This window comes from Bradyrhizobium xenonodulans, assembly GCF_027594865.1.
Taxonomy (GTDB): domain Bacteria; phylum Pseudomonadota; class Alphaproteobacteria; order Rhizobiales; family Xanthobacteraceae; genus Bradyrhizobium; species Bradyrhizobium xenonodulans.
Genome location: NZ_CP089391.1, coordinates 621,586 through 731,679 on the forward strand (window position 1 = coordinate 621,586; position 110,094 = coordinate 731,679).

Annotated in this window: 111 protein-coding genes and 1 tRNA gene (2 of these 112 cut by a window edge); 56 read left to right on the top strand and 56 right to left on the bottom strand. The window is 64.8% G+C overall.

Translation table 11 applies throughout. The annotated features are described in order from the left end of the window. A protein-coding gene (locus tag I3J27_RS02930; RefSeq protein ID WP_270165013.1) for a citrate/2-methylcitrate synthase crosses the window boundary here: on the top strand, positions 1-452 show its 3' end. 778 nt of this gene lie to the left of the window's left edge; 452 of the gene's 1,230 nt are visible here — the last part of the coding sequence; the start codon falls outside the window, past its left edge; it ends in the stop codon at positions 450-452. Between the two features lie 48 nt (positions 453-500). Here the strand turns inward: I3J27_RS02930 and I3J27_RS02935 are convergent, their stop codons facing one another. Beyond that, positions 501-1,157, bottom strand: coding sequence for a DedA family protein (locus tag I3J27_RS02935; protein WP_270165015.1), 657 nt, complete (start codon positions 1,155-1,157; stop codon positions 501-503). 300 nt (positions 1,158-1,457) lie between these two features. On the opposite strand from I3J27_RS02935, the gene cobS reads away from it, so the two are divergent. The 6 genes from cobS to I3J27_RS02965 all read left to right on the top strand — a co-directional run bounded on the left by cobS (position 1,458) and on the right by I3J27_RS02965 (position 7,766). After that, complete coding sequence (gene cobS / locus I3J27_RS02940; RefSeq protein WP_270165017.1) at positions 1,458-2,456, top strand: cobaltochelatase subunit CobS; 999 nt, start codon at positions 1,458-1,460, stop codon at positions 2,454-2,456. A 3-nt stretch (positions 2,457-2,459) separates the two neighbouring features. Beyond that, entirely contained in the window at positions 2,460-2,870 is a 411-nt protein-coding gene (locus I3J27_RS02945; RefSeq protein ID WP_270165019.1) for a GNAT family N-acetyltransferase, read from the top strand. Further along, on the top strand, positions 2,867-4,774 hold the full coding sequence (gene cobT / locus I3J27_RS02950) for a cobaltochelatase subunit CobT (protein WP_270165022.1): 1,908 nt from the start codon (positions 2,867-2,869) through the stop codon (positions 4,772-4,774). Before I3J27_RS02945 ends, cobT begins: the two co-directional genes overlap by 4 nt. Further along, positions 4,771-5,841, top strand: a complete 1,071-nt coding sequence (locus I3J27_RS02955; protein ID WP_270165024.1) for an esterase-like activity of phytase family protein — start codon at positions 4,771-4,773, stop codon at positions 5,839-5,841. Before cobT ends, I3J27_RS02955 begins: the two co-directional genes overlap by 4 nt. Positions 5,842-6,117: 276 nt before the next feature. Next, on the top strand, positions 6,118-7,230 hold the full coding sequence (locus I3J27_RS02960; RefSeq protein ID WP_270165026.1) for an NADH:flavin oxidoreductase/NADH oxidase: 1,113 nt from the start codon (positions 6,118-6,120) through the stop codon (positions 7,228-7,230). A gap of 128 nt (positions 7,231-7,358) precedes the next feature. Beyond that, positions 7,359-7,766 carry a hypothetical protein gene (locus tag I3J27_RS02965; protein WP_270165028.1) on the top strand — a complete coding sequence of 136 codons (408 nt, stop codon included), beginning with the start codon at positions 7,359-7,361 and terminating at the stop codon, positions 7,764-7,766. A 188-nt stretch (positions 7,767-7,954) separates the two neighbouring features. Here the strand turns inward: I3J27_RS02965 and I3J27_RS02970 are convergent, their stop codons facing one another. The 3 genes from I3J27_RS02970 to I3J27_RS02980 all read right to left on the bottom strand — a co-directional run bounded on the left by I3J27_RS02970 (position 7,955) and on the right by I3J27_RS02980 (position 10,203). Further along, positions 7,955-8,200, bottom strand: coding sequence for a PilZ domain-containing protein (locus tag I3J27_RS02970; RefSeq protein WP_270165030.1), 246 nt, complete (start codon positions 8,198-8,200; stop codon positions 7,955-7,957). A gap of 268 nt (positions 8,201-8,468) precedes the next feature. Beyond that, positions 8,469-9,809 (bottom strand): T6SS phospholipase effector Tle1-like catalytic domain-containing protein, encoded by a 1,341-nt coding sequence (locus I3J27_RS02975; protein ID WP_270165032.1) that lies wholly within the window; start codon positions 9,807-9,809, stop codon positions 8,469-8,471. Positions 9,810-10,071: 262 nt separating this feature from the next. Further along, positions 10,072-10,203, bottom strand: a complete 132-nt coding sequence (locus I3J27_RS02980; RefSeq protein WP_270165034.1) for a hypothetical protein — start codon at positions 10,201-10,203, stop codon at positions 10,072-10,074. 215 nt (positions 10,204-10,418) lie between these two features. On the opposite strand from I3J27_RS02980, the gene I3J27_RS02985 reads away from it, so the two are divergent. From I3J27_RS02985 to I3J27_RS02995, 3 genes are all read left to right on the top strand, one after another. Next, positions 10,419-10,682: a hypothetical protein gene (locus tag I3J27_RS02985; protein ID WP_270165036.1), complete on the top strand. Its 264-nt coding sequence runs from the start codon at positions 10,419-10,421 to the stop codon at positions 10,680-10,682. Further along, a complete protein-coding gene (locus tag I3J27_RS02990) occupies positions 10,679-10,975 on the top strand; it encodes a hypothetical protein (protein WP_270165038.1) in 297 nt (98 codons plus the stop codon). The genes I3J27_RS02985 and I3J27_RS02990 overlap by 4 nt, the downstream gene beginning before the upstream one ends. A gap of 155 nt (positions 10,976-11,130) precedes the next feature. Next, positions 11,131-11,409 (top strand): DUF1488 family protein, encoded by a 279-nt coding sequence (locus tag I3J27_RS02995; protein WP_270165040.1) that lies wholly within the window; start codon positions 11,131-11,133, stop codon positions 11,407-11,409. 278 nt (positions 11,410-11,687) lie between these two features. Here the strand turns inward: I3J27_RS02995 and I3J27_RS03005 are convergent, their stop codons facing one another. Further along, a complete protein-coding gene (locus tag I3J27_RS03005) occupies positions 11,688-12,362 on the bottom strand; it encodes a hypothetical protein (RefSeq protein WP_270165042.1) in 675 nt (224 codons plus the stop codon). 533 nt (positions 12,363-12,895) lie between these two features. Next, positions 12,896-13,207, bottom strand: a complete 312-nt coding sequence (rpmB, locus tag I3J27_RS03010; RefSeq protein ID WP_028141842.1) for a 50S ribosomal protein L28 — start codon at positions 13,205-13,207, stop codon at positions 12,896-12,898. Between the two features lie 464 nt (positions 13,208-13,671). Between rpmB and I3J27_RS03015 the strand changes: the two genes are divergently transcribed. Further along, positions 13,672-14,535 carry a DUF3108 domain-containing protein gene (locus I3J27_RS03015; protein WP_270165045.1) on the top strand — a complete coding sequence of 288 codons (864 nt, stop codon included), beginning with the start codon at positions 13,672-13,674 and terminating at the stop codon, positions 14,533-14,535. Positions 14,536-15,265: 730 nt separating this feature from the next. Here I3J27_RS03015 and I3J27_RS03020 read toward each other — a convergent pair. After that, on the bottom strand, positions 15,266-16,633 hold the full coding sequence (locus tag I3J27_RS03020) for an IS30 family transposase (protein ID WP_270160737.1): 1,368 nt from the start codon (positions 16,631-16,633) through the stop codon (positions 15,266-15,268). Positions 16,634-16,824: 191 nt separating this feature from the next. On the opposite strand from I3J27_RS03020, the gene I3J27_RS03025 reads away from it, so the two are divergent. From I3J27_RS03025 to I3J27_RS03040, 4 genes are all read left to right on the top strand, one after another. Continuing rightward, the gene (locus I3J27_RS03025) at positions 16,825-20,223 is read left to right on the top strand and encodes a helicase-related protein (protein ID WP_270165047.1); all 3,399 of its coding nucleotides are present in this window, start codon (positions 16,825-16,827) and stop codon (positions 20,221-20,223) included. 112 nt (positions 20,224-20,335) lie between these two features. Further along, complete coding sequence (locus I3J27_RS03030; RefSeq protein ID WP_270173025.1) at positions 20,336-20,566, top strand: S4 domain-containing protein; 231 nt, start codon at positions 20,336-20,338, stop codon at positions 20,564-20,566. A 132-nt stretch (positions 20,567-20,698) separates the two neighbouring features. Further along, positions 20,699-21,037 carry a ferredoxin FdxA gene (fdxA, locus tag I3J27_RS03035; protein WP_211376938.1) on the top strand — a complete coding sequence of 113 codons (339 nt, stop codon included), beginning with the start codon at positions 20,699-20,701 and terminating at the stop codon, positions 21,035-21,037. Positions 21,038-21,381: 344 nt separating this feature from the next. Next, positions 21,382-22,185, top strand: a complete 804-nt coding sequence (locus I3J27_RS03040; protein WP_270165051.1) for a CarD family transcriptional regulator — start codon at positions 21,382-21,384, stop codon at positions 22,183-22,185. 136 nt (positions 22,186-22,321) lie between these two features. Here I3J27_RS03040 and I3J27_RS03045 read toward each other — a convergent pair whose 3' ends face one another. Continuing rightward, entirely contained in the window at positions 22,322-22,693 is a 372-nt protein-coding gene (locus I3J27_RS03045; RefSeq protein WP_270165053.1) for a winged helix-turn-helix transcriptional regulator, read from the bottom strand. A gap of 108 nt (positions 22,694-22,801) precedes the next feature. On the opposite strand from I3J27_RS03045, the gene I3J27_RS03050 reads away from it, so the two are divergent. Next, positions 22,802-23,506 (top strand): glutathione S-transferase family protein, encoded by a 705-nt coding sequence (locus I3J27_RS03050; RefSeq protein ID WP_270165055.1) that lies wholly within the window; start codon positions 22,802-22,804, stop codon positions 23,504-23,506. Between the two features lie 38 nt (positions 23,507-23,544). Here the strand turns inward: I3J27_RS03050 and I3J27_RS03055 are convergent, their stop codons facing one another. The 7 genes from I3J27_RS03055 to cyoA are packed head-to-tail and all read right to left on the bottom strand — an operon-like array spanning position 23,545 to position 30,457. Further along, on the bottom strand, positions 23,545-24,078 hold the full coding sequence (locus I3J27_RS03055; protein WP_270165057.1) for a response regulator transcription factor: 534 nt from the start codon (positions 24,076-24,078) through the stop codon (positions 23,545-23,547). Further along, a complete protein-coding gene (locus tag I3J27_RS03060; RefSeq protein WP_270165059.1) occupies positions 24,068-25,447 on the bottom strand; it encodes an ATP-binding protein in 1,380 nt (459 codons plus the stop codon). The genes I3J27_RS03055 and I3J27_RS03060 overlap by 11 nt, the downstream gene beginning before the upstream one ends. Next, entirely contained in the window at positions 25,419-26,267 is an 849-nt protein-coding gene (locus I3J27_RS03065; RefSeq protein ID WP_270165061.1) for an SURF1 family protein, read from the bottom strand. Before I3J27_RS03065 ends, I3J27_RS03060 begins: the two co-directional genes overlap by 29 nt. Positions 26,268-26,280: 13 nt before the next feature. After that, the gene (gene cyoD / locus I3J27_RS03070) at positions 26,281-26,661 is read right to left on the bottom strand and encodes a cytochrome o ubiquinol oxidase subunit IV (RefSeq protein ID WP_270165063.1); all 381 of its coding nucleotides are present in this window, start codon (positions 26,659-26,661) and stop codon (positions 26,281-26,283) included. Next, complete coding sequence (gene cyoC / locus I3J27_RS03075) at positions 26,658-27,287, bottom strand: cytochrome o ubiquinol oxidase subunit III (RefSeq protein WP_270165065.1); 630 nt, start codon at positions 27,285-27,287, stop codon at positions 26,658-26,660. Before cyoC ends, cyoD begins: the two co-directional genes overlap by 4 nt. Continuing rightward, a complete protein-coding gene (gene cyoB, locus I3J27_RS03080) occupies positions 27,288-29,285 on the bottom strand; it encodes a cytochrome o ubiquinol oxidase subunit I (RefSeq protein WP_270165067.1) in 1,998 nt (665 codons plus the stop codon). 11 nt (positions 29,286-29,296) lie between these two features. Continuing rightward, positions 29,297-30,457 carry a ubiquinol oxidase subunit II gene (gene cyoA, locus I3J27_RS03085; RefSeq protein ID WP_270165069.1) on the bottom strand — a complete coding sequence of 387 codons (1,161 nt, stop codon included), beginning with the start codon at positions 30,455-30,457 and terminating at the stop codon, positions 29,297-29,299. A 181-nt stretch (positions 30,458-30,638) separates the two neighbouring features. Here cyoA and I3J27_RS03090 point away from each other — a divergent pair, with 181 nt between their 5' ends. Then, entirely contained in the window at positions 30,639-31,967 is a 1,329-nt protein-coding gene (locus I3J27_RS03090) for an MFS transporter (RefSeq protein WP_270165071.1), read from the top strand. Between the two features lie 185 nt (positions 31,968-32,152). On the opposite strand, the gene I3J27_RS03095 is transcribed toward I3J27_RS03090, so the two are convergent. The 3 genes from I3J27_RS03095 to I3J27_RS03105 all read right to left on the bottom strand — a co-directional run bounded on the left by I3J27_RS03095 (position 32,153) and on the right by I3J27_RS03105 (position 34,787). Continuing rightward, positions 32,153-33,544 (bottom strand): M48 family metalloprotease, encoded by a 1,392-nt coding sequence (locus I3J27_RS03095; RefSeq protein WP_270165073.1) that lies wholly within the window; start codon positions 33,542-33,544, stop codon positions 32,153-32,155. A 135-nt stretch (positions 33,545-33,679) separates the two neighbouring features. Then, on the bottom strand, positions 33,680-34,531 hold the full coding sequence (locus I3J27_RS03100; RefSeq protein ID WP_270165075.1) for a thermonuclease family protein: 852 nt from the start codon (positions 34,529-34,531) through the stop codon (positions 33,680-33,682). Next, positions 34,518-34,787, bottom strand: coding sequence for a hypothetical protein (locus tag I3J27_RS03105; protein ID WP_270165077.1), 270 nt, complete (start codon positions 34,785-34,787; stop codon positions 34,518-34,520). The genes I3J27_RS03100 and I3J27_RS03105 overlap by 14 nt, the downstream gene beginning before the upstream one ends. Between I3J27_RS03105 and I3J27_RS03110 the strand changes: the two genes are divergently transcribed. From I3J27_RS03110 to I3J27_RS03120, 3 genes are all read left to right on the top strand, one after another. Beyond that, on the top strand, positions 34,786-35,991 hold the full coding sequence (locus tag I3J27_RS03110) for an ABC transporter substrate-binding protein (RefSeq protein WP_270165080.1): 1,206 nt from the start codon (positions 34,786-34,788) through the stop codon (positions 35,989-35,991). The genes I3J27_RS03105 and I3J27_RS03110 overlap by 2 nt on opposite strands. A 180-nt stretch (positions 35,992-36,171) precedes the next feature. Continuing rightward, complete coding sequence (locus I3J27_RS03115; protein WP_270165083.1) at positions 36,172-36,960, top strand: enoyl-CoA hydratase; 789 nt, start codon at positions 36,172-36,174, stop codon at positions 36,958-36,960. A gap of 2 nt (positions 36,961-36,962) precedes the next feature. Next, positions 36,963-37,712, top strand: a complete 750-nt coding sequence (locus I3J27_RS03120) for a VOC family protein (RefSeq protein ID WP_270165085.1) — start codon at positions 36,963-36,965, stop codon at positions 37,710-37,712. Positions 37,713-37,884: 172 nt separating this feature from the next. Here I3J27_RS03120 and I3J27_RS03125 read toward each other — a convergent pair whose 3' ends face one another. Genes I3J27_RS03125 through I3J27_RS03135 form a run of 3 tightly spaced genes read right to left on the bottom strand, consistent with a single transcriptional unit; the run spans position 37,885 to position 40,955 of the window. Further along, the gene (locus I3J27_RS03125) at positions 37,885-38,697 is read right to left on the bottom strand and encodes an enoyl-CoA hydratase/isomerase family protein (RefSeq protein WP_270165087.1); all 813 of its coding nucleotides are present in this window, start codon (positions 38,695-38,697) and stop codon (positions 37,885-37,887) included. Positions 38,698-38,712: 15 nt separating this feature from the next. Beyond that, entirely contained in the window at positions 38,713-39,873 is a 1,161-nt protein-coding gene (locus tag I3J27_RS03130; RefSeq protein ID WP_270165089.1) for an acyl-CoA dehydrogenase family protein, read from the bottom strand. Between the two features lie 17 nt (positions 39,874-39,890). Next, the gene (locus I3J27_RS03135) at positions 39,891-40,955 is read right to left on the bottom strand and encodes an acyl-CoA dehydrogenase family protein (protein WP_270165091.1); all 1,065 of its coding nucleotides are present in this window, start codon (positions 40,953-40,955) and stop codon (positions 39,891-39,893) included. Positions 40,956-41,204: 249 nt separating this feature from the next. Here I3J27_RS03135 and I3J27_RS03140 point away from each other — a divergent pair, with 249 nt between their 5' ends. Then, a complete protein-coding gene (locus I3J27_RS03140; RefSeq protein ID WP_270165093.1) occupies positions 41,205-41,990 on the top strand; it encodes an SDR family NAD(P)-dependent oxidoreductase in 786 nt (261 codons plus the stop codon). Positions 41,991-42,115: 125 nt separating this feature from the next. Here the strand turns inward: I3J27_RS03140 and I3J27_RS03145 are convergent, their stop codons facing one another. Next, positions 42,116-42,388, bottom strand: a complete 273-nt coding sequence (locus tag I3J27_RS03145) for a GlsB/YeaQ/YmgE family stress response membrane protein (RefSeq protein ID WP_014490354.1) — start codon at positions 42,386-42,388, stop codon at positions 42,116-42,118. A gap of 28 nt (positions 42,389-42,416) precedes the next feature. Further along, entirely contained in the window at positions 42,417-42,992 is a 576-nt protein-coding gene (locus I3J27_RS03150) for a YidB family protein (RefSeq protein ID WP_270165096.1), read from the bottom strand. Positions 42,993-43,160: 168 nt separating this feature from the next. Here I3J27_RS03150 and I3J27_RS03155 point away from each other — a divergent pair, with 168 nt between their 5' ends. Next, complete coding sequence (locus tag I3J27_RS03155) at positions 43,161-44,162, top strand: 2-dehydropantoate 2-reductase (RefSeq protein WP_270165098.1); 1,002 nt, start codon at positions 43,161-43,163, stop codon at positions 44,160-44,162. Between the two features lie 25 nt (positions 44,163-44,187). Next, entirely contained in the window at positions 44,188-44,403 is a 216-nt protein-coding gene (locus tag I3J27_RS03160; RefSeq protein ID WP_270165100.1) for a hypothetical protein, read from the top strand. A gap of 119 nt (positions 44,404-44,522) precedes the next feature. Here the strand turns inward: I3J27_RS03160 and I3J27_RS03165 are convergent, their stop codons facing one another. Next, the gene (locus I3J27_RS03165) at positions 44,523-45,140 is read right to left on the bottom strand and encodes a hypothetical protein (protein WP_270165102.1); all 618 of its coding nucleotides are present in this window, start codon (positions 45,138-45,140) and stop codon (positions 44,523-44,525) included. Between the two features lie 208 nt (positions 45,141-45,348). Here I3J27_RS03165 and I3J27_RS03170 point away from each other — a divergent pair, with 208 nt between their 5' ends. From I3J27_RS03170 to I3J27_RS03195, 6 genes are all read left to right on the top strand, one after another. Continuing rightward, positions 45,349-46,377 carry an alpha/beta hydrolase gene (locus I3J27_RS03170; RefSeq protein ID WP_270165104.1) on the top strand — a complete coding sequence of 343 codons (1,029 nt, stop codon included), beginning with the start codon at positions 45,349-45,351 and terminating at the stop codon, positions 46,375-46,377. Positions 46,378-46,494: 117 nt separating this feature from the next. Beyond that, entirely contained in the window at positions 46,495-48,012 is a 1,518-nt protein-coding gene (locus tag I3J27_RS03175; protein ID WP_270165106.1) for an AMP-binding protein, read from the top strand. 26 nt (positions 48,013-48,038) lie between these two features. Further along, positions 48,039-48,677 (top strand): RraA family protein, encoded by a 639-nt coding sequence (locus I3J27_RS03180; protein WP_270165108.1) that lies wholly within the window; start codon positions 48,039-48,041, stop codon positions 48,675-48,677. Between the two features lie 27 nt (positions 48,678-48,704). Continuing rightward, complete coding sequence (locus tag I3J27_RS03185; RefSeq protein ID WP_270165110.1) at positions 48,705-49,076, top strand: dimethylsulfonioproprionate lyase family protein; 372 nt, start codon at positions 48,705-48,707, stop codon at positions 49,074-49,076. 47 nt (positions 49,077-49,123) lie between these two features. Continuing rightward, complete coding sequence (locus I3J27_RS03190) at positions 49,124-50,080, top strand: tripartite tricarboxylate transporter substrate-binding protein (protein ID WP_270165112.1); 957 nt, start codon at positions 49,124-49,126, stop codon at positions 50,078-50,080. 105 nt (positions 50,081-50,185) lie between these two features. Next, positions 50,186-50,262, top strand: a tRNA-Arg gene (locus tag I3J27_RS03195). Positions 50,263-50,375: 113 nt separating this feature from the next. On the opposite strand, the gene I3J27_RS03200 is transcribed toward I3J27_RS03195, so the two are convergent. Beyond that, complete coding sequence (locus I3J27_RS03200) at positions 50,376-51,767, bottom strand: NAD-dependent succinate-semialdehyde dehydrogenase (protein ID WP_270165114.1); 1,392 nt, start codon at positions 51,765-51,767, stop codon at positions 50,376-50,378. Positions 51,768-51,962: 195 nt separating this feature from the next. Between I3J27_RS03200 and I3J27_RS03205 the strand changes: the two genes are divergently transcribed. After that, positions 51,963-53,102 carry an amidohydrolase/deacetylase family metallohydrolase gene (locus I3J27_RS03205; protein ID WP_270165116.1) on the top strand — a complete coding sequence of 380 codons (1,140 nt, stop codon included), beginning with the start codon at positions 51,963-51,965 and terminating at the stop codon, positions 53,100-53,102. A gap of 5 nt (positions 53,103-53,107) precedes the next feature. On the opposite strand, the gene I3J27_RS03210 is transcribed toward I3J27_RS03205, so the two are convergent. Genes I3J27_RS03210 through I3J27_RS03220 form a run of 3 tightly spaced genes read right to left on the bottom strand, consistent with a single transcriptional unit; the run spans position 53,108 to position 54,583 of the window. Then, positions 53,108-53,650: a TlpA family protein disulfide reductase gene (locus I3J27_RS03210; protein WP_270165118.1), complete on the bottom strand. Its 543-nt coding sequence runs from the start codon at positions 53,648-53,650 to the stop codon at positions 53,108-53,110. 28 nt (positions 53,651-53,678) lie between these two features. Next, positions 53,679-54,140, bottom strand: coding sequence for a DsrE family protein (locus I3J27_RS03215; RefSeq protein ID WP_270165120.1), 462 nt, complete (start codon positions 54,138-54,140; stop codon positions 53,679-53,681). A gap of 14 nt (positions 54,141-54,154) precedes the next feature. Next, complete coding sequence (locus I3J27_RS03220; protein WP_270165121.1) at positions 54,155-54,583, bottom strand: DoxX family protein; 429 nt, start codon at positions 54,581-54,583, stop codon at positions 54,155-54,157. Between the two features lie 103 nt (positions 54,584-54,686). On the opposite strand from I3J27_RS03220, the gene I3J27_RS03225 reads away from it, so the two are divergent. Continuing rightward, the gene (locus I3J27_RS03225) at positions 54,687-55,571 is read left to right on the top strand and encodes a LysR family transcriptional regulator (RefSeq protein ID WP_270165123.1); all 885 of its coding nucleotides are present in this window, start codon (positions 54,687-54,689) and stop codon (positions 55,569-55,571) included. 26 nt (positions 55,572-55,597) lie between these two features. Further along, positions 55,598-56,653, top strand: coding sequence for a DUF2252 family protein (locus tag I3J27_RS03230; RefSeq protein WP_270165125.1), 1,056 nt, complete (start codon positions 55,598-55,600; stop codon positions 56,651-56,653). Positions 56,654-56,672: 19 nt separating this feature from the next. Here the strand turns inward: I3J27_RS03230 and I3J27_RS03235 are convergent, their stop codons facing one another. Continuing rightward, the gene (locus I3J27_RS03235; RefSeq protein WP_270165127.1) at positions 56,673-57,818 is read right to left on the bottom strand and encodes an acyl-CoA dehydrogenase family protein; all 1,146 of its coding nucleotides are present in this window, start codon (positions 57,816-57,818) and stop codon (positions 56,673-56,675) included. 118 nt (positions 57,819-57,936) lie between these two features. Between I3J27_RS03235 and I3J27_RS03240 the strand changes: the two genes are divergently transcribed. Beyond that, complete coding sequence (locus tag I3J27_RS03240; RefSeq protein WP_270173026.1) at positions 57,937-58,635, top strand: alpha/beta hydrolase family protein; 699 nt, start codon at positions 57,937-57,939, stop codon at positions 58,633-58,635. A gap of 3 nt (positions 58,636-58,638) precedes the next feature. On the opposite strand, the gene I3J27_RS03245 is transcribed toward I3J27_RS03240, so the two are convergent. Beyond that, entirely contained in the window at positions 58,639-59,613 is a 975-nt protein-coding gene (locus tag I3J27_RS03245) for a ketopantoate reductase family protein (RefSeq protein WP_270165130.1), read from the bottom strand. 158 nt (positions 59,614-59,771) lie between these two features. Here I3J27_RS03245 and I3J27_RS03250 point away from each other — a divergent pair, with 158 nt between their 5' ends. Next, entirely contained in the window at positions 59,772-60,575 is an 804-nt protein-coding gene (locus I3J27_RS03250; RefSeq protein WP_270165133.1) for an enoyl-CoA hydratase-related protein, read from the top strand. Positions 60,576-60,578: 3 nt separating this feature from the next. Here the strand turns inward: I3J27_RS03250 and I3J27_RS03255 are convergent, their stop codons facing one another. Together I3J27_RS03255 and I3J27_RS03260 are read right to left on the bottom strand one after the other, a co-directional pair. Next, on the bottom strand, positions 60,579-60,842 hold the full coding sequence (locus I3J27_RS03255; RefSeq protein ID WP_270165135.1) for a hypothetical protein: 264 nt from the start codon (positions 60,840-60,842) through the stop codon (positions 60,579-60,581). A gap of 67 nt (positions 60,843-60,909) precedes the next feature. Continuing rightward, entirely contained in the window at positions 60,910-61,794 is an 885-nt protein-coding gene (locus tag I3J27_RS03260) for a LysR family transcriptional regulator (RefSeq protein WP_270165137.1), read from the bottom strand. A 110-nt stretch (positions 61,795-61,904) separates the two neighbouring features. On the opposite strand from I3J27_RS03260, the gene I3J27_RS03265 reads away from it, so the two are divergent. From I3J27_RS03265 to I3J27_RS03280, 4 genes are all read left to right on the top strand, one after another. Continuing rightward, positions 61,905-63,269 carry an FAD-dependent oxidoreductase gene (locus tag I3J27_RS03265; RefSeq protein WP_270165139.1) on the top strand — a complete coding sequence of 455 codons (1,365 nt, stop codon included), beginning with the start codon at positions 61,905-61,907 and terminating at the stop codon, positions 63,267-63,269. Positions 63,270-63,303: 34 nt separating this feature from the next. Beyond that, positions 63,304-64,308, top strand: a complete 1,005-nt coding sequence (locus tag I3J27_RS03270) for an ABC transporter substrate-binding protein (RefSeq protein WP_270165142.1) — start codon at positions 63,304-63,306, stop codon at positions 64,306-64,308. Positions 64,309-64,474: 166 nt separating this feature from the next. Next, complete coding sequence (locus I3J27_RS03275) at positions 64,475-65,248, top strand: ABC transporter ATP-binding protein (protein ID WP_270165145.1); 774 nt, start codon at positions 64,475-64,477, stop codon at positions 65,246-65,248. After that, positions 65,241-66,062, top strand: coding sequence for an ABC transporter permease (locus I3J27_RS03280; protein ID WP_270165148.1), 822 nt, complete (start codon positions 65,241-65,243; stop codon positions 66,060-66,062). The genes I3J27_RS03275 and I3J27_RS03280 overlap by 8 nt, the downstream gene beginning before the upstream one ends. Before the next feature lie 113 nt (positions 66,063-66,175). On the opposite strand, the gene gtdA is transcribed toward I3J27_RS03280, so the two are convergent. After that, the gene (gene gtdA, locus I3J27_RS03285; protein ID WP_270165151.1) at positions 66,176-67,216 is read right to left on the bottom strand and encodes a gentisate 1,2-dioxygenase; all 1,041 of its coding nucleotides are present in this window, start codon (positions 67,214-67,216) and stop codon (positions 66,176-66,178) included. A 104-nt stretch (positions 67,217-67,320) separates the two neighbouring features. On the opposite strand from gtdA, the gene maiA reads away from it, so the two are divergent. Next, positions 67,321-67,953, top strand: coding sequence for a maleylacetoacetate isomerase (maiA, locus tag I3J27_RS03290; protein ID WP_270165154.1), 633 nt, complete (start codon positions 67,321-67,323; stop codon positions 67,951-67,953). Beyond that, positions 67,943-68,452, top strand: coding sequence for a MarR family winged helix-turn-helix transcriptional regulator (locus tag I3J27_RS03295; RefSeq protein ID WP_270165157.1), 510 nt, complete (start codon positions 67,943-67,945; stop codon positions 68,450-68,452). The genes maiA and I3J27_RS03295 overlap by 11 nt, the downstream gene beginning before the upstream one ends. Before the next feature lie 187 nt (positions 68,453-68,639). On the opposite strand, the gene I3J27_RS03300 is transcribed toward I3J27_RS03295, so the two are convergent. The 5 genes from I3J27_RS03300 to I3J27_RS03320 all read right to left on the bottom strand — a co-directional run bounded on the left by I3J27_RS03300 (position 68,640) and on the right by I3J27_RS03320 (position 73,949). After that, positions 68,640-70,253 (bottom strand): benzoate-CoA ligase family protein, encoded by a 1,614-nt coding sequence (locus I3J27_RS03300; RefSeq protein WP_270165159.1) that lies wholly within the window; start codon positions 70,251-70,253, stop codon positions 68,640-68,642. After that, positions 70,250-71,389 carry an FAD-dependent monooxygenase gene (locus tag I3J27_RS03305; protein WP_270165162.1) on the bottom strand — a complete coding sequence of 380 codons (1,140 nt, stop codon included), beginning with the start codon at positions 71,387-71,389 and terminating at the stop codon, positions 70,250-70,252. Before I3J27_RS03305 ends, I3J27_RS03300 begins: the two co-directional genes overlap by 4 nt. A gap of 190 nt (positions 71,390-71,579) precedes the next feature. After that, the gene (locus I3J27_RS03310) at positions 71,580-71,795 is read right to left on the bottom strand and encodes a hypothetical protein (protein WP_270165164.1); all 216 of its coding nucleotides are present in this window, start codon (positions 71,793-71,795) and stop codon (positions 71,580-71,582) included. Positions 71,796-71,926: 131 nt separating this feature from the next. Continuing rightward, positions 71,927-72,736: a hypothetical protein gene (locus I3J27_RS03315; RefSeq protein ID WP_270165167.1), complete on the bottom strand. Its 810-nt coding sequence runs from the start codon at positions 72,734-72,736 to the stop codon at positions 71,927-71,929. A 211-nt stretch (positions 72,737-72,947) separates the two neighbouring features. Next, on the bottom strand, positions 72,948-73,949 hold the full coding sequence (locus tag I3J27_RS03320) for an NADP-dependent oxidoreductase (RefSeq protein WP_270165169.1): 1,002 nt from the start codon (positions 73,947-73,949) through the stop codon (positions 72,948-72,950). Positions 73,950-74,159: 210 nt separating this feature from the next. On the opposite strand from I3J27_RS03320, the gene I3J27_RS03325 reads away from it, so the two are divergent. Continuing rightward, positions 74,160-75,458 (top strand): dicarboxylate/amino acid:cation symporter, encoded by a 1,299-nt coding sequence (locus I3J27_RS03325; protein ID WP_270165171.1) that lies wholly within the window; start codon positions 74,160-74,162, stop codon positions 75,456-75,458. A 9-nt stretch (positions 75,459-75,467) separates the two neighbouring features. Next, on the top strand, positions 75,468-76,394 hold the full coding sequence (locus I3J27_RS03330; protein WP_270165173.1) for an amino acid ABC transporter substrate-binding protein: 927 nt from the start codon (positions 75,468-75,470) through the stop codon (positions 76,392-76,394). A gap of 211 nt (positions 76,395-76,605) precedes the next feature. Here I3J27_RS03330 and I3J27_RS03335 read toward each other — a convergent pair whose 3' ends face one another. Continuing rightward, the gene (locus tag I3J27_RS03335) at positions 76,606-77,406 is read right to left on the bottom strand and encodes an ATP-grasp domain-containing protein (protein ID WP_270165175.1); all 801 of its coding nucleotides are present in this window, start codon (positions 77,404-77,406) and stop codon (positions 76,606-76,608) included. Positions 77,407-77,779: 373 nt separating this feature from the next. Here I3J27_RS03335 and I3J27_RS03340 point away from each other — a divergent pair, with 373 nt between their 5' ends. The 3 genes from I3J27_RS03340 (at position 77,780) to I3J27_RS03350 (ending at position 80,862) form a co-directional block, all read left to right on the top strand. Next, a complete protein-coding gene (locus I3J27_RS03340) occupies positions 77,780-78,553 on the top strand; it encodes a ferredoxin--NADP reductase (protein WP_270165177.1) in 774 nt (257 codons plus the stop codon). A gap of 276 nt (positions 78,554-78,829) precedes the next feature. Then, a complete protein-coding gene (locus tag I3J27_RS03345; RefSeq protein ID WP_370691937.1) occupies positions 78,830-80,518 on the top strand; it encodes an FMN-binding glutamate synthase family protein in 1,689 nt (562 codons plus the stop codon). Between the two features lie 104 nt (positions 80,519-80,622). After that, entirely contained in the window at positions 80,623-80,862 is a 240-nt protein-coding gene (locus I3J27_RS03350; protein ID WP_270165179.1) for a PilZ domain-containing protein, read from the top strand. A gap of 17 nt (positions 80,863-80,879) precedes the next feature. Here the strand turns inward: I3J27_RS03350 and I3J27_RS03355 are convergent, their stop codons facing one another. Continuing rightward, complete coding sequence (locus I3J27_RS03355) at positions 80,880-82,175, bottom strand: hemolysin family protein (protein ID WP_270165181.1); 1,296 nt, start codon at positions 82,173-82,175, stop codon at positions 80,880-80,882. A 240-nt stretch (positions 82,176-82,415) separates the two neighbouring features. On the opposite strand from I3J27_RS03355, the gene I3J27_RS03360 reads away from it, so the two are divergent. Beyond that, positions 82,416-83,147 carry a sulfite exporter TauE/SafE family protein gene (locus tag I3J27_RS03360; protein WP_270165183.1) on the top strand — a complete coding sequence of 244 codons (732 nt, stop codon included), beginning with the start codon at positions 82,416-82,418 and terminating at the stop codon, positions 83,145-83,147. Between the two features lie 7 nt (positions 83,148-83,154). Here I3J27_RS03360 and I3J27_RS03365 read toward each other — a convergent pair whose 3' ends face one another. The 3 genes from I3J27_RS03365 to I3J27_RS03375 form a co-directional block, all read right to left on the bottom strand. Continuing rightward, the gene (locus tag I3J27_RS03365; protein ID WP_270165185.1) at positions 83,155-85,125 is read right to left on the bottom strand and encodes a carbohydrate porin; all 1,971 of its coding nucleotides are present in this window, start codon (positions 85,123-85,125) and stop codon (positions 83,155-83,157) included. Positions 85,126-85,536: 411 nt separating this feature from the next. Then, a complete protein-coding gene (locus I3J27_RS03370; RefSeq protein WP_270165188.1) occupies positions 85,537-85,800 on the bottom strand; it encodes a hypothetical protein in 264 nt (87 codons plus the stop codon). A 139-nt stretch (positions 85,801-85,939) separates the two neighbouring features. Next, positions 85,940-86,746 carry a creatininase family protein gene (locus I3J27_RS03375; protein ID WP_270165190.1) on the bottom strand — a complete coding sequence of 269 codons (807 nt, stop codon included), beginning with the start codon at positions 86,744-86,746 and terminating at the stop codon, positions 85,940-85,942. A 139-nt stretch (positions 86,747-86,885) separates the two neighbouring features. On the opposite strand from I3J27_RS03375, the gene I3J27_RS03380 reads away from it, so the two are divergent. From I3J27_RS03380 to I3J27_RS03410, 7 genes are all read left to right on the top strand, one after another. After that, positions 86,886-87,908 carry an ABC transporter substrate-binding protein gene (locus I3J27_RS03380; protein ID WP_270165192.1) on the top strand — a complete coding sequence of 341 codons (1,023 nt, stop codon included), beginning with the start codon at positions 86,886-86,888 and terminating at the stop codon, positions 87,906-87,908. A 10-nt stretch (positions 87,909-87,918) separates the two neighbouring features. Then, positions 87,919-88,734 carry an ABC transporter ATP-binding protein gene (locus tag I3J27_RS03385; protein ID WP_270165193.1) on the top strand — a complete coding sequence of 272 codons (816 nt, stop codon included), beginning with the start codon at positions 87,919-87,921 and terminating at the stop codon, positions 88,732-88,734. Further along, on the top strand, positions 88,731-89,546 hold the full coding sequence (locus I3J27_RS03390) for an ABC transporter permease (protein WP_270165195.1): 816 nt from the start codon (positions 88,731-88,733) through the stop codon (positions 89,544-89,546). Before I3J27_RS03385 ends, I3J27_RS03390 begins: the two co-directional genes overlap by 4 nt. Then, positions 89,546-90,535 carry a 2-hydroxyacid dehydrogenase gene (locus tag I3J27_RS03395; RefSeq protein WP_270165198.1) on the top strand — a complete coding sequence of 330 codons (990 nt, stop codon included), beginning with the start codon at positions 89,546-89,548 and terminating at the stop codon, positions 90,533-90,535. Before I3J27_RS03390 ends, I3J27_RS03395 begins: the two co-directional genes overlap by 1 nt. Beyond that, positions 90,535-91,227 carry an AprI/Inh family metalloprotease inhibitor gene (locus I3J27_RS03400; RefSeq protein WP_270165200.1) on the top strand — a complete coding sequence of 231 codons (693 nt, stop codon included), beginning with the start codon at positions 90,535-90,537 and terminating at the stop codon, positions 91,225-91,227. The genes I3J27_RS03395 and I3J27_RS03400 overlap by 1 nt, the downstream gene beginning before the upstream one ends. Before the next feature lie 92 nt (positions 91,228-91,319). Continuing rightward, positions 91,320-91,694 (top strand): hypothetical protein, encoded by a 375-nt coding sequence (locus tag I3J27_RS03405; protein ID WP_270165202.1) that lies wholly within the window; start codon positions 91,320-91,322, stop codon positions 91,692-91,694. Positions 91,695-91,858: 164 nt separating this feature from the next. Then, on the top strand, positions 91,859-92,179 hold the full coding sequence (locus tag I3J27_RS03410) for a YMGG-like glycine zipper-containing protein (RefSeq protein ID WP_270165204.1): 321 nt from the start codon (positions 91,859-91,861) through the stop codon (positions 92,177-92,179). A 22-nt stretch (positions 92,180-92,201) separates the two neighbouring features. Here the strand turns inward: I3J27_RS03410 and I3J27_RS03415 are convergent, their stop codons facing one another. The 4 genes from I3J27_RS03415 to I3J27_RS03430 all read right to left on the bottom strand — a co-directional run bounded on the left by I3J27_RS03415 (position 92,202) and on the right by I3J27_RS03430 (position 95,649). Next, positions 92,202-92,990, bottom strand: a complete 789-nt coding sequence (locus I3J27_RS03415) for a bestrophin-like domain (RefSeq protein ID WP_270165206.1) — start codon at positions 92,988-92,990, stop codon at positions 92,202-92,204. Positions 92,991-93,017: 27 nt separating this feature from the next. Further along, the gene (gene radC, locus I3J27_RS03420) at positions 93,018-93,731 is read right to left on the bottom strand and encodes a RadC family protein (RefSeq protein ID WP_270165208.1); all 714 of its coding nucleotides are present in this window, start codon (positions 93,729-93,731) and stop codon (positions 93,018-93,020) included. Between the two features lie 57 nt (positions 93,732-93,788). After that, positions 93,789-94,625 carry an intradiol ring-cleavage dioxygenase gene (locus I3J27_RS03425; protein ID WP_270165210.1) on the bottom strand — a complete coding sequence of 279 codons (837 nt, stop codon included), beginning with the start codon at positions 94,623-94,625 and terminating at the stop codon, positions 93,789-93,791. 79 nt (positions 94,626-94,704) lie between these two features. Further along, a complete protein-coding gene (locus I3J27_RS03430) occupies positions 94,705-95,649 on the bottom strand; it encodes a DMT family transporter (RefSeq protein ID WP_270165212.1) in 945 nt (314 codons plus the stop codon). A gap of 131 nt (positions 95,650-95,780) precedes the next feature. Between I3J27_RS03430 and I3J27_RS03435 the strand changes: the two genes are divergently transcribed. Next, the gene (locus I3J27_RS03435) at positions 95,781-96,377 is read left to right on the top strand and encodes a bifunctional transcriptional activator/DNA repair enzyme AdaA (RefSeq protein WP_270165214.1); all 597 of its coding nucleotides are present in this window, start codon (positions 95,781-95,783) and stop codon (positions 96,375-96,377) included. A 16-nt stretch (positions 96,378-96,393) separates the two neighbouring features. Here the strand turns inward: I3J27_RS03435 and map are convergent, their stop codons facing one another. Further along, positions 96,394-97,212: a type I methionyl aminopeptidase gene (gene map, locus I3J27_RS03440; RefSeq protein WP_270165216.1), complete on the bottom strand. Its 819-nt coding sequence runs from the start codon at positions 97,210-97,212 to the stop codon at positions 96,394-96,396. A gap of 115 nt (positions 97,213-97,327) precedes the next feature. After that, positions 97,328-98,638 carry a mechanosensitive ion channel family protein gene (locus I3J27_RS03445; RefSeq protein WP_270165218.1) on the bottom strand — a complete coding sequence of 437 codons (1,311 nt, stop codon included), beginning with the start codon at positions 98,636-98,638 and terminating at the stop codon, positions 97,328-97,330. Positions 98,639-98,843: 205 nt separating this feature from the next. Here I3J27_RS03445 and I3J27_RS03450 point away from each other — a divergent pair, with 205 nt between their 5' ends. Beyond that, positions 98,844-100,637 carry a potassium/proton antiporter gene (locus tag I3J27_RS03450; RefSeq protein ID WP_270165220.1) on the top strand — a complete coding sequence of 598 codons (1,794 nt, stop codon included), beginning with the start codon at positions 98,844-98,846 and terminating at the stop codon, positions 100,635-100,637. A 57-nt stretch (positions 100,638-100,694) separates the two neighbouring features. On the opposite strand, the gene I3J27_RS03455 is transcribed toward I3J27_RS03450, so the two are convergent. The 7 genes from I3J27_RS03455 to mepA all read right to left on the bottom strand — a co-directional run bounded on the left by I3J27_RS03455 (position 100,695) and on the right by mepA (position 107,514). Beyond that, positions 100,695-101,873: an IS481 family transposase gene (locus tag I3J27_RS03455; protein WP_270162740.1), complete on the bottom strand. Its 1,179-nt coding sequence runs from the start codon at positions 101,871-101,873 to the stop codon at positions 100,695-100,697. Positions 101,874-102,033: 160 nt separating this feature from the next. Continuing rightward, complete coding sequence (locus I3J27_RS03460; RefSeq protein WP_270160737.1) at positions 102,034-103,401, bottom strand: IS30 family transposase; 1,368 nt, start codon at positions 103,399-103,401, stop codon at positions 102,034-102,036. 132 nt (positions 103,402-103,533) lie between these two features. Continuing rightward, entirely contained in the window at positions 103,534-104,196 is a 663-nt protein-coding gene (gene modC / locus I3J27_RS03465; protein ID WP_270165222.1) for a molybdenum ABC transporter ATP-binding protein, read from the bottom strand. A 2-nt stretch (positions 104,197-104,198) separates the two neighbouring features. Next, positions 104,199-104,894, bottom strand: coding sequence for a molybdate ABC transporter permease subunit (gene modB, locus I3J27_RS03470; protein ID WP_270165224.1), 696 nt, complete (start codon positions 104,892-104,894; stop codon positions 104,199-104,201). Positions 104,895-104,926: 32 nt separating this feature from the next. Further along, positions 104,927-105,712: a molybdate ABC transporter substrate-binding protein gene (gene modA / locus I3J27_RS03475; RefSeq protein ID WP_270165226.1), complete on the bottom strand. Its 786-nt coding sequence runs from the start codon at positions 105,710-105,712 to the stop codon at positions 104,927-104,929. Positions 105,713-105,905: 193 nt separating this feature from the next. Beyond that, a complete protein-coding gene (locus I3J27_RS03480) occupies positions 105,906-106,409 on the bottom strand; it encodes a hypothetical protein (RefSeq protein ID WP_270165229.1) in 504 nt (167 codons plus the stop codon). Between the two features lie 160 nt (positions 106,410-106,569). Further along, on the bottom strand, positions 106,570-107,514 hold the full coding sequence (gene mepA / locus I3J27_RS03485) for a penicillin-insensitive murein endopeptidase (protein WP_270165230.1): 945 nt from the start codon (positions 107,512-107,514) through the stop codon (positions 106,570-106,572). A 451-nt stretch (positions 107,515-107,965) separates the two neighbouring features. On the opposite strand from mepA, the gene I3J27_RS03490 reads away from it, so the two are divergent. Next, positions 107,966-110,094, top strand: partial view of a putative bifunctional diguanylate cyclase/phosphodiesterase gene (locus tag I3J27_RS03490; protein ID WP_270165232.1) — the 5' portion only. 40 nt of this gene lie beyond the right edge of the window; only the first 2,129 of its 2,169 coding nucleotides appear in the window; its start codon is at positions 107,966-107,968; the stop codon falls past the right edge of the window.

Consider the following 110,094-nt stretch of genomic DNA (forward strand, 5'->3'; position numbering starts at 1 on the left):
AACATGGCGGCGCCGGCGTGCTGGCTTCGCAGCTCGTCAAGACGCTGATCGATCGCGACGTCGAGCCGATGGTGCGCGAGCGCGTCGCGCTCGGCGAGCGCTTTGCCGGCTTCGGCCACGGCGTCTACAAGCGCGGCGATCCGCGCGCGCAATCGCTGCTCAACGCTCTGTCGCGCGCGGGCGCACCGCGAAAATTCACGCGAGAAGTACCGGAAAGGATCATTGAGGCGACCGGCGAGCTCGTCAATATCGACTACGCGCTCGCGGTGCTCGTGCACGCGCTGAGGCTGCCCGCCGGCAGCGAGCTCGCGCTGTTCGCCATGGCCCGCAGCGTCGGCTGGATCGCCCATGCCAGCGAGCAGTTGCAGTTTGGGAAGTTGATCAGGCCGCGGGCGCGGTATGTGGGGCCGGCACCGGGAAGAAGGGCAGGGATGGTAGAGTTGAAGGTCTGAACAGGCGTAAGCGGCGAACTGCGCTTACCCTCCAGGGGAGGGTAAGATCTAAGCCCGCGGCTTGGCTGCGACGACGCCGTTCTGCCGTCGGTGATAGTACCAGACGCCAAGGCCGCCGATGATCGCCACGGTCGCCACCGCCAAGATCCAGATGTGCTTGCCGACGTGCCCATGATGATGCAGCCCGGCATATTTGTGCAGGGCCGACACCGCCAGCACGCCCGGCAGCACATGCGCCGGCGCCCAGACTAGGATCGCCGGGATGTTCACCGCGTAGAACTTCGCCGGCGCCATCCCCAGTGCGCCTGATGTCACCGGCACGAAGGCCCTGATCGGCGGCACGAAGCGGGCGAAGAACACGGCCCAGGTGCCGAAACGGTTGAAGAAGTTTTCGCTCTCGGCGACCACGCGCGGATAATTGGTCAGCGGCCAGGTGCTGAGGATCTCGCGCTGGCGCCGGTGCCCGATCCAGTAGGCCGAGCCGTCGCCGAGCACGGCGCCGACCGCTGCTGCCAGCAGCACCCATTGCAGCTTCAGCTCGCCCCCCGGAACGAGCGCGCTCAGCGCCAGGATGATGGTCGAGCCGGGGATGACCGACCCCACCACCGGGACGGCTTCGAGCAGCGCCGCCAGGAACAGGGTCAGGTAGGCCAGCCACGCATGGGCCGAGACGAAGGATATGAGGGGGTCGAGGAAGGACGTCACGTCGTCTTTCGTGGCGGTGGCTGGGGCTATCCGGTTCGGACCCTACATAAGTAAGGCGCGGCGGTAAAAGTGCCATTCGCGTGGGCAGGCCGCGCATCCCGCCCGAAATTCGAGCGTGATTCGCAAGGCAGCCCTCCAAAAACTGCGTTCCTTGCCTATCTAAATGAAAAGACAACGGAACTTTGATTGGAGGGCGGGCTTCTGCCCGCACGTTGTCTCTGATAGGTTGATTTTCAGCACCCAGCCGCAGCCAACGTGCGAATAACTGGTTTCGGGACCGCCCGGGACCTCGGAGGATTGATGACGACCGCCGCGATGTCCAAAGTTGAGGAAGTTTCCGGAATGCCCGACATGAAGGTGTCGGTGCGCCAGGTGTTCGGGATCGACAGCGATCTCGAAGTGCCGGCCTATTCCGAAGTCGATCCTCACGTGCCCGAAGTCGATTCCGACTATCGCTTCGACCGCGCCACCACGCTCGCCATTCTGGCCGGCTTCGCCCGCAACCGCCGCGTGATGGTGACCGGCTATCACGGCACCGGTAAATCCACCCACATCGAGCAGGTTGCGGCCCGCCTGAACTGGCCCTGCGTGCGTGTCAACCTCGACAGCCACATCAGCCGTATCGACCTCGTCGGCAAGGACTCCATCGTGGTCCGCGACGGCAAGCAGGTCACCGAATTCCGCGACGGCATTCTGCCCTGGGCGCTCCAGAACAACGTCGCGCTGGTGTTCGACGAATACGACGCCGGCCGCCCCGACGTGATGTTCGTGATCCAGCGCGTGCTGGAGGTCTCGGGACGCCTGACGCTGCTCGACCAGAACAAGGTGATCAAGCCGCACCCGGCGTTCCGCCTGTTCTCGACCGCCAACACGGTCGGCCTCGGCGACACTTCGGGCCTCTATCACGGCACCCAGCAGATCAACCAGGGTCAGATGGACCGCTGGTCGATCGTCACGACGCTGAACTATCTCAGCCACGACGAGGAAGTGGAGATCGTGCTGGCGAAGGCCAAGCACTATCGCACCCAGGAGGGCCGCGACATCGTCAACAAGATGGTGCGCCTCGCCGATCTCACCCGCAACGCCTTCGCCAACGGCGATCTGTCGACGGTGATGAGCCCGCGTACGGTGATCACCTGGGCGGAAAACTCCGACATCTTCGGCGATATCGGATTTGCCTTCCGCGTCACCTTCCTCAACAAGTGCGACGAGCTCGAGCGTCCCCTGGTCGCCGAGTTCTACCAGCGCTGCTTCAATGCGGAGCTGCCGGAATCGGCGGTCAACGTGGCGCTCAGCTAGACCATGCCGACCATCACCGTCGAGCGCACCATTGGGACCACCAAGAAGGCTGTGCTCGCCGGGCTCAGTGGCTACAACCACGAGCACATGGGGACGCAGAGGCTGAAAGGCCTCGCGGTCTCACTCAAGGACCGCGGCAAGATCGTCGGCGGGGTGGTCGGGCAGATCTGGACCACCGTTCTGTTCATCCAGTTCTTCTGGATCGAGCAGAAACATCGCGGCCAGGGTCATGGTGCGAAGCTGATCGCGGCGATCGAGGACGAAGCAAGGCGGATCGGCGCGGTTCGATCCCATGTCGACACGATGAGTTTCCAGGCGCCGGGTTTTTATCGTTCCCAAGGGTACGAGGAATTCGGCGTCATCGACGGCTATCCCGGCGGCGTGACGCGCCATTCGTTGACGAAGTCGCTATGAGCACATCATCATCCAACTCCAAATTCCGTAACACCAAGGAAGCTCCGACCGAGCCGTTCAAGCGCTCGGTGGCCTCCTGCCTGAAGGCGATCGCGAAGTCGCCCGAGCTCGACGTCAGCTTTGCCGCCGAGCGTCCGGGCCTCGCGCCGGGTAAAGCGCGACTACCTGAGCCCGCGCGAAAGATGACCAAGCGTGATGCCGCGATCGTGCGCGGCCATGCCGATTCCATCGCGCTCAAGATCGCCTGTCACGATGCCAAGCTGCATCGCAAGCTGATGCCGGGCAATCCGCAGGCGCGCGGCGTGTTCGAGGCGGTCGAGCAGGCGAGGGTCGAGGCGATCGGCGCGCGCCGCATGGCGGGCGTTGCCAAGAACCTCACTGCGATGCTCGACGATCATTTCCATCGTGGCAAGTTCGACGAGATCACTGACCGTGCCGATGCGCCGTTGGCGGACGCGCTGGCGATGCTGGTGCGCGAGCGCCTGACCGGCATGGCGCCGCCCACGGCCGCGAAGAAAATGGTCGATCTCTGGCGGCCCATCCTCGAGGACAAGATCGGCAAGCGGCTCGACCGGCTCGATACCCTGGTCGAGGACCAGACCCGGTTCGGCGATGCCGTGCACGACCTGCTGACGGCGCTCGATATCGGCGACGAGCGCAGCGCCGACAGCGAAGACAATGACGACGACGAGGAAAATCGCGACGGCGACAACGATCAGTCCGGCGCGGAAGGCTCGCCCGATTCCGATGCCGCGCAGGAGATGAGCGCCGACCAGGCGCAGGCCTCGTCGGAGGAGATGAGCGAGAGCGCGATGGAAAGCGCGCAGGCTTCGACCTCCGATACCTTCGACGACGGCGAGCTCGGCGACGACGAGACGCCCGGGGAAGCGACGCGTCCGAACGCGCACGGCAAGAACGAGCCGCGCGGGCCGGAATATCATGCCTTCGCGCCGAAATTCGACGAGATCATCTCGGCCGAAGACCTCTGCGACCATGACGAGCTGGAGCGCCTGCGCGCCTATCTCGACAAGCAGCTCGCGCATCTGCAGGGCATCGTCGCCCGTCTCGCCAACCGCCTTCAGAGGCGCTTGATGGCGCAGCAGAACCGCGCCTGGGACTTCGATCTCGAAGAGGGCATCCTCGACCCTGCGCGCCTGTCGCGCGTCGTGACCGATCCCTATCATCCGCTGTCCTTCATGCACGAGAAGGAGGCGACGTTCCGCGACACCGTGGTGACGCTGCTGCTCGACAATTCCGGCTCGATGCGCGGCCGTCCGATCACGGTTGCCGCCACCTGCGCCGACATTCTCGCCCGCACGCTGGAGCGTTGCGGCGTCAAGGTCGAGATTTTGGGCTTCACCACGCGCGCCTGGAAAGGTGGGCAGTCCCGCGAGGCGTGGCTTGCCGCCGGCAAGCCGGCCAATCCCGGCCGCCTCAACGATCTCCGTCACATCATCTACAAGTCGGCCGACGCCCCCTGGCGCCGGGCGCGGAAGAATCTCGGCCTGATGATGCGCGAGGGTCTCCTCAAGGAGAACATCGACGGCGAGGCGCTGGACTGGGCGCACAAGCGCCTGCTTGGGCGGCCCGAGCAGCGCAAGATCCTGATGATGATCTCGGACGGTGCGCCGGTCGACGATTCCACGCTGTCGGTCAATCCCGGCAATTATCTCGAGCGGCACCTGCGCCACATCATCGAGGAGATCGAGACCCGCTCGCCGGTCGAGCTGATCGCGATCGGCATCGGGCATGACGTGACGCGCTACTATCGCCGCGCGGTGACGATCGTGGACGCCGAAGAGCTCGGCGGCGCCATCACCGAAAAGCTCGCCGAGCTGTTCAGCGAGACCAACACAGCACCCACGCAGCCGGCCGGTCGCCCGCGACGCAAACTGCATTCGTGAGCACGCTACCTTCCCGCCGCAGCTTCATTGGCCACGCGGCGGCGGGATTTTCCACCCTCGCGCTCTCCCGACTGGCGCAGGCGCAGCCTGCGGCCGAGCCGTCGCTGCGCTTCGCGCCGATCGAGCACGCCGTCACCGAGGCCGCCAGCATCGAGGTGAACGCGCGGCAGATTCCCAATTTCGAGCCGCGCGACCGCTCGCGCACACGCTTCGGCTCGCTGCAATATCGCAGCGGCTTGGTGCTGACCTCGCCCTCTCGCGGCTTCGGCGGCCTGTCCGGCCTCCGGCTCGATACCAGGGGCGAGCGCTTCCTCGCGATCTCCGACCAGGGCGCCTGGTTCACCGGCAGCATCCGCTATGCCGGCGGCAAGATGGTCGGCCTCGATGACGTCGAGGCCGCGCCGATGCTGAACGCGGAGGGACGGCCGATCACGGAGAAGCGGCTCTGGTACGATACCGAATCGCTCGCGCGCGACGGCAACCTCGTTTATGTCGGGCTCGAGCGCGTCAACCAGATCATGCGCTTCGACTTCTCGAAAGGCGGCACACGCGCCCGCGGCGAGGTGTTGCCGACGCCGCCGGCGGTGCGCAAGCTGCCCACCAACAAGGGGCTCGAAGGGATGGTTGTCGTGCCCAAGGGCCAGCCGCTTGCGGGCACGCTGATCGCGTTCTCCGAGCGCGGGCTGGATGCCGACGGCAATCTGGTCGCCTTCCTGATCGGCGGCCCCACGCCCGGCGAGTTCCGCGTCCGCCGCACCGACAAGTTCGACATCAGCGATGCCGCGCTGCTGCCCTCCGGCGAGCTCGTCATCCTCGAACGCAAATTCTCCTGGTTCACCGGCATCAACATCCGTATCCGCGCGATCCCGCTGAAATCGATCGCACCGAACGCGCTGGTGGACGGCCCCGCGCTCTTCAACGCCGATCTCGGCCACGAGGTCGACAACATGGAAGGCATCGATGCCCACGTCACGGCCGAGGGCGAGACCGTGCTGACGCTGGTGTCCGACGATAATTTTTCGATGCTCCAGCGCACGCTGCTGCTGCAGTTCACGCTGGTGGAGTAGCCACTGTCGTCCCTGCGAACGCAGGGACCCATACCGCGTGATCTATCGATTTTGCGCGGTGCCAATCCCGAACGGCCAATCTTCGCCAAACCCCTCCCTGGGGTTATGGGTCCCTGCTTTCGCAGGGACGACGGCGGAAATTGAGGCCGTGATCGACTGACGCGCGTATGCATGGGTGGCGCTGCGGCCATGCTGCCTGCGCAACTGGCAATCTGCGCATCCCCGACTACACTTCATGCAATTGCTTCCATTCCTCTCATCCCCGGAACTCCCCGCATGAGCGCCCTGTTTTCCCCGATCAAGCTGCGCGGCCTGACGTTGAAGAACCGCATCGTGGTGTCGCCGATGTGCCAGTATTCGGCCGACGACGGCGTCGCCACCGACTGGCACTTCACCCACATCAACAATCTGGCGCTGTCGGGGGCCGCGATGTTCTGCATCGAGGCGACCCATGTGGAGGCGATCGGCCGCATCACGCCGGGCTGTCTCGGGCTCTACAGCGATGCCGGCGAGGCGGCGCTGAAGCAGATCATCACCTCGGTGCGCAAGCATTCCTCGACCGCGATCGCGATGCAGCTCGCCCATGCGGGGCGGAAAGCGTCGAGCGCGCGGCCCTGGGACGGCGGCCAGCTGATTCCGGTCGAGCAGGGCGGCTGGCAGACGGTCGGGCCGTCCGCGGTGCCGCACAAGGAGGGCGAAGCCGCGCCGCTGGCGCTGGATGCGGCCGGCCTCAAGCGCATCCGCGACGCCTTCGTCGATGCTGCGAAGCGCGCCGCCCGGCTCGGCATCGACGCGATCGAGCTGCACGGCGCGCACGGCTATCTCATGCATCAGTTCCTGTCGCCGATCTCGAACCGGCGCACCGACGAATATGGCGGCTCGCTCGCAAACCGCATGCGCTTTCCGCTCGAAGTGTACGACGCGGTGCGCACCGTGTTCCCGCACGACCGGCCGGTCGGCATGCGGGTGTCGTCGACCGACTGGGTCGAGGGCGGCTGGGATCTGGCGCAGACGATTGAGTTCGCGAATGCGCTGAAGGCGCGCGGCGTCGACTGGATCGATGCCTCCTCCGGCGGCGTCTCGCCGCTGCAGAAGATTCCGCTCGGGCCCGGCTATCAGGTGCGATTCGCGGAGACCATCAAGCGCGAGACGGGATTGCCGACCATGGCCGTCGGCCTCATCACCGAAGCCAAGCACGCCGAGGAGATCGTCGGCGGCGGCAAGGCCGACATGGTCGCGCTCGCCCGCGGCATGCTCTACGACCCGCGCTGGGGCTGGCACGCCGGCGCCGAGCTCGGCGGCGAGGTCGATGTGCCCCCGCAATATTGGCGCTCGCAGCCCTCGACGCAAAAGGCGCTGTTCGGCAAGACCACGTTCGGAGCGCGGTGAGGTTTTCGCCTCTCCGCGCAAGCGGCGAAAGAGAGTTAACCCTCACGCGTCCGTAACCCGTCGCGCCTTCCACGCCCGGCCAAACTGGCCTAACCTGACGCGTACCTGATGCCTCACGGAGGCCGGCCATGCGGTTTCGTGTTCGCAAGACTGCCCACGTCATCGAGCGCGTCGGCCTCGCGATGGCGGGGGCGGCGTGCGGGCTGTTCGTCGGCGCCTATGTCGGCTCGGCGATCGTCCCGCTCACCACACAGGGCTTTCTGCTGTTGATGATGCTGCTCGGCTTCGTCGGCTTCTATCTCGGCATCGACACGCCGCAGCTTCCCTTCGACGACGCGCACAGCGTCATCGACGCCGCGGAATTCCTCAGCGCCGCCGGCACGCTCTGCGCCACCTTCACCGCGCTCGCCTCCGTCGCCGTCATCGTGCTGCGCCTCGAGCCGCATCTGGCGTGGACCTGGCTCGCCTTGTTCGGCTGGATCGCCGGCGTCGCGATGCAGATCGTCGCGGGGACAAAGGCCCGGATGCGGAAGTAAGTTTCTGGCCCTGCCCTGGAGGGGGAGGGTCGATCGCGCGAAGCGCGAGCGGGGTGGGGTGATCTCTCAACACGGGCAGTGTTCGTTGGGGAGAGACCGTCACCCCACCCCGTCTCATATTTCGCTTCGCTCAACATGAGCCGACCCTCCCCCTCCAGGGGAGGGTAAGGGCGCAGCAAGCATCCCCGCTAAAACACCACGCCCACGCGCGTGCCGCGCTTCCAGGCGATGCGGCAGCGCTTCTTGGTGTTGACGTGCAGCAGCTCGAATCTGTCGGGGATCTTCACCTGCCCGCCGAGATCGACGCAGGCCCCGCCCGGCGAATAGTCGATCAGCGTGCAGACGATGACGGGCGCGCGCGGGTCGGTGATGATCTTGGCCTGGCGGGACACCAGGCCTGAGGGTTTGACGCGGGCATGTCGACGCGGATGCATTGGCACTCTCCTCCAATTCCGCGGACCGCGCGGCGGGCTTTGTCCCAATCATGGACGGCGAGTGATGCGATCCTGCTAAGGGGGGCCGGAGAATTTTAATGAAAAGTAGCGGCGAATGGAGAAAGTAGCGGTAGTGGGGTGCGGGCGCTGCGTCAAACTCCGTCATTGCGAGCGCAGCGAAGCAATCCAGTCTGCCTCCGCGGAAAGACTCTGGATTGCTTCGTCGCTTCGCTCCTCGCAATGACGAGCGGAGAGGGCGAAGCCCGCCTCACCCCGTCACGATCTCATCCGCCTCCGCGCCGCCGCTCGGCCCCGGCGGCACCGGCATCGGCACGGTCTCATACCGCGCCGGCAGATTCACCGGCCGGTAGGTCGGCTCCGCGTCCATCCGCTTCACCACGCTCTCATGCACATGGGCGCCGTCGGGGATGACACGCGGCTCGCAGCAAGGGATGTAGAGGCCGAGAAACTCCTTCCGCTCCGGCCATTCCCTGTATTTGGCGCTCTTCGGAATGCATTCCAGCACGCGCCAGCCCGGCGTCATCGAATCGTGCAGCTCGCCCGTCTTGCCGGTGTATTCGGGCGGCACGTATTTGAACGGCGAGTTCTTGCGCTGGACGCCCCAGGCGAGCTGGTTCACCGTGCGCTTGTTGAAGTTCAGCCCGGCCTTTTCGGCTTCGCCGATCATCCAGATCAGCGGATATTTGGACTCGCCGCTCTCGGCCTCGGCATAGCCGCCGCCGACGTCGCTGTGCACGCCGGCGAACCACACCTGCATGATGTCCTGCGGCACCTTCTTCTCGTCGGGCACGTAGCGGTTGCTCCAATAATCCTGCGGCTCCTCGTATTTGTTGAGGCGGAACATGCGGCGCCGCTCGTCGATCGCGATCGCCTGCCGGAAGATGGCGACGCTGGGATTGCGCCGCGTGAAGGCGAGCTCCTCCAGGCTGAACACGAAGAAGAGATTGTCGCGCCGCGGCACGATCACGCTCGCCACCGTGTCCCACACGCCGATGAAGTGGATGGTCGCCCAGCGCGTCGAGGTGATGCGCGCAAATTGCGCGGCGAGGTCGAACTGGTCCTTCGGCAGCGGCCCCTGGTCGTCGACGGCGACGTCCCTGAGGTCCTCGACATCGTTGCCGCGCCCGGTGCCGGAATATTGCTTGTAGGCGACCATGCCGCTTCCAGCGAGGTTCGCCTGCTCCGGCGAGATCAGGCCGATCTTGTGGATCAGCCCCGCCAGCACGCGCACGGTGTAGGCGCCGCGCGAAAAGCCGAACAGATAGATCTTGTCGCCGGGCGCGTAATGCTCGACCAGGAAGCAATAGGCCGAGAGCACGTTGTCATCGAGCCCGTAGCCGGTGGCGAGCCCCAGCACCAGGTTGACGTCGGCCTTGATGCGGTGCCACGTCGTTGGCTCCGTCACCGTGCCGACGCCGGGATCGTAGAACACCATCTGCCGCGGCCTGGTCTTGTCGGTCTTGCGCAGGCAGCGATAGAGCTTCAGGACGTTGGAGATGTTCTCCGAAATCTCGTTGCCTGTGCCGTCACAGCAGATGACGAGGTTTTTGGGCTCGGGTTTGTGGTCGGTTTTGGCGTCGTGCTCCACGGTATGCCCCTCCCGGTCATGCTACCGGGGCGAGTATACCAAAAAAGCGCGACGGAGAAGAGACGCGGGCTCCTCTTACCCTCCCCTGGAGGGGGAGGGTCGATCGCGCGAAGCGCGAGCGGGGTGGGGTGATCTCTCCGCTCGGGCACTGTTGGATGTGGAGAGACCGTCACCCCACCCCGCTACGCATTACGCTTCGCTCCATGCGCAGCGACCCTCCCCCTCCAGGGGAGGGTAAGCGCTCAGCGCTCCGCTTATTCCCCTACTTCTTCTTCCCCTGGCCGATCTCCGGCTGCCACGCCTCCTTGCGGCTTGGCGCCGCGGCGATTGCCTTGGCTTTGTCCTTCTTCGGCTTCTTGATCTCGCGATTGCTGCGTTGCTGTCCCTTGGCCATGATGTCGGTCTCCTCTGGGGTTCGAATTCGCCTGATACGTCCGATGGCAGCATCAATCCGCGCATCGTGCGCCTGCGGCGGGGCAATAGCGAGCGCTAAAGGGGGCGGCGCCCGGGCGGCCGCGCAAGAAAGCGTTGGCTATTGCCGTGCAAGGGGCGCATGGTCGGGCCAGTCGGCGTCGGTTGGGGCCCACTTGCAACAAAAGGCAGGCGCGCATGTCCATCCGTTCGCGGCACGAAACCGTCACCTTCAGGCATCCGTTCCACATCCGCGGCATCGACCGCGAGCTCCCCGCGGGCTGCTACGAGGTCGTCACCGACGAGGAGACGATCGAGGGGCTGTCCTTCCCGGTCTGGCGCCGCATCGCGACGTTGATCACCGTGCCGGCGGAAAGCCTGCGCGGCGCCACCGAGCGGCTCGCGATCGGCTCGGTCGACCTCGCCGATGCGCAGGCCGCCGACCGCGAGCGCTGCCAATGACCGACGTCCCGGTCGATCTCGACAAGCATCGCGGCATGGCGGCCCAGAAGGCGACGGATCTGCGCCGCGCGCTGGCCGACGTCGAATCCCATGTCAGGGAGCTGCGCGAGCGCGAGGCCGAGCTCGAAAATCGCATGATGACGGTGCCGGCGATGTCGTGGCCGGAGGCCGCGGTGAAGGCGCGCCATCTGCTCAATCTCTATGCCGCGAGCCTGCCCGTCGAGGACACCCGCCACCGCGCGCTGGTGGCGGCGCTGCTGGACGATTTCGTCAGGCTCTCGGGGGAGGCGTAGGCCGCCTTCGGCGGCCGTTCTGAAAGACGCTGACGGCCGGCCGCTTGCGTTCCGCCGCTCCCGCCTGCGGCAGGGGGAACGCACCGGTTCCAGAACAATCATCGGGGCCCGCCGTTATCCCGCTTCAGGGCAGCAAACGCGTCAAGGAGTAAGCCATGGCACTCACGAGCGGTCGCTATATCGGCCACGAGCAGGACCGGGGCATCGTCCAGTTCTCGATGCAGGACGGCGGCAAGGAGATTGCTTGCGCGGTCTCGACCTCCGCGATGGACTATCTCGAGCGCGGCCCGCAGGCCCGGCCCGAGCAGCGCGAAGCCCAGTTCACCCGCCTGCGCGACCGCATCGAAGCGCGTGCGGCGAGCAAGTATCGCGCGACGGAGTTCGAGGGCACCCCGCCGGGGATCGTGCTGCGGAGCATTGATTTTCGGGGGTAGGGGGAGGGGGCACGAACTGCTTCGTCACGGATGGTGCGGACTGGCGCCGGATTGCCGTTGGCCTTTGAGGCGGTGCGGCATGGTCGGCTCTGACACCGTGCCGACGCCGGGATCGTAAAACACCATCTGCCGCGACTGTGTCCTTGTCGGGCTTTGCGCAGGCACCGGTAGAGCTGCAAGAATTTCAAGATGTTCTTCGAGATGTCGTTGTCGGTGCCGTTACAGGAGATGACGAGGCTCTTCGAAAGCATTCACCAGGATCACAAGTATTGAGATCGTTAATCTGATTTTCGATCTGCGGCTGATCGAATCAGGCTGGCCCGTACCACTAGTGCAGGACGAACTTCCCCCTTCCTGATTTGCTGTAGGAAGCGTCGGCTTATGAATTGAGCTGACAGAAGCTCCGGGTCGAGATCATAAAGATTGAGAGGGTTGCCGTTAAGCCGGCGGAAGATATTCGCCGGTATGTAGACAACATTTCCGATAGTTCTCGCAGAATGGACGTGTCGTCCAAAGGCACTCGAAAGTGTTTCTCGGTCAACGATTGGGACAAACTGCTCATAGGGGACATCTGTCAAAGGCAAATTTGAAAAGAGTCCGTTTCGGATTAGGAGCTGAACGTACGCAACGCTTGTAGCCTTACCCCTTAAGAAGCGCTTTGTGACTAACTCGGTCGGACGAATGTCTTGTGGCGGTGCTGCAATTTCCTCTCCGATTTTTAGTTGTGAGACGATTTCTTCAATCATGCGGACGAGCGCATGATCCGGCCTTCCCTTAAGTGCTTCGTAGAAGCTCGTTGCGGTAAACCAATCTCGTAATTTGCCTCTAGTGCGAGCTACGCTCACGTCTTCGTTTAGGAGCGTGATCAACAGAAGCCATTGCGCTTCGTAGGGCAGCGCCTCTGTCGCCGCCATACCCAATTCAGCGGATACGAAATGAGCTGCTTCGAACATGCCTTCTACCAAGTGCAGTGTGTGACTGAGGTAAGATGCGGAGAAGCGAGCCGAGCGGTAATCCCACTTCCAGGAGTGTGGATCTGCCTGGGCGATATTTCGCTCTTCGTCGTAGATCCGTCACCATCTTCTCTACAAACGCAACAATGTCGTGTTGCTGAATTTGTGAGCGTGCCGTTTCGATGTTGGTGTTAATCCAGGTCTGTAGGGACCTATCACTAATATCGAAGCCAAGGGTCGCTTTCGCGAACGGCCCAAACTCTTGAAACGTCGGCTTCTTGATCATCCGAGCTCGGTCAAATGTCCTTAGAAGAGAATTATTTGAAACGCATCCTGACAATGGACCAAGCCTAACGGTCAAGAGTCGGGCGCGCAACTTAGGCTTGAGTCTATCCCCGCCCGACTCCGCTTCTGATGGTGCATCGCACAAACAAAAACGGCCGGATCTTCCGATCCGGCCGTCAACGCAAACTCTACTCGGCTAAGCCTACGCCACGCGACGCAACCTAGCCCCCGCCCAATTCGAAAATCTCTTAGCTGGCCTTCTTGGCCGGCGCGGCGGTCGGGCCGACCTTCTTCTGGATGGCGCGCTTCAGCTCGAGGGCGCGCGGCGACAGCAGGTCGGCCTTGGCCTTGAGCAGGAAGGCATCGAGGCCGCCATTGTGGTCGACGCTCTTGACCGCGTTGGTCGAGACGCGCAGGCGCACGTTGCGCTCGAGGGCTTCGCTGATGAACGTCACGTTGACGAGGTTCGGCAGGAAGCGGCGCTTGGTCTTGATGTTGGAGTGGCTGACCTTGTGGCCGACGAGGGGGCCCTTGGCCGTCAGTTCGCAGCGGCGAGACATGGTAGAAATCCTCAGGTTCGAACCCCCATTGAGTGCGGCCGCCATTCTGGGCGCCACGGGGGCTAATTCTTTCGTCCTTGCAGGGAGCGGGCGGACGTATAGGGGGGAAGGGGCGGGACGTCAAGGTTTTGGGGCGGTTTTCGTGCTCGCGTCATGCCCCACGATAGGTGTCATCGCCCGGCTTGGCCGGGCGATCCAGTATTCCACCAGCGGGGCTTGAGTCGAGGGGGCGCGGCGTACTGGATGCCCCGCCTTCGCGGGGCATGACAGAGGAATAAATGGCAAGAGCCCAGCGGCCCCCGATCACCAAAACGGCAATGATTAGCGCGCCTTACCATCACATAAAGGGCGTATTCACCGCCGAAAAGTCCGGTGGAGTTCCGCAAGCCTCACGCCCGGACACATTGTTTGCCGCGGGTTTTGGCTTAAGTAACAGCGGTTCGCGCCCCCGATTGGATCGTTTCGTGCTCGCATCTCCCCGATATCTACCCCGGCTGGGCTCGGCCGGCCGGCTCGCTTTCGCGGCCCTTTGCGGGCTCGTCGTGGCGTGGGGGGCTGATCCCGTGGCGGCGCAGGGCAAGCTCGAGGCGCAATATGAGGCCTCGCTGGCCGGCATTCCCGTCGGCAAGGGCGCCTGGAACATCGATATCGGCGACGACGTGTTCGCCGCCGCGGCTAGCGGCGGCACCACGGGGCTTTTGAAATCCTTCGCGGGCGGGTCCGGCACCGGCGCCTCGCAGGGCCGGGTGGTCAACGGCACGCTGGTTGCGACCGGATACCAGGCCTCCACCACCACCTCGAAGAAGACCGAAGAGATCCACATCACGCTCGACAAGGGCAATGTGAAGGAGTTCGGCATCGTGCCGGAGCCCCCGGTCGATGCCGACCGCATCGTCGTCACCGACGCGCATCGCCGCGGCGTCTGGGACCCGATGACGGCCTCGCTGTTGCGCGTGCCCGGCACCGGCGATCCCGTGACGCCGGACGCCTGCCACAACGCTGCGCCGGTGTTCGACGGCCGCATGCGCTACGACCTGAAGCTCGATTTCAAGCGCATGGAGACGGTGAAGGCGGAGAAGGGCTACAAGGGTCCGGTCGTGGTCTGCTCGCTCTATTTCGTGCCTGTGGCGGGCTACATCCCCGACCGCCCCGTGATCAAATACCTCGCCGCCCAGCGCAACATCGAGATCGCGTTTGCCCCCGTGGCCGGCACGCGCATCCTGGTGCCGTTCTGGCTGAAGGTCCCGACCCCGCTGGGCCCGGCGATGCTGGAAGCCACCAGCTTCCTGACCTCCGCCCAGCCCCCCAAGGTCGCGAAGACGCAGTAGGGCGCCCACCTCCCCTGGAGGGGGAGGGCTATCGCATATGGGAGCGATTTCGCCTGTGGCCATCCTTCGAGACGCCCGCCGTTGGCGGGCCCTCAGGATGAGGGTTGCGTGCGCGGCACCAGTTTCAACGAGCACCGATGCTGCTTAGCCTCATCCTGAGGAGACCGCGAAGCGGTCGTCTCGAAGGACGAGGCGTGCGCTCAGGTCGCGCAAAACGCGCCATATGCGATGGCCCTGCCCTGGAGGGGGAGGGTCGATCGCGTACAGCGCCAGGAGAGGGTAAAAGTCACGCCATTTCAACACCTTGCCTACTGTGCATGGGGTTGTTTTCGCACTTTTTGTTTTGATGGTCCGCCGGCCGGGAATCCATTTGACTCCTCGCCCATTCTGATTCGACTCCGCGCCGTCCCCAACTTAAGCCTTTCCGCCCTCGAAACGCCGCTTGTGCGGCAGGCCAAAACTCCATCTAGTGCACTCCCAACAAGCCTCCCGCGACATGTTGCGTGAACGTAACAGGACTCATCGGGGAGTCAGCGATTCGGCCGCGATTCGTTCTAGAGTCGTTCCGAAGCTTAAAGAGAACGGGAAAAGCGTCGCAAAGTGAGACAGTTGCGCGGGATGTTTCGAAGCTGCTCCCACACTCTCGGTGTCATCGCCCGGCTTGACCGGGCGATCCAGTACGCCGAGACGGCTGTGGTTGAGCGGACGGGCCGCGGCGTACTGGGCGGATTCAACCGCTCGTCGCAACACCCTGTGTATCGTTCACTTGTAGCAATTGGTCGAGAGTTTCGGCCGGTGTTTTCCAGCCGAGGGTTTTCCTGGGCCTGGTGTTGAGTGCGAGAGCCACGGCCTCGAGATCACCAGAGTTGTGCAGGCTAAGATCGGTCCCTTTTGGAAAGTACTGGCGCAGCAACCCATTTGTGTTCTCGTTGGTGCCGCGCTGCCATGGGCTATGAGGGTCACAGAAGTAGACCTGCAGGCCTGCATCGATCCTCAGGCGTGCATGCTGAGCCAGTTCAGCTCCTTGATCCCAGGTCAGCGATCGACGCAGCTGTTCGGGCATGCTGACGATTGCGCGGGTGATGGCGTCGCGCACTGCCTCAGCGCCATGTCCGGCGAGTGCAGGTCCGTTCTTCACGCGAGCTTCCTGTTCATGGCCTGTGATACGCGGCAGATGCAGCAGAATGGTAAAGCGGGTCGTGCGCTCCACCAAGGTGCCGATCGCGGAACTTCCAAGACCCATAATGAGATCACCTTCCCAGTGGCCCGGCACAGCTCGATCGGCGGCTTCCGCCGGACGTTGACTGATCATGATCTCGGAAGGAATGAAGCTTCTGCCTTTGCGGACGCGCGCCCTCGGCATCCGCAACACCCGCCCGGTGCGCAAGCAGGCCGTCAGTTCGCGGCGCAAAGCTCCTCGACCCTGCACATAAAGTGCCTGATAGATCGCCTCGTGACTGATGCGCATCGTCTCATCCTCGGGAAAGTCCAGCCGAAGTCGCCGAGAAATCTGTTCCGGGCTCCATGCCCTGGCCCAGCGCCGGTTTTGCCGATGCACAGCCCGGCGTCCCTTCCACACGACCTTCGGGCCAGCCAGGAGCTCCCCGTCCGGCTTGGCGATCATACCGGCAAGCCTGTCCTGCACGTAATCCCGCAGGGGCGGATTGATCGCCAACTTCGCCGGCTTGGGCCGTCGGGCGGACCGATCAGCGTGCCATTGTGCCGTGGTTGCTCGGTACTGTGGGGCGCCGTGGCGGCGCGCCACATTACGACGGAGTTCACGAGAGATCGTGCAGGGAGCTCGATCAAGCTGACGAGCGATGGCTCGCACCCCATGACCCTGCACACGCAAGATGGCGATCTCCTCGCGCTCGGCGAACGAGAGATAGCGCTCCGATGGAAGCCTTGACGACGGTGACAAATGTGTTGGCGGCATGCCGCCCGCCCTCCGGAACCAGCGCACTCCAACCGAAGGCGATACCCCGGCCTCAACCGCAGCATCTTCGCTCGATCGCCCCGAGGCAATCGCAGCCCAGAACCGTCTACAATCCTCTCGTCGGGCCTCTTGAGGACGACTTGCTCGCGCACGGCTCTCCATCGCAACCTCCTTGTTCAGGGTGTTGCGACGAGCGGTTGAATCCGCCCTGGATGCCCCGGTCAAGCCGGGGCATGACAGCGGGGGCGGCGACTTCGACAGAGCGTTCGGAGACATGGCTGACAGGCCCCAGCCCCCAACACACCCCAAACAGCACTGACATTCGCCCAAATCGGCACTACCTAATCACCCAGATGCCCTTCTCCTCCTCCCCCTTCGCTTCCGAGCGAGTGCCTGGCGCCGGCGTCACTGCGGTGCTCGGGCCGACCAACACCGGCAAGACCCATCTCGCCATCGAGCGGATGCTGGCGCATCCCTCGGGCGTGATCGGGCTGCCGCTGCGCCTCCTGGCGCGCGAGGTCTACAACAAGATCGCCGCGCGGGTTGGCAGCGAGGCCGTTGCGCTGATCACGGGCGAAGAGAAGATCAAGCCGAAGAACCCGCGCTATTGGGTCTCCACCGTCGAGGCGATGCCGCGCGACCTCGACGTTTCCTTCCTCGCCGTCGACGAGGTCCAGATCGCCTCCGATCTCGAACGCGGCCACGTCTTCACCGACCGCATCCTCAACCGCCGCGGTCGCGACGAGACGCTGCTCTTGGGCGCGGCCACGATGCGCCCGATCATCGAGCGGCTGTTGCCCGGCGTGTCCATGATCACGCGGCCGCGCCTGTCGCAGCTCGAATTTGCCGGCGACCGCAAGATCACGCGCCAGCCGCGCCGCACTGCCATCGTCGCCTTCTCGGCCGACGAGGTCTACGCCATCGCCGAGCTGATCCGCCGCCAGCATGGCGGCGCCGCCGTGGTGCTGGGATCGCTGTCGCCCCGCACACGGAACGCACAAGTGGCGATGTTCCAGAACGGCGACGTCGACTACCTCGTCGCCACCGACGCGGTCGGCATGGGCCTCAATCTCGACGTCGACCACGTCGCCTTCGCCTCCGACCGCAAGTTCGACGGCTACCAGTTCCGCCGCCTGACGCCGGCCGAATTCGCGCAGATCGCCGGCCGCGCCGGCCGCGCCACGCGCAACGGCACCTTCGGCACCACCGGCCGCTGCGCGCCGTTCGAGCCCGAACTCGTCAATGCGCTCCAGAACCACACCTTCGACAACGTCAAGATGCTGCAATGGCGCAATTCGAAGCTCGATTTCTCCTCGCTCGGCGCGCTCCAGGTGTCGCTCAACCTCGCCCCCGGCCATGAGGCCCTGACGCGCGCGCCGATCGCGGAAGACATGCGCGTGCTCGACCACGCCGCCCGCGACGTCGAGGTGCGCGATGTCGCACACGGCAAGGACGCCGTGGAGCGGCTCTGGGAGGCCTGCCAGGTCCCCGACTACCGAAAACTGTCGCCCGCGGCCCATGCCGAACTGGTGACGACGCTGTACGGCTTCCTGATGCAGAAGGGCTGCATCCCCGATTCCTGGTTTGCGGCCCAAATCGACCAGGCCGACCGCATCGACGGCGACATCGACACGCTGTCGGCCCGGATCGCGCAGATTCGCACCTGGACCTTCGTCGCCAACCGCCCGGACTGGCTGAAAGACCCCGAACGCTGGCAGGGGATCGCCCGCGAGGTCGAAAATAAATTATCGGATGCGCTCCATGAACGCTTGACTGAGCGTTTCGTTGATCGCCGGACCAGTGTATTGATGCGCCGCCTGCGGGAGAACACGAGCTTGAATACTGAAATCGGCAAGACCGGCGAAGTCATCGTCGAAGGCCATGTCATCGGCCGTCTCGATGGCTTCACCTTTGCACCGGACGCTGCGGAAGCAGGCTCCGATGCGAAAGCCTTGCAGGCTGCAGCGCAAGCGGTGCTCGCCGGCGAGATCAACGCGCGCGCCGAAAAACTGGGCAGCGCGCCGGACGATCAGTTCGTGCTGACCTCGGAAGGCACCATCCGCTGGACCGGCGACGCCGTGGCGCGGCTGTCCGCCGCAGAGGAGGCGCTGCATCCGCGCATCCGCATCATCTCGGACGAGCGCCTGACCGGTGCGCCCCGCGAGAAGGTGCAGGCGCGGCTCGAGCTCTGGCTCAAGACCCATATCGAAAAGCTGCTCGGACCGATGTTCGAGCTGTCGAAGGCCGAGGACGTCACCGGCATCGCCCGCGGCATCGCCTATCAGCTCGTCGAGGCGCTCGGCGTGTTGGAGCGTCCCAAGATCGCGAACGAGCTGAAGGATCTCGACCAGCCCTCGCGCGCCACTTTGCGCAAATACGGCGTCCGCTTCGGCGCCTATCACCTCTATTTCCCCGGCCTGCTGAAGCCTGCCGCGCGTGCGCTCGCGGCGCTGCTGTGGGCGCTGAAGCAGGACAATGTCGATCCGTCCGCGCTGTCCGGCGCGCAGCATCTGGCATCTTCGGGCCGCACCTCGTTCCCGGTCGACAAGCAGCTGCCGCGCGATGCCTATCGCGTGCTCGGCTACAAGCAGGCCGGCGAGCGCGCCGTCCGCGTCGACATCCTGGAGCGCCTGGCCGACCTGATCCGCCCGGCGCTGGCCTGGCGCGACAACTCGCCCGGCGAAAAGCCCGCCGGCGCCTTCGACGGCCGCAGTTTTGTCGTGACGCAGGCGATGACCTCGCTTACCGGTTCGGCCGGCGAGGATTTTGCGTCCGTATTGCGTGCGCTCGGCTATCGCATGGAGAAGCGGCCGCCGCTGCCGGTGAAGCCGGTGGCTGCTGTTGCCGAGACGCCGGCTGCCGAGACTCCGGCCGAGGCCAGCGCAGAAACGCCGGCTGAGGAAACGGCTGCGCCTGCAGACACCGCGATCGAAGCCGCCGCCGAGCCTGTGACCGTCGAAGACGCGCCCGGCATGGAGCAGCACGACGAGCCCGCGCAGGAAGAGTCGGCGCTCGAAGCATCGCCCGAGGCTCCCGTCACGCCGGAAGATGCTCCCGGCATCGCGCCGCCGGCAGAAGAAGCCGCTGCGCCCACGGAGGCTGCTGGCCTTGAAGCTGCTCCCGCCGAGACTGCCGCAACGGAAGCTGCTGCATCCGCCGATGCCGCTGCGCCGGTAGAAGCTGCGGCCACGCCCGCCGAGCCCGAGCTGGTCGAGGTCTGGCGACCCGGCGGCCGTCACGAGGATCGCAAGCCGCGTCACGAACGTCATCGCCACCAGCGTCACCACAATCAGCGTCCGCAGGTCGGTGCTGAGGCTGGCGCCGCGCCCGCCGAGGGCGAAGCTGCGCAGGCCGCCGATGGCGAGAAGCGGGGCGAGCGTCATCGTCACGGTGGCGGTCATCGTCGCGACGGCGGCCGAGACTTCCGCAAGCCGCGCGAAGGCGGCGGCGAAGGCGCGCCGCGTCCCGAGGGCCGCGACGATCGTAATCGCAGCTTCCAGGGCAAGGACCGCGACAACAAGGATCGCGATCGCAACCGCGACAACAAGGGCAAGTTCGGCGGCGATCGCGACAAGGGCCGCGACAATCGTGGCCGCGACCGCGACAAGGGCCGCGACCGCCAGGGCGGTCCCTCGCTGCGTCCCTACGCCTCGAGCGCGAACCCGCGCGAGCGCGATCGTCCCGCCGATCCGAACTCGCCCTTCGCCAAGCTCGCTGCGTTGAAAGAGCAGCTGTCCGGTCGCAAGGAGTAGCATAGCGTTTTCAAGCGAAGTGCGGAGCGGTTCGCGTGAAGAAAACGCGTCAGAAGGAATAGAGACCACGACCGAGCGGCAGCGCATCGACAAATGGCTGTGGCACGCGCGGGTGGTGAAGGCGCGCACCTCCGCGGCCGAGCTCGTCGAGTCCGGCCACGTCCGCGTCAACGGTGAACGCGAGAAGTCGCCGGGCCATGCGATCAAGCTCGGCGACGTCATCACCGTCGCACTCGATCGCACCGTGCGGGTGTTGAAAGTCACCGGCTTCAACGAGCGCCGTGGCGATGCCGCCTCGGCCCGTGTGCTCTACGAGGAGCTGAATGAAGCAAAGCGCAATTAATTGCGCTTTGAATTCATTTCTTGGTCGATCAAACACATAAAGCCGTCATGATCGGCCGTCCTCGACCTTGCAGCGCCGAGCCATCCGCGCTACGCAAGCCGCGACTTTTAAAAGAGCTTTTCGGAGCGTTGGATGACTTACGTCGTCACTGAAAACTGCATCAAGTGCAAGTACACCGACTGCGTCGAGGTCTGCCCGGTCGACTGCTTCTACGAGGGTGACAACATGCTCGTCATCCATCCTGACGAGTGCATCGACTGCGGCGTGTGCGAGCCGGAATGCCCCGCCGACGCCATCAAGCCGGACACGGAACCGGGCCTCGAAAAGTGGCTTTCGGTCAACGCCGATTATGCCAAAAGCTGGCCGAACATCACCCAGAAGAAAGAATCACCTGCCGACGCCAAGGAATTCGACGGTCAGGAAGGCAAGTTCGAGAAATATTTTTCTCCGAACCCGGGCTCGGGGGACTAATTCCCGCCCAAACTTAACCCTAATACCTTCGTGATCTCGGAAAACCAGCCCTCACGACCCCTAAATCATTGATTTTTGCGGGAAATGTGCTATATTGGGCACATTAAGCCGAACCCTGTCAGCCCCGTTGGCCCCGCTGGGTTCCCGTGAAACCAAATGTCGAACAGGGGCGTGGCAGTTTCCGCGCGCAGGCTGTGTCACAGAAAACGCGTAAAAAGAGTACTTCAGCGAGGGCTTCCCATAAGGAGGCCAAAAAAGTCGCCGCGGCCAGCCGTAGCGCATCCAAGGGTCGGACCGCGACGAAGGCGCCGGCTGCAAAGTCCTCGAAGAACAAAAGAAGCGCAATGCCTCACAAGACTGCCAAACCGGCCGCGAAGGCGACCGTTGCCAAGCCTGCTGCCAAGCCTGTGACTGCCAAGGCTCACGCTTCCAAGCCCGCTGCGCCGAAGGCTCCTGTTGCTGCCGCTCCTGCCAAGGCTCCTGTCGCTGCCAAGCCGGCCGTGAAGGCCGCTGCGCCTGCGCCGAAGGTCGAGGAAAAGAAGGTCGTGACCCAGCGTCAGGGCTTCAAGGCCAACGAATTCGTCGTCTATCCCGCTCACGGCGTCGGCCAGATCCTGGCCATCGAGGAGCAGGAGATCGCCGGCGCGAAGCTCGAGCTGTTCGTCATCAACTTCATCAAGGACAAGATGACGCTGCGTGTTCCGACCGCCAAGGTCGCGAACGTCGGCATGCGCAAGCTGTCCGAGCCCGCGCTGGTGAAGAAGGCGCTGGAGACGCTCAAGGGCCGCGCCCGCGTCAAGCGTACCATGTGGTCGCGCCGCGCCCAGGAATACGAAGCGAAGATCAACTCGGGCGACATCGTCGCGATCGCGGAAGTCGTGCGCGACCTCTATCGCTCGGAGTCGCAGCCGGAGCAGTCCTACAGCGAACGCCAGCTCTATGAAGCCGCGCTCGATCGTCTGTCCCGCGAGATCGCGGTGGTGCAGCACTCGACCGAGACCGAAGCGGTCAAGGAGATCGAGGCCCAGCTCGCCAAGAGCCCGCGCCGCAACGCCAAGGCGGAAACCGCCGAGGGCGAGACGGATGCCGAGGGCGAGGCCGACGATACCGATGGCGACGACACCACCGTCGCCGACGAGGCCGCGTAAGCAGCTTCGTTCCGCGCAAGCAATCAAAAGCCCGGCCGTTCGGCCGGGCTTTTTGTTTGACAACGGTAGCTATCCTCGTTCGGCGACGTGTCAGGTCGGGCAAGCGATCGAACGCGTCTGCTTGGCTCCGTCAGGATCAAATCGGGGATGCGCTGCGCGGCGAGCCGATCGCGGTCTCGTGGCCGTTTCCGCCGGCTACTGACGCGACCGTTGACCACCAGTTTCCCAATGCATCGATCAATGGCACGAGCGCGTGGCCGGCGGAGGTCAGATCATACTCGACGCGCAGCGGATATCCGTCAAATTCAGTGCGGCTTACGATACCCGCGTCCTCGAGTTTGCGAAGCTCGAGCGCGAGCATCCTGTGTGAGATGGTCGGATTGTCTCGGCGCAAGTCGCTGAAGCGCTTGGTGCCCTGCTTCAAATAGTAGATCAGAAGAGTCGGCCAACGACCGCTCAGAATCTGCATCACTTCCTCGATGGGACATCTCGAAACGAGATCCTTCATCGGCGCCTCCAGGTTACAAAAAAGTGCGTAATTTACTTGATGCGACGAGCGACTAGGGTTCGGGCACCGCTGCGCAGCGTGATCATCAGAAATCACGGAGAATGGATCGTGGACCCAATTCTACTCTACGGCTTCCCGAAGGGAAGCTCCATGGGGCTTGTTGCGGCACTCGAATGGCTGGGCAAGCCTTATCGTTTGTGTCGCGTCGATATGCTCGGCGAGATGCGGAGTGCCTCATACGCTCGCATCAACCCGCGACATGAGACGCCTGTGTTCATCACCGAACAAGGCGAGGTGTTGACGGAAACAATGGCTATCGCGGCTTGGCTCGAAGTCAGGGATGTCGAACGGCGCATCAGCTTCGATCCCCTGTCGCGGAAAGCCGATCGAATGCATCAGCTCATGGCGTTCGTGAATACCGGTTTCACCGCCGCCTTCGCGCCGCTGTGGGTCGCAATGGAAGCCGAAGCGATGGAGCCTGCAGTGAAGTCGGCCCTGCGGGGTCTTGGCAGGACCAAGGTGATCGAGCGCCACGACAAGCTCGAAGCGATGATTGAAACGAGGGCATTCCTGCTCGGCGACCGGCCGACGCTCGCCGAAGCATTGCTGGTAGGTATGGCGCGCTGGCTCGATTTCCACGCTGTCGCGGAGAGGAGCCGCTGGCCAAAGCTGGCGGCCCTGCGAGAACGCCTCGAAGCAGATCCTGCCGTCGTGTACGCCACCGCTTTGGAGGACGGTGACTCTGACCCGGGAACGGGACGCTGCTCAGGCCACATTGCGCTAGCCGACGTCATTGCGCGGTTTGGCCAATAGGCGTCGCGAGAGGAGGAGGGCTTCGACGCGCCCCCCTCCTATTTCACCGGCCGCTTCTCGAGCTTTCGCGCCAGCGTGCGCCGGTGCATCCCGAGCCGCCGTGCCGCTTCCGAGATGTTGAAATCCGTCTCGATCAGGGTCTGGTGGATGCGCTCCCATTCCAGCGTCTTGATCGAGGTCGGCCGCGTATCGAGCGCGACTTCGGCGTTGCCTTCGGCCTTGTTGAAGGCGGCCTCGATGTCGTCGGTGTTCGACGGCTTTGCGAGGTAGTGGCAGGCGCCGAGCTTGATCGCTTCGACGGCGGTGGAGATGCTGGCAAAGCCCGTGAGCACCACGATCAGCATGTCGGGATCGTGCGTGTGCAGCAACTCGACGCAGGCGAGACCCGAAGCGCCGCCGAGCTTGAGGTCGACCACGGCATGACCGAAAGATCGCTGCTCCAGTGCCTGGCGGACGTCTTCAATCGAAGCCGCCAGCACCACTTCGTAGCCGCGGCGCTCGAAGGAGCGTTTGAGCGTGCGTGCGAAGCCGGCATCGTCCTCGACGACGATGAGCGAACGGTCAGGCGTCAAAATTTCCTCCGATCGCGAGCGTGGCGAGCGGCAGCGTCAGGCGGACGGTGGCGCCGCGCTTCCTGTGGTTCTCGGCGATGACGCCGCCCCCTAGCTTGCGGACCACGTTGACCACCAGGAACAGGCCGAGGCCGCCGCCGGCGCGGCCCTTGCTCGACTGGTAGGGCTTGCCGAGCTGCGTCAGCATCTCCGGCGCGAAGCCCGGGCCGCGGTCGCTGATCGACAGCACGAGGTTGTCGCCCTCGCGTTCGGCCACGAGCTCGACCCAGTCGCGCGAGACCTCGTAGGCGTTGTCGAGCACGTTGAAGATCACCTGCTTCAGCGCGATGTCGGAGACGATTGCGACGTCCTCGCCAAAAGTGTTGACGAAATAGAGCGTGCGCGCCGAGCGCGCGTCGCGCCACTCGTCCACCAGCGCGGTGACGAAGGCCGTCACCGTCGTCGGCGAGGAGCCTTCGCCGCGCGCTTCGCCGGCCGACACGAGGATACCTGTCACGATGGTCTTGCAGCGCTGGAGCGAGGTTTCCATTTCCGCGAGGTCCTCGGCGAGCTCCTGGTCGGCGGCAAGATCGGGCATGCGGCGCCAGTCGCTGAGGATCACCGAGAGCGAGGCGAGCGGCGTGCCGAGCTCGTGCGCGGCGCCCGAGGCGAGCAGGCCCATGCGCACGATGTGGTCCTGCTCGGCGGCATGCTGGCGCAGCGCGGCCAGATGCGCATCGCGCTCGCGAAGGTTCCTGTTGATGCGGGTGACGAACACGACCAGCAGCACGGCGTTGAGCACGAAGCCCAGCAGCATGCCGGCAACGGTGAGGCTGTAGGTCTCGCTCAGCGGATTCGGCGGCAGGTCGAGCGGGCGGTAGGCCAGCGTCAGCCAGACAAAGCTCGCGCAGGTCAGCGCGACCAGCGACCAGGTCGAGCGGGCATCGAGCAGGACCGCGCCCAGCGTCACCTGGAGCAGGAACAGCGAGGTGAAGGGGTTGGTGGCGCCGCCGCTGAGGTAGAGCTGCGCAGTCAGCGCGGCGACGTCGAGCATCAAGGCGACCAAAAGCTCATTGTTGGTGATCGCGGCGCGATGGCGCACCCAGACGAGGCTGGAGACGTTGAGCAGCACCAGCGCGCCGATCACTGCGCCCATCCGCTCCAATGGCAGGGGAATGCCGAGCCCAAAATGCACGCCGCCGATGGTCACGATCTGGCCGACCACGGCAGTCCAGCGCAGCTGGATCAGCAGCGCCATATTCTTGCGGTTGGTCTCGTCGTCGGTCGGCGCCGTGCCGATCAGCTCGCTGCGCGCGTCCGCCTGCGATTGCAGCGTGACGGCGTCATGCGCCTTCCCGTCCTCAGGTCTGTTCGACGATCGTTCCAGCATCTGATCCCGTCCTGCGGGCGACGGCATCCGAGCCGCCATCCGGTTCGTGGACGAAGCGTTTGCGGCGGAACAGCCCGCCGCCGAATGTGACGAAAAGCTTGCCCGCCAGCATGAAAGCCAGAGCAAACCACGTCAGCGCGTAGATCAGGTGGTTATTGGGAAAGCGGACTACGGTCAATCCGCCGATGGGACCTGGACCGGATTGTGATCCGGCGTCGGCATCGATGAAGAAGGGCGCGACGTTTTCGAGACCGCGCGCCGCCGCGATCGCGGCGATATCCCGCGAATACCAGCGGTTGTGCTGAGGCACGTTGTTCCTAAGGAATCCGCCCTTCGGCTCGGTCATGCGGAGCAGGCCGGTGATTGCGACCTGTCCGTCCGGATTGCCGTCCCGGCGCGTTGATGCATCGCGCCGCTCGGACGGCACGAAGCCGCGGTTGACCAGGACCTGCGTGCCGTCATTGCGCTGAAGCGGCGTCAGCACCCAATAGCCCGGGCCTTCCTCGGTGACGGCCTGAACCAGCGTCTCGCGGTCATGCAGGAAGCGGCCGGCGACGCTGACGTGCCTGTATTCGTCATTTGCGGTGGAGACCGCCGGCCAGACCGCGGGCGAGGGGATTGGTTGGGCCGGGGCGTGAACGCGCTGCTCGACGCGGTCGATCAGCGCCAGCTTCCAGGCGCGGCGCTCGATCTGCCAGACGCCGAGCGCAATAAGAAGGACGAAGGCCGTGAGCGAGAGGACCGTGAGCCACAAGGGCGGCCGCGCAGCCTTTCGCCGCGCGCCCTGTGCCTTGCCGGTCACGGTCCGGATCTCGCTCAATTTAGAGCCTCGCTCACTTCATTCCCGTCATCTGGTGCATCGGCATCATGTTGCTGTTGAGGTGGTTCATCACCCACAGCGACCCCGACAGCGCGATCACCACCATGACGATGGTGAAGATCAGCGCCATCATGCTCCAGCCGTTCTCGGACGTCGTGTTCATGTGCAGGAAGTAGATCATGTGCACGACGATCTGCACGACCGCGAAGGCCATGATGACGAGCGCGGTGATCTGCTTGCTCGGCAGTGCGCCGCTCATCACCAGCCAGAACGGGATCGCGGTCAGCACGACCGAGAGCACGAAGCCGAGCATATAGGTCGAGAACGAGCCGTGGGCGTAGCTGTCGCCGTGGTGATGGTCGTCCGCGTGGGCTGTGTGGGTATCGGTGTTCATCGCAGAACTCCCAGGAGATAGACGAAGGTGAAGACGCCGATCCAGACCACGTCCAGGAAGTGCCAGAACATCGACAGGCACATCAGGCGGCGGCGGTTGGCTTCGATCAGGCCGAACTTCTGGACCTGCACCATCAGCGTCACCAGCCAGATCAGGCCGCAGGAGACGTGCAGGCCATGGGTGCCGACCAGGGTGAAGAACGCCGACAGGAAGGCGCTGCGCTGCGGCGTCGCGCCTTCGTGGATCATGTGGGCGAACTCGGTGAGCTCGATGCCAATGAAGGCGAGGCCGAACAGGCCGGTGATCGCCAGCCACATCTGGGTCTGGGCGATCTTGTTCTGCTGCATCGTCAGCATCGCAAAGCCATAGGTGATCGACGACAGCAGCAGCATCGAGGTGTTCACCGCGACCAGGTCGAGGTCGAACAGGTCCTTCGGTGCAGGGCCGGCGGCATAGTTGCCGCCGAGCACGCCGAAAGTGGCGAACAGGATCGCGAAGATGAGGCAGTCGCTCATCAGATAGATCCAGAAGCCGAGCGAGGTGCTGTAGCCTTCCGGATGCGGATGCTCGTCGGCGAGATAGAAGACCGGCTCACCGGCCTGGGTGGGATTGACGGCGACAGTCATTTACTTGGCTCCGGCGAGCAGTTTGGTACGCGCGTCCTCGGCCCGGATGACGTCGTCGGCCGGAATGTCGAAGTCGCGGTGATAGTTGAAGGTGTGACCGATGCCGACGGCGAGCATCGCGATGAAGCTCGCAGCGGCAAGCCACCAGATGTACCAGATCAGGCCGAATCCCATCGCGGTGGCGAAGCCGGCGAGGATGATGCCGGTGCCGGTGCTGCTGGGCATGTGGATCGGCCTGAACCCGGTGAGCGGACGCTGGTAGCCGCGCTTCTTCATGTCCCACCACGCGTCATTGTCGTGAACGACGGGGGTGAAGGCGAAGTTGTAGTCCGGCGGGGGCGAGGAGGTCGCCCATTCCAGCGTGCGCGCGTCCCAGGGATCGCCGGTGACGTCCTTGAGCTGCTCGCGCTTGAGGAAGGAGACCGCGAACTGCACCAGCATCGACAAGATGCCGAGGAAGACCAGGAAGGCGCCGATGCCCGCAACGATGAACCAGATCTGCAGGGACGGATCGTCGAACACGCGCAGCCGGCGGGTCACGCCCATCAGGCCGAGCACATAGAGCGGCATGAAGGCGAGGTAGAAGCCGGTGACCCAGAACCAGAACGACAGCTTGCCCCAGAACGGATCGAGCTTGAAGCCGAACGCCTTCGGGAACCAGTAGGTGATGCCCGCGAACGCACCGAACACCACGCCGCCGATGATCACGTTGTGGAAGTGAGCGATCAGGAACAGGCTGTTGTGCAGGACGAAGTCGGCGGGCGGTACCGCGAGCAGAACGCCGGTCATGCCGCCGAGCACGAAGGTCAGCATGAAGGCGATCGTCCACATCATCGGCAGCTCGTAGCGGATGCGGCCGCGATACATCGTGAACAGCCAGTTGAACATCTTCGCGCCCGTCGGGATCGAGATGATCATCGTGGTGATGCCGAAGAACGAGTTGACGCTGGCGCCCGAGCCCATCGTGAAGAAGTGGTGCAGCCAGACCAGGTACGACAGGATGGTGATGACGACGGTGGCGTAGACCATCGAGGTGTAGCCGAACAGGCGCTTGCCGGAGAAGGTCGAGGTCACTTCCGAGAAGATGCCGAAGGCGGGGAGAACCAGGATGTAGACCTCGGGATGGCCCCAGATCCAGATCAGGTTCACGTACATCATCGGGCTGCCGCCGAAATCGTTCGTGAAGAAGTTGGTGCCGACATAGCGATCGAGCGAGAGCAGCGCGAGCACGACGGTCAGGACGGGGAAGGACGCGACGATCAGGACGTTGGTGCAGAGCGCGGTCCAGGTGAACACCGGCATCTTCATCATGCCCATGCCGGGGCACCGCAGCTTGACGATGGTGCAGATCAGGTTGATGCCGGATAACGTCGTACCGACGCCGGCGACCTGCAATCCCCATATGTAATAGTCGACGCCGACATCGGGACTGTAGCCGATGTTCGACAGCGGCGGATAAGCCAGCCAGCCAGTGCGGGCGAACTCGCCGATGAACAGCGAGGCCATCACCAGCACCGCGCCGCCGACCGTCATCCAGAAACTGAAATTGTTCAGGAACGGAAACGACACGTCGCGCGCGCCGATCTGGAGCGGCACGACGTAGTTCATCAGGCCGGTGACCAGCGGCATCGCCACGAAGAAGATCATGATCACGCCGTGGGCGGTGAAGACCTGATCGTAGTGATGGGCGTTGAGGTAGCCTTCGGAGCCGCCAAAGGCGAGCGCCTGCTGCAACCGCATCATGAGCGCGTCGGCGAAGCCGCGCAGCAGCATCACGATGCCGAGGATCATGTACATGATGCCGATGCGCTTGTGGTCCACCGTGGTGAACCATTCGCGCCAGAGGTAGCCCCAGAGGCGGAAATAGGTCAGCCCGGCGAGCATGACGAGGCCGCCGGTTGCCACCACCGCGAAGGTGCCGACGACGATCGGCTCGTGCAATGGCAGCGATTCGATGGTGAGCCGGCCGAAGATGAGCTTGAGAAAATCAGGAGACATGCGGGATCTCTTTAGGAGTCTGACTTCGGACGTTGTCCGAGGAAGAAGGACGAGGACTTCAGCGGCGTGAAGACCGGCCGCTTCAGGCCCGCGCCGAGCAAGGGCGAGGTGTCGAGGGGTGCCGTGATGGAGGCGGTGGTCTTGCCCTGCGGCGCGTCGGGCGTGCAGGTGCCGGCGACGAAGCTCGGCTCCGGCCCAAGCGCGGTGCCGCGGCGGGCGTACTTGTCGTAGGCCAGCGGCAACGTGTTGTTCAGGCCCTGATGGCCTGCACCGCCCTTGGCGTCGATCGCCATCATCTCGCTCTGGCACATCTTGCCGGTCTCGACGCACATGTTGAGGATCAGGCGGTAGAGATCGGAATCGATGGTGCCATAGCGCCGCACCGGCTCGTTCTGGCTGGGCTTCTCCAACTGGAGATACTCGGTGCGGCCGAGTGAGCCGCCGGCGGATTTGGCTTGCGCGATCCAGGCGTCAAAGCCCTTGTCGTCGAGGCCCTGGAAGTTGAAGTGCATGCCGGAGAAGCCGGCACCGCTGTAGTTCGCCGAGAAGCCCTTGTAGGTGCCGGGATGGTTCACCACCGCGTGGAGCTTCGTCTCCATGCCCGGCATCGCGTAGATCTGGCCGGCCAGCGCGGGGATGTAGAACGAGTTCATCACCGAGGACGCGGTGATGCGGAAGTTGATCGGACGGTCGACCGGAGCTGCCAGGTCGTTGACGGTGGCGATGCCGTAGTCCGGATAGATGAACAGCCATTTCCAGTCGAGCGCGACGACGTCGACCTCGAGCGGGGCCTTGGACTGGTCCACGGCGCGGTCGGCATGGATGCGGCCGAGCGTGCGATAGGGGTCGAGCAGATGCGTGCCCATCCAGGTCAGCGCGCCCAGGCAAATGATGATCAGCAGCGGTGCCGACCAGATCACCAGCTCGAGCTTGGTCGAGTGGTCCCAATCCGGCTCGTAGCGGGCCGCGGTGTTGGACTGGCGGTAGCGCCAGGCGAACAGCACCGTCAGCGCCATCACGGGGACGACGATCAGGAGCATCAGGACGGTGGAGATGATGACGAGGTCGCGCTGTTGCGCCGCGATATCGCCGGCGGGCGCCAGCACGACGTAGTTGCAGCCGCTGAGCGCAACCGCCAGGGGTAGCAGCGCCAGGATCTTGAGACGGGACACGGGCCGAGCCTTTGAGAATGAGTTTCCTTTGCGGGGCCAACGGGTAGCTGCGGCGCAGCAATCCGGACATTGGACAATTTGTCCAATGTTGCAGTGCGGAATGTTGAGCCAGACAGGATCGGATTGCCTGGCGCCCCGCCGGGCGGTCGGCTTTGGTTTTCAGGACGTTAAGGGCGCACGAATGGCGACGGCACAGACCCCCGCAATGGCAGACCTCCACTCGGGCGAGCACGGCCACGACCAGGCCAGTCCCGGCGAGATCGCCATCGGCGTCATCATCGGCCGCACCTCGGAATTCTTCGACTTCTTCGTCTTCGCGATCGCCTCGGTGATCGTGTTTCCGCGCCTGGTGTTCCCGTTCACGAGCGAGCTGACCGGCACCCTCTATTCCTTCATGATCTTCGCGCTGGCCTTCATGGCCCGTCCGATCGGCACCGTCATTTTCATGATTGTCGACCGGGAATACGGCAAGACGGCCAAGCTGGTCTCGGCGCTGTTCCTGCTCGGCACCGCCACCGTGGCGCTGGCGTTCCTGCCCGGCTATCACGACATCGGCGCTGCTGCGATCTGGCTGTTGGCGCTGGCGCGGATCGCACAGGGTCTGGCCTGGGGCGGCGCCTGGGACGGCATGGCTTCGCTGCTGGCGCTGAACGCGCCGCCTTCGAAGCGCGGCTGGTACGCGATGGTGCCGCAGCTCGGCGCGCCGCTCGGGCTGATCGTGGCGAGCGCGCTGTTCGCCTATTTCGCCGGCAACCTCTCGGCCGACGATTTCTTCGACTGGGGCTGGCGCTATCCGTTCTTCGTCGCCTTCGCCATCAACGTCGTGGCGCTGTTCGCGCGTCTGCGCATGGTGACGACGGAGGAATATGCCTCGCTGTTCGAGACCCGCGACCTCCAGCCCGCGCGCATCTCCGAGACCGTCGCCCGCGAAGGTCACAACATCATGCTCGGCGCGTTCGCGCCGCTGGCGAGCTTCGCGCTGTTCCACATGGTCACGGTGTTTCCGCTGTCCTGGGTGTTCCTGTTCACCCGCGAAAGCCCGGTGCGCTTTCTGATCATCGAGATCGTCGCCGCCGTGTTCGGCGTCGGCGCGATCGTGCTCTCGGGCATCATCGCCGACCGCGTCGGCCGCAAGTCGCTCTTGATGGGATCGGCGATCGCGATCGCGATCTATAGCGGCTTCGCCCCGCAGCTGCTCGATGCCGGCGCGTTCGGCGAGACCATCTACATGGTGATCGGCTTCATCCTGCTGGGTCTCTCCTTCGGTCAGTCCTCGGGCGCGATCGCCTCGAACTTCAAGCAGGCGTATCGCTACACGGCCTCGGCGCTGACCTCGGACATGGCCTGGCTGTTCGGCGCCGGTTTCGCGCCGCTCGTTGCTCTGTTGCTTGCGACCAATCTCGGCGTCATCGCCTCGGGTGCGTATCTGCTCTCTGGCGCGTTCTGGACCTTGCTTGCACTCTGGCTCGCCGGCCAGCGCGAGGCCGGCGACATGGATGCGGGCCGGTAGGCACAAACAGCTGACACAAGACAGATGTCGTCCCCGCGAACGCGGGGACCCATAACCCCAGGGAGCAGTGTGACGTGGGGCTCCCCACTCCGAGTCTTCGCCAAACCGCACCCTGTGGTTATGGGTCCCGGATCTGCGCTTCGCTTGTCCGGGACGACAGCGGAATTTGCCGGGCTACGGCAGCCTCAATCCGCTACGACCTTCACGCGATCCCGCACCTTCACCTGCGCGTTGCGATCGAGGCCGTTCAGCACGCGAAAACGCTCGGCGGGGTGATCGACGCCGGCCATGCGGTGGGAGAGCGATTCCACGGTGTCGCCGGGCTGCACGGTGATGACCTTGATGCGCAGCGGGCGCGCGGCCTGGATCTCCTCGAGTGTCAGGCGGCGGAATGAGTTGACGGTCTCGCGCGCGTTGCGCTCGCTCTCGGTCGATTTCTGCCGTGCCGCGAAGATGAAGCGGTAGACGTCGCTGCCGAACCGCAGCGCATAGACCTTGAACTGCCACTGGTCGCCCTTGGCGGTGGCGGACGCAGCCGGAAAGCCGTTGATCGTGATGTCCTCGGTGGAGGTCTTGTCGACGCCTTCCATCCAGCCGGAATTGAGGTAATCGCCGAGCGACTGCTCGGCCGGCACCCGCACGACGTCGAAGCGCATCGCCTGCGAGCCGCCGTCGCGCACGCCGATCACCGCCTGCGCGGTGTTGTCGAGCGTGAAATTGTCCGGCGCCTGGAAGGTGAAGCCGAGTTTCGGGTGCAGGAAACGCCGGCCGCGGACAAACCCTTCGCTGGGGTCTTCGCCATAGACGAGATTGTCGATCGCGGCGAGGTAGGTTTCGCGGTCGCGCTCGGCGCCTTCGGGCGCAGCGTATTGCCGCGCGATGGTCTGCGCGTTCTGCACACGCTCCGGCGTTGCCGGATGCGACGAGGTGAAATCCTGCGCGCGCGGATCGAGCGAGGTCTTGCCGGCTTTGAGCTCGGCATTGCGCTCCATCGCCGAGAGGAAGCGCGCGGCACCATAGGGGTCGAAATGCGCCTTGGCGGAGATGCCGACGCCGATGCCGTCGGCCTCGAACTCCTGATTGCGTGAAAAGCTCGCCATGGTGAGCTTGGTCTTGGCGAGCGCGAGCGCAGTGAGATCGGGATCGTTGCTCATGTCGGTGACGACGCGGGTGACGATCGCGGCCTGGCGCGCCTGGTCCTCGCGCATGGCTGCGTGCTTGGACAGAACGTGCGCCATCTCGTGGCTGAGCACGGAGGACAATTCCGACGTATCGCTCGCAAGCGCCAGAAGTCCGCGCGTGACATAGAGCTGGCCGTTCGGCAGGGCGAAGGCGTTCACCGCGCCGGAATTGAGGATGGTGACCCTGTAGCCCTGGTCGGGGCGATCGGACGCCGCGACCAGCCGGTCGACGGTCTTGCTGACGAGTGATTCGAGCCGGGGGTCGTCATAGGTGCCGCCATAGCTCGCCAGGATGCGCTCGTGCTCCTTCTCGGTGGCGGGGGTTTGCGCGACGGCCGGCTTGGGCTTGGGCATCGCCACGGTCGGTGGGGCCGCCGCGGTCTGGAACCGGTTCATGTCGCCGCAACCGGCGAGGGCCGAACCCAGCACGAGGCAAAGCACGGCCGGCGCTGCCCGCAGGCGGCGACCATCACCTCGTCCGTGCCGTTCTAGCACCCCATTCACGTCGTTTAACCCGTGCCTGGCCCCTTTTTAGGGCCTTACCCCTGTCGGCTCGTTTGCGCCCAGCAACTCGACCTGTCCCACGAGGCGCACATCGATCCGCGGCCCCGTATTCCCCTCGACCCAGCCCCGGACGCGAATACGCTTATTCTCCAGGGACTTAAGGTTGATCCCGGTGTTCTCGAACGCCGGCAATGAACGCCTTGAAATAGTCACGGCAAAGCCGCGTGTCCAGTTCCGTCCGAAGTTGAGGTAGGTCATTGCCCCAGCTTGCCGGACCGACAGGACTTTGCCCTCGACCACCATAAAGCGCCCGATCCCGGCCAAAATATCGTCCGGACTTTCCGCGTTTTTTATGGCCGACGGGTCAGCCCAGTTGCCCTTTTTTTGGCGCCGCGCCTCGGCCTCCGACGCCATCAAGGCCACCGCGCAGTCCTTGTCGGTGGTCTCGGCGGAGACGATGGCGTCGCCCTGTGCCAGGAGCGTGGCCTGTACCGAGGTGTCGCTCTCGCCGACGAAGATGAACGCGCCTTGCCGGCCGTAGCGGTCGGGTGTGTCGTCGGTGCCGCGCAGGACCACGTCGCGGCCGACGAGCAGCGACGTCAGCGCCTGCTTTGTCGTCGCCGTCGTCTCGATGCCGGTCAGGCGGATTTCGCGGCTGTCGTCCAGGCGCACGCTGCGCGCATCGACGATGGCCGCGACGCGACCTTCGCCCTGCGTTTCGAATTGGCATGGCGTGGCGAACGCGGTGTGACTCGCGATGAGCAGAAATGCAGCGCTGAGATGAAGCAGTCGCGTCACGTTGCCTTGAGAGGTTGCGTTGCGCTCCAGCTTTAACCCAAGCGTGGCGGGTCGCGAAGAGGCTTCGTCACACTCCGTCATTGCGAGGAGCAAAGCGACGAAGCAATCCAGACTGCCGCCGCGGAAGGATTCTGGATTGCTTCGCTGCGCTCGCAATGACCGCGTAGAAACATGTTGCCGCACTCCACCATTCCGCTTTGCGGAAAACGTGCGGACTAATCATGCCCGCGTCACGCACCTGCAGCTTGCTGGCCTCTCGCGCATGCGGCATGATTGCAGCAATACCAATAATCAAGCCGCCATCAGAGCACGGCGCGATAAGGGAGGTCTTTTCCATGAAGCATATTTTGGCGGGCATTTTTGCCGCAGCGTTTGCCCTTAATGCGAGCGCAGCGCAGGCCCAGGACAAGCCGCCGCTGAAGATCGGCGGCATCCTCGATATGTCGAGCCTGTATGCCGACATCACCGGTCCCGGCAGCGAGACCGCAGCCAAGATGGCCGTGGAAGACTTTGGCGGCGAGGTGCTGGGCCGCAAGATCCAGGTGCTTGCGGCCGACCATCAAAACAAGGCCGACCTGTCTGGCAACATCGCCCGCGATATGCTCGACAATCAGGGTGTCGAGATGATCTACGACGTCGCGGCGTCCGCGACCGCGCTGGCCGCCGGCGAGATCGCGAAGGCGCGGGGCAAGATCATCATGTTCAACGGCCCGGGCTCGATTCGTCTCTCCAACGAGGCCTGCGGTCCCACCACCATCCATTACGTGTTCGACACCTACGGCCAGGCCAACGTGACCGGCCTTGCCGCCGTGAAGTCCGGCCTCGACAGCTGGTTCTTCCTCACCGCCGATTACGCCTTCGGACAGGACCTGGAGAAGGACACCAGCGCCGTCGTCACCAAGACCGGCGGCAAGGTGCTCGGGGCCGTGCGTCATCCGCTCAATACGTCGGATTTTTCGTCGTTCCTGCTTCAGGCGCAGGCCTCGAAAGCGAAAGTGATCGGGCTGGCCAACGCCGGTGGCGACACCGTCAACGCCATCAAGCAGGCCGCCGAGTTCGGCATCACCAAGGGCGGCCAGAAGGTTTCGCCGCTGCTTGCCTTCGTCACCGACATCGACTCGATCGGTCTGGAGACAGCGCAGGGCCTGTTGCTCGCGGAAGCCTTCTACTGGGACCTCAACGACGACACGCGCGCATTCTCGAAGCGCTTTACCGAACGCATGAAGCGGCCGCCGACCTCGGCGCAGGCCGGCGTCTATTCCTCGGTCACGCACTACCTGAAGGCGGTGAAGGCGGCCGGCACGACAGACGCGGCTGCGGTCATCAAGGTGATGAAGGAGACGCCGATCAACGACTTCTTCGCCAAGAACGGCAAGATCCGCGAGGATGGCCGCATGATCCACGACATGTACCTGTTCGAGGTGAAGAAGCCGTCGGAGTCCAAGGGGCGCTGGGACGATTACAAGCTGCTCGCCACCGTGCCCGGCAACGAGGCGTTCCAGTCGCTCGAGCAGTCGCGCTGCCCCCTGGTGAAGAAATGATGGCGTGACGAAGTCGCGCCGTCATTGCGAGGAGCCCGCGACAAAATTGCGAAGCAATTTTGCGCTGGTGCGACGAAGCAATCCAGACTGCATCTGCGGAAACCTCTCTGGATTGCTCCGCTTCGCTCGCAATGACGGCGTGGTGAAAGTGCAGCAAAACAACAACAAGGGAGACGTCCCATGAACGACATGGTCCTGCAAAAGGTCGAAGGCGGGCTGCTCACCATCACCATGAACCGTCCGGAGCGGAAGAACGCCCTCAACCCCGACATGGTAGCCGGGCTGGTCGAGGCGGCGCGGCGCGCGGCTGATGATCCCGAGGTGCGCGCGGTGCTGTTCAAGGGCGCTGGCGGCTCCTTCTGCGTCGGCGGCGATGTCAAGTCGATGGCGGCCGGCCGTGCGCCGCTGCCGTTCGAGCAAAAGCTCGCGAATCTGCGCCGCGGCATGGAGGTCTCGCGCATCCTGCATCAGATGCCGAAGCCCGTGGTGGCGCAGCTCGATGGCGCGGCGGCCGGCGCCGGCCTCTCGATGGCGCTATCCTGCGACCTGCGCATCGCCAGCGAATCCTGCAAGATCACGACGGCTTTTGCAAAGGTCGGCTTCTCCGGCGATTACGGCGGCACCTATTTCCTCACCCAGCTGCTCGGCAGCGCGCGGGCGCGCGAGCTCTATCTGATGTCGCCGGTGCTGACCGCAAAAGAGGCGCATGCGATCGGCATGGTGACGAAGGTCGTCCCCGATGCCGAGATCGAGACCGCCGCGCACGAGCTTGCGCGGTCACTGGCGCAGGGGCCCTCGATCGCGCTCGGCTTCATCAAGCGCAACATCAACAATGCCGAGCACCTGGCGCTGGAGGATTGCTTCGACGGCGAGGCGATCCACCACACTCGCTGCGGCGACACCGAGGATCACAAGGAGGCCGCAAAAGCCTTCGTCGAGAAGCGCAAGCCGACCTTCAAGGGCGCATGACGATGGCGCCCTATATGCGGCTGCGGCAGATCTGCCTGGTTGCGCCGCAGCTCGAGCCGGTGATCACCAATATCGCCAGGGTCATGGGCCTCGCCGTCTGCTACCGCGACGGCAATGTCGCGAAATACGGCCTGGAGAACGCGCTGCTCCCGGTCGACACGATTCTGCTGGAGGTGGTCGCGCCGTTCAAGGGCGGCACCACGGCCGGCCGCTTCATCGAGAAGACCGGTGGCCGCGGCGGCTACATGGCGATCTTCTGCTGCAACGATCCCGACGAGCGCGGACGTCATGCCAATGCCATGGGCGTTCGCACGGCGAACGTCATCGACCACGCGCCCTATCACGGCGTGCAGCTTCATCCCCGCGACTGCCGCGCCGCCTTCATCGAGCTCAACCACACCGAAGGCAGCGACGACATTCTGGGCCCGTATCCGCCGGCCGGACCGGATTGGCAAAAATTCATCCGCAAGGATGTAACGCAGGCGCTGACGGCTGTAGAGATGCAGAGCCCGGATCCGGCGGGGCTTGCGGAGCATTGGGGGAAGATCATCGGTGTCGCGCCTGACGGCAATGCCGAATTGAAGCTGCCCAACGCAACCTTCCGCTTCGTGAAGGGCGCCAGCGAGATCATGAGCGCGCTGGAGTTTAAGGTGGCAGATGTGGCTCAGGTGCTCCACGCAGCAAAGGCGAAAGGTCTCGCGGTCGCGGGCAACGAGTTCTTGCTGGGCGGCGTGACGTTCCGCGTGAGCTGACCCCGCTGCACCCTCCCCCTTGTGGGAGAGGGTGGCTCGCCGCATAGCGGCGAGACGGGTGAGGGGTTTCTATCCGCGCGCGCGCATCTATGAGAGGGTCATTTGCGGAGAGATACCCCTCTCATCCGGCGCTTCGCGCCACCTTCTCCCGCAAGGGGAGAAGAAAGAAAGATCACCGTCCCTTGAAATTCGCGGCCCGCCGCTCTTCCGTCGCCTTCACGCCTTCCTTGAAATCCTCCGTCGCGCGCAGGCGGGTCTGCTCGGCGAGCTCGTGGTTGGTCTGGGCCATGACGCGGTCCGCCAATCCGGCGCGCATCGTGGCGCGGGTGGAGAGCAGGCCGAGCGGTGAGCATTCGGCGATCTCGCCGGCGAGCTTCATCGCGGCCGCCTTGACCTGGTCCTGCGGCACCAGCTCGTTGGCGAGCCCCCACTTCACCGCTTCTTCGCCTGTGACGCGACGGCTGGTGTAGAACATCAGCTCGGCGTTGTTCTTGCCGATCAGCTCCGGCAGCGTCACCGTCAGGCCGAACCCGGGATGGAAGCCGAGTTTCGTGAAGTTCGCGGCGAAACGCGCTTCGGGGCAGGTGATGCGGAAGTCGGCCGACACCGCGAGACCCAGGCCGCCACCGATGGCCGCGCCCTGCACGGCGGCGACGATCGGCTTCTTGGCGCGGAAGATGCGTACGGCCTGGATGTAGAGGTGGTTGATCGGGCCGAGATTGTCGGCCGGGTCGCCCTTCTTCTCCGCCTCGCGCGCTTCCTGCGCCTGCCGGGCCGGATCGCCGAAATTGGCGCCGGCGCAGAACGCCTTGCCCTGCGCCGACAGCACGGAGGCGCGGATCTCGATGTCCCGATCGAACTCGTCGAGCGCATCGGCGATCTGATTGATCAGCGAGATGTCGAAGAAGTTGAGCGGAGGCCTGCGGATCTCGATGGTGCCGACGTGGCCGACCTTCTCGACGCCGATATCTTTATAAGTGCTCATGATGATCCTCGTGAATTAGCGCAAACCAAGTCCGCGGGCGATGATGCCGCGCAGCACTTCGGTGGTGCCGCCCTGGATGGTGAGTTTCGGTGCGGTCTTGATGGCGAAGTCGAGCTGCCGCTCCAGCGTTTCGCGGTTGGTCGCGGTCTCCTCGACGAACGCGGCGAGATCGCGCACGCGGTGCGGAAGCTGCTGCTCCCAGACCGTGCCGATGTCCTTGACGATAGAGGCCTCCACGACTGGCTCTTTGCCCGCTTGCAGCATGCCCGCAACCGAGACCGACATGCGCCGCATGGTGTGGAGCTGCGCAACCAGGCGGCCGATGCCTTCGGCGCTGCGCGTATCCGGATTGGGACCGACTGCGCGGACCAGCTCGGTCAGCACGTAGTAGGTTTCCAGAAAGCGCTCGGGGCCCGAGCGCTCGTAGGCGAGCTCGCTCGTCGCCTGCTTCCACGCGCCGTCGACTTCGCCGAGCACGTGATCGTCAGGGACGAAGAAGTCGGTGAAGACCACCTCGTTGAACTCGTACTGGCCGGTGATCTGGCCGATCGGATTCACCTGGATGCCCGGCTGCTTCATCTTGACCAGAAACTGCGTCAGGCCGTGACGGCGGTTTTCCTTGGTCGGCGGCGAGGTCCGGAAGATCGCGATCATGTAGTCGGCAATATGCGCCGACGAGGTCCAGATTTTTGTGCCGTTGATGAGATAGCCGCCGTCGGTCTTGGTCGCGCGCGTCTTCGCGGCGAACAGGTCCGAGCCGGAGTTCGGCTCGCTCATGCCGATCGCAAAGCAGATCTCGCCGCGGCAGATGCGCGGCAGGATGTCCATCTTGATGTGCTCGGGCGCGTATTTGATCAGCACCGGCCCGCTCTGGCGGTCGGCGACGAAGAAGCGCCGCGTCGGCGCGTTGGCGACGCGCATCTCCTCGGTCACCACGTAACGTTCGAGGAAGGAGCGCTCCTGGCCGCCATATTTCTTCGGCCAGGTCATGCCGAGCCAGCCCTTGGCGCCGACTTTTCGGGAAAATTCCGGCACGTCGGTGTCTTCGCGGTTCGGCTTGTGCGGATCGAAGGTGCCGGCGGCGATTTCCTCGGCGAGGAAGGCGCGCACTTCCTTGCGCAATTGCTCGCATTTTTCCGGCAGGCGGATCGGATCGAAACGGAGGGCAGCGGTCATGTTGTCTCGTCCCCTGATCAGCGCGACGCCACGAGCGGCCACAATTCGTCGGCGCCGCGATTGGCGACCAGTTTGCCCAGCTCGACGGCCCAGTGGCTCTCCGAACCGAAATCGTCGCGCCACGCCAGCGCCCGCAGCGAATAGCGGTGCAGGATGTGCTCGATGGTGAAGCCAATCGCGCCGTGGACCTGATGCGCGATGGCGCCGCCTTTCTCCGCGGCTTCCGCGCAGCGGATCTTTGCGGAGGCGGCTTCGAGATAGACTTCGTCGTCGAAGCCCTTTGCGTTCGCGATCGCATCGGCCGCCGATGTCGCGGCCGCGAGCGCCGCGGCGGATTCACCGGCAAGACGGGCGAGATTGTGCTGCACCGCCTGGAATTTCGAGATCTTCTTCTCGAAGGCGACGCGCTCGTTGGAATAGCGCACGGAGATGTCGAGCATCGATTCAAGTGCGCCGGCGATCTGAAGGCTGCGTGCGACGCCGCCCATCAGCATCAAGGTGGTCTGGTCAAAACCTCCGGGCGCGGGCTTGATGGTGACGGGCTGCACCTTGTCGAGCGTCACGGTATCGCTGTGGTCGTAGCCGACATTGAGACCGGACTCGATCCGGCCCTTGCTCGCATCGACCAGCGCGATCGAGATGCCATCGTTGCCGTGCGCCAGCACCGCAAAGTGCGTCGCGGCTTTGGCAAAGGGCACGCCGCGGGCGCGGCCGGAGAGCGCGCCGTCTGCATCGCGCGTGATGCGATCTCTAGGGCTCGCCGGCAGCACCGTCATCTCGCCTTCCGGTGAAGAAATCCTCGCCTGCGCCAGCAGCCAGCCTGCGAGCATGGTCTCCGCCAGCGGAACTGCGACCGCGAAGCGGCCGGCGGCGTTGAGAAGCGCAAAGCCGTCGGCAAGGCTGGCGCCGGAGCCGCCGAGATCGTCTGGCACCCAGGACAGCGGCAAGCCGGCTTCGCTCAGCGCCTGCCACAGCGGCGCCTGCCACGAACCCTTCTTGTCGTTGTTGATGGTCTGCGGATCGGCGAGATCGGCGAAGATTTTCTCCGCGGTCTCGACGACGATATTGTCACTCTCCGCCACAGCGTTCCCCGTGTTTGGTCATTGGCGCGGTCCTCCCGTGAGGCGAGGCGCGCAGGTTCTTTTTGCGCCCGATGATCCGAAAAAGCCATGGCCCTGACAAGCGTTGATCGCAGGTCAACCTGCGGCGCGCGCATGGGCGCAAGGGTCAGCAGGAGACTAATTCCGCTAAGCGGAGTTTGCTCGATTTGCAGGGCGCGGCAAACTCGCTAAACAAGGCGTCAGCAACTTACACATGGAAGGAAATACCGGATGGCAAAGGATGGCTTGTGCGCGATCGTGACAGGGTCCGCATCCGGACTGGGCGCTGCGACCGCTGAAATTCTGGCGCGGAGCGGGGCGCGGCTCGTCATCAACTATTCGTCGAGCCAGAAGGAGGCCGAGGCGACCGCAGAGCTCTGCCGCAAGGCCGGCGCGGATGAAGTGCTGGTCGCGCAGGGGGACGTGTCGAAGGACGAGGATTGCCGCAGGATCGTCGCTGCGGCGGCGCCCTGGGGCCGGCTCGACATCCTCGTCAACAATGCCGGCACCACCAAGCACGTGGCCCATGCCGATCTCGACGGATTGTCGGCGGAAGATTTTCAGCGCCTCTACGGCGTCAACACCATCGGTCCGTTCCAGATGGTGCGCGCGGCGCGCGGCCTGCTCGAGGCCGGATCGAAGGCGTCGGGGCGGCCCTCCGCCGTGGTCAACGTGTCCTCGGTCGCCGGCATCAGCGGCGTCGGCTCGTCGATCGCCTACGCCGCGAGCAAGGGCGCGCTCAATACCATGACGTTGTCGCTGTCGCGTGCGTTGGCGCCGCTGATCCGCGTCAACACGGTGTGCCCCGGCTATATCGACACGCCCTGGTTCACCAAGGGCCGCGGCGAGGCCGGCGCCAAGCAGGTGCGCGACAGCGTGGTGGCGAAGGTGCCGCTGAAGGTCGCATCGACCGCAGACGACATCGCGCAACTGGTCTGCTTCCTGGCGATGCCGGCCTCCAGCAACATGACCGGCGAGGTCGTGCGCATGGATGCGGGGATGCATTTGATTACGTAGTTCGTCATTGCGAGCGAAGCGAAGCAATCCAGACTGCCTCCAAGGCAACAATCTGGATTGCTTCGTCGCAAGAGCTCCTCGCAATGACGGCGCGTGGGCGGCAGCGTGCCCTACGACCTAGAACGTCACCCCTTGATCACGCCGCTCGCGACCAGCCGGTGCCAGATGAACAGCACCACCACGGCGCCGATCGTGGCCATGATGAAGCCGGCGCCCTGGTCGGGGCTGTAGTGCCCGATCGCCTGGCCGACGAAGGTGGCGAGAAACGCACCCGCAATGCCGAGGATGGTGGTGAGGATGAAGCCGCTCGGGTTGTTCGGCCCCGGCGCGAGCCAGCGCGCGATGAGGCCGGCGACGAAGCCGACGACGATGATCCACAACAGGCCGCCCATGCTCATGACGATGCTCCCCTCGCTTTGACTAAAATCAGAGTCTGCCCGAAAGCTCGTTCTCGGTCGGCAGCCGTCCGTCCGGCGTCAGATGGTCGACCACCTGCGGCAGATACTGGCTGAGGCCGGAGAGCAGCTCTTCACGGGACAGGCCGCTCTGGGCAGACAGGCTCTCGATCTGATCGGCGCCGAGCGCATTGGCGAGATCGCCCGGTGCAATCGCCTTGTTCTCGCCTTTGCCGACCCAGGTGCTTGCTGTTTCGCCATGGCCGCCCTGCTGAAGCTGGTTGAGGAGATCGCCGAGCCCGCCACTCAGCACGCTGCCGGCCGCGCCGCCCGCGAGCAGGCCGCCAAGGCCGCCCTTGAGCAGTCCTCCGAGACCGCCAAGGCCGCCGCTGTCCGCGGTGTTCACCGGCGGAGGGGCCGGCGTCGGCGACGGTTGCGGCGCCGTGCCGGACTGGTTCGCCGTCATATGCTTGAACGCCTTCCAGGCGAGCAGGCCGAGCAGCGCCATGGTCATCGGCGACATGCCGCCGGAGGGTTTCTCGGAGCTGGGCGTAGAGGGGCCGCGCGGGCCGTTCTGCATGCCGTTGAGGACGTCGAGTAGACCCATGGTGCTCTCCTTTGGCGTTCTCGTCGGCGAGCGCTCGCCGGTGACGGCCCCCGCGCGAAAACATATGGGGCTCTCATGACGGTTACAAGGCGGATGCGCTTGTGCCGCGGTGGGCAGCCGCCGTCGCCTCTGCTATCGAAGGCGGGCCGTTAACGAGGAGCAAGTCCGTTGGTTGCTAACCGACCGATCGTGGTGGCTGGCGCAGGCGCTATCGGGTGTTTCGTCGGCGGCATGCTGGCGGCCGAGGGGCGCCGCGTCGCGCTGCTGGTGCGGCCGCGGGTGAAGACCGAGATCGAGCGGTTCGGCCTGCTTCTGACGGATTTCGACGGCTCCGGGAAGAAGCTGGGGCCAGGCCAGCTTGCGCTGTCGGAGGACCCTGCGATCTTCCACAGCGCCGGCATCGTGCTGGTCACGGTGAAGAGCGCCGACACCGCCGATGTCGCGGACCAGATCGCGCAGCACGCGCCGCAGGATGCGGTCATCGTCTCCTTGCAGAATGGCGTCGGCAATGTCGCGGTTCTGCGCGAGCGCCTTGGCGGCCGTCGTGTGCTCGCCGGCATGGTGCCGTTCAACGCGATCGCGATGGGTGAGGGCCGTTTCCACCGCTCGACCTCCGGCGACATCCATATCGGCGAGGATGAAGCGAATACGGCGGCAGCGCTGTCGGTGCCGGGTCTCACCATGCGCGCCAGTCCTGACATCACCGGCGTGCAATGGGGCAAGCTGATCATCAATCTGAACAACGCGCTCAGCGCACTGTCCGACATGCCGCTCGCCGCACAATTGGCGAGCCGCGACTGGCGAAGACTGTTCGCCGACCAGATGGCGGAAGGCCTGGCCGCGCTGAAGGCCGCCGGCATCACACCGGTCTCGGCAACGCCGATCCCGATGAGGTGGACGCCGACCTTGCTGAGGCTGCCCGATGCGATCTTCAACGCGATCCTCGGACGCACGATGAAGATCGATCCGGAGGCGCGCTCCTCGATGTGGCAGGATTTGAAGCACGGCCGCAACACCGAGATCGATTATCTGCAAGGAGCAGTCATTGCACTTGCCGAGCAGAGCGGCGTCGGCGTGCCGTTGATGCGCCGCATTGTTGCGCTGATCAAGCAAGCCGAGAGCGCGGGCAAGGGCCCATCCAAGCTGACGCCGCAGCAGATTCGCGGGTAGCGCTCGCGTGCGATGGAGGAACGCGATGAGGCGTTGTTTGACGATCGGTCTCGCGCTGGCGGCGCTCTGCGGCGCATCGACGCTCGCCTACGCCAGGCCGCCGACGGTGATGAATTCGCCCGGTTATGACAGGCGGTTGCAGGAGAGCCGTAAGGAGTTGGGCAGTTCACCGACGGTAACGGCACCGACGGAAGCGCCGGTGGTCAAACCGAAGCGAAGTAAGAAGAAGCATCCGAATTGAGGCCATACCCACCGCTGTCGTAGGGTGGGCAAAGCGAAGCGTGCCCACCACATCGATCACGTGGGCACGGCGCTCGCGCGCCTTTGCCCACCCTACAAGTCTACGGCTAGCGCGAACAGTCAGCCCTTCTTCGCCGGTTTGCTCGGCGTCGGGCTGAACAGCTTCTTCAAATCGTTCAAGCTTTCCGACAGGCGGGGCCATTCGCAGGAGAATGAGCCCTTGGCGCAGGGCGCACCCTTCGGCCGTTGGCCGACGGTCGGCTGCACCTTCGGCCGCTCGACCGGGACGGGCACGCGCGCGACCTCGGTGCGCAGCGCGACCTGCTGGAGCTGCTGCGCCTGCTGTTCCTGCTCGCGCTGCTGACGCATCGTGGCCTGGGCCGCCTCATCGCTGCGGCGCTGATCGGCGAGATAGGAGGTGTAGGCTGCGTCGATCTTCTTTTGCTCCTCCGGCGTCGGGTTGGGACCTGCGATGTCGAAGGTGCGGTCCTGGAGGAAGTCGTAATAGGAGTAGCCGCCGCCTGGCTTGCGACGGCCGGCGAATTTAGCGTTGCAGTTGGCAAGCGCCGCCGTCTTCTCGGCCTTGGTTGCGGCTTTCTCGGCAGCGTCCGCGCATTCCTCGAAATCGACCGGCGCGCGCTTCCACCATTGCGCCTGGGCATGCGAGTGCGTCAGCAGAAAAAATCCTGCTGCGGCAACGACAAGCGCCGCACGACGCGATGCAACCACGGACGACATCTACGAGAGCATTCCTTGCAAAACTCAACCCGAACTGAGTCGAGTCGGATTTTTGCCTCTTTATCGCCTGCTTGTCACCCATGGAACCCGGGAATTTCATGGCCGCATTGCTGACATTTTTTGCTTGACGTGGCCCGGGAGTCACAGCCGCGCGGCACACGATGCGCTTAGACTTTTATGGATTTGAATTCGAAGGGAGATGTCCGTCATGAGAGTGTTGGCCCGTCTCGCCGCAATCGCGTTGGCGCTCGTTTCCAGCCATGCGTTCGCCGCGGATGAGGATGCGCCCAACCGCAAGCCCGTGAGGGCGATCGCCGACGCGCGCCTCCCGGTCGGCGGTCAGGGAATGCTGCCGCTCTATCTTTCCAGCGACTGGTCGTTGCCGCTGCCGGCGATCTCGCGCGCCATCATCGTGCTGCACGGGCGCCTGCGCAATGCCGACGAGTATTACATGTCGGCCCATACCGCGCAGGTCGCAGCCGGCGACGACGGCAAGAGCGCGCTGATGATCGTGCCGCAATTTCTGGCGGAGATCGACGTCGACGCGCACAAGCTGCCTGCGGACATGTTGCGCTGGTCCTTGGAGGGATGGGAGGGCGGCGATGCTGCGCTGGCACCGAATCCGGTGTCGTCCTTCGAGGCGCTCGACGCCATCCTCGCAAAACTCTCCGACCGGCGCATCTTCCCGAACCTGAAGCAGGTCGTGGTCGCCGGCCATTCCGGCGGCGCCCAGGTCGCGCAGCGCTATGCCATCGCCGGCAAGGGCGAAGCGGCGTTGTCGCGCCAGCACATCGACATCCGCTACGTCGTCGCCAATCCCTCCTCCTACGCCTATTTCAGCGACGAGCGGCCCGTGCCCAAGATCGCCGCATCCTGCCCGGGCTTCAACACCTGGAAATACGGCATGGACGGGCGGCCGCCTTATCTTGCGAACGTCACGCCGGCCGCACTCGAGCAGCGTTATGTCGATCGCGAGGTGATCTATCTGCTCGGCACGCTCGACACCAATCCGAAGCACTCCGCGCTGGACAAGAGCTGCATGGCCGAAGCGCAAGGTCCCTATCGCTATGCTCGCGGCCACGCCTATGCGGATGCGATGGCCAAGCGCGACCGCGGCACGCCCAATCACCGGGTCTGGGATGTCGCCGGCGTCGGCCATGACGGCGACAAGATGCTGACCTCGAAATGCGGTCTTGCGGCGCTGTTCGATATTCCGGGCTGCGGCGCGGAGCGCTGATGCCTTCGCTTGTGTCTTGAAGGCTTGATCTTGAAGGCTCGGCTCCGGCTGTTACACTTCGCCTTGCGATGCGCCTCATCCTGAAGCGACGCCAAGAAGACGAAGTGGAAACGCCTGATGCTGCTGCCCCTGTCCGACGTGCCGCGCTGGTACGCTGAACGCAAACCGCAAGGCACGATCGCCGTCCGTCACGGGCAGGATACGCTGACATGGTATGAGCTCGAACGCGGCGCCAACCGGCGCGCACGGGCGTTCATGGCCAAGGGCGTCAAGCCCGGCGATTTCGTCGCGATCGGCCTGCCCAATGGCAACGCGTTCTTCGAGACATCCTTTGCGGTGTGGAAGTGCGGAGCGACGCCGACCTCGCTGTCGTGGCGGCTGCCGCGCGGCGAGGCTGCCGCGGTGCTCGACATTTTGCAGCCGGCGCTGGTGGTCGGCGGCGAGGCCGACTGGAACGCGCCGAACCGCCTGCCTGCGGATTTCGTGGCGGAAGGTTTTTCGGACGAAGCGCTCAATCCGCCGGTCGCCCGTTATTGGAAAGCCATGACCTCAGGCGGCTCGACCGGCCGGCCGAAAGTGATCCTCGACCATCATCCGGCGGTGACCGACACGGTCGCCGCGCCGCCGCTCAACATCCCCTTCGGCGTCTCGCTGCTCAATCCCGGTCCGCTCTACCACAATGCGCCGTTCATCGTGTCGCACTATGCGCTGTTCGCCGGCGGTCAGCTCACCGGCCTTATCAAGTTCGATGCCGAGGAGACGCTGCGCCAGATCGAACGCGAGCGCGTGCAATGGGTCAATTTCGTGCCGACCATGATGCACCGGATCTGGGCGCTGCCGGAGACCGTGCGCAACGCCTACGATGTCTCCAGCCTTCAGACCGTATTTCACATGGCAGCTCCGATGCCGCCCTGGCTGAAGGAGAACTGGATCGCCTGGCTCGGACCTGAGCGGGTTTGGGAGCTCTATGGCGGCACCGAGCGGCAGGGCGCGTGCATCATCTCCGGCACGGAATGGCTGACGCACAAAGGCTCGGTCGGCAAGATCGGCGAGATGGCGCGCTTGCGCATCATCGGCGAGGACGGCAACGAGGTCGCGCCGGGCGAGACCGGCGAGATCTATTTCCTCAACAATGACGGCAAGGACGCCACCTATCATTATCTCGGTGCCGAGCCGAAGCGCCGCGCCGACGGCTGGGAATCGCTCGGCGACATCGGCCGGCTGGACGCGGACGGCTATCTCTATCTCGGCGATCGCCTCGCCGACATGGTGCTGCGCGGCGGTGCCAATATCTATCCGGCCGAGGTCGAGGCGGCGGTGTCCGCGTGCCCCGGCGTACGCTCCTGCGTCGTGGTGGGATTGCCCGATCCGGAACTGGGCCAGCGCGTGCATGCCATCATCGAGCCGGAAGGCGATGCGGATGGCCAAGTGATCGCCGACGGCATGGCGGATTTCCTGAAAGACCGGCTCAGCCGTTACAAGCACCCCGAGAGTTTCGAGATCGTCAGCGCCCCGCCGCGCGATGATTCCGGAAAAGTCCGCCGCACCCTGTTGCGCGACGAGCGCGCAGCATGGATGAAGGACGGGCGCGCCTTCCGGATTTGGCCGGCGAAGGCGCCGGCGCACGCCGATTGAGACAATTCACGGGAAGGATTTCCGACATGACCATCACCATCGCAGCGAACGGCGTGCCGAAGCCGCCGGCCGAGATCATCGAGGGTTTTCGCGGGGCGCCGACCTCGGTCATCTCGGATAATCTCGCCCGCCTGCCCGGCGCGGTGGGGCTGAAACCCTATCATCGCGGCGGCAAGCTGGTGGGGACGGCCTTCACGGTGCGCACCCGTCCCGGCGACAATCTCGCCATTCACCGCGCGCTCGATCTGGTCGGTCCCGGCGACGTCATCGTGGTCGACGGCGGCGGCGACGAGACCCGGGCGCTGGTCGGCGAGATCATGAAGAACATCGCGCAGTGGCGCAAAGCAGAGGGTTACGTAATCGACGGTGCGATCCGCGATGTCGCCTCGTTCGCGGCCGACGACTTCCCCTGCTACGCCCGTGCGGTGATCCATCGCGGCCCCTACAAGAACGGGCCCGGCGAGATCAACGTGCCCGTTTCGATCGGCGGCAGCGTGATCTCGCCCGGCGACATCATCGTTGGCGACGAGGACGGCGTGGTGTCGTTTCCCGCCGCCGGCGCCGCGGCGCTGCTGGAAGCGGTACGCACCCAGGTCGCGCGCGAGGAGGAGACGTTGAAGGCAATCCGCGAGGGCCGTTACCAGGGCTCCTATGGCAAATCCTGATCAGAAAGAAACGAAGGGGAGAGCGGCGTGAGCCAGAAGGACGAATTCCACAACATCGATAATCCCGGCGACGGATTGTTCCGCGAACTCGCCGCGGGGGTGACCACGCGCATCTTCTCCGGCGAGCAGGCGATGCTGTCGGTGGTGACGCTGGCGCCGCATGCGCAGGGCACGCTGCATCATCATCCCGAGGAGCAATGGGGCGTGCTGCTCGACGGCTCCGCCATCCGCGTCCAGGGCGATGAGGAAATCCCCGTGACCAAGGGCGATTTCTGGCGCACCCCCGGCAACGTGCCGCACACCATGCGCGCCGGCCCCGACGGCGCCCGCGTGCTGGACATTTTCAGTCCGCCGCGGCCAGAATACAAAAAAGCGGGGTCGGGTTTCGGAACGACCTGAAGCGCCAAAGAGCAAAAGCCAGGCGCCAGACAAAAAGGGAGGGGACCATGACGATCACGCGACGAACGCTGCTGGCTGCGCCGGCCATCCTCGCAATGGGGCCGGCGGCAGCGCAGGCCTCTAAAATCACGCTGGTGGTGCCGTTCCCGCCGGGCGGCTCGACCGACGCGATGGCGCGGCTGCTCCAGAGCCATCTGCAGACCAAGCTTGGCCGCATCGTCGTGGTCGAGAACAAGTCGGGCGCCGCCGGCGCGCTCGGTGCGGCGCAGGTTGCCAAGAGCCCGGCGGACGGATCGTCCTTCCTGGTCACCTTCGATTCCCACGCCGTGATTCCGTCCATCCTCGACAAGCCGCCGGTCGACGTCGAGCGCGAGCTGATGCCGGTGTTGCTGGTCGGCACTGCGCCTTATGTGATCGCAGCCGGCGCCGGCCGCCCCTACAACAGCTTCGCCGACGTGGTCGCCGCCTGCAAGGCGACCCCCGGCGCGGTGAAATACGCCTCCGTCGGCATCGGCACGCTTGGCCATCTCGCCATGACCGTGCTCGGCAGCAAGGCCGGCGTCGAGATCATGCACGTGCCCTATCGCGGCGGCGGCCCTGCGATGAACGACGTGCTCGGCGGCCATGTCGATCTGATCGCGGGATCGGCGGCGCTGGTCGCCGCCCAGCTCGGCACCAACATGTTGCGACCGATCCTGCAGCTCGGCCGCACGCGGCTGCCGGCCTTGCCGGATACGCCGACCGCAATCGAGGCCGGCTTTCCGGACTTCGAGACGCTCGCCTGGTGGGGCATCTTCGCGCCCGCTGGCACGCCTGCGGATGTCGTCGCGGCCATGGCGACGGCGTCCAAGGAGATCCTCAGCGAGCCCGCGACCGCCGCCCAGCTCAAGGACACCCAGCACATGACGCTGCTGCTTGAGGACAGCGCCGCCTTCAAGACCTTCTTCGACAAGCAGGTCGCCTATTGGCGCAAGGTGGTGAAAGATAATAACATCAAGGCGTAAGCCCGCCGGCAGACCTTTCGCATTGGGCCAGGCAGAGGGCTTCCGGTCCCGCCGCCGCTTTGATATGTACACTCCTAGGCAACCCGCCTCACCGGCGGGTTCCGCGGTCCCGTAGCTCAGCCGGATAGAGCGGCGGTTTCCTAAACCGTAGGTCGCATGTTCGAGTCATGCCGGGATCGCCAGCCTTTCAATGCCGCCTTTCGGCGGTCGCACCGATCGGCGCGGTGACGAGATATTTCACAACAATTTCGGACGCGGGAGCTGGCCTCGGCCAGCCCCCAAACGCAGCGCTCGATCAGAACCGCGCGTCGATATCGACGACGTCGATCAGCTTGTGGTTGACGAATTCCTTGAGCCCGAGCCCGAGGAGCTCGCGGCCATAGCCCGATCGTTTGATGCCGCCGAAAGGCAGGTCCGCTTCCACCTTGGTCGGGTGATTGACGAAGACCATGCCGGTCGAGATCTTTCGCGCGAGTTCGGCCCCGCGTTTGGTGTCCGACGTGAACACCGAGCCGCCCAGGCCGAACGGGGAATCGTTTGCGATGCGCACCGCGTCGGCGTCGTCCTTGGCGCGGAACAGCATGGAGACCGGGCCGAAGAATTCCCAATAGCGGGCCGGATTGTCCTCGTTCACCTCGGTGAGAATCGTGGGCTGTACGAAGGCGCCTTGGTTGGGCACCGATGGACCGACCTCCTCGGCTTTCGCGCCGTGCTTCACGGCTTGCTGAATTCTTTCCCGAATCTCGTCGGCGGCATGTTGTGAGGAGAGCGGCGCCAGCGTCGTGTCGGGATCGAACGGGTCACCGGCCCTGAGGGCGGCAACACCCTTGCGATAGCGCGTCAGGAATTCATCGTACACCTCGTCCACGATGATCATGCGCTTGGAGGACACGCAGACCTGGCCGCCATTCCAGTGCCGGCCGAACACCGCCCATTTGACGGTCTTTTCCATGTCGGCATCGGCCAAGACGACGAACGCGTCAGCGCCGCCAAGCTCCATCGTGGATTTCTTCAGGGCCTTGCCAGCCTGGGCGGCGACGATTGCGCCGGCGTCCTCGGACCCGGTCAGTGCGACACCGTGGACCCTGGGATCGTTGATGATCATCTCGACCTGTGAGCGGGTCGCGTAGAGCTTGGTGAAGCATCCGTCCGGCAGGCCGGCCTCGCGCATGATGCGTTCGAAGGCTGCCGCGCTTTGCGGCACGTTCGAGGCATGCTTCAGCAGGATGGTGTTTCCGGCCGACAGTTGCGGCGCGATGATGCGCGCGATCTGGTAGTAGGGAAAATTCCACGGCTCGATGGCGAGGATCACGCCAAGCGGATCGTGAACGATCATCGCCTCGCCCTCTGCCGGATCAGCGACCGGCAGTTTCTCCGGCCGCAACAAATGCTCGGCGTTCAGCACGTAATATTCGAAGATGCGTGCGCAAAGGTCGACTTCCGCCTTGGCCTCGGCAAAGAGCTTGCCCATCTCGAGCGTCAGAAGGCGCGCATAGGCATCGCTGTCCCGCCGCAGAATATCGGCGGCCTTTTGCAGGATCGCAGTGCGTGCCGAGATCGGCACCTCGCGCCAGGCGCGAAAGGCCGCGTCGGCCCTGTCGATGGCCGTGCTGATCTCCTCGTCACTTGCACTGGGAAAAGTCTTCAGAGTCTCGCCAGTATAGGGATTGACGGTGGCGTAGCTCATGTCCGTATTCCTTTTGGGCGGGCAGGTTGTTGGAAGGCCAGATCGCTGCCGGCTTTCCGGTCAGTCGGATCATATGTTCGGGCCCGGCTCGGACATTGACATGAGTCATGTCGTGTTTATCGATGTGCAGGGAGATGCCTGCCTGTCCGGCCTGCTGATCCCGCCTGCAGCTGATTGCCATATCCGGAGACAATGATGCCTTTCGACTTGATCCTGCGCGGCGGCCGTGTGGTCGACCCGTCCCAGAAGCTCGACGCGGTGACCGATGTCGCCTTTGCGGGCGGCAAGGTCGCCGCAGTGGGCAGCGGACTCAAGGCCGATCCGGGCACGGAGGTCCGCGACGTCTCGCGGTACATCGTGACGCCGGGGCTGATTGATCTCCACACCCATGTCTATTGGGGCGGCACCTCGCTCGGCATCGACGCCGAGGAATTTTGCCGCCTGTCCGGCGTCACCACGGCGGTCGACACCGGCAGTGCTGGCCCCGGCAACTTTGCCGGCTTCCGCAAGCATGTGATCGAGCCGAGCCAGGTCCGCATCCTCGCTTATCTGCACGTCTCGCATGCCGGCATCTTCGGCTTCTCGCACCGGATCATGGTCGGCGAGAGCGAGGAGCTCAGGCTGATGAATCCGATCGAGGCAGCCAAGGTGGCGGATGAAAACCGCGATCTCATCGTCGGCATCAAGGTCCGCGTGGGGCTGCACTCCTCGGGCACGTCTGGGGCCGTACCGCTCGACATCGCGCTGGAAGTCGCAAACGAGGTCGGCATGCCCCTGATGGCGCATATCGATCATCCGCCGCCGAGCTATGAGGAGGTGCTGGCACGCCTGCGTCCCGGCGACGTGCTCACCCATGCCTTCCGCCCCTTCCCCAACACGCCGGCGACGGCGCAGGGCACGGTGAAGAGGGCCGTGCTCGACGCGCGCGAGCGCGGCGTGCTGTTCGACATCGGCCACGGCAAGGGCTCGTTCGCGTTCAAGACCGCGCGCGCGATGCTCGCCAACGGCTTCTATCCGGACACGATCTCCTCCGACATCCATCAGCTTTGCATCGACGGTCCCGCCTTCGACCAGGTCACGACCATGTCGAAATTCCTGTGCATGGGCATGGAGCTGTCCGACGTGGTCGCGGCCTCGACGGTGAATGCGGCGATGGCGCTGCGGCGTCCCGAGCTCGGCAGCCTCAAGCCGGGCAGCGTCGGCGACGCCACGCTTGTTACGGTCAGGCAAGGCCAGTTCGACTACGAAGACGTCGTCGGCGAGCACCTGATCGGCGACCGCAAGATCGCGTCCGAGGGTGTCGTCATCGGCGGCCGCTGGTGGCATCCGAACTAATCGGATCAGGCCTGCTCGCGATAGAATTGCAGCAGGCGTCCGCCGGCTGGTGAGAGCCAGTCGGGTGCGCCGGTGATGTAGCCCTCGACCTGGCCGCTCGTTCCGACCAGATAGGTGATGGGCATGCCGACCAGCGGGAACATCGCTTTGGATGCGTCGGCCGCCGCGCCGTAGGCATCGATGTAGCAGGCGAGGTTTTGCACGGCGAGGCCGCCGAGAAATGTGCGGATCTTGCGCAGGTCTTTCGTGTCGGTGCAGATTGCGACGATGTCGACCCGGTCGGGCCGCGATCCCGCAAGGCTTGCGAGCATGGGCAGATCGAGCCGGCAGGCCGCGCACCACGTCGCCCAGAAATTGACGAGGGTGATGCGGCCCGGCTTCGCCGTCCCCGCCACGTCCTTTCCATGCAGGTCCTGAAGCCGTATCGGCGGCATCGCCGCGCGCGGCCGCACCATTGTGAACTGGCTGCGGCCGGCCTCGAACACCGGCGGCCAGCTTTCCTGCGCATAGGACGCGCGCAGGGACGCGATGAACATCGGCGCAGCCATCAGGATCGATCGCCGCGAGATTCCCGCCTCATGCATGGATATAGGCCCAGCCCTTGTGTTGCAGGTCGACAACGCGTCCGATTCCGAAGGGGACGAGACTCGCGCCTGCGATCAGCGGGATCGTGATCTGCTCCTTGGCTTCCGCGATCGTCTTGGACGAGGCACACATGCTGTAGGTCAGGTTCGGCAGCGACTGCCGCAGCGTCGCGAGCGGCTCGACCAGCGGGGTCTTGTCCGCCCGGAAGACGTCGATGCCCTTGCCGTTGGCGACGACCTCGATCAGCAACCTCGCACCCCTGTCGGCAAAGTGTTTTGCGAGGTTGGCAGAGTAGCTGATCGCATGACCCATGACATAAGGCTCGTTGCTGTCGATCAGGATCACGACGCCCTCGGCGGCACGATCCTCCTTGGCCGCGGCACCGCCGCCGGCCGTGAGGATCGCGGTCCCCGCGAGCAGGCCCCTGCGGGACCATCCGTTGACCGGGATCATGCCGATCCTGCCGATCAGAACTGGCGCGGCGCGATCGGCGCCTTGCTGTTGCGTCCCCACAGCACGAACAGGCTGAGCGCGAGCAGGACGACATTGAGCGGGGTGACCGGCATCTCGCCGCGCGAGAGGTGGAAGACCAGCGCAATCACCTGCAATACCGAACAGCCCAGTGCGGCCAGCACCGTCAGCCGCGGCAGGATCCGCGTCAGCGCCGGCAGCAGGATGCCGATCCCGCCGGCGAGATCGACCAGCGCGATGGCGCGGACGAAGGTTTCGGAATATTGCCCGGCCCAGGGCATCATCGCGGCCAGCTGGGGAATCGGCGTGGTCAGCTTGACGAACCCGGCCGAGATGAACACGACGGCGAGCAGGACCTGCGCGGCCCACAGGCCGATGCGAAGGGCGCGGCCGGGAGCACGGGTCTCGAGAGCGGTGGTGGACATGGTGGTTCTCCGAAATGTGAGCGTCGCCACCATTTGATGGTTTCGCCATATTTGATCATTATGCGTTCCGGGATGGGTTCATTTCTTGGATGTTGATGATTTCATGGATTCCCTGGTCAGCATGAGAGTGTTCTGCCTGGTGGCCGAGCTGAAGAGCTTCGCGACCGCGGCGCAGCGCCTGCGCATCTCGCCCGCCATGGCGAGCAAGCATGTGATGCAGCTCGAGAAGCGGCTCGGCACGCGGCTGCTCAACCGCACCAGCCGGCGCGTCAGCCTGAGCGAGAGCGGGACGCTCTATTTCGAGCAAACGCGGCAGATGCTCGATTCGCTCGACGAGGTCGAGGCCGCCGTCAGCCACGCGACCGTCGTTCCGCACGGCACGCTGCGGCTGACCGCGCCGGTATGGATGGCGAATGCGATCTTCGCGGGCGTGCTGGCGGACTATCAGGCGCGCTATCCCGAGGTGCGCCTCGACGTCGATCTCAGCGGACGGCTGGTCAATCTGGTCGAGGAAGGTTTTGACCTTGCTCTGCGCGCGACCGGGGCGCCCGACGAGGCGCTGATCGCGCGTCCCATCACCAGGGTCCCATTCTACATGGTCGCCGCACCCGCCTACCTCAAACGCGTCGGGCGCCCGACCAAGCTGGCCGATATCGCCGGCCAGGCGCTGTTGCATTATGCGCTTTATCCCGGCGAGAGCTTCTCTTTCGCCGGCGAGCACGGCACCGAAACCGTCAAGCTGAATCCGGTGCTGCGCAGCGCCAACGAAACGCTGCTGCACCTGGCGGCACTCGAAGGCATGGGTCTCGCCTTCCTGCCGAAATGGCTGGTCACCGACGACATCGCCGCCGGCCGTCTCGAGCACGTCATGTCCAAGCAGATCATTTTCGAGGGAAAGCTGTTCGCGGTCTATCCAAGCCGCAAATATCTCTCCGCGAAGGTGCGGACCTTCATCGACTTCGTCGCCGCCGACAAGCGGATGAGATAGCGTCGTAAGTCACTGGGCTGAATCACATGCGATTTCACGACGACAACGCCGAATTCGAAGCGTGGCTGCGCAGCCAATGCCGTGTCGTCGAGAGCGATCTCGCCCACAAGCACAAGCGCATGCGGAAGAGCGCGTTCATCTTCCTGCGCGCGACCTATTTCCGCTGGGCACGGCGCATCGAGACGATCCACCCCGCGCTGAAGGCCGCGCCGCGCGTTCTCTCGGTCGGCGACACCCATACCGAAAATTACGGGACCTGGCGCGACCTGGAGGGACGCCTCGTCTGGGGCGTCAACGATTTCGACGAGGCCGCAATCATGCCCTATCCGTTCGACCTGGTGCGCCTGGCAACGAGTGCCCGGCTCGCGCAGGACATGGCAGTCGGCAGCCGTGAGGCCGCGGCCGTCATTCTCGACGGTTACAGGCGGGGCGTGATGCAGCCGCATCCTGCGCTCCTGGACGAGCATGAAACGTGGATGCGGAGCTATGTTGCCTGCTCCGATCAGGATCGTGCAAAATTCTGGCGCGACGTGAAGGCGTATCCGGATGCGAAGCCGCCGCGGCATGTCGCATCCGCTCTCAAGGGCAGCCTGCCGCCGGGCGCCTCGTTGGTCCGCTTCGCCTCGCGCAGGAACGGCAACGGCAGCCTGGGCAGGCCGCGCTACGTCGCAATCGCACAGTGGTGCGGCGGCCAGATCGTCAGGGAGGCCAAGGCACTGGTGCCGTCGGCGTGGGATTGGGCGCTCGGTATCAAGAGCGAGCCGCGCTTCATGTCGCTTGCGACCGGAGCATACCGCGCCCCCGATCCGCATCTGGCGCTCGACGGCGGCTTCATCCTCCGGCGGATTGCCCCGGATTCGCGCAAGGTGGATCTCGGCGACCGTCCGGTCGGGAGGCTCAAGCTCGACCTCTTGCGCGCCATGGGCTTCGACATCGGGGCGATCCATGCCGCGACGAAGGGCGCGTCCGAAAAAATCCTCGCCGACGTCGGAGCGCGCAAGGCGGATTGGCTCTACGGCGCGGCAAAGGCCGCGGCCGAGGCAGTCGAGGAGGATTTTGCGGAGTGGCGCGCCGCAAAATGAGCGGACGAGACGTGCTGCGCTACAACGACCTTGCGATCAAGAGCTTCATGATCTCGTTGGTGCCGCCATAGATCTTCTGGATGCGGGAATCGATGAAGATGCGCGAGATCGGATATTCCTGCATGTAGCCGTAGCCGCCGAACAGCTGGAGGCATTCATCGGCGGTCTGGACCTGCTTGTCCGAGCACCAGTATTTCGCCATCGACGCCGTGACGGTGTCGAGGTCTCTTGCGACCAGGCGCTCGATGCACCAGTCGACGAAGACGCGTGCGATCATCGCCTCGGTCTTGCGCTCGGCGAGCGTGAAGGCGGTGTTCTGGAAATCCATCAGCGGCTTGCCGAACGCTTTGCGCTCCTTGGTGTAATCGACGGTGAGCTTGACGGCGCGCTCCATCGCGGCGACGGCGCCGACCGCGAGCGCGAGGCGCTCCTGCGGCAATTGCTGCATCAATTGGACGAACCCCTGGCCTTCCTCCTTGCCGAGCAGGTTTTCCGGCGGGACCGTGACATTGTCGAAGAACAGCTCGGACGTGTCGGAGGCATGCAGGCCGATCTTGTCGAGGTTGCGCCCGCGCTTGTAGCCGTCCGCGCCAGATGTCTCGACCACGATCAGCGAGATGCCCTTGGCACCGGCTTCACCGGTGCGCGCGACCACGACGACGAGGTCGGCGGCCTGGCCATTGGTGATGAACGTCTTCTGGCCGTTGATGACGTAGGAATTGCCCTGTTTTTTGGCCGTGGTTTTCACGGCCTGCAAATCCGAGCCGGTGCCGGGCTCGGTCATGGCGATGGCGCCGACCATCTCGCCCGAGGCCATCTTCGGCAGCCAGCGCTTCTTCTGCTCCTCCGAGCCGTAATTGAGGATGTAATGCGCGACGATGGCGCTGTGCACGGAGACGCCGGTCGTCAGCTCCGGCACGGTGCTTTCGAGGTCGTCCAGCACCGCCGCGTCATAGGCGAAGGTGGCACCGAGGCCGCCATATTCCTCGGGTACGCTCGCCAGCAGCGCACCCATCTCGCCGAGCCCGCGCCAAGCGAAGCGGTCGACCATCTTCTGCTCGCGCCATTTCTCGGCATGCGGTGCCAGATCCTTGGTCAGATACTTCCGGAACTGGTCGCGAAAAACGTCAAGCTCTTCGGTCATCCAGGAGGAGCGATAGGACATGATTACCTCGGTTGATGCGGTCCCGGCTTCGTAGGCTAGTCGGCCGCGGCAATTATTGTGTTTTCAGGCTGCGCCGGTGACGGTACCAAGGCGGCCGGAAACGCGTCTGTCGGGATATCTGATTGTGGCCGTCAAAACCCAAGCCGTCAAAACCAAAGAGCTCAAGCTCGACATCGAGCGCATCGGCACGGTCTCGGCGATTCTGACGCAGCCGGACAGCGCGCGTGCCTGCTATGTCCTGGCGCATGGCGCGGGCGCCGACATGCGGCATGCCTTCATGGAAAAGGTCGCGATGGGCCTTGCGGAACGGGGCATCGCGACGCTCCGCTTCAATTTTCCCTACATGGAAAAGAAACTGGGGCGCCCCGACCAGCCGGCCGTCGCGCACGCCGCCATCCGCGCGGCGGTCGAGGAGGCGGCGCGGCTGTGTCCCGGCGTGACGCTTGTCGCCGGCGGAAAATCGTTCGGCGGACGCATGACGTCGCAGGCGCAATCCAAGGCGCCGCTGCCTGATGTGAAGGGGCTCGCGTTCCTCGGCTTTCCCCTGCACGCCGCCAAGAAGCCGTCGAGCGAGCGCGCCGAGCATCTCGCCGGCATCGCCATCCCGATGCTGTTCCTGCAAGGTACGCGCGATGGGCTTGCCGATCTCGGCCATCTCAAGCCCGTCATCAAGGAACTCGGGGCGAGGGCGACGCTGCATGAGGTCGAGGGCGGCGACCACTCCTTCGCGGTGCTGAAGAAGTCCGGCCGGACCAACGAAGAGGCGCTGACAGAGGTGCTCGACACGCTCGCGGCCTGGATCTACGCGCTCGCCTGAGCTTCACGCCGAATACAGCCCCTTGTCGCGCGCCTTCTGGATCGCGAGCGCGGCGATCAGGTCGAGCGTCGGCGTCGACAGGCCGGCGGTGCGCGCGAAGGCGGCGGGCGCCTTCACCAGCACGTCGATCTCCATGGCGCGGCCGAGCTCGTAATCCTGCAGCAGCGACGGCTTGTGGTTGGGGGCGGGGCCGCTCCGGGTCACGCGCTTGACCTCGGGGATGAAGTGCTGGGCGATGTCGTTGGCCTCGTTCAGCATCCGCGGAATGACCTCGGCAAAGGCCGGATCGTCGCGCACGCCGCGCGCGGTCTGGCCGGTGAGCAGGCACAGCACCGACAGCGACATGTTGGTCAGCAGCTTTGACCAGATCGCCTCGCGGATCTCGGCGACCGGCGGCGATTCCAGCCGCGCCTCGTTCAGGATCCCGCGAAGCCTGGTGATGCGTTCGCAATGGCGGTCGTCGCATTCGCCGATCAAGACGCGGTTGCGGTCCGGTGTCAGGTTCTGCACCACGCCGGGCGCGATCACCTCGTTGGAGGAGAACACGACGCCGCCGACGATCCGCTCCTTGGGGATACAGGCGCGCAGGCGCCCGCCCGGGTCGAGGAAGGAAATATCCGGCGGTGTCGGATGGCGAGGCGGCAGCCCGATCCCGTACCACCAGGGAATGCCGTTCTGCGCGAACACGATCGCGGTGTCGTCCTGAAGCAGCGGCTTGATGCTGGCAACCAGCCCGGTCAGCGCGGTGGCCTTCAGCGTCGAGATCACCACGTCCTGGGGGCCGAGCTGGGCCGGATCGCCTGACGCGTTCACCTTGGCGGAGACCTCGGAATCGCCGACGCGCAGCTTGAGGCCATTGGCTCGAACCGCCTCCAGATGCGCGCCGCGCATCACGCACGAAACGTCATGACCGGCACGCGCCAGCCGTACCGCAAGATGGCTGCCGACGGCGCCCGCGCCGAAGATGCAGATGCGCATGATGATGTCCCGTCCCTGATCCCTTGAATGCCGCCCGACGGCAGCATGACACAAGCCGCCATGCGATGGACGCGGCCGCCCCACGCTGGAAAGATATGGATCGGAGCGCGTTGCCTCGGCCATAGTGCGCGCCAAGCAAGATGACCGGAGGATCGCCGATGACTGCCAGCCCCGTCCTGTGGACCCTGGATGAGCGTGGGGTCGCGACCGTCACGTTGAACCGGCCGGAGGTCAACAATGCCTATGACGGCGCGCTGATCGCGGGCGTGCTCGCCGCCATGGACGACCTGGCCAAGGAGCCGAACCTGCGCGTCGTGGTGCTCCGGGGCAACGGCAAGCATTTCCAGGCCGGCGCCGATCTCAAATGGATCAACGGCGTGCGGCCGCAATCGGCGGAGGCGAACGAGGCGGCCTCGCAGGCGACCTTCGAGGCCGTGCAGCGGCTCAACACGCTGCCGATCCCGACGGTGGCGCTGGTGCAGGGCGGCTGCTTTGGCGGCGGCACCGGCGTGATCGCGGCCTGCGACGTCGTGCTTGCGGCGGACAATGCCCTGTTCTCGATCACCGAGGTACGATGGGGCCTGACCGCCGCGATCATCATCCCGCAGCTCTGCGATGCCATTAGTGTACGGCAAGTCCGCCGTTACGCGCTGACCGGCGAGCGTTTCGGCGCCGACGACGCTCGCCGCATCGGCCTCGTCCATGAGGTGGTGCCGCTCGCCGAGCTGGATGCCGCCGGCGCGAAGGTGGTCGAGCAACTGCTCGCCAACGGGCCGGACGCGATGGCCGAGACCAAGCGCCTCGCGCTGGAGAGCTCGTTCGGCGGCATGGCGGTGGACGATGCCGCCTACAAGCGGCTCGTGCACCTGCATTCGCTCAAGCGCCAGAGCGCGGAGGCGGCGGAAGGGCTGGCCTCGTTCGCCGAGAAGCGCGCGGCGAATTGGGGCGGCGGGAAAGGCTGAACGTCAGCAGCCGCGGCAGATGTTGTTGATGCTGCGGTAGACGGCGTCGTCGTCCTGCCGCATCTGACGCACCGATTCGAGCGTCTTGCTCTCGGCGGCCCGCGCGGCGGGCTTGCGTTTCGCCGCAAGTTCTTCCTCCTGGCGCTTGTAGCAGGCCTCGCGATCGGCCTTGGCCTGGATGAAGCGGCAGTTCTGCTCCAAAGCTGCGGCGGGGGTTGCCGAAAGCGCGAGGGCGGTCAGGACGTATTTCACAAATGTCGAATCCATGGCGGCCCTTCTCTCAGGTCCGCCCTGCGAGAGCAACCGCCATGTTGCGACAGGTGCACGACACGGCTTACAGCGACGGCGCGAGTGACGTTTTCAGCAGCGCGAGCAGCGCCTGTACCGCGGCGGCATTGCGCCGGCGCTCGGGGATCGCGGCCTTGACCCACAATTCCGGAATCGGAAAGTCGCGCAGCACCGGCTTGAGCGTGCCGTCGCGCAAGGCATCCGCGACGAGATAATGCGACATCAGCGCGATGCCGTTGCCGGCGATCGCGCTACGCGCCAGCACATGTCCCTCGTTCGAGGAGAGCAGCGGGCTGACCTGGATGCTGATGCGGCCGCGCGGACCGTCAAAGACCCATTCCGGACCGGTCGGCAGGAAGCTGAGGCAGCGATGCTCGACGAGGTCGCGCGGATGTTTTGGCGCGCCGTGTTTCTTCAAGTAAGCCGGTGAAGCGCAGAGCAGCCGCTTCAGCGCGCACAGCGGCTCGTCGACCACGCCGCCGAAGGAATGCGGGAAGGCGCCGATGGCGATGTCAAAACCCTCTGTCACCGGATCAACCGGGCGATCGATCAGCACGATCTCGAGTTTCAATCGTGGGTTCTGGGTCTGGAAGGCGCTGAAGGCGTCGGCGAGGCGCGCCACCGTCAGCGAGGTCGGCGCCTTGATGCGGAGGTGGTCGACGAGATCGTGGCCCTTCTCGCCCATGCGCGAGAGCAAATCGGTGGCGTCAGTGACGACGCCGCGGGCGCGATGCACGTAACGCTGGCCGGCTTCGGTCAGCCGCAACTGCCGGGTGGAGCGGCGAAACAGTGGCGTGCCGATCCGCGTTTCCAACTGCGTGACGCGCTTGGCGACCACCGAGGTCGAGACATCAAGCTTTCGCGCGGCGGCGGAGAAGCCGGCGGCATCGGCGGTGGCAAGGAAGGCCTGGAGGTTCACGAGGATGTCCATGTCGACCTTTCTCGATTTGCGAAAGCTGATCGCGTATTTTGGTGGATTGTAGCCTGCCTCGCGCTAATTCATAGTCGGCCCCAAGCAAGAGATTTGGGAAGGGACGCGCCATGCGGGCCACGATGATCGAAGAACCGGCACGTCAGGTGCCGCTCTACGGCGAATATGAAGTCGTCGTGCTCGGCGGTGGGCCGGCGGGCATCGTCGCTGCCGGCTCGGCGGCGCGCGCGGGGCGCAAAACGCTTCTGATCGAGCGCTACGGATTCCTCGGCGGCATGGGGACGGCGGCCGGCGTCACCAATTTTTGCGGCCTGCACGGCAACGTCTATGGCCAGGCGCACCGGCTGGTGCAGGGCATGGCGTCCGAGCTGCTGGCGCGGATCGACCGGCTCAACGGCCTCAATGCGCCGCATCTGATCCTCGGCAAGGTCTTCGCCCAGGCCTATGACACCGCCGCCTACAAGATCGCAGCCGATCAACTGCTCGCAAGCCACAAGGTCCACATCCTCTTCCATGCGCTCGGCGCCGGCGTCGTGATGGGCGATAACAGCCGCATCGACGCGCTGCTGGTGGAGACCAAGGCCGGCCGGCAGGCGGTGCGCGCGGAGATCTTCATCGATTGCTCGGGCGACGGCGATCTCGCGGTCTGGGCAGGTGCACCGTTCGACATCGGCGACGAGCACGGTCATCCGATGTATCCCTCGATGATGCTGCGCCTCAACGGCATCGATCCCGAGAAGGCCGGCGATGCCTGGCGGACCATCCCGCTATTGATGGAGAAGGCGCTCGCCGCCGGCACCCACACATTTCCGCGCAAGAGCGCGATCGTGCGACCCCAAAAATCCGGCATCGAATGGCGGGTGAATTTCACGCAAGTGGCCCGTGAGGACGGCCACGCCATCAACGGCGTCGAGCCCGACGATCTCACCCGCGGCGAGATCGAGGGCCGCAAGCAGGCGCTCGCCGCGTTCGAATTCCTGCGCACCGTGCCGGGCTTCGAAAAGTCCTACATCGTCGACCTGCCGCCGCAGCTCGGCATCCGCGAGACCCGCCGCATCAAGGGGGGCTACCAGCTCAGCGGCGAGGACGTGCTCGGTTGTGCCTCCTTCGAGGACTCGATCGGTGTCAATGGCTGGCCGATCGAGGCCCATGTTGCCGGCGACGTCGTCTTCACGTTTCCGCCAATCCCGGACTCGCGCGGCTATAACGAGCTGCCGTACCGGATGCTGGTACCCGAGGGTATCGACAATCTCCTGGTCGCCGGCCGCTGTGCCTCGATGACCCATGAGGGCCAGTCGGCGGCGCGGGTCTCCGGGGCCTGTTTCGCGATGGGGGAGGCCGCCGGTTCCGCCGCAGCGCTCGCGCTCGCCGGAAACCGGATCCCGCGCGAGATACAAGTTGAAAAATTGCAGGAAACGTTGAAACAACAGGGCGCCTTCATCGGGCGGGACCAGATGGTGCCCGAAGGCCTGTAACGGACTGCAAAACAACGACGGCGGAGGAAACGGGATGATCGGGATTGCGCGGCTCGCGCTGGCGAGCCTTCTGGCGATCATGGCGACGGGCTCGGCGAGGTCCGAGGACGCGTTGAAGGCCAGGGTCGGCGTGCTGCGCCTGTCGTCCTCCGCGCCGGTCTTCATCGCGCAGGACAAGAGCTATTTTCGCGAGGCCGGTCTGGAGGTCGAGCTGAAATTCTTCGACGCGGCGCAACCGATCGCGGTGGCGACGACCTCGGGCGACGTCGATTTCGGCGTCACCGCCTTCACGGCCGGTCTCTACAATCTCGCCGGCAAGGGCACGCTGAAAGTGATCGGCGGCATGAGCCGTGAGAGGGCCGGCTACCCCCTGATCGGCTATTTCGCCAGCAACAACGCCTATGCGGCCGGGCTGAAGACGCCGAAGGACCTCGCGGGCAAGCGCGTGGCGATGACGCAGGTCGGATCGAGCTTCCACTATTCGCTCGGCCTGCTCGCCGACAAATACGGCTTCAAGCTCGCGGAGGTGAAGATCGTGCCGCTGCAATCGCTTTCGAATGCCGCGGCCGCGCTCAAGGGCGAGACCGTCGATGCGGCGCTGCTGCCGATCTCGACCGCGCGCAAGCTGATGGACGAGGGCGGCGCGAAGTTTCTGGGCTGGGTCGGGGACGAGACGCCCTGGCAACTCGGCGCGGTGTTCGCCTCGCCGAAGACGCTGACCAACAAGGAGCTGGTGACGAAATTCCTCGGTGTGCTCGCGAAAGCCGATCGCGAATATCACGACGTCATCCTCGCCGCGATGAAGGACGGCGTCGCCCCGATCAACGACAAGACGAAGCCGCTGCTGGAGATCATCGCCAAATATACCAATCTGCCGGTCGAGCAGGTGGTCGGCAATTGCGCCTATATCGATCCCGACGGCAAGCTCGACGTGAAGAACGTCGACAACCAGATCAAATGGCTCCAGGAGCAGGGCTTCGCGGACAAGGGCTTTGACGCGAATGCGATCATCGCCAAGGACTATGTGAAGGCGGATTGATGCTGCGCCCTCCTCTCCATCCCCGTCATCCTGAGGTGCTGGACTTGCGGCTTGCCGCAAGGCGAGCCTCGAAGGATGTACTGCCGAGCTGCATCCGGGCCGTACATCCTTCGAGGCTCGCTTCGCGAGCACCTCAGGATGACGGGTCGAAAGTGGAGGGTTGCACATGGACCTGATCGCCAACCACATCTCCCACCGCTTCGGCGATCTCGCCGTGCTCGACGACGTCTCCTTCACCGTCAGCGCCGGCGAGGTGGTGGCGATCGTGGGGCCCTCGGGTTGCGGCAAGAGCACGCTGCTGTCGATCCTCGGCGGGCTGTTGCAGCCGAATTCGGGCACGCCCGAACTGCGCGGCGCGCCGCCGGCGGACAGTCTCAATCCGCTCACCTTCGTGTTCCAGGATTTTGCGCTGCTGCCCTGGGCCACGGTGGAGGAGAATGTCGAATTCCCGCTGCTGCACACGCAACTCTCCGCGACCCAGCGCCGGGCGCTGGTCGACGATGCCCTGCGCCGCACCGGGCTGACCGATTTTCGCAGAACCTATCCAAAACAGCTCTCCGGCGGCATGCGCCAGCGCGTCGGCATTTCACGTGCGCTTGCAGTCAGGCCTGCCATTCTCCTGATGGACGAGCCGCTCTCGGCGCTGGATTCGCAGACCCGTGAGCTCCTGATGGAGGATTTCGTCCGCCTGCTCGCCGACGGCGGCATGGGCGCGGTCTATGTCACGCATAATCTCGAAGAGGCAGCGCGGCTTGCCGACCGCATCGTGGTGCTGTCGCGCCGGCCCGGCCGCATTCGCGAGGTCGTGACCGTGCCGATGACGCGCACCGAACGCGGCGAAGCGGCTGCGCGCGAAAAGCTGCTCGCGCTTCAGAACCAGATCTGGTCGCTGATCCGCAACGAGGCGATCGATGCCGAGCGCGAGGTCCAGCATGCTTGATCGCGCGTCGGTGGAAGCGACCAAGAACGAGACGACGCGGCGCGTCCGTTTCCGCGGCGCCGGCTTCGTGCCCGCCTCCAGCCGCTTCGGTGGCTTGATCGCGCTCGCGCTCGTCATCGCGATCTGGCAGGCGGCCGGCAGCACCGGCCTCGTCAATCCGCTGTTCCTGCCGCCGCCCTCGGCGATCGCGCGCGCGATCTACCAGCTCGCGATCTCAGGCGCGCTCTGGCAGCATCTCTCGGCATCGTTGCTGCGCATCGGCGTCGGCTGGCTGCTCGGGACGGCGGCCGGCGTCGCGGTCGGGTTTGCCATTGGGCTGTCGCGGCTTGCGCGCAGCGTCGGCATCACCTTCATCTCCGCGCTGTTCCCGATTCCGAAGATCGCGCTGCTGCCGCTGTTGATCCTCTGGCTCGGCATCGGCGAAGAGCCGAAGATCGCGACCATCGCGCTCGGCGTGTTCTTCTCGACTGCGATCTCGGTCTATAGCGGCGTCGACGCCGTGCCGCGCAATCTCATCCGCATGGCGCAAAGCTTCAACGTTCCCTTCGCAACCATCGTGCGCAAGGTGATCTGGCCCGGCGCGCTGCCCGCGATCCTCGCCGGCTTTCGCATCACAGCCTCGGTCGCGCTTCTGCTCGTCGTCAGCGCCGAGATGATCGGCGCGCAATACGGCATCGGCGCGTTCGTGCTCCAGGCCGGAAATCTGATGCAGACGGATCAGCTTTTGGCGGGCGTGGTGATCCTGTCGGCGTTCGGGCTGGCCGTGGGCAGGGTGATCGGCTGGCTGGAGACGCGGTTATTGCACTGGCGGTAGCTACAATCGCCGCCGCCGTAGGGTGGGCAAAGCGAAGCGTGCCCACCATTTCTTCATGAGCTGCGAAGACGTGGGCACGGCGCAAGGGCGCCTTTGCCCAGCCTACGAGAGCCTCACGCGTTGCCGCGATCCTCGCGAAACAGATCCAGCTTCTGCTGCACCGGCCGATCCGAGAAGCTGAACAGCACGGCGTCGTCGTCCGCCTCGTGTGTGACCCACTGCCAGCTCGGCACCACGAACAGATCGCGCGGGCCCCATTCGAAAACCGCGTCGCCGATCCGGCTGCGGCCGCGCCCTTCGATCGGGCAGAACACGGTGGCATCCGTTGCGCGATAGCGCGTAGTTTTAAAGCCCTTCGGCAGCAGCTGGATGAAGGTGCCGATGGTCGGCATCGCGAAATCGCCGGTCTCGGGGTTGCTGAATTTCAGCTTCAAGCCGTGACAGGCATCCCATTCCTGGCTCGGGCGAGCCTTCTCCAGCGCCTCGCGGGTGTAGGCATAGGGATAGCTGAAGATCGGCGAGGTCTTCGAGCTCCGCTTCACGTCGACCGGCAGCAGATTGTGGCCGTAGCGGGCAAAGCTGTCGCCGGCCGGCTTGGTGATCTTCTGCTGGTCCTCCTTGGAGCCTTCCGCGAAGGAGCAGTCGAAGAACTGCACCAGCGGGATATCGAGGCCGTCGAGCCAGAACATCGGCTCGTCGGTCTCGTTGGAATGATCGTGCCAGGTCATCGACGGCGTGATGATGAAGTCGCCAGGCGCCATCGCGGTGCGCTCGCCGTCGACCGCGGTGTGGGCGCCCTTGCCTTCGAGCACGAAGCGCAGCGCCGACTGGCTGTGCCGGTGCGCGGGCGCGACGTCGCCGGGCACCACCATCTGCACGCCGGCATAGAGCGAGGTCGTGATCTTGGACTGTCCGCGAAGGCCGGGATTCTCCAGCACCAGCACGCGCCGCTCGGCTTCCTTGGCGGTGATCAGCTTGCCGGCTTCCGTCATGTAGTCGCGGATGACGTCGAACTTCCAGAGGTGCGGGCGGCAAGCGCTCTTCGGCTCCGGCGTGATCAGATCGCTCATGACCGTCCACAGCGCGGTGAGATTTTCGCCGTCGATCTTCCGGTAGAACGCCTCGCGTTCCGGCGTCTTGGTCACGGCTTCCATGGCGCGCCTCCTGTTCTCGTTTGTAAATTGACAGTATACTGACGATCTGGCTAGCGTCAACGTGGCGAACGACGTACAAGCAACGGGAAAACGGGAGGATTCCGATGAAGCTGCACGGCTATTTCCGCTCCAGCGCCGCCTACCGGGTGCGGATCGCGCTGAACCTGAAGGGCATCAGTGCCGAGCATCTGCCGCATCATCTGCGCAAGGGCGAGCAATGCGCGCCTAGCTATCTCGCTATCAACCCGCAGGGCCTGGTGCCCGCGTTGGAGAACGATGCAGGCGCCGTGCTGACCCAATCGGTTGCGATCATCGAATGGCTCGACGAGACGCACCCCAATTCGCCGCTGCTGCCGAAGGATACGTTGCAACGCGCCAAGGTGAGGGCATTTGCGCTCGCGATCGCCTGCGACACCCATCCGGTTCAGAACCTGAAGGTGCTGGCGCGGCTGCGCGAGCTTGGTCTTGCCGAGGAGAAAGTCCAGGACTGGGCGGCATGGGTCAACCGCGAAGGGCTGTCGGCCTGTGAAACCCTGATCAAGGGCGAGCCCGGGCCGTTCTGCTTCGGTCATACGCCGACGCTCGCTGATCTCTGCCTCGTGCCGCAGCTCGCCAATGCGCGCCGGTTCGGCGTCGATGTCTCCGCCTATCCGCGCCTGCTGAAGGCAGAAGCCGCGGCAAAGGCGCTGCCGGCCTTCGCCAATGCCGCGCCGGAGAAGCAGCCCGATGCCGAGTAAGCCTGCTCCGATCACGATCGACGCGGTCTATGCCGCGCCGGGCTATCTGTTCCGGCGCATGCAGCAGATTGCGGTCTCGATCTTCATGGAGGAGTGCAGGGCCTTCGACCTCACCCCAGTGCAATACGCGGCGCTGATCGCGATCCACACCCATCCCGGCATCGACGCAACGCGGCTGTCGGCCGTGATCGCCTTCGACCGCTCCACGCTCGGTAGCGTGATCGAGCGGCTCCAGGCCAAGGATTATGTCGAGCGTAAGCCGGCGCCCGAGGACAAGCGGATCAAGCTGCTCTATCTGACCAAGTCAGGCGCCGCGATCCTGCGCGAGATCATTCCCGCCGTCGAACGCGCCCAGGCCCGCATGCTGGAGCCGCTCAAGCCCGCCGACCGCAAGACGCTGATGGGGCTCTTGGTGCAGCTCGTCGATCTCAACAACGAGGCCTCGCGGGTGCCGCTGCGGGCGGAAGATGCGCTGGAGCATCTGGGGAAGGGTGGGTGAGGGGAGGAATTGGCGACGCTGTCGCCTTTATCTCCGCTGTCATTCCCCGCGAAGGCGGGGAATCCAGTACGCCGCGGCCCGTCGGGCCAATCACTGCCGTCTCTGGAATACTGGATCGCCCGCCTGCGCGGGCGATGACACCGAGAGTGTAGGTTCGCGCGTGCGTCCCTCACTCTTGCTCCTCCCCTCACATCCGCAACAACGCCTGCCGATCGATCTTCCCCGTGCCCGTTTTCGGCAGCTCGTCGATGAAGATCACCTCGCGCGGATATTTGTACGGCAGCAGCTTGCCTTTGACGTAGTCCTGCAGCCGCCGCGTCGCTTCACTCTGGTCGGCGGCGCGATTGTTCATCACCACCACCGCCTTCAGCGTCATGCGCCGGTCCGGCAGCTCGCTCGCGAACACCGCGCATTCGCGGATGTCGGGATGATCAGCCAGACACAGCTCGACCTCGAGCGGGTAGACCCACTGGCCGGAGATCTTGATCAGATCGTCGGCGCGGCCGCGGAAGAAGTGGAAGCCGTCGGCATCGCGGACGAAGCGGTCGCCGGTGTAGATCCAGCCGCCGTCGCGGATGGTCTCGGCGGATTTGTCCGGCCTGTTCCAGTACAGCGGCGTGTTGGAATCGCCGCGCACCCACAGGATGCCTTCCTCGTCGTCGGCGACGTCGCGTCCGTTCTTGTCGCGCAGCGCGACCTCGTAGCCGGGCACGCGCAGGCCGGCGGCGCCGAGCTTCTTCTGCTCGGGGCGGTTGGAGAGATAGATGTGCAGCACCTCGGTCGAGCCGAGGCCTTCGACGATCTCCAGGCCCGTGAGCGTCTTCCAGCCGTTGAAGACCTCGGCCGAGAGCACCTCGGCCGCCGAGAGTGACATGCGCAGCGACGAAAAGTCGGCCTTGTCCGCGCCGTCGGCCTTGGTCAGCGAGGTGTAGAGCGTCGGCAGGCCGAAGAAGTGCGTTGGCTTGTAATGCGCGATCGCGGCAAAGATCGACGCGGGCTTCGGCTGGCCCGGCAGCAGCAGCGTCGCCGCACCCGCGGAGAACGGGAAGGTGACGGAGTTGCCGAAGCCGTAAGCGAAGAAAATCTTCGGCACCGAGAAGCAGATGTCGCCAGGCGACAGCTTCAACACGTTCCGCGCAAAGGCGGCATCGCTATAGGCCATGTCGTGCTGGAGGTGCACGATGCCCTTGGGCCGGCCGGTCGAGCCGGACGAGTACATCCAGAACGCCATCTCGTTGCGATGCGTGTCGGCCTCCGCGAGGTCGGCCGGAAATTGCGGGAGCCAGCTTGCCGCTGCGACCGCCGCAGGCGCGGCGTGATCGCCCGCCGCGCCATTGACGACGATCAGCGTGCGCAGGCGCGTGTCCTTGCAGGCCTCCGCATTGAACCGCGCCGCGAATTCGGCATCCGCCACCGCAACACGCGCGCCGGAATCGGCGAGATAGAATTGCAGCAGATCCGGCGGCGTCAGCGTGTTGATCAGGAGCGGCACGAAGCCGGCACGCACCGCGCCGAAGAAGGCGGCGGGATAGGCCGGCGTGTCGTCGAGGAACAGCAGCACGCGGTCGCCGCGCGTCAGGCCGAGCGATGCAAACCCGTTGCCCCAACGGCAAGCCTCCGCGCAAAGCTCGGCATAGGTCCGCGTGCCCGCGGGACCGATGAGCGCCAGCTTGTCGCCGCGGCCCTTGCCGAGATTGTCAAACAGCACACGGCTGGCGTTGTAGACCTGCGGAACGGCAAAACCGATCTCGCTTGCCCCCGCGCTGTCGGCCGGCACCTTGTCGCGAATCTCATTGCTCATGCCGCACCTCCGCCATTCTTGGCAGCCTCGTAGCGGGCCATGAAGGACGGCGACATCGCGCGTAACCGAGAATCGTCGATGCGGCCGGAGCGGGTGATGTAGCTGTAGGCAAAGTCCATCAGGTCAAGCTGCATGTGCTGGGCAAAATGCTCGTACCAGAAGGCGCTGGTTCGCGCCGCGTTGACGAGCTTCTGCACCACCGGCTTGCGCGCAGCCTGGTAGCGGTGCAGCGCCGTCGACAGATGCGCATCCGACTCCAGCGCCTTGACCAGCGCGATGGCGTCCTCGATCGCGAGCCGCGTGCCCGAGCCGATCGAGAAATGCGCCGAGTGCAGCGCGTCGCCGATCAGCACCATGTTCTTGAACGACCAGTGCTCGTTCCAGACCCAGGGAAAATTGCGCCAGACCGATTTGTTCGAGACCAGCGAGCGGCCGCCGAGCGTGTCCGCGAACACTTCCTCGCAGACGCCCTTGGACTGCTCGACGTCCTTGTAGGCGAAGCCATAGGCCTGCCAGGTCGCGTGATCGCACTCGACCAGGAAGGTGCTCATGTTCGGCGAGTAGCGGTAGTGGTGGGCGTTGAACGCGCCGCGGTCGGTCCTCACGAAAGTCTGCGACAGCGTATCGAAGCGCTTCGAGGTGCCGTACCAGACGAACTTGTTGGAGGAGTAGGACAGCGATGTGCCGAAATCGCCCTCGAAGGCGCGCCGCACCAGCGAGTTCAGCCCGTCGGCGGCGACGATCAGGTCATGGCCGTTGAGCTGGCTGATCTCGTGGATCGGGGTGTCGAAGCGCGGCGTGACGCCGACATCGAGCGCGCGCTGCTGGAGGAACTGCAACAACTCGAGCCGGCCGATCGAGGCGAAGCCGACGCCATCGATGGCGACGCTGTCGCCGCCCAGGTTCAGCGTGATGTTCTCCCAGCTCTCCATATGCGGCGCGATCGCGTCGACCGTCTCGGGGTCGTCGGCGCGCAGGAATTCCAGCGCCTGGTCGGAGAACACGACGCCAAAGCCCCAGGTCGCGTCGGCCGGGTTCTGTTCGAACAGGTCGACTTGATCCTCGGGGTGACGCTTCTTCCAGAGATAGGCGAAGTAGAGCCCACCGGGCCCCCCGCCAATCACGGCGATCCGCAACGTCTGCCTCCCTAATTGACAGTATACTTACTATCTAGGGGTAGACTAATGTGCTCCAGCTTCCCGCGCCAGCGGAATTATTGGCCAGGCGAGGCACGCCGAAACTCATGCCGGACACACGTTTGACGCGTGTCCGAAGCAGTGAGGCGCAAAGCATAGCCAAACCGCGGCGGCTTGGCCATCCGCACCGTCAGACGCAGCGCTTCACGTAGACCCCGTTCACCAGCACCCGGGTGCAGCGGACGACCGGAACCGGCTTGCGGACCACGACGGCCGCGTTCGGCCCGGCGCAGCCGGCGCGATAGACGCCGCGGGCGCACACCACCGCATTGGCATCTTTGGCCTCGAACGTCATGGTTGCTCCGAAGGCGAGGAGCGCAGAAGCAACGAGCAGCAATGAACGCATGTTGTCCTCCCGGTCTTGTCGTGATTGAAATCGATATCGGCCAAAGGTTTGTCGTTGCAGGCGTGCGAAAAATTCATGCGCGCACGCCGTCCATCATTGTCGCGCACTTTGGCGCGTCTTCATGCGCTGCCTTATCGCGCAGCGAAGGGCGCCAGCACGTCCTTGCACGCCGGCGACAGCGAGGCGGCATTGCTCGCGACGCACTGCACGATGCGGCCGCCGCCGGGTGCGACGCCGGCACAGAGCGTGCGGATGTCGGCGCTGCAGGCGGAGCGGATAATGAACAGCTCTTCACGCGGCCGCAGCGGGCGCAGAACGATCGCGGCGGGCGCCGCCGCCGGTGCTGCCGCCGCAGGAGCTGCGCCCGCAGGCGCTGCCGTCGCTGTGGCACCACCGGTCGCGGCGCTCACGGCCTTCTCGCAAGCCGGCGAAACCTTGGCCTTGTTCTTCTCCAGGCATTCGAGCGCGGGCGCGCCGCCCGGTGGCACGCCGGCGCAGACCTTGGGGTAATCGCCCCGGCACGCACTCTTGACCGCGGCGGTCTGGGCGCTGCTGGGTGGCTTGGCGGCAACGGCCTTCGGCGCCGGCGCGGCTGCCGGCTTTGCGGCGGCGGGCGCTGATTCCGCCTTGGGCGCAGCCTCGGTCTTGGGCGCGGCCGGCGCGGCTTCGGTCTTCGGCGCCGCCGCGGGCTCGACCGCGCGTACCGCGGTCTGGCATCCCGACGACAGGCTGGACATGTTCTTCGTCAGGCATTGATAGGCTTCCACGCCGCCAGGCGTCACGCTCGCGCAATGCGCCATGAAGTCCGAGCGGCATGCGGAGCGCATCGCGCTCTTCTGTGCCTCGGTCGGGGCTTGCGCGAATGCGCTTGTTGCAGTTGCGAAGAGTGTTGCGGCCAGCAACACCGTACGCGTTGATGCATGTTTCAACGTATTGAACATTGGGGTGAATTCCTGCCCTGTCGGTAACGACGATGATTTTCTTAAATGTGATGCAAGCAATCGTCGCGGATCGTGCCGCGAGCGGCATCATTGGCCGCTTCGACCTCTACCGCAAGTAGATAATGCCTCTGCAATTGCGACGTAACTTAGAGCATGGTCCGGAAAAGCGTGCAGCGGTTTTCCGGAAAGACCATGCTCACAGGATACGTCGTCAGAGCCTGACCATGCGCTTGCCGCGGTTGTTGCCCGCGAGCAATCCGATCAGCGCCTGCGGCGTGTTCTGCAATCCGTCGATGATGTCCTCCTGCACCTTCAGCTTGCCGGACTTCACCCAGGCCTGAAGCTCGGCGAGCGCGCGCTGGCTGTCCTTCATGTAGTCCATCACGATGAAGCCCTGCATGACCAGCCGCTTCACCACGATCAGGCCGGGCACGCCGCGCGGGCCGTGCGCGGCGGGTGCGCCGTCATATTGCGAGATCGCGCCGCAGCAGGCGATGCGGCCGTAATTGTTCATCTGTGGCAGGCAGGCTTCCAGAATGTCGCCGCCGACATTGTCGAAATAGACGTCGATGCCCTTGGGCGCCGCCGCGCGCAATGCCTTGAACACCGCGCCGTCCTTGTAGTCGACGGCGGCATCGAAGCCGAGCTCGGAGGTCAGCCAGTTGCACTTGTCGGCGCCGCCGGCGATGCCGACCACGCGGCATCCCTTGATCTTGGCGATCTGTCCGACGATCGAGCCGACCGAGCCCGCGGCGGCGGAGACCACCACCGTCTCGCCCTCCCTGGGCTTGCCGATCTCCAGCAGTCCGAAATAGGCGGTGAGGCCGGCGATGCCGAACACGCTGAGCAGGTGCGTCATCGGTTCGAGCTTCGGCATCTTGGTGAGATGCTTCGCCGGCACCGCCGCAAACTCCTGCCAGCCGGTGTCGCCGAACACGATGTCGCCGGCAGCGAGCCCTTCGGCCTTCGAGCTGACGACCTCCGCGATGCCGCCGCCGGCCATCACGCTGTTGGCCTCGACCGCGGAACGATAGGTCGCGCCATGCATCCAGGCGCGGTTGGCGGCGTCGAGCGAGATGTAACGCACTTGCAGCAAGACCTCGCCGTCCTTCGGCTCGGGCATCGCGCTCTCGACCATCTTGAAGTGTTCTGGACCGAGCTTGCCGCTGGGTTTTTCCACCAGAAGAATCTGGCGATTGATGCTGCCGCTCATGGCGTTTCCTCTTCGTTTGTTTGACGATTATTGATGCAGGTGCCGCAAAGAAAACGTGCAAGCCGCATTCGTTGTGCGCTGCATGAAGGCTAGAGCGGTGCGTTCCATTTCGCAATGGGAACATCCGGCTCTCGCGACTGCACGCCAAGCGTGTTGCGTCGTCGTCATATCTGCGACATCATGAAGCGCCGGTGTACGTGGGGGTAAGCAATGTCGAACAGGTTTACGCAATACATTCTGGCGGCGATGGTGCTCGGCATCATCATGGGGTCGGCGATCTACAACTTCCTGCCCGATACCCGCGCCGAGTGGGCCTCCGCCATCAACCTGGTCGCCGTGATATTCCTGCGCCTGATCAAGATGATCATCGCGCCTCTGGTGTTCGCGACGCTGGTCGGCGGCATCGCCCATATGGGCTCCGGCTCCAAGCTCGGACGCATCTTCGCCAAGACCATGGGCTGGTTCGTCAGCGCTTCCTTCGTGTCGCTGCTACTCGGTCTCGTGATGGTCAATTTGCTTCAGCCCGGCGCCAACTTCCCCGGCACACTGCCTGCGGCGGGCCAATCGACCGGCCTCCCGGTCTCGGCCTTCTCGATCGAGAAATTCCTGACCCATCTGATCCCGACCTCGATCGCGGACGCGATGGCGCAGAACGAGATCCTCCAGATCGTGATCTTCGCCGTGTTCTTCTCGGTGGCGATGGGCTCGATGCCCGAGCGCTCCAAGCCGATCCTGGCGCTGATCGACGATATCGGCCACATCATGCTCAAGGTCACGGGCTATGTGATGCTGTTCGCGCCGCTCGCGGTGTGGGCGGCCATCACCGCGACGGTCGCCAGGAACGGCCTCTTGGTGCTCTGGAAGCTCATCGTCTTCATGGGCGGCTTCTATCTGTCGCTGGCGATCCTGTGGGGCATCCTGGTGATCGTCGGCTTCATCGTGATCGGGCCGCGCTACAGCCACCTGCTGAAGCTGATCCGCGAACCCCTGATGATCGCGTTCTCGACCGCGAGCTCCGAGGCGGCCTATCCGAAGACGCTGGAGGGCCTCAACCGCTTCGGCGCCTCGTCGCGGATCTCGAGCTTCGTGCTGCCGCTCGGCTATTCCTTCAACCTCGACGGCACGATGATGTACTGCACCTTCGCGAGCGTCTTCATCGCGCAGAGCTATCACATCGACATGCCGCTCGGCACCCAGCTTGCGATGCTGGCAACCCTGATGATCACCTCGAAGGGCGTCGCCGGCGTGCCGCGCGCCTCCCTCGTCGTGATCGCCTCGACGCTGTCGCAGTTCGGCATCCCGGAGGCCGGCCTGTTGATGATCATGGGCATCGACACCTTCCTCGACATGGGGCGCAGCGCCACCAACGTGATCGGCAACACGCTGGCGACCTCGGTCGTCGCGAAGTGGGAAGGCGAGCTCGGGCCCGAGCATGAGATGGGACCGGGCGATGCCGTGCCCGGCGACATGGTGCCGGGTGAAGTGCCCGCAATGGCCGGCCATGGTTAGGAGCGAACCATGGGAAAGACACTGGCGGGGTCGTTGACCCGCGGCGGCCTGTGGCTCGCGGCATGTTTGCTGGCGACCGCGGCATCCGCCCAGACCGGCAGCGAAGGGCTGAGCCCGACGCTGTCGGCCATCAAGAAGGCGCACTCCGTGCGGCTCGGCTATCGCGAGAGCTCGCCGCCGTTCTCCTTCCTCGACCAGTCGGGTCGTCCGATCGGCTACAGCCTCGAGCTCTGCGAGGCCATCGTCGAGGAGATCGGCGTCGAGGTTGACGATGCCAATCTGAAGATCGACTACGTCAAGGTCACCTCGGACGACCGCATCGACGCCGTGCTCCAGAACAAGATCGACCTGGAATGCGGCTCGACCACCGCCAATGCCGAGCGCGGCAAGCGCGTCGCGTTCTCTCCGCTGATGTTCGTCGCAGGCACCAAGCTGATGGTGCCGAAGGGAGCGGCTATTTCTGGTGCCGCGGACCTAAAGGGCAGGACCGTGGTGGTGACCAAGGGCACCACCAACGAGCAGGCGATGCACGCCGTCGACAAAAAGCTCTCGCTCGGCCTTAACATCGTGACCGCGCCGGATCACGAGCAGTCGTTCCAGATGGTGAACGACGGCAAGGCTGATGCGTTCGCAACCGACGATATCCTGCTCTATGGCCTGATCGCACGTCACAAGGCGCAGGAATATTTTCGCGTGGTCGGAGACTATTTGTCCTACGATCCCTACGGCATCATGTTCAGGAAAGGCGAGCCGCAACTCTCGGCCGTGGTCGAGCGCACCTTCCGCAAGCTCGGCTCCAACCGCGATCTCGTCCCGCTCTACAACAAATGGTTCACCGCAAGGCTCCCCACCGGCGAACGGCTGAACGTGCCGATCTCGCTGCAGCTGGAGGAAGCCTTCAAGGCGATGGACGATTCGGCCAGCGCGAATAATTAGCGGCTTGTATTGCGATGATTGCGCCGCGATCTCGCTGCTTTTCCTTCTCCCCTTGTGGGAGAAGGTGGCGCGAAGCGCCGGATGAGGGGTATGTCTCCGCAAGTTCGACCGTGAGAGGGTCATGCGCGGAGAGAACCCCTCACCCGTCTCACCGCTGCGCGGTGAGCCACCCTCTTCCACAAGGGGAGAGGGTGCAGTGTGCTCGTTGCCGCTAATTTTTGCCAAACACCCGATCCAGCGCCGCGTCGTACGTCGCCTGCACCAGCTCCGGATGCAGCTTCGCCAGCGCCTCCATCATCACGCCGGAATTGATCTCGAGCACGCGCCACGCGCCATCCACGCGGATCACGTCGATCGAGGCGAAGACAATGCCGATGGCGCGCGCGGCATCGATCGCGAGCTTCACGCAGGCCGTTCGAACCTCGCCGTCCTCCAGCAGCACCGGTTTTGCGCCGGCATCGAGATTGTGCCGCCAATCCGTGCCACGCTGCTTGCTGTAGACGACGAGCGGCACGTCATCGAGCAGCACGACACGGACCTCGTCCTCGATCGCGACATAGGGCGAGATCACGAGCCCGGCGCTCATCGCAAAGACCTCGCTGGCCGCATGGTCGAGCTCCGCCTCCGTCGTCACCTTGAACACCGAGCGCCCCGATGTCCCCTCGTTCGGCTTCACCACCACGCCTTGCGGATGGCCGGCCAGCAGCTCCAGCATGGCCTCGCGCCAGGCGGGGCCGACAACATGCTTGCCGAGCTTGGGATTGAGGAAGAGGTGATGCCGAATGCAGGGCACGTCCGCCAGCGCCAGCGCCTCGGCGGCGGCGGATTTGTCGTTGGCGAGGCGATGCGCGATGGCGCTGTTGAGGCCGATGTCGTAGCCGAAGGCGAAGTGGCGTTTTTCGTTCCGGCGCATCGCGATCAGCCAGCCACCGGCGCGGACATCGATCGCGATGCCGTGGCTTGCGCAATAGCGCCTGATCGCCTGGACGAAGATCCGCTCGCTGCCTGACATCTGCTTCCGTCGTCCCTGTCGCCAAAAACCGCAAAAATGCGGGAAACGGCGCCAACCGGCGTGAAAATCAGAGCTATTCTTAATGAAATTCTCGCGAGCACGACGGAAATTAAGTGCTGCAATCGGGCCCTGGAGGGAAAAGAAATTGCCCGCCGTGCGCGCCCGGCAGCAGATTCATTAATGATGCGACCATTTCCGCCGCAAATGCCGGTTTGACCGGCATCAATTGCATCCGGAACGAGGTTGATTATTGGTCTCAATGGCGTAGATCACACACGCGAAATCCTCCGCCATGGCAATGGTGTCCGCCCCGCTTTCAGGGCCGGGCTACGCTTTTGTCCTAAAACCGCAATTATTCGGAATAGCGAAAATCATGAGCGCGTTTTACCGAGAGAAGGTTCTTTCCGTCCAGCACTGGACCGACACGCTGTTCAGCTTCCGCGCCACGCGCGACACCGGCTTCCGTTTCCAGAACGGCCAGTTCGCGATGATCGGCCTCGAGGTCGATGGCCGCCCGCTGCTGCGCGCCTACAGCATGGCAAGCGCCAACCACGAGGAAGAGCTCGAGTTCTTCTCGATCAAGGTTCAGGACGGCCCGCTCACCTCGCGCCTCCAGAAGATCAAGGAAGGCGACACCATCCTGGTCGGCCGCAAGGCAACCGGCACGCTGATCACCGACAACCTCATCCCCGGCAAGCGGCTGATGCTGCTCTCGACCGGGACGGGTCTGGCGCCCTTCGCCAGCCTGATCAAGGACCCCGAGGTCTACGAGCAGTTCGAGAGCATCGTGCTGGTGCACGGCTGCCGTCAGGTCTCCGAGCTCGCCTATGGCGAGAAGCTGGTCGCTTCCCTGCGCGAAGACGAGCTGTTCGGGGAGCTGCTCGCGGACAAGCTGATCTACTATCCGACCGTGACCCGCGAGCCGTTCCGCAACCGTGGCCGCATCACCGACCTCATCAACTCCGAGCAGATCTTCAACGACATCGGACAGTCGCCGCTCAACATCGAGACCGACCGCGTCATGATGTGCGGCAGCCCGGGGATGCTCGAAGAGCTGAAGGTGATGTTCGAGGGCCGCGACTTCATCGAGGGAAGCGGCAACAAGCCCGGTCATTTCGTGATCGAGAAGGCGTTCGTCGAGCGGTAAGGGCTACTTACCATCTCGGCAGCGTATTGGGCTGCCAGCCCTTCACTCCGCCGTCGTCCCGGGTCCGCGCTTACGCCTGCCCGGGATGACAGGCTCAGTTTGTGGCTACTGCGGCCTTCTCCCATCCGCAGCTTTGCTGCACTGCAAACAGCCTGTCCTCTCGGCTGATTGATTTGTCTCCGCCGAATTCGCTAGCCTGAAACAACGGCCGCGTCATATCCGTATGACAGGCGCGGGCGTATCGTACCGCCTCATGCTGGCGAGAGGGTGGGAATCGTGGCCGACGACAACAAGACACAGGAATCTCCCAAACGTTTGCCGCTGGCGGAAGAGGGGGTCATGGAAACCCTGCTGCTGCCGTTCTCGCCGCGCTTCATCGTGCTGACGATCTGCGCGGTCGTCACCGCGCTCTTGATCGGCATCGGCATCGCCGACCACAAGATCTTCGACATCCTGCTGATCCCGATCCTGATCTTCGGTGCCCTGACGCTGCTTGGCGTCCGTGACCTGCTCCAGAAGGGCCACGCGGTCCTGCGCAACTACCCGATCTCGGCGCATATGCGCTTCCTGCTCGAAGAGATACGCCCGGAGATGCGGCAGTATTTCTTCGAGAGCGAGAAGGACGGCATGCCGTTCTCGCGCGACACCCGTTCGCTCGTCTATCAGCGCGCCAAGATGCAGCTCGACAAGCGACCGTTCGGCACCCAGGAGGACGTCTATCGCGAGGGCTATGAGTGGATGCATCACTCGGTCTCGCCGAAGACGCATGCCGAGGAGAAATTCCGCATCACCATCGGCGGTCCCGACTGCCAAAAGCCGTATTCCGCCTCGGTGTTCAACATCTCGGCGATGAGTTTTGGTGCGCTCAGCCCGAATGCGGTGCGTGCACTCAATGCCGGAGCGAAAAAGGGCGGCTTCGCGCATGACACCGGCGAGGGCGGCTTCAGCCCCTATCACCGCGAGATGGGCGGCGACATCATCTGGGAGATCGGGTCCGGCTATTTCGGCTGCCGTCATCTCGACGGCACCTTCGATCCGGAGGCGTTCGCGCGTGTCGCGAGCCAGGACCAGATCAAGATGGTCGAGCTCAAGATCAGCCAGGGCGCCAAGCCCGGCCATGGCGGCGTGCTGCCGGCGGCAAAGGTCTCGGAGGAGATCTCGAAGATCCGCGGCGTTGCGATGGGCGAGGATTGCATCTCGCCGGCCTCGCACCGCGCTTTCTCGACGCCAACGGGCATGATGCAGTTCATCGCCGAGATGCGAAAGCTTTCCGGCGGCAAGCCGGCCGGCTTCAAGCTGTGCATCGGCCATCCCTGGGAATTCCTGGCGATCTGCAAGGCGATGATAGAAACCGGAATCTATCCCGACTTCATCGTCGTCGACGGCAATGAGGGCGGCACCGGCGCCGCGCCGCTGGAGTTCATGGACCATCTCGGCATGCCGATGCGCGAGGGCGTCAGTTTCGTTCACAACGCGCTGGTCGGCATCAACGTGCGCGACCGCATCAAGATCGGCGCGTCCGGCAAGATCGCGACCGCCTTCGACATGGCGCGCGCGATGGCGATCGGCGCCGACTATTGCAACTCGGCGCGCGGCTTCATGTTCTCGCTCGGCTGCATCCAGTCGCTGAGCTGCCATACCGACCGCTGCCCGACCGGCGTGGCGACGCAGGACCCGACGCGGGCGCGCGCGCTCTACGTGCCGCTCAAGATCGACCGCGTGCACAATTATCACCACGCGACGCTGCACTCGCTGACCGAGCTGATCGCCGCGGCCGGCCTCGAACATCCCCAGCAGCTGCGCCCGATCCACTTCAACCAACGGACTTCGACGACCCAGGTGCAATCCTTTGCGCAGCTCTATCCGGCGCTGCGCCCGGGCGAGCTGCTCGAAGGCACCGAAGATCCGCGCTTCCGCGACGCCTGGCGGATGGCCCGGGCGGAGACGTTCCAGCCGGCGCTGTGAGCACGGCGCTCCGCCGGTGGCGGCGCCGGTCCGGCCGGCATAAATTCATGGCGAGCGCGGCTGGCGCTTAACGTTTGGTTCAACTTTGGGTATAGATTGTGCCCATGGACGAACGGCGCGACAAGGCGAGACATCGCGTTCTGAAGGCCGGAACGATCGAGTTCGGCGGCGGCGCGATCGACTGCACCGTCCGCAATTTCTCCGACACCGGTGCCGCTCTCGACGTCACCAGCCCCATCGGCATCCCCGAACATTTCACCCTGTTCATCCAGGCCGACGGATTGCATCTGCCCTGCACCGTGATCTGGCGCAAGGAAAAGCGGATCGGGGTGAGGGTCGGGTGAGGCGCCAGAGCGCGCGCTCAACCCGTCTCCACCTCGCTCAACCGGCTCGCCAGAATCTTGTCGATCCTCCGTCCGTCGAGATCGACGACCTCGATGTGCCAGCCGGCGAAGTCGAAGGCATCGCCGACATTGGGCAGCACGTTGAACTGCTGCAGCACAAGGCCCGCCACCGTGTTGTAGCGGTGCGGCGGCAACTCGATGCCGAGCAGCTCGCCGAACTCGTCGACCGGCATCCAGCCGGAGATCAGCAGGGAGTCGTCGGGACGTTTGACATAGGCCGGCTCCGGCGGTCCTTCCTCGGAATGGAAGGCGCCGACGATGGATTCGAGGATGTCGGCCGTCGTCACCATGCCTTCGAAGGCACCATACTCGTCGTAGACGAGGCCGACATGAACCGGCGCAGCCTTCAGGATCGCCAGCACATCGCGGGCGTCCGCCGAGGCCGGGATGCCGGGCGCTTCGCGCACCAGCGCGCGCAGATCCGGCGTGCGTTCGTTCATATAGGCGATCAGGAGGTCCTTGGCCTGGAGCACGCCGATCGGCTTGTCGCGATCGCCGTCCGAGACGGGAAAGCGCGAATGCGGGCTCTTGACGATGGTCTCGTGAATGGCCTCCGGCGGATCGCGCAGGTCGATCTCGTTGACCTCCGTGCGCGGCGTCATGATCGCACCGACCGGCCGGTCGCCGAGCCGCATCACGCCGGCGATCATTTCCTTTTCGCCGGACTCCAGCACGCCCGCGTTCTCGGCCTCGGTGACGAGATGATGGATCTCGTCTTCCGACACCTTCTCTTCGGACTTGCCGCCCTGGCCGAGCAGGGTGAGGATCACCTTGCCGGAGAGATCGAGCAGGAAGACGAGCGGCAGCGAGACCTTCGCCAGCAGGTGCATCGCCGGCGCAACCTTCACCGCGATGCTTTCGGGGTCGCGCAGCGCCACCTGCTTCGGCACCAGCTCGCCGACGATCAGCGTCGCGTAAGTGATCAGCGTGACGACGAGGCCGACGCCGACGATGTCGGCGATCCCCGCGGACAGGCCGAGCTCGAGCAGCCATTGCGTCAACCGCTGTCCGAGCGTCGCGCCCGAGAATGCGCCCGAGAGCACGCCGACCAGCGTGATGCCGATCTGCACCGTCGAGAGGAATTTTCCGGGATCGGCCGCCAGCGTCAGCGCCCGCTCGGCGCCGCGCACGCCCTTGGCGGCGAGCAGCGACAACCGGGCCGGGCGGGACGAGACCACGGCCAGCTCGGACATGGACAAAAGGCCGTTGATGACGATCAGGACGACGACGATGATGAGTTCGACGGACAACATTGTGCGCAAGGAGAAGGGACACTTGACCCGGCGGGCGCCGGACCAAGCCCCTTATATATGAACTCGAAGCGCAATTTGTCCGGTTCCGACCCAAATTGTCGCACCCGTGGCACGACCGTCGGCACGCGGGCATTGTAGGAGGAACCGGATTCTCCTAGGCTTGCAGGACGGGGGTGTCGCAGCCTCCCCGTGAAGTGGAGATCCCACGCAAGCGCTGCTCGCTGATGTCTGGAGCGAGCAATGGACGGGATCGCAATCGAGCTTCCACTTTTCCTGTTGGCCACCTTTGTCGGCGCATTCGTCGCCGGTCTCTCCGGCTTTGCCTTTGGTCTGGTCGCGGCGTCGCTGTGGCTCTATGTGCTGACGCCGCTCCAGAGCGCAAGCCTGATCATCGGCTTCGGCCTTCTGGTGCAGGGCTACTCGGTCTGGAAGCTGCGCGCAGCGCTCGATTGGCGCCGGCTGTGGCCCTTCGTGATCGGTGCTCTCCTTGGCGTGCCGGTCGGCGTGGCGTTTCTGACCTCGACCGATCCGCGCAGCCTTCGCCTCGGCGTCGGCATCATCCTGATCGCCTACAGCCTCTATGCATTTTTCCGGCCGCAACTGAAGCTGGCGATCGCCATGCCGCCTGCCGCTGATGCAGCGGTGGGTTTCGTCAACGGTGTGCTCGGCGGGCTGACAGGCCTTGCCGGCATCGTCATCACCATCTGGTGCAATCTGCGCGGGCTGCCCAAGGACGTTCAGCGTGCCACGTTCCAGCCGGTCGCCGTCGTGGTGTTCGCGACGGCGGCGCTCTGGCTGGGCGCAAAGGGCTCGTTCACGCTTGAAACAGCCAGATTGTTCGCGCTCGGCCTGCCATTCCTGCTCGCCGGCACATGGCTCGGCCTGAAGCTGTTCGGCCGGATTGACGACGCAACGTTCCGCCGGATCGTGCTGGCGCTGCTGTTCGCCTCGGGCGTGGCGCTGCTGTTCTGATCCGCGATTAGAACTCGCCGTGCAGCCGACCCGAGAACACCGACACCGGCCCGCGATCGGCGTTGTAGGCGGGGTTGACGATGAGCTGGTAGTCGGCCGTGAGGGTGAGATTCTTGTTCAGCGCGTAGGCGTAATAGGTTTCGAGGATGCGCTCCTTGCGGTAGTTGAGCGCGCCGTCGCCGACGAGAACACCGAGGCCGCCGGCGGCCAGGAAGTCGCGATAGTCCTGCGAGATGGCATTGATGGCGCCGCCGATGCCGATCACGTCGTCGGGCCGGCCCCATTTCGTGCCCTTGATCGACAGTCCGCCCGACAGGCTGCGGTTGATGTCGGTGAAGGCAATCGTCTCGCTCTTGCCGTCGTTCCAGCTCCAGCGGCCGAACAGTCCGACATCGTCGGTGATCGCCTGTTCGAGGTTGACGACATAGCCGACCTTGATGCGGCCGTGCCGGGTCTGCGCGATGTCGAGATTGAGCGCGGGATTGTCCAGCGTCTCGCGGAAGCTGCCCATGTTGGCGCTGTCGAGCCAGCCCATGGTCCTGAGCTTGCCGGGCTGGCCGAACAGCGAGAAGCGGGTCTCGAGCTCGACCACGTACTGGCCGCGCTCCCCGACCTTGGTGTCGAAATGATTTGAATTGGGCTCTGCGACCATCAGGAAATAGCCGCCGCGCAGCGCCCATTGCTTCTGGTTGAGCTCGGCGGTGACGCCATAGGTCAGGCCGACCTTGTCGGCGGAATAGTCGAAGGCGCCCGGCGCCCACAGCGACCAGTTCATGAAATCCTTGCGGGTGTCCTTGGCGTAGGCATTGCCGTCGAACACGTCGACCACCGCGAACTTGCCGGCCTGCACCGTGAGGCGCGACACGTCGACCTTCTGTCCCAGTTGCAATTGTCCGCTCGCAAGCTCTTCCTGCTCGCCGCCAAATCCAAACGTCTGGCGCACGAACAGGCGCGAGGTGTTGTAGTGCGGGTAGGGGAAGTTCGACTTCTGCGCTTCACCGTTGGGGAAGCCTGCCGCGCCGACCGTGTCGTTCAGTCCAAATCCCTGGAGCAGCTCGGGATTGTAATAGACCTCACCGCCGTCCCACAGCCGCGCATTCAGGAACAGGCTGTTGCTCCACGTCGCCTTGGCCTGCGCCGACGGCGAGAGCGAGTTCTGTCCGCTGTAGGGCGCAGAGAACGACGGATAGCCTTGCGGCAGATAGGTGCTCTGGCCGTGAATCTCCCAGCGATCCGATTCCGTGTCGATCAGGGAGCTGTTCGGGTTGTAGCTGGGCATGCCCGGCCAATCGACCTTGCGGTTCAAGCCGAGCCTGATCTGCTGGAGGTCGAGCGACGAGGAGCTGTATTGGGCGCCCGTCGAGAAGGCGACGTTGGCGCCGTCAAAGCGGCTGTAGAGATATTCGAGCCGCGCACTCCAATGCGGGGCGAAACCGTATTCGATGCCGGCACCCGCGACCCAGCCGGGCCGCGTGTTCAGGATTTTCGGGACGTCGGCGCCGGAGGCCGGCGTGTCGAAATAGCGCTCGCCCATCCAGGCAAAACCGCCGGTGGCGTAGACCAGCCACGGGCCGCTGGTGTAGCCGACGCGGCCGCGCAGGCTCGCGGCATAGTCCCATTGCTGCGTGACGGTGTTGGCGGGCGTTGCCAGGAATGAGACGATCGAATTCGAGGTGATGTAGTTGGGGAACGAGAAATCGCCTTCGACGCCGACCAGCCAGCCGGAGTTGAGCCGGTAATTGTAGCCGGCCTGCACGCCGCCGATCATGCCGCTGAAGACGCCGCTGCCGTTGAGCGCGGCGCCGTCATTCAGCGCAAAGCGCGACGAACCAAGGCTGTAGCCGGCATGCGCGCCGATATAGAGGCCGGTCCAGTCATAGACCGCCTTCAGCGCCGGGGCCTTCAAAGGCAGATCCGCCGCATGGCCGGCGGCAGGAAGAGCCAGCAGGCCCGAGGCAATTGCCGCGGCCGTCCGCAAGTACCGGTGTCGATGCTCTCTCAACGTCAAAACGCACGCCCCCAAACGCAGATGTGTCCACCCGCCGCGATACCCCAGCCGATTCGCGACGGTCCTGTCACCAGGTCTTGTCGCCAAGTCTTGGGTGTTCACGCGATCGGACCAGACGATCCCGATTTCCCGCAATTTCTTCCCAAGCCCCTGTGCTTGTTCCGAACCTTATTGCGATTAATTCGCAATAGCAACTGGTGCGGATTGCCGCAGAGGAGGGTTCGCACTGCTGTGTGACGGAGCTGCAACAAATTCGCGGGTCCCAAAATGGATGACCCCGCCCGGGGGGACAGCCGGGCGGGGTCGGGGGCACGACACGGGGTGGATGAGGCGCCCGTGTCGGACGCAGGATCCACGTGAGATCGGCCTCAGGTACTCAAATCAGTAGCAGGTACGAACCCGACCAACGTACTGGCCGAAGGCATTGTACTGGGCGACCCAGCCGCAGCGGCGATAGCTGTAGTAGTAGGGATCGTTGCTGGCGGCGACCGCGGAGCCGATGACGGCGGCAGTGGCGATGCCGGCACCCACGCCCCAGACCCAGCCGGGCTGCTTGGCTTCGGCCGAGGAGGTGGTGGACACGATGCTGCCGGTGACGGCGAGGGTGGCGAGAGCGAGCGCGGCAATCTTGGTCTTGATCGACATGTGAAACTCCATCCGGGTTGAGGCGGTCCGTTGTGGCCCGCGTACCGAGTTGGACGGAGGCTCCTCGCGTCCGGTTCGAAAACGACAAATCCGCTCCCGAAGTGAGAAGTTTTCCTGAATAATTACAGGAGGATATCGGCTAGCCGAGGGGGCCCTTGGCGAGCCTGTTCACGTCGAAGTTATCGACTTCGCCCAGCAGTTCGCAGAAGGCCGTCGCGCCTTGATCGAGCAGCTGCTCGCCTTTCGCCGGCACGGCCAGTGTCGCGTTGCCGATGGCGCCGCTGGCGTTGAGATCCTGCGCCTGCCAGGCGAACGGTGCGGGCCGCTGCGTCGACAGCCAGCGATATTGCTGCTCCATCGCGCTGCTGCTTGCGGGAAAATCCGCGATCGCGTCGACGCGCACCTGATCGGGATAACGCGCCAGCATGATCGAGGTCTCGACAGCGCCGCCATGAATGCCGTGACGCACTTCATCGGCCGGGAACAATGTGTCCGCGCCCGACAGCCGCGACCACGACGTCGTCACCACGAACAGTTTTTGGTGCGCGCGCAGATCCTGCGCGATCAGCATCATGGCCGCACTGTTGCCGCCATGGCTGGTGATGATGACGAGCTTCCTCACGCCGCGCCGTGCGACGTCCTCGCCGATTGTAGTCCATCGCTTCAGCGCAACGTCAGTCGGCAGGGTCTGCGTGCCCGGATAGTCGATATGCTCGGTGGAAATTCCGACCGGTTCGATGGGCAGGAACGTCGCCGGAATCGTCTCGGGCAACAGCTCGCGCACGCGCGCGAGATAGGCGTCCGCGATCAGCACGTCGGTTTCGAGCGGCAGATGCGGGCCGTGCTGCTCGGTCGCCGCCAGCGGCAGCACCGCGATCCAGCGCGACACGTCCGCGAGGGCTGCGTTGGCCCAACGGATCTCGGTCCAGTCGCGGGAAGGCGTCATCAAGGTTTCTTTGCCCGAATTTGTCGCGTATTTTGGCGTTATGAGGGGACGCGGGCCAGGCCGGCTCTCGTCCCCTGATATCTTGCGGTTTTATCGCGTTGGCTTGGTATCGGCCAGCCACGATCGGCGGAGTCCCATCATGAGCCCCTCTCATCTGCGGCGAGCGTTAACGGCGGGCTTGATGGCCGCTTTCGTCTGGAGCGTCCCGGCACGGGCCGAAACGCTGGACAAGGTCACCTTCGGCACCAACTGGGTCGCCGAGGCCGAGCATGGCGGCTTCTTCCAGGCGGTCGCCGACGGCACCTACAAGAAATACGGCCTCGACGTCAGCATCGTTCCCGGCGGTCCGAACGAGAACAACCGGATGCTCCTGATCGCCGGCAAGATCGACTTCTTCATGGCCGCGAACACGCTGATGTCGTTCGACGCGGTGGCGAGCAACGTGCCCGTCGTCACCATCGCCGCGGTCTTCCAGAAGGACCCGCAGGTGATGCTGACGCAACCCGATGCCAAGGTTGCGAAGATCGAGGACCTCAAGCCGCTGACGCTGTTCGTCTCCAAGGAGGGCATGACCAGCTACTTCCAGTGGCTGAAGTCCGAATATGGGTTCAGCGAGAAGAACGTCCGTCCCTACAATTTCAATCCGCAGCCCTTCATCGCCAACCCCAAGAGCGCGATGCAGGGCTACGTCACCTCCGAGCCCTTCGCGGTCGAGAAGGCCGCGGGCTTCAAGCCGAACGTGCTGCTGCTCGCCGATTCCGGCTTCAACACCTATTCGACCCTGATCGAAGCCCGCCGCGACATGGTCGAGAAGAAGCCGGACCTGGTGCAGCGCTTCGTCGATGCCTCCATGATCGGCTGGTACAACTACATCTACCGCGACAATTCCGCCGGCAATGCCATGATCAAGAAGCTCAACCCGGAGATGACCGACGATCTGCTCGCCTATTCCGTCGCCAAGATGAAGGAATACGGCATCGTCGATTCCGGCGACAGCTTGAAGAACGGCATCGGCGCGATGAGCGACGAGCGCTACACCTCCTTCTTCAACAAGATGGTGAAGGCCGGCGTCGTGAAGGCGGATCTCGACTTCCGCAAATCCTATACGCTGCGCTTCGTCAACAAGGGCGTCGGCGTCGAGCTTCGCCCCAGCAAGCCGTAACGCAAGCTTCATGTCCCCTGTCAAAACGTCGTCAGGTGTCGAAGCCAGCCTGACGGCCCTCGCCGTCAGCCTGCGCGGCGTGACGAAAGCGTATGACAACGGCGTCATGGCGCTCGGCCCGCTCGATCTCGCCGTGCGCAAGGGCGAGTTCATCTCGCTGCTGGGCCCGTCCGGCTGCGGCAAGTCGACTGCGCTGCGCATCATCGCGGAGCTCAGCGCGCCGTCATCCGGTATCGTGCGGGTGGCGCGCCATGAGGGCGCGCCGCAGCCCGGCCACGGCATCGGCTTCGTGTTTCAGGAGCCGACCCTGATGCCCTGGACCAGCGTGCGCGAGAACGTGCGGCTGCCCCTGAAGCTCGCGGGCGTGACGAAGGCGGAAGCGCGTGCGCGTGCCGACGAGGCACTGGCCAGCGTGGGCCTCGCCGATTTCGCCGAGGCTTTCCCGCGCGAGCTCTCCGGCGGGATGAAGATGCGGGTGTCGCTGGCGCGCGCTCTCGTCACCGATCCCGAGATCCTCCTGATGGATGAGCCGTTCGCCGCGCTCGACGAGATCACGCGCTTCCGTCTCAACAACGATCTGCTCGCGCTGTGGCGCAGGCTCGGCAAGACCGTCATCTTCGTCACCCATTCGGTGTTCGAATCCGTCTATCTGTCGCAGCGTGTCGTGGTGATGACGTCGCGGCCCGGCCGCATCCAGGCCGACATCCGCATCGAGACGGTCGAGCCGCGGGCTGAGGAGTTTCGCACCTCGGCAGCCTATTCCGACTATTGCCGCAAAGTGTCCGCCGCGCTGGCGCCATCCTATTCGGGGCAGTCGACGCTATGAATGCCCAAGCTGTCGTCACAAAACCATCAGTCGCGCAGCGCGCGCTGCGCTTCGTGCTGCCCGTCATCGTGTTCGCGGCGGGACTTCTCGCCTGGGAACTGGTGGTGCGTATCAAGGACATCCCGCCTTACGTGCTGCCGGCGCCCTCGGTCATCGTCCTGACACTGATCAAGGATTGGGCGGTGCTGTCACAATCGCTCGCCGCCACGCTGCTGACCACGCTTGAAGGTTTTGTGGCCGCCAGCGTCGGCGGCATCGCGCTGGCGCTGTTGTTCAACCAGTCGAAACGGGTCGAATATTCGCTCTTCCCCTATGCAATCGTCCTGCAGGTGACGCCGGTGATCGCGATTGCGCCGCTCTTGCTGATCTATCTGGAGCAGCAGACCGCGGTCGTCGTCTGCGCCTTCATCGTCGCCTTTTTCCCGGTGCTGTCCAACACCACGCTCGGGCTCAATTCGGTCGATCGCAACCTCTCGGGCCTGTTCCAGCTCTACGGCGCCTCGGCGTCGCAGACCCTGCGTTTCCTGAAACTGCCGGCGGCACTGCCCTATATCCTCGGCGGGCTGCGCATCGCGGGCGGCCTGTCGCTGATCGGCGCGGTCGTGGCCGAGATCGCGGCCGGCACCGCCGGCGCCGGCTCGGGGCTTGCCTACAGGATCGCCGAATCCGGCTACCGTTTGAACATACCCCGCATGTTCGCGGCGCTGCTTTTGTTGTCGCTCGCCGGGATTGTCATCTATGGGGTGCTGGCGCTAGTTTCCCACCTCGTTTTACGGCGCTGGCACGAGAGCGCGCTTGGAAAGGACAACTGATGACTGCCGGTTCGATTTCGTCCGAAAAGATCGACCTTCTGATTTATGGACCGGTGCGGCCGATCCTCGAGAACGGGTTTTCCGATCATTTCGTCGTTCATAAGGCCGAGACGCACGGCGACCTCGAGAGGCTGACGCCGGCAATCCGCGACAAGATCCGCGGCGTGGCCGTGACCTACCACACCGTGCGCGCCGACAAGGGATCGCTGTCGCAATTGCCCAAGATCGAAATGGTGGCGAGCTTCGGCGTCGGCTACGATCACGTCGACGCCAAATACGCCGCCGAGCACAACATCATCGTCACCAACACGCCCGACGTGCTGACCGAGGAGGTCGCCGACGTCGCGATGGGCCTGTTGATCTCGACGGTGCGTGAGTTCATCAAGGCCGACCGCTACGTCCGCTCCGGCCTCTGGCAGACGCAGAACTATCCGCTCAGCGTCGGTTCGCTGCGCGACCGCAAGGTCGGCATCGTCGGCATGGGCCGGATCGGCCAGGCGATCGCGCGCCGGCTCGATGCCTCGCTGGTGCCGGTGGTCTATCACACGCGCAATCCGTCCAAGGACGTCTCCTACAAGCACTATCCTGATCTGATCGAGATGGCGAAGGCGGTGGATACGCTGATGGTGATCGTGCCCGGCGGCGCCTCGACCAACAAGATGATCAATGCCGAGGTGCTGAAGGCGCTCGGTCCGCGCGGCGTGCTGGTCAACGTCGCGCGCGGCTCCGTCGTCGACGAGCAGGCTTTGGTCCAGGCGCTGAAATCAGGCACCATCCTCGCCGCCGGTCTCGACGTGTTCGCGGCCGAGCCGAACGTGCCTGACGAGCTCAAGACCATGCAGAACGTCGTGCTGCTGCCGCATATCGGCTCGGCCTCGGTGGTGACGCGCAACGCGATGGACCAGCTCGTGGTCGACAACCTCAAGTCATGGTTCTCAGGCAAGGCGCCGCTGACGCCGGTTGCGGAAACGCCGTTCAAGGGGCGCTGATGACCGCTCTTCGGGTTCTCGCATTCGCCATCGCGGCATGTGCTGCCGCGATGGGTTCTGCACGCGCGCAGGATGCGACGAGCCTGAAGAAGCAGATGCCCGGACAATGGGAGCTCTCGACCACCGAGCGCAGCAAGACCTGCGTCGTCACGATGAAGGGCGACGCTGCGGGCCAGGGCTTCAAGCTGGAGCTGGAGCCGGCCTGCAAGACCGCGCTGCCTTTCACCAAGGACATCGTCGCCTGGAGCGTCAGGGGCCTCGATATCGTCCGGTTGCAGGATGCGAGCGGTGAAGCCGTGATCGACTTCACCGAAGTCGAGGCCGGCATCTTCGAGGGCCTGCGCCAGGGCGAGGGCGTCTACATCCTCCAGGACCTCGCCGCCGCCCGCTCGATGGCCAAGTCGATGGACCAGATGATCGGCGACTGGTCGATGGTGCGCGGCAACGGCCAGCCGGTGTGCGGGCTGACGCTGACCAACACCGAGGCCGGCTCGGACAATTTCCAGGTTTTCGTCAAGCCGAAATGCGATCCGGCGATTGCGCAGTTCAATCCGACGCAATGGCGGCTCGAGCGTGGCCAGATCATCCTGCTGTCGAAATCAGGTGACGTCTGGCAATTCGAGGCCGACGACAACGCGCAGTGGCGGCGCGTCCCCGACACCGCCGATCCCCTGATCATGCTGCGGCAGTAGGCGCCGTCCCGACCATCCCGCCGTCACTGACCGGGAACCGGACCGGCAGCGCATCCGTTAGCGGAACAGATGATTTCGTTGGGAGCTCCGGCATGGCCAGGCGTATTCTTGCGATCGGCATCGAACCGGGCAATGCGGATTACAGCGCATTCCCGCAGCTCACCCCCGAACACGTCCGCAGCTACATCGAGGCGCAACTGTTGCGCCTGCGCGGTCTCGGCTACGACGTCACGAGCTGCCTGATCGATCTCGACCTGACCGCGGAAGCCAGCGTGACGGCGGCGCTGCGCGACGAGCGCTTCGACTGCATCGTGATCGGCGCTGGTCTGCGCGAACCGAAGGAGCGGCTGTTGCTGTTCGAGAAGGTGTTGAACCTGGTGCACCAGCTCGCACCGGAGGCGACGATCTGCTTCAACACCACGCCGGCCGATACGGTCGAGGCGGTGCAGCGCTGGATGGATCCCTGAAATGGGAGCGGCCCGCCCGAGCGTCGCACGCCGCGCGGCCTGAGCCGCCCTCGAGCTGCGCCTCCGGCGCCGTCGCGGGACGTGGCGAGTCGAGCCGCGGCAATTTGTCTGGCCCGAATCCGCTTCCGGCGCTATGACTCGGCCCATCACAGGGAGGGGCGAGCATGCTTCGAGGTCTTCGCTTTGGAAGTTTTGCAATCGCAGCATGTCTGACGGTTGCAATGGCGTTGCCGGCTCACGAGGCCGTGGCCCAGGATGCCGTCGGCGGCGCGATCATCGGCGGCGTCGGCGGAGCGATCCTCGGTGGTGCGCTCGGCGGAGGCCGCGGAGCCGCGATCGGCGCCGTCGTCGGTGCCGGCACCGGCGCCGCAATCGCCTCCGAGGGCGAGCGCCGCCGCTCCGGCTACTACGCCTATCAGCGCGGCTGCTACATGCAGCGCCGGGACGGCTCCTACGTCCCGGTCGATCCGCGGTATTGTTACTGAGCTTCGCAAGCGCGGGCGCGCTTTAGCTCTTCGCCCCGGCCTCCGGCATGATCTGGAGCAGCGGCTCCGGCTGGATCGAGATCTGACCGGCGAATGGCCGGTCGTGCGCGGCGATGAGCAGGACCGAGGTGGCGACGCCGGTGGCGAACAGGCCCATCGAGATCGCCGATCCCAGGCGGTTGTCGCAATGAACGAGGCCGATCACCAACAGCGCGCAAGCCGCCTGGAGATACAGGCACCACCATTTGACCGGGTTCACCGCCGCGAGGCTGACGATGATCCGCTGCCGCCGCGCATCAAGCGCCTGCTCCAGCGTGGCGATGAGCTCGCGCTGCACATTCGCCTGACCCGAGCCTTGCGGCGTCATCGCGACGACGAGCTGCAAGGCCTCGGCGAGCGCCGGCGGCGTGGCCTTCAGCGACGCCTCCTGATGCGCCATCATCGGCCATTCCACCGCCACCGCCTGCACGACATAATCGCGCACCAGGCCGCGTAGCTTTGTCTCCTGCTCCGCCGGCAGGCCGGCGGCCAGCAGCACGGCGCTTCGCAGTGCGCTTGCCTCGCGGCTCACCGCCGCGCCGGCGCGGTCGCTGTCGCCCCAGACCTGCGCCGCGGTGAAGGCGACGAACAGGCCGAATATGATGCCAAGCACAGGCAGCATGCCTGGTGAGATCGCCTTCAGCGATTTCGCACGCTCCCCCGTCGCGACCATCGCGATGGCCGCGAAGATGGCCGCGGCCAGAAGATAGGTGAAGCCGAAGATCACCAGCGCCATCAAGGGCACCGGCAGATTGTGCAGCCAGTCGCTCATGCTGTTCTTGTCACCTGATTTGAAGCCCTAGATCAGCCGCATCCCGCGCAGGCTCGCATGCCCGCTTTTGCCCACGATGATATGATCATGCACGGCAATCCCCAGCGGCCTCGCGATGTCGATGATCGCTTTGGTCATCTGGATGTCGGCCTGCGACGGCGAGGGATCGCCGCTAGGGTGGTTGTGCACCAGGATCAGCGCGGTCGCGGACAGCTCCAGCGCGCGCTTGATCACCTCGCGCGGGTAGACCGGGGTATGGTCGACGGTGCCGGTCTGCTGCACCTCGTCGGCGATGAGCTGGTTGCGCTTGTCGAGGAAGAGCAGGCGGAATTGCTCCTTCTCTGAAAACGCCATGCTGGAACGGCAATAGTCGATCACCTCGTTCCAGGACGACAGCGCGTTGCGGTTGTTGACCTCGCCCTTGGCGACGCGATGCGCGGCAGCCGCGATCAGCTTGAGCTGATTGATCGCGGATTCGCCCACGCCCTCGACCTCGCGCAGCCGTGCCACCGGCGCGTGCACGACTTCCGCGAATGAGCCGAAGATCTTGATCAGCGTCTTTGCCAGCGGCTTGGTGTCGCGCCGCGGCAGTGCCGGAAACAGCGCCATCTCCAGCAGCTCGTAGTCGCTGAGCGCATCCGCGCCGGCGCTGTAGAAACGCTCGCGCAGCCGCTCGCGATGGCCGAGATAGTGCGGCGCGTCCTCCGGCTTGCTCTGGTCGTGGTCGGGCTTGGCGGGCATCGGCCGCCAGCATTGCCGGGGACCTGCGTTTTTGCAACCGTCAATTGAGACGGCGGGTCAGCGGTCGCGCTTCAGCCCCGGCACCAGCGCGGCGAGCCGGTCCTTGATCGGCCGGCCGAACATGCCCGCGGGCGGCGGCCCCGGTGGCGGCCCACCGCTCAGGCCCGGCGGCGGCGGACCGGCGCGCCCGATGGTTGCCTCCGCGCGGCGGTCGACGCCGAGCGTCAGGCTGGCGACGTAGCGGTCGCGCTCCTCCTTCACTGCACAGAAGGTGCGGTGCTCGGGATCGGAACGCGCGATGACATGGTCGTTGGCGTTGATCACCATGCGCTGCCGCGCGCGGTCGCCGTAATCGGGCACGTTGGTGTAGATGAACTCGTTCAGCGCGTCGGGCAGGAAAGTCTGCCCGGTCAGCACCGTGCGCGCGTCGAGGAACACCTTGAAGTGGATATGCGTGGTGCGGCCGTCATACCAGCCGGGATAGATGGTGTTGAAATTGACCCAGCCGGTCCCGTCAGTCAGTTGCGTGCCGCGCAGAAACGTCTTGCCGGTTTCATCGACATTGTGCGCATCGCTCTGGCCGGGAAACGCCGAATAGAGCCCCTTGGCGTCGCAATGCCAGATGTCGACCCGCGCACCTTTGATCGCTGTGCAGGGCCCGGCCTCGATCACGCGCAGCCGCAATGTCAGCGGCACGCCGGGCCTGCCCTCGGTGATGTCGGACCTGACGAGCTTCGGGTCGGAATAGAACGGCCCTTCCTCCGCCTGCGGCGTCACGATGCAGGCCGGCTCATCGTTCGTCGCGGCAGGCGCAGCGTTTGTCCGGCTCGGCAACAAGCCGGCGGCGCTTGCCGATACAAATCCCAGAAATCCGCGCCGCGTCGACTTGTTCACCCGGTCACTCCAGCTCGCTCGACCAGAGATCGTCATCGACAAGCGGGATGGCAAGATCAGGCTTTGAAGATGGCGACAATCAGCCGAGCTGTTTCTGATCATGTCGTGCCGGCAGCTGCGCCGTGACCGCGACCACGCCAGCGAGGATGAGCATCATTCCGGCAAGACCGGACCAGGTAAAGCGCTCGCCGAGCCACGCGGTGCCGAGCGCCACGGCAAAGCCCGCACGCAGATAGCTCCCGCTGGTCGTGCCGAGCGGGCCGAGCGTGTGGATCAGCCGGAAATAGATCACCATCGCAAGCGCCGTGCAGACGATCGCGAGCGCAATGACCGCTGCGATCGCCGCGGCGGGTGGTGGTGACAGCGTCCATGGCTGCTCGATGGCGGCCGCCGCGGGCAGCATCAGGATCGCTGCGCAGCTCATGGCTCCGGCCGCGGTGACGATTGCCGGCAGGCCCGAGAACCGTTGCCCCCAGATTGGCGCGAGCGCGTAGCAGAGGCTCGCGCCGAGCACGGCGATCTGGGCCAGCGGCGCCGCTGTGCCGATGCCGGAGAGTGCGTCGACCCCCATGGTGACGGCAACCCCGGCGAGCCCGAGGGCGACGCCGATGATTTTCCGGCCGGTGATGGTCTGCCGCCCGCGCCCTGTCATCATCGCAATCGCGAGCACGAACATCGGCGGGGTCGCATTGAGCACGCCGGCGAGACCGCTCGCAATGTGCGCCTCGCCCCAGCTGATCAGGGTGAAGGGCAGCGCGCTTTGCAGCAGCCCTTGTACGACGAAAGCCGCCCACACCGATCCGCGGCGGGGAAGGGCGTGTCCCTGCGCGAGCGCGATCAGGATCAGCAGAATGGCGGCGATCGTCACCCGCGCGGCGACCATCGTGAAGGGCGGTATCGTCGGGATCGCGACCTTGATGAGCGTGAATGAGCTTCCCCAGATCAGCGAGAGCAGCAGCAGGAGCCCGATCTCGAACGCGAGACTGGTTTGCTCTGACGTTGTCTGTTGCGCCTGCGTGCTCATGCGATTTGCTCCGGGATCTACCGGCACCATGATCCGGAGCGGCGAGGCAGGCTGGCCGAATTCGGACCTCATCGCTCGGTCGAGTCCGATTTCAGCTACTCGGCGAACCCCGTTGAAACTATGATTTCGCCATGGCGACAGGCTCAGCGCATCGGCAGACGCTGCCACCGCATCTCGATTGGGAGACTTGCGACCGGGCGCGCCTCGCGCGTGCGCGCGCCTTCGACGGCCTGTTCTTCTCCGGCGTTCGCTCGACGCGGATCTATTGCCGGCCGGTCTGCCCGGTTCGCCCCGCCCGCTCCGAGAACGTCACGTTTTATGCGACCGCCGCTGCCGCCGAGCGCGCCGGCTTTCGCCCATGCCTGCGCTGCCGGCCGGAAACCGCGCCGGGCTCGCCGGCCTGGATGGGAACGGCCAGCACCGTTGCGCGCGGGATGCGCCTGATCCATGACGGCTTTCTGGATCAGGCGTCGATGACGCAGCTTGCGGAAGCGCTTGGCGTCGGGCCGCGCCATCTGCTGCGCCTGTTCATGCGCCATGCCGGTGCGAGCCCGAGCGAGATCGCCGCGACCCGCCGTGTGCAGGAAGCCAAGCGTCTGATCGACCAGACCAGCATGACATTGGCGGAGATCGCCTTCGCCGCCGGTTTCGGCAGCGTTCGCAGATTCAACGACGCCTTTGCCGCGACCTACAAGCGGCCGCCGTCGTCATTCCGGCGCCGCCCCTAGGGCCTAGCGGCAGGCATCACCCGATCTGTTTCTCGCCGTGCCGCTCCGACAGCGTGAAGATCTCGACGCCGGTCGCGGTGACGCCGACGGAGTGCTCGAACTGCGCCGACAGCGATCGGTCGCGGGTTACCGCGGTCCAGCCGTCGGAGAGAATCTTCACATGCGGCTTGCCGAGATTGATCATCGGCTCGATGGTGAAGAACATGCCGGGCTTGAGCTGAACGCCTTCGCCGGGCCGGCCAATATGGATGATATTGGGCTCGTCGTGGAACATGCGCCCGAGGCCGTGGCCGCAGAAGTCGCGCACCACGCTCATGCCCTGCGGCTCCACAAAACTCTGGATGGCGTGGCCGATGTCGCCGGTGGTGGCGCCGGGTTTCACCGCCGCGATGCCGCGCATCATCGCCTCATACGTCACCTCGATCAGACGCTCCGCCTTGCGGGCGATCGGGCCGACCGCATACATCCGGCTGGAATCGCCATACCAGCCGTCGACGATGAAGGTGACGTCGATGTTGACGATGTCGCCGTCCTTCAGCGGACGGTCGCCGGGCATGCCGTGGCAGACCACGTGGTTGAGCGAGGTGCAGGTCGAGTAGCGGTAGCCGCGATACATCAGCGTCGCCGGATAGGCGCCGTGGCTGAAGGCGAAGTCGCGGACGAACTGGTCGATGCGCTCGGTCGGCACGCCGGGCCCGACGATGTCGGTGAGCTCGTCGAGGCACTTCGCCACCAGCGCGCCCGCCTTGCGCATGCCGGCAAAGGCGCTCGGCCCATGCAGCTTGATTTGTCCGGTCTTGCGCAGGGAGGTATCGGAGGCTTCAACGTAGCTCATGCGTGTCAGGTCTTTGCGGGCTCGATGTCGGCGAAAAGGCTTGATTTCAGGCCCTAATCTAATGATCGCGGGCCTTCATGCAAGCCGAGCGTGCTGACTGCGCCCGAAACAGGGCCTAATTCGGGACTTCTACGGCGGTTTCCACCGGCAAAGCCCCGCCGCGGATGCGGATTTCGCGGACGGGATAGGGAACCCGGATACCCTCGCGCTTGAAAGCGTCCCACAGCGCCAGCATGACGTCGCTCTTGACGTTGTCCATGCCGTCGGGGTCCGCGATCCAGAAGGTCAGCGAGAACTTCATGCCGGCCTCGGCGAACTCGGTCAAAATGCTGTTGGGCGGCTTGCCCTTCGTCGCGCGGGGATGGGCGGCGGCTGTCTCGGCGGCGAGCTTGGTGACCAGCCTGGGGTCGGCGTCGTAGTTGGTGCCGAAGGCGATCTTCACCAGCGTGTTCTTGTCGGTATAGGTCCAGTTGACGACCTTCTGCGTCACCAGATCCTCGTTCGGCACCAGGAATTCGCGGCCGTCGCCGGCGGCGACGGAAATATAGCGCGTCTTCATCGCGCTGATGCGCCCGGTATTGTCGCCGATGGTGACGAGGTCGCCCGGCTTCACCGATTTGTCGGCGAGCAGGATGATCCCCGAGATGAAATTGGCGACGATCTTCTGGAGGCCGATACCAATGCCGACGCCGACCGCGCCGGAGAACACCGCGAGCGCGGAGAGGTCGATGCCGACGGCGCCGAGCGCGATCACGATGGCGACCGCAAGCAGGCCGATGCGGATGATCTTCACCAGCAGCACCTGCACCGACGGCGTCAGATCGGTGGTGGCGTTGATCCGGCTTTCGGCGAAATTGCTCGCGATGTTGGTGAGCCAGAGCGCGATGAGCAGCAATGCGCCGGCCTTGAGCACCAGGAGCGGGGTCAGCCGGAGACCACCGAGCACGATGGCGAAGGAATCGAGCAGATCGACCGTCGCATCGAGCTGGCCGAGGATGGAGAGGGCTGCGACGAACCACGCCGTGATCGACACCAGCTTGACGATGAAGGCGTTGCGCAGCACCGAGGTCACGAGCCGGATCACCAGCCATGCCAGCCCGAGCTTGGCGGCGACCATCAGCAGATAGCTGCGGCTCGGCCAGGTCGCGTGGTACATCACCACGCGGGAGAGGATCACGAGCAGGGTGAACACCGCCGTCGAGGCGCTGGAGACCATCACCCGGGCGAAGTGCCGGAGCGGCAGCGGCCAGCGCATTGCCAGCGACGTCATGTCGATGCGGTTGCGGACCCCGGCTTCCGCGGCATAGGCGATGCCGGCCGCGGCCAGGATGAGGCCGAATTGCAGGTAGAACCAGGGTGAGGAGATTTCCGCCCCGACGCTGCGTGCGGTGGCCTGCACGAACTCCATCAAGTCTTTGAGGTCCATCGGGGAAGTCTCGTCGGGAATGATTTGATTCGAGGAAGCCGCAGAATCCCACAAAGGGCGCGGCTCGGCCATCGATACACCGCGAAGTGAAGCGCGTTAAGGCCGCAAAATACGGGCAGATTGCCGCGCGCGGGAGAAAATGGGTTGGCGCGGGAGTCCGCCGACGATAAGGATGCAATTCCAGCGATTTGTACCCGGAAGGTGGATGGCTTCCCTCGACTCTGTCAGCCTCGCCATATTGCTCGGCGCCGTCCTCGTCATGGCCGGCATCCTGTCGAGCCTGCTTGCACTGCGCTTCGGCGCGCCCTTGCTGCTCGTCTTTCTTGTCATCGGCATGCTCGCGGGCGATTCCGGTCCCGGGCAGCTCCAGTTCGACGACGTGCGCACTACCTATCTGGTCGGCTCGGTGGCGCTCGCCTTGATCCTGTTCGACGGCGGTCTGAAGACGCGCTTTGCCAGCATCCGCACCGTGCTGGCGCCATCCGTGTTGCTCGCAACCGTGGGCGTGCTGCTGACCGCGCTGATCACGGCGCCGTTCGCCAAATACGCGCTCGACCTCAACTGGACGGAGTCGTTGCTGGTCGGTGCCGTCGTGGCCTCGACCGACGCCGCCGCGGTGTTCCTGCTGGTGCACACCCAGGGCCTGCGCCTGCGCCCGCGCGTCGGCGCGACGCTGGAGGCCGAATCCGGCACCAACGATCCTTTCGCGATCTTCCTCACCCTGATGCTGGTCGAATACATCTCGCTGGGATCGAGCTCGCCCGGCCATGTGGTGATGGAGTTCATCCAGGAGGCGGTTCTGGGCGCCGCCGTCGGCGTGATCGGGGGACGTCTCGTCGTCGTCGCACTCAACCAGGTCGCGCTGCCGCAGGGCCTGCATGCACCGTTCGTGACAACGGGCGCGCTCGTGATCTTCGGCGGCTCGCAGATCATGCACGCCTCCGGCTTCCTCGCCGTCTATCTCGCCGGCATCATCATCGGCAACCGGCCGACGCGCGCGCATAATTCGGTGGTCGCGTTCCTCGATGCCGCGACCTGGCTGGCGCAGATCGTGATGTTCGTGCTGCTCGGCCTGCTGGTCTCGCCGAGCCGGCTGGGTTCAAGCGTGCTGCCGGCCGTCGCCGTCGCGTTCGTCCTGATGCTGATCGCGCGGCCGATCGCGGTGTTCGTGTGCCTGGCGCCGTTCCGCTTCAACTGGCGCGAAAAGATTTTCATCGCCTGGACGGGCCTGCGCGGTGCCGTCGCGATCTTCCTGGCGTCGATCCCGATGCTGGTCGGACTGTCGAAGGCCTATCTCTATTTCGACGTCGCCTTCGTCGTCGTCATCATCTCGCTGTTGCTGCAAGGCTGGACGCTGGCGCCGGCCGCGCGCAAGCTGCACGTGGCGCTGCCGCGCGCCGAGCGCGGTCCGCGCCGGGTCGAGCTGGATCTGCCCGGCCAGCTCGAGCAGCAGCTCGTCGGCTATCCGGTGCGGCCGAAGAGCCTGTATTTCCGCCGCGGCCTGATCCCGTCCTGGTCCAAGCCGACGCTGGTGATCCGCAACGAGAACATTTTGACACCGGCGGAGGCCGATCCGGTCGCGCCGGGCGACTACATCTATCTGCTGGCGCCGCCGGAAAAGGCCGAGGCGCTCGACCGCTTCTTCGTCGACATGCAACTGAGCTCGGCGCCGGATCCGCATCTGCTCGGCGACTTCATGGTGTCCGGCGAGCACACGCTCGCCGAGCTCGCCGACATCTACGGCGTGAAGGTCGGTGAAGACGACAGCAAGCTGACGCTGGCCGACTATTTCGACGTCCATCTCGACCGCGCGCCGAAGGAAGGCGCCGAGCTCGCGCTCGACGAGATCGTGCTGGTCGCACGCTCGATCTCCGGCGGCCGCGTCAACGTCGTCGGCCTCCGCCTGCCGGAAGACGACGAGACGCCGGCGCCGCTGACGCGCCGGCAAGCGCTGCGGAAGAAGCTTGCGGATTTGTGGACGTCGGTGGCGGGCGTGTAGCTGTCACGAGCGGGTACCGCGTTCGCCAAAATCGCGGTGTCATTGCCCGCGAAGTGTTCAGACCGGGGACATAGCTGACACCTGTTCGGACACATCACTGACAGGTTGGCCATTGGTCAAGTCGATTGATGCGACCTGCCAGCTGGCGAAGAAGATTCCGTAGCGACCGTCGCGGTCGAGCTGCCTGATGGCCAACTGCTCGCCGCAGAAGGCTTGAGGGACTTTCCACATCTGCCCTTTGAAGGCGATGTAGCTCCGGGTCGAGGAGGCGGTGCGAACGATCTCCCCGGCGTCGTATTGCACCTTCGGCACACGATCGGGCATGGCGCGAGAACTCGGCCGGTAGCGATCGGCGGGGATACCCATGCCGAGGCTTTCATGTGGCCGCTCCAGATTGTAGATCGTGCGCCAGTTGTCGAGGGCGCGCTGAACTTCCGCCAGGGTGCGGAACGTGTGCAGAGCGAACACTTCCGCTTTCAAGCTGCGATGGAAGCGTTCGTTCTTGCCTCGGCCCTGAGGATGGCGTGGCCTGGCGTGGATCACCCTGACGCCGAGCTTGAGCAGCCATACCTTCAGCGAGGTCCAGCGAGCGCCGGACGTGTCGCCCCAGGGAGATCCATTGTCGAGGTAAAAGGCCTCTGGCATCCCATAGCGTCGAAAAGTGTCGGTCAGGTGTTTCTGCACGTCTGGGCGCCGCTCGTTGGCGCATGCCTTCAGACACAGGGCATAGCGCGAGTGGTCATCGACCATGGTGAGCGGATGGCAACGCCTCCCGTCGGCAAGCGGCATGTGACCCTTGAAGTCCATCTGCCAAAGCTGATTGGGCGCATCCTTCTCGAACCGGTGGTCTGAAGGGCTTGGCGAAGCCTTCTCGCTCGGCTTGATCCGCTCATTCCGGCACAGGATCTGATGGACCGTCGAAGGCACAGGCACAGCCTGGCCGTCGCGCTTCAGGCAATGGGCAATCTTGCGCGCCCCCCAGGCTGGATGCTTGTCCCGCACAGCCAGGATTTGCGCCTCCACCGCAGGCTCGCTGCGCCTGGGCATGCTCTTCGGACGACGCGGCTGATCCGCCAGATCATGGTCGCCAGCCTGCCAACGCCGCAACCATTTATAGCCCACGTCAGGGCTGATTCCGAACCGCCGGCACAACTCTCGCCGGTTCGCTCCTTCCTGTAAGGCAAGCCGCACAAACTCGCGTCGCTGATCCATTACCGACACCTCGTTCCAGGGCATGGACGGCCTCCCAAATCGACCAATCCAGCCCATTGTGATGTGTCAGCTATGTCTCCGAACACCCGTCAGTGATCTGTCCGGTCTAAACAGAAGGCGGGCAATCCAGTATTCCAGAGGCGGTTGTGATTTGAACCGAGAGGCCGCGGCGTACTGGGCGGATTCAACCGCTCGTCGCAACACCCTGTGTATCGTTCACTTGTAGCAATTGGTCGAGAGTTTCGGCCGGTGTTTTCCAGCCGAGGGTTTTCCTGGGCCTGGTGTTGAGTGCGAGAGCCACGGCCTCGAGATCACCAGAGTTGTGCAGGCTAAGATCGGTCCCTTTTGGAAAGTACTGGCGCAGCAACCCATTTGTGTTCTCGTTGGTGCCGCGCTGCCATGGGCTATGAGGGTCACAGAAGTAGACCTGCAGGCCTGCATCGATCCTCAGGCGTGCATGCTGAGCCAGTTCAGCTCCTTGATCCCAGGTCAGCGATCGACGCAGCTGTTCGGGCATGCTGACGATTGCGCGGGTGATGGCGTCGCGCACTGCCTCAGCGCCATGTCCGGCGAGTGCAGGTCCGTTCTTCACGCGAGCTTCCTGTTCATGGCCTGTGATACGCGGCAGATGCAGCAGAATGGTAAAGCGGGTCGTGCGCTCCACCAAGGTGCCGATCGCGGAACTTCCAAGACCCATAATGAGATCACCTTCCCAGTGGCCCGGCACAGCTCGATCGGCGGCTTCCGCCGGACGTTGACTGATCATGATCTCGGAAGGAATGAAGCTTCTGCCTTTGCGGACGCGCGCCCTCGGCATCCGCAACACCCGCCCGGTGCGCAAGCAGGCCGTCAGTTCGCGGCGCAAAGCTCCTCGACCCTGCACATAAAGTGCCTGATAGATCGCCTCGTGACTGATGCGCATCGTCTCATCCTCGGGAAAGTCCAGCCGAAGTCGCCGAGAAATCTGTTCCGGGCTCCATGCCCTGGCCCAGCGCCGGTTTTGCCGATGCACAGCCCGGCGTCCCTTCCACACGACCTTCGGGCCAGCCAGGAGCTCCCCGTCCGGCTTGGCGATCATACCGGCAAGCCTGTCCTGCACGTAATCCCGCAGGGGCGGATTGATCGCCAACTTCGCCGGCTTGGGCCGTCGGGCGGATCGATCAGCGTGCCATTGTGCCGTGGTTGCTCGGTACTGTGGGGCGCCGTGGCGGCGCGCCACATTACGACGGAGTTCACGAGAGATCGTGCAGGGAGCTCGATCAAGCTGACGAGCGATGGCTCGCACCCCATGACCCTGCACACGCAAGATGGCGATCTCCTCGCGCTCGGCGAACGAGAGATAGCGCTCCGATGGAAGCCTTGACGACGGTGACAAATGTGTTGGCGGCATGCCGCCCGCCCTCCGGAACCAGCGCACTCCAACCGAAGGCGATACCCCGGCCTCAACCGCAGCATCTTCGCTCGATCGCCCCGAGGCAATCGCAGCCCAGAACCGTCTACAATCCTCTCGTCGGGCCTCTTGAGGACGACTTGCTCGCGCACGGCTCTCCATCGCAACCTCCTTGTTCAGGGTGTTGCGACGAGCGGTTGAATCCGCCCTGGATGCCCCGGTCAAGCCGGGGCATGACAGCAGTGGTGAGGCGGAAGTTCGTAGCCCCGTTCGGTTTCATCCGAGCCATGTGAGCTACGTCAGCACCTTCACGCCGCCGAGCGACGTCACCCGACCCTGCTTCAGCATCACGATCTGCGTCGCGAGCTGGCGCAGCTCGGCGGCGTCGTGGCTGACATAGACCATCGGGACATTGGCCTCGTCGCGCAGCCGGACCAGATACGGCAAAATCTCGAGCTTGCGGCCCTCGTCGAGCGCGCCGAGCGGCTCGTCGAGCAGCAGCAAACGCGGCTTCGACAGCAGTGCGCGGCCGAGCGCGACGCGCTGGCGCTCCCCGCCGGAGAGTTTTCCGGGGCGGCGGCCGAGCAGGGCGCCGATGTCGAGCAGGTCGATGATGCGCTTGTGCTGGGCCGGATCGGGCGCAAGGCCGTTCATGCGCCGTCCATAGTCGAGGTTCTGCGCGACGTTGAGATGCGGAAACAGCCGCGCGTCCTGGAACACATAACCGATGCGGCGGCGCCAGGCCGGCACGTGGATGCCCGCGGCGGTGTCGTCGACCGTCTCGCCGTCGATCGCGATGGTGCCGCGGTCGGGCCGCAGCAGGCCTGCGATCATATTGACCAGCGAGCTCTTGCCGGCGCCGGATGCGCCGAACAGGCCGATGACGCGGCCCTCGCTGGCGAAGGACGCGGACAGCGAGAACTCGCCGAGCTGCTTTTCGATGTCGACGCGCAGCATGGTCAGTTCCCGTGCAGGCGCTGCGTGGCGCGGCGGGCGAACCATTCGGCGGCGATCAATGCGCCCAGCGCGAGCACGACAGAGACGATCACGAGCCGGCCCGCGGCGGCGTCGCCGTCCGGCGTCTGGATCAGCGAATAGATCGCGGACGAGATCGTCTGGGTCTCGCCGGGAATGTTGGAGACGAAGGTGATGGTGGCGCCGAACTCGCCGATCGCCTTGGCAAAGCCGAGCACCATGCCGGCGAGCACGCCGGGCAACGCCAGCGGCAGCGTCACCGTGAAGAACACTTTCCACGGGGCCGCGCCGAGCGTCTCGGCGGCCTGCTCGAGCCGGCGGTCGATCGCCTCGATCGACAGCCGCATCGGCCGTACTAAGAGCGGAAACGCCATCACGCCGCAGGCGAGCGCAGCACCGGTCCAGCGGAAGGCGAAGACGATGCCGAGATGCTCGGCGAGAAATCCGCCGACCAGGCCGCGGCGACCGAAGGTGAGCAGCAGCAGATAACCGGTGACGACCGGCGGCAGCACCAGCGGCAGATGCACCAGCGCGTCGAGCACCGACTTGCCCCAGAAATCACGCCGCGCGAGCAGCCATGCCAGCGCAATGCCGAACGGCGTTGCGACCAGCGTGGCAATGACGGCGACCCTGAGCGAGAGCAGGATCGCCGTCCATTCGGCGGGAGAGATGTCGAGCACGAAAAATCAGGTTGCGAAATCGGGTTGCGAAATCATGTTGTCGGGCTGACCAGGAATTTGAAGCCGTATTTTTCCAGAATGGTCTTGGCGGCGGTCGAACGCAGGAAGGCGAGATAGTCATTCGTCTCGGGTCTTGCGGTCGTGGTCGCGGCGACGGGATAGATGATCGCGGGATGCGAGTCCGCCGGGAAGGTGCCGACGATCTTGACGCCGGGCTCGACCTTGGCATCGGTCGAATAGACGATGCCGAGATTGGCCTCGCCACGGGCGACCAGCGTCAGCGCGGCGCGCACGCTCTCGGCCATGGCGAATTTCGGCTCGGCGGCCTGCCATGCGCCCAGCTTCTCCAGCGCGGCCTTGGCGTATTTGCCGACCGGCACGGACTTGACGTCGCCGGTCGCGATCCTGCCGTCGCCCGCGAGCTTGGCGAGGTCGAAGCCCTGCGCGATCGTGACATTGTCGATCTTGGACTCCTTCGGCGCGATCAGCACGATGCTGTTGCCGAGCAGATTGACTCTGGAAGGCTCGTTGATGGTCTTCTTGGAGATCGCGTAGTCCATCCAGTCGGTGTCGGCGGAGACGAACACATCGGCCGGTGCACGCTGCTCGATCTGCTTGGCCAGCACCGAGCTTGCGGCGTAGCTGACGCTGAACTTGACGCCGGTCTTGGCGGTATAAGCGGCATCGACCTCGTCTAGCGCATTCTTCATCGACGCCGCGGCAAACACGGTGATGGTCTTGTCCTCGGCGCTGGCAGGCGAGAGGCTCGCGCCCGCGAGGATCAAGAAAGCGGTGAAAAGTCCGGCGATACGAATCATGGATGCGCTCCGTGCGAGATCGCGCGCAAGAAGCACGCGCAAATCGGGCGTTGGTGGGTCAGGTCGCGACGGGCGGAAGCGCTGTTCCACGGGGCCTTGCGACGGCTTACGGCCGGCAGGGCTATCGCTACCCTTGAAGATAGCAGGCCGAGGCTTTAGGGCAAAGGCGACCGTTTGTCTAACCAGGCCGCCCTTATTGCGCCGGCAGGATCGCAATCGAGAGCGAATTGTCGCTGGCGCCGCTGACCTGAAGCACGAAGGGCTGCGCCGACAGCTCGTATTTCATGGTTTTGCGGATGCCGTCGCAATCGGTGGCGCCGCTGAAGGCCACGGGCTTGAGGACATGGCCGTCCTGGACCACGTCCACCCAGGCCCCGGCCGAGAGGCTGATCGTGTAGAGCCCGGCCTTCGGCGGCTTGATGCCGGTGAAGCCGGCAAAGCTGCCCTCTTTCGGCGCCCGCTCCGGCGGCGTCGGCAGTTTTGCCTCCGCGGGCGCAACCAGTCCCAGCGTGATGGCGGATGACGGCAGCGCGGCCTGCTCGCTCCCCGATGCCAGCCTGGCGCGGTCCGGCGCCGTCAGCGCCGCGCGCTCGCGTTCGATCGGCCATTTGAATTTATCGCAGCCGCTCGGTTCTTCGGCAGCCAGAGCGGACGTCGCGCCGAGCACGAGCCCAGCGAGGAAGGTGAGGATGCGCATGTCAAATCTCGTCGTTGGCCACGCGAACGGCGCGAGGCGTGCGGTCGGGCTTCGTTGGAGAACGGGATGCGCATCCCGGAATGCCGCGGGCTTACGGCACGGCGGCGAAGGCTATCCTAGCCCATTCCAGAGCAGAGGGGCCAGCTGGCTGACGCACTTGTTACGGCTTCGCATCGCCCGCATGCAGCACCGCCTTGCACGCCGCCGGCATCTGCGCCAGCGTCATCGGCGGTTTTGGCTTCGGCGGCTCCGGCGGCGGCTTTGGGTGCAGCACGGCGTCGGAGAACCAATAGGCGAGATCGGCGGGCTTGCAGCCCTCGTCCTCGGGCTGCGACGGCTGGCCCTCGCAGTCGCCGGCGCCCGCCGGGCAGCGCATGCGGATGTGGAAGTGGTAGTCGTGGCCCCACCAGGGGCGGATCTTCGACAGCCATGAACGGTCGCCCTTGGCCTCGCGGCACAGCGCCTTCTTGATCGCGGCGTTGACGAAGATGCGTTGCACGCCCGGCTCCTGCGCCGCATCGCGTAGCACCAGCACGTGGCCTGTCGAAAACACCTTCGGATCGATGTCGAGCCGGTCCTGCCGCACCATCATCACCGCCGACATCTCCTCGCGCTCCTCGCGCGACAAACGACGGTCCGGCATCGGCGTCAGCCAGATGTCGGCATCGAGACCGATCTGGTGGCTGGCGTGGCCGGAGAGGGCGGGCCCGCCGCGCGGCTGGCCGATGTCGCCGACCAGGATGCCGGGCCAGCCGGCGTCCTTGTGCGCCCGGGCGGCAAGGCGCTTGATCAGCGCGATCATCTCGGGATGGCCGTAGTTGCGGTTGCGCGACAGCCGCATCACCTGCCAATTGTCGCCGTTGAGCGGCATCTGCATGGCGCCGCCGATGCAGCCCTTGGTGTAGGAGCCGATGACATGCGCCGCCCCCTTCGAGGGCAGCAGTTTTCGCGCGAACAGCTCCCTGGCGCCAATGGTGGGATCATTGGGATTGGCGAGCGGCGGCAGCGGTTTTGGGGTGACGCTGCCCTTGTCCTGGGCCAGCGCGCCGCCGGCGGCCAGGAGCGTCATGAAGAGCAGGAGAGGGGCGAGGCGGCGGGGACTCATGCTGACGATCCTATCGCGAATCGCCGTCAGGGTTCGTCCGAAAGTCGGAGTTTTTGTGCCGGCCGGGCGCATTTTTAAGGGTGCGATAACCGTATCCTGCATTGACCAAAATTCGTGCGCGGGAACGGGGGCGTTTTTCCCCTGCATGCAAGCTGATGCGTTTTCGGAATTGAATCATGAATAGCGCGTATATTTACACCACGTCTGTTGCTGGTCTGTGTCCGGTTGCGGCGACACGACAGGTTTCGCGCGTCCCGTGACGCTGCCGCGCCTCTCAAACAGGCAAACCGGTCCGGTCCATAGCCCCCGCGGGACGTGGCGGCGGCCGGCGAGGCCGCCCGAGATTACTTTTTTTTCAGACACTTGCCCCAAAACTTGCGACCGCTGGGCGCGGCTAGGACGAGTGAAGTTGAGTTTGGGGTCTCGAAAAACAACAAAGCGAAAGCGAAGCGTGCTCGCCCGGGCCGGCCGACAGCCGCGCAAGCCGCGCTTTGCGCGCGCGCCTCATCCGCCCACCGAGCGCGACCAGCTCGTCTCGAGCCGTGCGGAAGCCGAGGCGGCCATCGCTGAAGCGCGCAAATCGCATGAGCGGCTGCGGCAGGCCGTCGACATGCTGCCGCAAGGCATCGTGATTCTCGATCCCGAGGGCCGCTACGTCCTCTGGAACAAGCAATATGCCGAGATCTACAGCAAGACCGCCGATCTGTTCGCGGAAGGCGCGCGCCTGGAAGATACGCTGCGCGTCGGCGTTGCCCGCGGCGACTATCCGGAAGCCGCCGGCCACGAGGACGAGTGGATCGCCCAGCGGCTAAAGAAGCTCTACGAGCCCGGCGCACGCCACGAGCAGACGCTGTCGGACGGCCGCGTCATCCTGATCGAGGAGCGCCGCACCGACGACGGCGGCGTCGTCGGCCTGCGCGTCGACATCACCGAGTTGAAGCAGCGCGAGGCTTCGTTCCGCCTGCTGTTCGACGGCAATCCCGTGCCCATGATCGTCTGCGCGCTCGACGATGAGCGCATCCTCGGCGTCAACGATGCCGCGATCGCCCATTACGGCTACAGCCGCACCGAGTTCGAGCGGCTGAAGATCCGCTCCCTTCAGGCCTTCGACAGCGAGCCGCCATGGGCCGTCGATCGCTCGGGCGAGGAGCAGGCCGGGCGCACCTGGAAGCACGTCAAGGCCGATGGCGCGCTGATCGACCTTGCGATCTATTCGCGCGAGCTGACCTATGCCGAGCGGCCGGCGGTGCTGCTCGCGCTGATGGACATCACCGAGCGCAAGCGCGCCGAGGCGCGGCTCGCCTTCATGGCCCAGCACGACGGGCTCACCGGCCTGCCCAACCGCAATCTGCTGCGCCAGCAGGTCGACGAGATGCTGCTGCACTCGAGGCGCAGCTCCGACAAGGTCGCGCTGTTGATGCTGGGGCTGGACAATTTCAAGTCGGTCAACGACACGCTCGGCCACGCCGTCGGCGACAAGCTGCTGCGCGGCGTCGCCAAGCGGCTGCGCTCCACGCTGCGCGAGGAAGACGCGCTGGCGCGCCTGAACTCGGACGAGTTCGCGGTCGTGCAGAGCGGCCTGACGCGGCCCGAGGACGCCGTGATGCTGGCAAAGCGCCTGCTGGAGGCCATCGCCGATCCCTATCTGCTCGACGGCCATTCCGTGGTGATCGGCGCCTCCATCGGCATCGCGATGGCGCCCGGCGACGGCGATGATTCCGAGAAGCTGCTCAAGAGCGCCGACATGGCGCTGTCGCGTGCCAAGCTGGATGCGCGCGGCACCTTTGCCTTCTTCGAGGCCGCACTCGATGCCAAAGCGCAAAGCCGCCGCAAGATCGAGGTCGAGCTGCGCGACGCGATTCAGAACGACGTGCTGCGGCCCTATTATCAGCCGCTGATCGACCTCCAGAGCGGCCGCATCACCGGCTTCGAGGCTTTGGTGCGCTGGCCGCATGCCGAGCGCGGCATGGTCTCGCCGGCCGAGTTCATTCCGGTCGCCGAGGAGACCGGCCTGATCAATCCGCTCGGCGGATTGATGCTGCGCCGGGCGTGCCTGGATGCCGTGACCTGGCCGGACGACGTCCGCGTCGCCGTCAATCTGTCGCCGCTCCAGTTCCGCAGCGGCAATCTGCTGTCGGTGGTGACGGACGCGCTGAAGCATTCCGGCCTGCCGCCGCGGCGGCTCGAGCTCGAGATCACCGAGACGCTGCTCTTGGAGAAGAGCGCGCAGGTGCTGGCGACGCTGCATGCGCTGCGCGCGCTCGGGGTGCGCATCTCGATGGACGATTTCGGCACCGGCTATTCCAGCCTCAGCTATTTGCGCAGCTTCCCGTTCGACAAGATCAAGATCGACCAGTCCTTCGTGCGCGATCTCGGCGCCAACCGCGAGGCGCAGGCGATCATCCGTTCGATCGTCAGCCTCGGCAAAGGCCTCGGCGTCATCATCACCGCCGAGGGCGTCGAGACCGAGGCCGAGCTGAGCTGCCTGCGGGCCGAAGGCTGCGACGAAGGCCAAGGCTTTCTGTTCAGCAAGGCCCGGCCGAATATCGAGATCATCAGCCTCTTGGCGGCGCAGCGCGG

What these genes read in the sequence shown, in the direction of transcription:
- I3J27_RS03455 (WP_270162740.1), bottom strand. Translation starts at nt 101,873, where the DNA reads ATGCCCTGGAACGAGGTGTCGGTAATGGATCAGCGACGCGAGTTTGTG.
- mepA (WP_270165230.1), bottom strand. Translation starts at nt 107,514, where the DNA reads ATGAGTCCCCGCCGCCTCGCCCCTCTCCTGCTCTTCATGACGCTCCTG.
- I3J27_RS03190 (WP_270165112.1), top strand. Translation starts at nt 49,124, where the DNA reads ATGACGATCACGCGACGAACGCTGCTGGCTGCGCCGGCCATCCTCGCA.
- I3J27_RS03325 (WP_270165171.1), top strand. Translation starts at nt 74,160, where the DNA reads ATGTCGAACAGGTTTACGCAATACATTCTGGCGGCGATGGTGCTCGGC.
- I3J27_RS03315 (WP_270165167.1), bottom strand. Translation starts at nt 72,736, where the DNA reads ATGTTCAATACGTTGAAACATGCATCAACGCGTACGGTGTTGCTGGCC.
- I3J27_RS03110 (WP_270165080.1), top strand. Translation starts at nt 34,786, where the DNA reads ATGAAGCATATTTTGGCGGGCATTTTTGCCGCAGCGTTTGCCCTTAAT.
- I3J27_RS03450 (WP_270165220.1), top strand. Translation starts at nt 98,844, where the DNA reads ATGGCTTCCCTCGACTCTGTCAGCCTCGCCATATTGCTCGGCGCCGTC.
- I3J27_RS03350 (WP_270165179.1), top strand. Translation starts at nt 80,623, where the DNA reads ATGGACGAACGGCGCGACAAGGCGAGACATCGCGTTCTGAAGGCCGGA.
- I3J27_RS03395 (WP_270165198.1), top strand. Translation starts at nt 89,546, where the DNA reads ATGACTGCCGGTTCGATTTCGTCCGAAAAGATCGACCTTCTGATTTAT.
- I3J27_RS03260 (WP_270165137.1), bottom strand. Translation starts at nt 61,794, where the DNA reads ATGGACATCCTCGTGAACCTCCAGGCCTTCCTTGCCACCGCCGATGCC.
- cobT (WP_270165022.1), top strand. Translation starts at nt 2,867, where the DNA reads ATGAGCACATCATCATCCAACTCCAAATTCCGTAACACCAAGGAAGCT.
- I3J27_RS03095 (WP_270165073.1), bottom strand. Translation starts at nt 33,544, where the DNA reads ATGAACCGGTTCCAGACCGCGGCGGCCCCACCGACCGTGGCGATGCCC.
- I3J27_RS03355 (WP_270165181.1), bottom strand. Translation starts at nt 82,175, where the DNA reads ATGTTGTCCGTCGAACTCATCATCGTCGTCGTCCTGATCGTCATCAAC.
- I3J27_RS03370 (WP_270165188.1), bottom strand. Translation starts at nt 85,800, where the DNA reads ATGTCGATCAAGACCAAGATTGCCGCGCTCGCTCTCGCCACCCTCGCC.
- I3J27_RS03255 (WP_270165135.1), bottom strand. Translation starts at nt 60,842, where the DNA reads ATGGATTCGACATTTGTGAAATACGTCCTGACCGCCCTCGCGCTTTCG.
- modC (WP_270165222.1), bottom strand. Translation starts at nt 104,196, where the DNA reads ATGCTGCGCGTCGACATCGAAAAGCAGCTCGGCGAGTTCTCGCTGTCC.
- cyoB (WP_270165067.1), bottom strand. Translation starts at nt 29,285, where the DNA reads ATGTCTCCTGATTTTCTCAAGCTCATCTTCGGCCGGCTCACCATCGAA.
- I3J27_RS03360 (WP_270165183.1), top strand. Translation starts at nt 82,416, where the DNA reads ATGGACGGGATCGCAATCGAGCTTCCACTTTTCCTGTTGGCCACCTTT.
- I3J27_RS03265 (WP_270165139.1), top strand. Translation starts at nt 61,905, where the DNA reads ATGCGGGCCACGATGATCGAAGAACCGGCACGTCAGGTGCCGCTCTAC.
- I3J27_RS02945 (WP_270165019.1), top strand. Translation starts at nt 2,460, where the DNA reads ATGCCGACCATCACCGTCGAGCGCACCATTGGGACCACCAAGAAGGCT.
- I3J27_RS03180 (WP_270165108.1), top strand. Translation starts at nt 48,039, where the DNA reads ATGACCATCACCATCGCAGCGAACGGCGTGCCGAAGCCGCCGGCCGAG.
- fdxA (WP_211376938.1), top strand. Translation starts at nt 20,699, where the DNA reads ATGACTTACGTCGTCACTGAAAACTGCATCAAGTGCAAGTACACCGAC.
- cobS (WP_270165017.1), top strand. Translation starts at nt 1,458, where the DNA reads ATGACGACCGCCGCGATGTCCAAAGTTGAGGAAGTTTCCGGAATGCCC.
- I3J27_RS03320 (WP_270165169.1), bottom strand. Translation starts at nt 73,949, where the DNA reads ATGAGCGGCAGCATCAATCGCCAGATTCTTCTGGTGGAAAAACCCAGC.
- I3J27_RS03215 (WP_270165120.1), bottom strand. Translation starts at nt 54,140, where the DNA reads ATGATCCCGGTCAACGGATGGTCCCGCAGGGGCCTGCTCGCGGGGACC.
- I3J27_RS03125 (WP_270165087.1), bottom strand. Translation starts at nt 38,697, where the DNA reads ATGAGCACTTATAAAGATATCGGCGTCGAGAAGGTCGGCCACGTCGGC.
- I3J27_RS03120 (WP_270165085.1), top strand. Translation starts at nt 36,963, where the DNA reads ATGGCGCCCTATATGCGGCTGCGGCAGATCTGCCTGGTTGCGCCGCAG.
- I3J27_RS03210 (WP_270165118.1), bottom strand. Translation starts at nt 53,650, where the DNA reads ATGGCTGCGCCGATGTTCATCGCGTCCCTGCGCGCGTCCTATGCGCAG.
- I3J27_RS03145 (WP_014490354.1), bottom strand. Translation starts at nt 42,388, where the DNA reads ATGAGCATGGGCGGCCTGTTGTGGATCATCGTCGTCGGCTTCGTCGCC.
- maiA (WP_270165154.1), top strand. Translation starts at nt 67,321, where the DNA reads ATGAAGCTGCACGGCTATTTCCGCTCCAGCGCCGCCTACCGGGTGCGG.
- I3J27_RS03170 (WP_270165104.1), top strand. Translation starts at nt 45,349, where the DNA reads ATGAGAGTGTTGGCCCGTCTCGCCGCAATCGCGTTGGCGCTCGTTTCC.
- I3J27_RS03245 (WP_270165130.1), bottom strand. Translation starts at nt 59,613, where the DNA reads ATGCGCATCTGCATCTTCGGCGCGGGCGCCGTCGGCAGCCATCTTGCG.
- I3J27_RS02970 (WP_270165030.1), bottom strand. Translation starts at nt 8,200, where the DNA reads ATGCATCCGCGTCGACATGCCCGCGTCAAACCCTCAGGCCTGGTGTCC.
- I3J27_RS03220 (WP_270165121.1), bottom strand. Translation starts at nt 54,583, where the DNA reads ATGTCCACCACCGCTCTCGAGACCCGTGCTCCCGGCCGCGCCCTTCGC.
- I3J27_RS03330 (WP_270165173.1), top strand. Translation starts at nt 75,468, where the DNA reads ATGGGAAAGACACTGGCGGGGTCGTTGACCCGCGGCGGCCTGTGGCTC.
- I3J27_RS03250 (WP_270165133.1), top strand. Translation starts at nt 59,772, where the DNA reads ATGACTGCCAGCCCCGTCCTGTGGACCCTGGATGAGCGTGGGGTCGCG.
- gtdA (WP_270165151.1), bottom strand. Translation starts at nt 67,216, where the DNA reads ATGGAAGCCGTGACCAAGACGCCGGAACGCGAGGCGTTCTACCGGAAG.
- I3J27_RS03300 (WP_270165159.1), bottom strand. Translation starts at nt 70,253, where the DNA reads ATGAGCAATGAGATTCGCGACAAGGTGCCGGCCGACAGCGCGGGGGCA.
- I3J27_RS02990 (WP_270165038.1), top strand. Translation starts at nt 10,679, where the DNA reads ATGACCGACGTCCCGGTCGATCTCGACAAGCATCGCGGCATGGCGGCC.
- I3J27_RS03430 (WP_270165212.1), bottom strand. Translation starts at nt 95,649, where the DNA reads ATGAGCACGCAGGCGCAACAGACAACGTCAGAGCAAACCAGTCTCGCG.
- I3J27_RS02960 (WP_270165026.1), top strand. Translation starts at nt 6,118, where the DNA reads ATGAGCGCCCTGTTTTCCCCGATCAAGCTGCGCGGCCTGACGTTGAAG.
- I3J27_RS02985 (WP_270165036.1), top strand. Translation starts at nt 10,419, where the DNA reads ATGTCCATCCGTTCGCGGCACGAAACCGTCACCTTCAGGCATCCGTTC.
- I3J27_RS02980 (WP_270165034.1), bottom strand. Translation starts at nt 10,203, where the DNA reads ATGGCCAAGGGACAGCAACGCAGCAATCGCGAGATCAAGAAGCCGAAG.
- I3J27_RS03445 (WP_270165218.1), bottom strand. Translation starts at nt 98,638, where the DNA reads ATGGACCTCAAAGACTTGATGGAGTTCGTGCAGGCCACCGCACGCAGC.
- I3J27_RS03375 (WP_270165190.1), bottom strand. Translation starts at nt 86,746, where the DNA reads ATGACGCCTTCCCGCGACTGGACCGAGATCCGTTGGGCCAACGCAGCC.
- I3J27_RS03380 (WP_270165192.1), top strand. Translation starts at nt 86,886, where the DNA reads ATGAGCCCCTCTCATCTGCGGCGAGCGTTAACGGCGGGCTTGATGGCC.
- rpmB (WP_028141842.1), bottom strand. Translation starts at nt 13,207, where the DNA reads ATGTCTCGCCGCTGCGAACTGACGGCCAAGGGCCCCCTCGTCGGCCAC.
- I3J27_RS03160 (WP_270165100.1), top strand. Translation starts at nt 44,188, where the DNA reads ATGAGGCGTTGTTTGACGATCGGTCTCGCGCTGGCGGCGCTCTGCGGC.
- cyoD (WP_270165063.1), bottom strand. Translation starts at nt 26,661, where the DNA reads ATGAACACCGATACCCACACAGCCCACGCGGACGACCATCACCACGGC.
- I3J27_RS03415 (WP_270165206.1), bottom strand. Translation starts at nt 92,990, where the DNA reads ATGAGCGACTGGCTGCACAATCTGCCGGTGCCCTTGATGGCGCTGGTG.
- I3J27_RS03045 (WP_270165053.1), bottom strand. Translation starts at nt 22,693, where the DNA reads ATGAAGGATCTCGTTTCGAGATGTCCCATCGAGGAAGTGATGCAGATT.
- I3J27_RS03460 (WP_270160737.1), bottom strand. Translation starts at nt 103,401, where the DNA reads ATGGAGAGCCGTGCGCGAGCAAGTCGTCCTCAAGAGGCCCGACGAGAG.
- I3J27_RS03435 (WP_270165214.1), top strand. Translation starts at nt 95,781, where the DNA reads ATGGCGACAGGCTCAGCGCATCGGCAGACGCTGCCACCGCATCTCGAT.
- I3J27_RS03005 (WP_270165042.1), bottom strand. Translation starts at nt 12,362, where the DNA reads ATGTTCGAAGCAGCTCATTTCGTATCCGCTGAATTGGGTATGGCGGCG.
- I3J27_RS03480 (WP_270165229.1), bottom strand. Translation starts at nt 106,409, where the DNA reads ATGCGCATCCTCACCTTCCTCGCTGGGCTCGTGCTCGGCGCGACGTCC.
- I3J27_RS03275 (WP_270165145.1), top strand. Translation starts at nt 64,475, where the DNA reads ATGGACCTGATCGCCAACCACATCTCCCACCGCTTCGGCGATCTCGCC.
- I3J27_RS03020 (WP_270160737.1), bottom strand. Translation starts at nt 16,633, where the DNA reads ATGGAGAGCCGTGCGCGAGCAAGTCGTCCTCAAGAGGCCCGACGAGAG.
- I3J27_RS03295 (WP_270165157.1), top strand. Translation starts at nt 67,943, where the DNA reads ATGCCGAGTAAGCCTGCTCCGATCACGATCGACGCGGTCTATGCCGCG.
- I3J27_RS03385 (WP_270165193.1), top strand. Translation starts at nt 87,919, where the DNA reads ATGTCCCCTGTCAAAACGTCGTCAGGTGTCGAAGCCAGCCTGACGGCC.
- I3J27_RS03060 (WP_270165059.1), bottom strand. Translation starts at nt 25,447, where the DNA reads ATGCTGGAACGATCGTCGAACAGACCTGAGGACGGGAAGGCGCATGAC.
- I3J27_RS03405 (WP_270165202.1), top strand. Translation starts at nt 91,320, where the DNA reads ATGGCCAGGCGTATTCTTGCGATCGGCATCGAACCGGGCAATGCGGAT.
- I3J27_RS03130 (WP_270165089.1), bottom strand. Translation starts at nt 39,873, where the DNA reads ATGACCGCTGCCCTCCGTTTCGATCCGATCCGCCTGCCGGAAAAATGC.
- I3J27_RS03040 (WP_270165051.1), top strand. Translation starts at nt 21,382, where the DNA reads ATGCCTCACAAGACTGCCAAACCGGCCGCGAAGGCGACCGTTGCCAAG.
- I3J27_RS03025 (WP_270165047.1), top strand. Translation starts at nt 16,825, where the DNA reads ATGCCCTTCTCCTCCTCCCCCTTCGCTTCCGAGCGAGTGCCTGGCGCC.
- I3J27_RS03235 (WP_270165127.1), bottom strand. Translation starts at nt 57,818, where the DNA reads ATGTCCTATCGCTCCTCCTGGATGACCGAAGAGCTTGACGTTTTTCGC.
- I3J27_RS02965 (WP_270165028.1), top strand. Translation starts at nt 7,359, where the DNA reads ATGCGGTTTCGTGTTCGCAAGACTGCCCACGTCATCGAGCGCGTCGGC.
- I3J27_RS03280 (WP_270165148.1), top strand. Translation starts at nt 65,241, where the DNA reads ATGCTTGATCGCGCGTCGGTGGAAGCGACCAAGAACGAGACGACGCGG.
- modA (WP_270165226.1), bottom strand. Translation starts at nt 105,712, where the DNA reads ATGATTCGTATCGCCGGACTTTTCACCGCTTTCTTGATCCTCGCGGGC.
- I3J27_RS03225 (WP_270165123.1), top strand. Translation starts at nt 54,687, where the DNA reads ATGGATTCCCTGGTCAGCATGAGAGTGTTCTGCCTGGTGGCCGAGCTG.
- I3J27_RS03175 (WP_270165106.1), top strand. Translation starts at nt 46,495, where the DNA reads ATGCTGCTGCCCCTGTCCGACGTGCCGCGCTGGTACGCTGAACGCAAA.
- I3J27_RS03205 (WP_270165116.1), top strand. Translation starts at nt 51,963, where the DNA reads ATGCCTTTCGACTTGATCCTGCGCGGCGGCCGTGTGGTCGACCCGTCC.
- I3J27_RS03165 (WP_270165102.1), bottom strand. Translation starts at nt 45,140, where the DNA reads ATGTCGTCCGTGGTTGCATCGCGTCGTGCGGCGCTTGTCGTTGCCGCA.
- I3J27_RS03230 (WP_270165125.1), top strand. Translation starts at nt 55,598, where the DNA reads ATGCGATTTCACGACGACAACGCCGAATTCGAAGCGTGGCTGCGCAGC.
- map (WP_270165216.1), bottom strand. Translation starts at nt 97,212, where the DNA reads ATGAGCTACGTTGAAGCCTCCGATACCTCCCTGCGCAAGACCGGACAA.
- radC (WP_270165208.1), bottom strand. Translation starts at nt 93,731, where the DNA reads ATGCCCGCCAAGCCCGACCACGACCAGAGCAAGCCGGAGGACGCGCCG.
- I3J27_RS03335 (WP_270165175.1), bottom strand. Translation starts at nt 77,406, where the DNA reads ATGTCAGGCAGCGAGCGGATCTTCGTCCAGGCGATCAGGCGCTATTGC.
- I3J27_RS03270 (WP_270165142.1), top strand. Translation starts at nt 63,304, where the DNA reads ATGATCGGGATTGCGCGGCTCGCGCTGGCGAGCCTTCTGGCGATCATG.
- I3J27_RS03140 (WP_270165093.1), top strand. Translation starts at nt 41,205, where the DNA reads ATGGCAAAGGATGGCTTGTGCGCGATCGTGACAGGGTCCGCATCCGGA.
- I3J27_RS03150 (WP_270165096.1), bottom strand. Translation starts at nt 42,992, where the DNA reads ATGGGTCTACTCGACGTCCTCAACGGCATGCAGAACGGCCCGCGCGGC.
- I3J27_RS03115 (WP_270165083.1), top strand. Translation starts at nt 36,172, where the DNA reads ATGAACGACATGGTCCTGCAAAAGGTCGAAGGCGGGCTGCTCACCATC.
- I3J27_RS03105 (WP_270165077.1), bottom strand. Translation starts at nt 34,787, where the DNA reads ATGGAAAAGACCTCCCTTATCGCGCCGTGCTCTGATGGCGGCTTGATT.
- I3J27_RS03310 (WP_270165164.1), bottom strand. Translation starts at nt 71,795, where the DNA reads ATGCGTTCATTGCTGCTCGTTGCTTCTGCGCTCCTCGCCTTCGGAGCA.
- I3J27_RS03200 (WP_270165114.1), bottom strand. Translation starts at nt 51,767, where the DNA reads ATGAGCTACGCCACCGTCAATCCCTATACTGGCGAGACTCTGAAGACT.
- I3J27_RS03100 (WP_270165075.1), bottom strand. Translation starts at nt 34,531, where the DNA reads ATGACGGAGTGTGACGAAGCCTCTTCGCGACCCGCCACGCTTGGGTTA.
- I3J27_RS03090 (WP_270165071.1), top strand. Translation starts at nt 30,639, where the DNA reads ATGGCGACGGCACAGACCCCCGCAATGGCAGACCTCCACTCGGGCGAG.
- I3J27_RS03340 (WP_270165177.1), top strand. Translation starts at nt 77,780, where the DNA reads ATGAGCGCGTTTTACCGAGAGAAGGTTCTTTCCGTCCAGCACTGGACC.
- I3J27_RS03410 (WP_270165204.1), top strand. Translation starts at nt 91,859, where the DNA reads ATGCTTCGAGGTCTTCGCTTTGGAAGTTTTGCAATCGCAGCATGTCTG.
- I3J27_RS02995 (WP_270165040.1), top strand. Translation starts at nt 11,131, where the DNA reads ATGGCACTCACGAGCGGTCGCTATATCGGCCACGAGCAGGACCGGGGC.
- I3J27_RS03400 (WP_270165200.1), top strand. Translation starts at nt 90,535, where the DNA reads ATGACCGCTCTTCGGGTTCTCGCATTCGCCATCGCGGCATGTGCTGCC.
- I3J27_RS03390 (WP_270165195.1), top strand. Translation starts at nt 88,731, where the DNA reads ATGAATGCCCAAGCTGTCGTCACAAAACCATCAGTCGCGCAGCGCGCG.
- cyoC (WP_270165065.1), bottom strand. Translation starts at nt 27,287, where the DNA reads ATGACTGTCGCCGTCAATCCCACCCAGGCCGGTGAGCCGGTCTTCTAT.